Genomic DNA, 115343 nt, shown 5'->3' with positions numbered 1-115343 from the left:
GTTCGACCCCTTCAAATTCATCCCGAAGGACAACGCCCGCGCCGGCCACCTTCGATCGCAAGCCATAGACGTCGACGTCGTGACGCACGTGGGACGCAAGGCCGGCGCAGAAGACCGCGAGCTCTGGTCGCAGATGCAGCAGGCCTTTGCCCAAGCACGCGAGGGTGCACTCAAGGCCGAAGCACCGGGTATCGCCAAGCGCGCGAACGTCCTTGGCAACTGAGGTGGGCGCCGCGAGCGCGCGCGCTGACCCGCAGATGCCGTTTTCTGGTCTGAGGGTCATCGAGCAGGCGTCTGGCATAGCTGCGGCCTACTGCGGAAAAATGCTCGCCGATGCCGGTGCCGAGGTGGTCAAGGTCGAGCCGACCGATGGCGATCCGATGCGCCACTGGCGATTTCGTGGCGACCCAGAAGCCGCTCAAGGTGTGCTGTTTAGCTACCTCGCTGCGGGAAAGAGGTCGGTATCGGCCGCCTCCGCGACGGACCTCTTCGAAGCCGCGGACGTCGTCATCACCGACCTCTCTGACGGGTCGACCCTGAGCGAGGTGGCAGAGCGAACCGCGCGGCCTTCGGCGGTGATCGTGGCGGTGACACCGTTCGGGTGCCGCGGTCCCCTCAGCGATACCAAAGCTCCCGTCAATGAGTTTGTGTTGCAGGCGATGTGCGGATCCACGGGCAGCCGCGGCTGGCCCGGAGAGGAACCGCTACAGGCGGGCGGCCGCATCGGTGAGTGGGTGGCGGGGTCTTTTGCCGCCGTCGCGGCCGCGGCGTGTGCCCGTCATGCCCGCCGCACCGGCAGGGGTGAGGTCGTTGACGTCTCCATCTATGAGTCGATGGTGATTTCGATGGGGTCTTTGGGGGCGATGGCGCACAGCGTGCTCGGTGACGACGCACCGGTCGGCGGACGAAGTATCGAACTGCCGTCGATTGTGCCGACGGCCGACGGCCTGGTGGGCTTCTGCACGATCACAGCGCAGCAGTTTCAGGACTTCCTGATCCTCATCGACCGCCCCGAACTCCTCGATGACGCGGAGCTGGCGTCCTTCGCCGGCCGCGTCCGTCGACGCGAGGAGTTCTTGTCGGCCGTGCACGAGTGGGCGGCAGCTCAGAAGACCCAGGACATCATCGAACTTGCCTCGGCGTTGCGGATTCCCGTAGCCGCGATCACGACGCCGGATTCGGTGAGCACGGTCGATCACTTCGTCGAGCGGGGAGTTTTCGCGGTGGCACCCGATGGTGCGGTCCATCCCCGCGTTCCCTACCGGAGCCCGGCAATCGCCACCAGAGCTCCGATGCCCGCTCCTGAGCTGGGCGCCGATTCGGATCGGATATGCTGGGAGTCAAGACATTCCGCCAACGGGACGGCACCGTCGAGCGATCGGCCGCCGCTCCCGCTCTCCGATGTCAGGATCCTGGATTTAACGGCGTTCTGGGCAGGGCCCGTCGCCACTTCGGTGCTCGCGGCCCTGGGTGCCGACGTCATCAAAGTCGAAGGTGTACGCCGTCCGGACGGCATGCGGTTCGCCAACGGCCGGCCACCGTCTTGGGGGCAGTGGTGGGAATGGGGGCCGGTCTATCTGTGCAGCAACACCAACAAGCAGGCTCTGAGCCTGGAGCTCACCCACCCCAGGGGTCGAACGCTCGCGCTCGACCTCATCGGGCACAGCGACCTGATCATCGAGAACTTCTCACCCCGGGTGCTGGCGCACTTCGGGCTGGAATGGGACGTGGTCCATGCCGTGAATTCCGCGACTTCGATGGTCCGGATGCCCGCGTTCGGACTCGATGGTCCTTGGCGTGACCGAGTGGGGTTCGCGCAGACGATGGAACAAGCCAGCGGGATGGCGTGGATGACCGGACCGAGGGACGGTCCACCGATCGTGCCCCGCGGACCGTGCGACCCCATCGCGGGATTGCACGCGGCGTTCGCGGCCATCGCCGCGCTCGAGGTTCGCGATCGCACCGGCGCTGGAATTCACGTCGAATCGACGATGGTCGAAGCGGCGATCAACGTCGCAGCCGAAGCCCTCATCGAAGCGTCGCGCGGCGGCGCAACACCGAGCCGCGACGGCAACCGCGGGTCAGGCTCGTGCCCCCAGGGAGTCTTTCCCTGCGCGGAGGACGATTCGTGGGTCGCCATCGCGGTACTACGCGACGCCGACTGGCCTGCGTTCGCGATCGCGATCGGCCAACCCGGGCTTGCCGCCGACCCGTCACTGAGTGATGAGTTCTCCCGGCGCGCCCGCGCCGACGAACTTGACACGGCCATCACGGCGTGGACTGTGCAGCGTGCCGCTGCCCACATTGTCGACGAGCTCCGCGCGATCGGCGTCGGTGTGGCAAGGGTGATCGAACCGTGCGAGTTGCTCAGCGACAACCAGCTCGACGCTGTCGGATTTTGGGAAGTCGTCGATCATCCGGTTGCGGGTCGATTCAAGACCACCGGAATGCCGTTCACGTTCGCCGGGCGCGCCAGGAAGTGGATCAGGACACCGGCGCCGACATACGGTCAACACAATGAGGACGTGCTGGTAGGAGTGTTGGGCACGTCCACCACTGAACTTCAACACTTGACGGCCATCGGCGTGGTCAGTGACCGTCCGGCGGGCCTATGAGCACGCGCCGACACCCAGATGTGCGACCGTCATTGCGCACCTTGCGACTCGACTCCTTCGCCACCCGATGGGAGCGGCTGCTCAGCGCAGCACAGCGGCACGCAGTTCCTGACCACGAGGATCTCGTCCTGCCCGCTGAGGGAATGGTCCGTCGAGGGTCGGGGCCCGCACTGCATTACTTGGAGTGGCCCGGCTGGGCCGCAGATGCGCCGGTCGTGCTGATGCTGCACGGCGGCGGACTGCACGCCCACACCTTTGATCTGACAGCTAACTTGCTGCGTTGTCGTGCGCGCTGCCTCGCCGTCGACCTCCGCGGGCACGGCGAGAGCGACTGGGTTGAGCCAACCAGCTACGGCTCGGATGCAATCTGCGAGGATATCGATGCGGTCATCGCCGCGCTGGAGCTCGAAGACGTTGTCGTGGTTGGCCATTCGCTGGGCGGAATGGGCGCGATGGTATGGGCCGGACGCCGCCCCGCGGCGCTGAGCGGCCTAGTCATCGTCGACGTGGCACCCGAAATGGACGCTGCGGGAATCGGTTCGGTCGGCGCCTTCGTCACCACCCCGCAGAGCTTCGTCGATCTCGAGGAAGTGCAAGCCCACCTTGCCGCAGATTCTCCCACCATTGCTCCGCGCGTTGACGGCGTCGCGGCCAACCTGCGATGGGGCGACGACGGCCGCCTGACCTACAAGTACGACAGCAGCCAATTCATGGCAATGAAACTGGAACTACGCGACGATCTACGTCGCATCGTCCGCCAGATCGTCTGTCCGACACGTATTCTGCGCGGGGAACGGAGCAACGTGACAAGCGAGACCGCCGCTGCTGAACTCGCCGGGCTGATCCCAGGCGCGACGTGGACGACGATCCCCGACGCCGGCCACACTATCCAGTCCAGCAATCCGGTCGCTCTCGCTGCGCACATAGTGAAGTTCCTCGACGAAATCACACCGACCAGCGCGCCGCCGCCACAGGCACCTCAGTGAGCATCACGCTGTGCGTACCGCCGCACGCGGGCGAGTTGTGCGTGTTGATTCATTTCCTACTTCGGCGAGATTCCACCAGCATGGAACTGCCGTCCAGACACCGCATCAACGGTGTGGTCTGGGACGGCGACGAACAGACCATTGCCCTGCTGGTCGAAATCGCCGACCCCGCGACATCGCGACCGATCGACGTCCGCATCGACGTCCTGCCCGCTGGCGATCCAAAACCGGGTGGACGCACACGACTAATAGGTCAGGTAGAGCGCCGCGGCGAACACCTTCGCGTCTACGGCACCTACCTGGGTGTGGTCGCCGATGAGAACTGAGCGCGCAGTGTCATCAACCACGATCGGCGGCTGAAGCCGACATGGCATCACGACCTCGAGCCGTCATCGCCGGTGTGTACAACACCACCCAGGCCAGGCAATTAGATGGTGCAACATCACGCAGCCTGAGTGTCGAAGCAATTCTGGGCGCGCTTGCCGATGCCGAACTGGGTCTCGACGACGTTGACGGCATCAGCGCCGGCGAGCTCAGTACTGAACTGATCTACGACCTGCGGCTCGGACCTGCGTGGCATGGGAGCGGTTTCGGGCTGGGCATGATCGTGGAGGCCGTCGCTGCCATCGAATACGGTCTCGCCGACGTCGTGGTCGTGGTCGCCGCGCAAGCGGGTGCGTACCGTAATCACAGCTCGACCGCTCCGTGGACGAAACCGGAGAACGAATTCATCATCCCCTGGGGCATGTTCACCGCGGCCGAGTTCGCACTCGTCGCGCGGCGACATATGGCGGTATACGGGACCACCAGGCATCAGTTGTCGATCGTGGCCTCGACGATTCGCAACAACGGGTCACTCAATCCCGGGGCGGTCTACTTCGGGCGCGGCCCGTTCCAGCCCGCCGACGTCGAAGCCTCACCAATGATCGCCGACCCCTTCCACCTGTTGGACTGCGCGATGACCTCCGAAGGAGGTTGCGCCCTCGTCATCGCCAACGCCGACCGCATTGACGCGTCGATCGCGCCCGTTCACCTACTCGGTGCGGGAGCAGACTTTTTCGGCCCGTCCTACAAGGTGCCACCGGCCTGGGACTTGGTTGGGCGACGAGGCGACGACGTCAATGGGATGGTCGGTCGCCGCGCCGCCGACCGAGCGTTCCGACACGCTGGTCTCGAGCGTGACGACGTCGACGTGCTTGAACTCTATGATCCGTTTTCCTTCGAGGTCATCCGTCAGCTCGAAGCTTTTGGATTCTGTGGCGACGGGGAGGGTGGGCCGTTCGTCGAGGACGGTCGCATTGCGCTGACAGGCAGCCATCCGGTCACCACCGACGGCGGGCTGCTCTCCTATAGCCATGCCGGGGTCAACCCACAGATGTTGCAGCGGGCGATCCGCGCGGTCGAACAGATCCGCCGTAGGGCCGGGGACCTGCAGGTTCGCGATGCGCGTGTCGCACTGTGCAGCAACGGCGGCTCAGGAGCGCTCTTTACGACCGTGTTGCTGTTGGGAGATGAGCCGTCATGACATCTGGCGCACCAAACACCCTGCCGCCCCAAAGCGGAGCCGTGCCGCATGCTGATGCGACGACGCTGACAACGCCGTTCTGGCAGGGTTGTGCAGTCGGCGAACTCCGCTTTCAACGCTGCACCGACTGCAACCACCCAAACTTTCCGCCGACCGAGCACTGCCGCATGTGCGCGTCGTTCAACCAGGTGTGGGAACGCAGCACCGGCCGCGGACGGCTCTACAGCTGGACAGTCGTAAATCGGCCAGTGACACCGGCATTCGTACCTCCCTACGCTCCTGCCATCGTCACCCTCGACGAGGGATACCAAATGATCAGCAACGTCATCGGTGTCGGCGTCGATGCCCTGCGCATCGATCTCGAATTGCGGGTCGAATTTCACCGCGTCGGTGACGACGCTCTCTGGTTGCCCTATTTCACCGGTGCTCGGCCATGACCGCCCTGCCCCTACGACGACGGAGCAAGCGGTCCGGTCCCGTGGACTCGCCGGCGAAAAACTCCGACCTGCCCGTCACTGCCTATCTGGTTCTCGGAATCCTCGCGGCCTATGACGAGCAGCTCACCGCAGGAGAGATCAAGACCCGCGCAGAGTTCTCGGTCGGCCACTTCTACTGGTCACCGTCGGTCAGCCACATCCGTCGTGAGCTGACCAAGCTGCTGGATCGCGGGCACGTCACGTCGCACGCGGCTGAGCTAGGTGCGCGCTCTGTCACCCTCTTCGAAGCGACACCAGCGGGCGAACATGCGCTGCGCGAGTGGGTCAAGTCTTTCCCGGGAAGTGAGCAGGTGATGGTCAAGCATCCGGTCATCCTGAAGGCGTGGCTCGCCACCGAGTCCGACGTCACCGACGTAGTGGAGGCACTGCAGGCTCATCTGAGTACGACGCGGCGTCAGTTAGACGATCTGATCTGGGCGCAGCGGCGCAGCGAAGAGGTTGGGGTGAGCGACGATTCGGAACTCCGATTCGCCCGAGCCGTGCTGAATTACTCGATTCGCGGACTCTACGACGAAATGTCCAACATCGCTCAACTCCACGACGAGATCTCACGCGGAACCGAGGCCGATCCCGCTCGGCGGGTACACCGGACCAAAGGAACCGTGCGCCGCCGCCGCCACGGCCAGTGAGCTCCCGCTTGGGCAACCTGCGACACAAAATGGTGGATGCAATAACATTGCGGCAGGCAGGGAACCCGCGCAGCGGTTTTGCCAGGCACACGCACCTGGCTTGGGAGCTTGATTCGCGAATCTGACGAAGGGGTGTCGTGGTCGGTCCGGCGTCCTTGTCTCTCATGAAAACGTCCGTGAAGCGCCATGAACGGGTCGGCGTCTACTGGATCTCGCGCACTCTTCGCGCAGGCGCCGAGCAGATGTTTGGTGATCATGGGTTGACATCATGACTACCGCCTCACGAGATCGACCATCACCAGGTCGGCAGAGCAGGCAAAGCGAGCGTGCTCAGGTCCGCGCCGATCGCACGCGGATCCTGATGATCGAGGAGACCATCAAGTGCATCCGCGAAGAGGGGTTCGCTGCGGCCAGCACGCGCCACATCGTGGAGCGGGCGGGGGTTTCGTGGGGCGTCATTCAGTATCACTTTGGTGATCGCGACGGGCTGCTCACCGCGGTCATCGACTACGGGTTCGACACGTTGGTGGAGTCGTTGAACGAACTCGCCGACACCGCCGAAGGTGTGACGGACGCACGATCCCGAGCCGAAACACTTTCGGCCGCAGCGTGGCAGGTGTTCTCAACCCCCACCGCGATGGGGGCGCTGGAGATTCTTATTGCGACCCGCGCGATGCGAGGCACGATGGACGGCAAAAAATTCCACGGTCTGCAGACCGCGCTCGCTCGCATCGCCAGTCTGATCGACGACTCAACGCCGCACGCGGAATCGATAGCCACATTGCTGTGGGCCGGTCCGGTCGGCATGATGGTGGCCCGCATAGTGACCCCGGGGCTACGCGCCCAATCAGGTCAGGACGCGCTGGCCGACCTTATCGCCGATCACCTCTCCGCCCGCGCTGCCCCCGCATCGAAAAAAGTCCGGGGCACTTCGCGCAAACCGCGAAAGGGTGCCTGACAGCCCCTACGATCCCTCGCCTGCGGGTGCGCGACGCCGAAGTGACTCGCGGAACGAAACGTCGCGATCGACAACCGGTTCGCGGGGCAACCCGAGCAGCTTTTCACCGACGGTATTGCGCTGCATCTCGTTGCTGCCACCGGCGACTGACATCACCATGGCATTCAGCCAGGACGAACCGATCGGTCCGTTCTCAGAGCCGTCATCCCATGTGATCGCGGCGGAACCACACAGCTCGACCGCGATCTCAGCGCGCCGATGCTCCTTGAGGCCCGAACTCAGCTTGAGCAGTGACCCCCACGGGCCGCTCAGGGTGCCGGTCGTGTAACCCGATGACACCCGCTTACTGAGCTGATTGTGTACCACGGCGTTGCTGTACGCCTGCGCCAGCAGGTCTTCTTCACGTTCAGTGAGAGGGGTTCCGCGAAGGCATACCGCCGCTATGAGGTCGTCGACAGAAACGGACTCCTTCGTCTTCGCGCGCAGGCCAACGGAGTAGCCGACACCACCGGAGAAGTTGCGTTCGTGAAACAACAGCCGCTGCGCGACCGACCACCCGTCATTGAGCGCACCGATGAGAGCATCTGCGGGCAGCGCGACATCGCTGAAGTACTCCTGGTAGAACTCGGTGTCGCAGCCGTCGGACTTCGCGATCACCTGAATGCTCACCCCCGGTGCCTGTAGTGGCATCGCGAACACGGATAGTCCGCGATGCTTGGGCCGATCGAAGTCGGTGCGGGCCAGGCAGAATCCGTAGTCGGCGACCGCCGCGTCGGTGCTCCATACCTTCGACCCATTGATGATCCAGCGGTCGCCGTCCCGATCTGCCCTGGTGAGCGATCCGGCGAGATCCGAACCGGCGCCGGGTTCAGACAGCAACTGGATCCACTTCTCCTCACCTCGAAAAATTTTGGGAAGATGCTCGGCCAGGACCCCCGGTGATGCGCAGTCCAGAAGCGTCGGCGCGATCATGCCGAGGGAGACGCCCAGGCCCGTCGGCAGCCGATAAGGAGCCGCCTCCTCGTAAAAGACCTCCTGGTGGCCCGGGGTCAGTCCGCGACCGCCGTATTCCACCGGGTAGGGCAGCCCGGCGTAGCCGCCGTCAGCGATCTTCGCCTGCAGTACGCGGTCCTCTGCATCTGTCGGCTTGGGCAGTCCCGCCTTGAGCTCCAAGTTGGCCGACAACCATTCGCGCACCTGGCGCCGGAATTGATCGAGGTTCATGTCAGTGGAAATCCCAAGCCCCCACACCGTCGCTGACGTGCAAAAGCCGGGCGATATGCGCCCGGTGCTGTTCAGGTGTACCCAGCAGCGCCCGGTTGGTGGTGACCCGGCGCAGATAAAGGTGGGCGTCGTGCTCCCAGGTCAGACCGATGCCCCCGAACATCTGCGTGCATTCCTGAACGATGCGGATCGAGCGATCGCCGACATAGGATTTGGCCACGCTGACCAGCAATTCGGCTTCGTCGGAATCTTCTGACACCGCGTCGACGGCGGCGTCTGCGGTGCCCTTGCAGCTCTCAACCCAGAGCGTGACATCGGCGATCCGGTGCTTGAGCGCCTGGAAACCACCGATAGGGCGGCCGAATGCGTGCCGCGTGTGCGCATAATCGAGCAGCAGTCCGCAGAGGTGGTCGACCGCCCCGACGGTTTCGGCGAGCTGCAGGCAGGTCGCAAGGCGGCGCGCATCCTCGGCGACCTTTGACGACGGCGCACCGGCGGATAACAGCGCATCAGCGCCCACCCGCACATTGTCCAGGCGCACATCGCCGAACTCGCGTAGCAGGTCCAACCCCCGCTTTTGCGTGACGTCGACGCCCGCGGCATCGATAGGCACCAAAACCAGACCGACGCCGTCGTCGACCTGACATGCCACAACCAGCACGTCAGCGGTCGCGGCGTCGGGGACGTTGACTTTGCTGCCGGTCAGGACGAGGTCGTCGCCTTCTCGCCGAGCGCTGGTTGCTATCGCGTCGAGGTTCCATATTCCTGCGGGCTCCTCGAGCGCAAACGCGGCGATACGGCTGCCGTCCAGTACGCCGCGCAAGGTCGGGTCGGCGTCGGGTGCGGCATCGCCGAGAGCCCGTACCGCGACACTGCATCCCGGCAGCGCCGACGGCGCCAGCGCCCGGCCGGCGATCTCGCTAACGATCGCCGCGTCGACGACCGGCGCCCCGGACACCGAACCGTAGTCGTCGCAGGACTCCGGGGCGAAGATGCCCGACCACCCGAGGCCCGCACACGTGCGCCACCACTGACGGTAGTCCTGGCCGGCAGCATTGCGCATCCATGCGCGCAGGGCGGTAGGCGGTAGCTCCTTGGCCAGGAAGCTTTGAGTCGTGTCGACGAGGAACCGCTGCTCCTCGCTCAGTTCGAACCTCACCGAAGCGTCTCCGCGCCATCAGTAGTCCGCGGCAGCTGTCTAAAGGGCGCCAGAGGCCACACCGACCAGGCGGCCAGCGACCGGGCCTTCAGCAGTGCGAACAGTGCGTTCGGATAGCAGGTGGTGAGCACCGGGACCGTTCCTGGTGTCGTGCCGAACCTGGTGATCTTGACCAGATTTGGACGGACGTTGGCTTTATTCAGATCGCCATATTATAGTACATGCAATGACAATCTGGACGCCGTTGCCATGCTGGCGCACGGCGGCCACGCCGGAATTAATCAGGCTCTTTTGATTGCCGTTGGGACATCGGCACGCGCGCAGTCCAGTGGTGCGCACAAATGTTGAGGCAGGAGGCGCGCCGCGATCATGGCGATCAAGCCGTCGAGCGCAACCTCAACGCAGCTGCCTGGGGCGACCGACGAAATCCGCGTCGGCGCGGAACGCATTCTGGCCGATGGATTGGGATTTCTGGAGGGGCCCCGCTGGCACAGAGGGGAGCTGTGGTTCTCCGACTTCTACTCGCGCCGTGTGTCATCGGTCAACCTCGCCGGCGTACTGACCACTCGCTACTACGTGCCGGGTCAACCTTCTGGGCTCGCGCCGCTGCCGAACGGCGACGTCCTTATCGCGTCCGCGCACAACGGGCGATTGTTGCGGGGATCGGCGGAAGGGGCGCTGCAAACGGTGGCCGACATCGGCGCGTCCTTCCGCGGCGCACTCAACGACCTCGTGGCCGATACCCACGGGAGGGCCTATGTATCGACGCTGCCCGACTTGACCGGTGTCAGGCCCGGCGACGTCCTGCGCTGTCCGATCATCCTTGTGGACGAGCACGGCGAGACACGCGTGGTGGCCGATGACCTGCGTGTCCCCAATGGGATGGTCATCACCGCCGACGGGCGCACGTTGATCGCGGCCGAAACTCAGGGATGCCGGTTGGTCAAGTTCGACGTCGCCCCGGACGGATCCCTCGGTGCCCCAGAGGTATTCGCCGAACTTGGCGGGCGAAAGCCCGACGGCATCGCGCTGGATCCCGGGGGAGCGGTCTGGGTGTGCTGCCCGTTCACCTCGGAGTTTCTCCTCATAGCCGAGGACGGCGCGATTCTCGCCTCGACGTCCACTCCCGGCTCCTGGGCGGTGGCGTGTGCGGTGGGCGGCGAGCGCGGGGACACCCTGTTCGTGGTTACCGCAAAGGTCACCGTCGAGGACTTACACGCCGGCAGAGGTACGGGCGCGGTGCGGGCCTACCGAATCGAGCGGCAGTGACTGTCGAACCGGCGTACGACTTCTCCGGATTGGGTTTCGAGCCGGGTCAGGCCGCGGTGGTGTCGGGAGCAGCCAGTGGTATCGGGCGTTCGGTGGCCGGGATTTTGGCCCGGAGCGGGGTCTCCGTGCTGGCCTGGGACATCAACGCCGACAAGTTAGAGGCCCTGGCCCAGGACCTCGCATCGGCAAAGGGGACGGTGATGTGTCGTCGCGTCGACACCTCAGTCGATGCAGAAATTGACCGGGCGTGGCAGGACGTCGCCGGCATGGAGATTCAGTACCTCGTCAATAACGCGGGGCCACCAAGTACCACGCCGATGTCGGTGTCTGATGGCGTGCGTCAAGCAGTCGGGGGCTACGCGGCGATGACGGAGGCGTTCCTGGGCGCCCACGCCACCGAAGCTGCAAGCGTTGTATTCACCGCATCCATCGCCGGAAACCTCAGAGTCGATGCCACACCCGACTGGTATCCGGCTGCAAAGGCCGGCGTCGTCGGCTACAGCCGCCACCTTGCGGTCAAACTTCGCGGCAGACCGCGAGTCAACGCCGTCGCGCCCGGGGGCACCGTCACCGAGCGCACCGCAGGCGCCTTCGCCGCACCGGCAAACGTCGAGCGGTTCGCCAAGTATCCGATGGGCCGCCACGGTCAGCCGTGGGAGGTCGCCACGGCGATCTGCTACCTGCTCTCGCCGGCAGCGTCTTTCATCAACGGAGTCCTCCTACCAGTAGAAGGAGCAAGCACATGGAGCAGCAACAGTTGAACACCGAAATCACCGCTGGGGCAGGCGAATTGAAGTCGCAATACCTTGAGTACAAGACGTTCACCGAGTACCCGATCTTCGATGCGGATCAGCACCTGACCGAGGGGGAGGACTGCTATACGCGTCACATCGAGGACAAGTACAAGGACCGGACATTGCGGGTCGTCGTCGAAGGCGGCAAGACGCTGTTCAAATTCGACGGCAACGCCCGCGAGAGCGACGGGCACCACGGCAAGGTGCCTCATCCCGGATCGCTCAAGGAGCTGTTGAAAGGCATCAAAAAAGGATCCGGTGAGGCCGGCACCTACCAGTGGATGGAACCGGACCCGGCTTTCGCCGACGCCGACCTCCGGCTCGAACAACTCGACAAGCAGAACATCGAGGCCTGCATGCTCTACTCGACCGGAATCGGGCTGCTGGCCGAGCACGTGCTCACCGACGACGACCTCTTCTACGCCTCGTCGTGGTCATATCTGCGCTGGCTCGAGGAAGAGTGGGGATTCGCGCGCGCGGACCGCATGTTTGTGGCTCCCATCTTCTCCATGCGCGACGTCGACCGGACCTGCGAACAGCTCGACTACTTCTTCGAACGCGGCGGCAAAGTGGTCGCGATGGTGCCCGGCCCCGCCTACGGCCGCTCGCCCGGCGACCCCTACTTCGACCGGATCTGGGGACGCATCAACGACGCCCACGCGACGGTGAGCTACCACATCAACGAAGCACCCCCCGGCTACAAGGCCGGTCGGTCCCGCGAATGGGGGGAGGAGGAAAACCCCACGTTTTTCACTCAGTCCGCCTGGCAGTGGTATTGGGCCTACGGCGACGTGCCGGCTCAAGAGACGTTCAGCCAACTCATTTACGGCAACGTGTTCAGCCGATTCCCGAATCTGAAGATCGTTTCGGCCGAACATGGGTGCGAATGGATTCCGCTGTTCGTGCGAAAGCTCGACAAGATGCGCGGAATGGGCCGCAACGGCCGCTGGATCGGTGGGCAGCTGCCCGAGCGGCCGAGCAAGATCTTCAAGCGCCACTTCCGGGTGGTGCCGTTCTGGGAAGACGACATGGCCGACGTCATCGACAAGGTCGGCGCCGAAGTTCTCCTGGGCGGCTCAGATTTCCCGCATTCGGAGGGGCTGGCCTTCCCCAGTCAGCTCGTAGACCATCTCGACATGCTTGACGCGTCTGCGCAGAAGCTGGTCATGCGCGACAACGGTCTGGCCCTTGTTGGCCGCAGCTGAGCAGGACAACAATTACTAACCCTTCGAGAGGACATAGGCATATGAAGTTCGGAATTTTCATCCTCGGCGAGAAGCCACCGATGTTGCCTGGCGACGAGGTGTATCGGCGCAACCTCGACCAGTGCCGGGCCGCCGATGACATGGGCTACGACACGATCTGGCTTGGCGAACACCACTTTTCGCCGTATGGCACGATCGCCGACCCGTTCGTCTTCGGCGCGTCGGTGGCCGCTGTGACCAAGCACGCCCGCATCGGTACAGCCGTTGTGATCCCGGCGTTCATGAACCCGATCCGCATGGCAGAGCGGGTCGCGATGGTGGACGCGATCAGCGGCGGCCGGTTCGACCTCGGCCTGGGCCGCGGCTATCAGCAGAAGGAATTCAAGAAGTTCGGCATTCCCATGGAGGAAAGCACCGAGCGCTTCATCGAATCCGTCGAGGTCATCGAGAACCTGCTCACCCACGAAAGTTATTCGTGGGAAGGAAAGTTCACCCGCGGAGAGGACATCAACATCTTCCCGCGGCCAACGCAGCAGAAGGTGCCGTTCTACATCGCGGTTCTGCGCACGGCATCAACCATCGACTGGGGGGTATCGAAGGGCTACGGCATGATGGTCGGCAACCCCTACATTCCTGACCCCGAGCTGTCGAAGAGCCTTCAGTTGCTGTATCAGGCGCACGACAAGTACGACGTCGACCGTGACGTGTCAGACACCTGGGCACTCACCACCGCATTCACCAGCAATGACGAGCAGTTCGCGCTGAACTACCCACGTGACAGCGTGCGGCTGAACATGCAGTTCCTTCAGCAGTACGCGGCACCGTTCGAGCGGGGCGAAGAGGTTCCCAAGGACTACCAGGCGTACTCGAATTGGTATGACACCATCGCATCGCGCGACATCGACCCGTACGACAAGATCCTGCAAATGCCGACCGCCTTTATCGGCAGCCCAGATTCGATCATCGAGAAAATTCGTGCCATGAACAACGAGCACGGCTGGGAGAACTTCATTCTCACCCTCAACAAGGGCGGGGCCATGGAGCAGGAGCACGTCCTGGAGGCTATGAAGATCTTCGCCGAAGAAATCATTCCTGCCGCCAAGGAGAACGCAGAAAAGGACGCGGAATCCAAGCGCGTCGATGCCAGCGCCTGACCCGATCTGCGGGCACCCTAGATGAGCGACGAATCGAGCGAGGCGGCAACCGAAGTCGACGCACCGTTGCGCGGCAAGCGGATCATCGAGGTCGGCGGGCGCATGGTCAGCTATGCCGGCCGGCTGTTGGCCGACCTGGGTGCCGATGTGATCGTGCTCGAGCGGCCCGCTGGTGAAGATTCGCGTCGTGTCCCGCCGCTGGCCACGTCGTCGTCAGGCGGCCGAGTAAGCCTCGATCACGAGTACCTGCAGCAGACCAAGCGTTCAGTGTCGGTGGACTGGACGAGCGCCCAAGCGCTGCCATTTTTAAGGCGCGTCGGCGCGAGCGCCGACGCCGTGCTGGTCACCACGCGCCCTGGTCGCGCCGTCGTCGGGTTGACTCGGGGCCCGACGCTGGACTGGGCGGCCGACGATGCGGTGGTGTGCGCAGTCACCGCCTACGGGCTGACCGGTCCGCAGCGTTGTTGGAGGTCAACACCTTTCACGGCCTTCGCCGGTAGCGGACTGATGTCTGTGACAGGACCGGTGGAGGGCCCGCCGGTGGCGATGCCCGGAGCGCACATGTTCGACCTTGCCGGGGTACGTGCGGCCTATCTGGTGCAGGCAGCGTTGCTGACCGGGCGCGATCACACAGGTGGCGTCGCCATCGATCTGTCGGTGCACGAGGCGGCGTCGTGGCAGAAGCTGACTATCGACCAGTTCGATACGTCGGGCCGAATTCCCGACCGCCGCACCAACTTCGGGCCACCGCCCGGCGGAGTGTGGCAATGCCGCGACGGCCGGGTGGACATCGCCGCGCACGCACTGCACCACTGGTCGATCTTCGTCGACGTGCTGGGCAGACCAGACGAGCTCGCCGATCCACTCTACGAGGAGCGCGCGATGCGGGTGCAGCTGTTTGACCTGTTGACCGAACTCATCACGCCGTATATGGCGCAATGGGGCGCCGCGGAATTCGTCGATCGGGCGCAGGATGCGGGGCTGCCGTGTGCGCTCAGCTTTGCTCCAGGCGAGATGGCCGATGATCCGCACATGGTCGACAGGCAGTTCTTCGTCACGGTGCCCTCGATGGCACTGGGGTCGGTGCGCGTTCCCGGTCACCCGTTCCGGTCACAGCCGCCGTTGCAGGTGCCGCGTCGCCCCGCTCGGCCCGCTGACGCCGACACCCAAACGCTGTGCAAGGAACTGGGCGTCGGCGAAGAAGAGCTGTCGAGATGGAGAGCTGCCGGTGTCGTCTGAATCTGGACCGCTCGCCGGGCTGCGCGTCATCAGTTTCGGCACGTTCGTCGTCGGCAACGTGTGCGCGACCATGTTGTCCGACTTGGGCGCGGAGGTCGCGAAGGTCGAGTCGCCGCGCCGACCGGAGGCGTTGCGCAGTTACTTCAGTCTGGATCACCCGAACATCCACGAGCCCTCCGGCATTCGAACGACCAACATGTTTGCCAGCCTCACTTCGGGCCAGCGCAGCGTCTCACTGAACATGGACGTCGAATCCGGCCGCGCCTTATTTCGTCGATTGGTCGCCGCGGTCGATGTGGTGGTGGAGAACTTCAGTCCCGGCCAGATGGACCGCTGGGGTTGCGGTTTCGAAACCCTGAGCCGGCGGCGCCCCGGGCTGGTGATGGCGTCGCTCACCGGGTACGGGCAGTCCGGTCGACGCGCGAAGTACCGTGCCTACGCATCCAACATCGCCAATTACCTTGGGCTGGCCTCAAGTTGGGCCTTCGACGGTACGCATTTCGACTTTGTCGGCGCCCACCATGCCGTGTCGGCGATCCTGGGAGCCGTGGAGTCGGTTCGTCAGGGCGGGCCGGCGGTCCATATCGACCTCGCCCAGGCCGAAACCGGTGCGGCAGTCATGGCGCCGCTGTACCTGGCGAGTATGAACGGAGGTGCGGCGTGGAGCCAGGCGCCCAACGCCGTCCCCGGATCGGCACTGTCGGGAGTGTTCTGCTGCCTCGGTGAAGACGCGTGGGTCGCGGTGGAACTCGAAGACGCCGCCGACGTCGCCGCGGCCTGCGCTCTGCTCGAAATCGAGGAGCCCGAAACGGGTGATGCGGATGCCGGCAACGAAATACGCTCTGCGCTTACCGCCTGGTGCGCCACCTTCACGCCCTACCAGGCCGTGGTCCGGCTTCAGCGCGCCGGGCTGGCCGCAGCGGTCGTGGAGAACCTCGAGGATCTGTGGCGTGATCCCCAGTTGCGCAGTCGCGGGGCTTACCGTGACGTCTTCCATCCCGATGTCGGCAGTCGGGAGCTGCCTGCCTCACCAGACCAGGTCGCACTCGGCCTGCCCCGCACGACGCGGCCCGGCGCCCGCCTAGGTGCCGACACCACCGCGATCCTTCAGGCCTGGTTGGGCTTCAGCGAGCAGGACATCGACGAGCTCGAGCATTCCGATGCGTGCTGGCATCCGCCCAAACAGCAGCACCCGACATCGCCAAACAGCCACGACAAGATCGGGATCGCCAGATGACCTACCGCTTCATCATTTACGAGACCCTCGACCAAGGAACGATCGCGCGCATCACCCTCAACCGGCCGAAGACGCGAAACGCCCAGAACCGCGGCCTGCTGGTCGAACTCGATGACGCGTTCGCCGCGGCGGAGGCCGATGACACAGTGCGCGTGGTGATCTTGGCCGCAGCCGGGTCGATCTTCTCGGCGGGCCACGACATGGGCTCGTCGGAGGCCGTGACGGAGCGCACGCCAGGACCGACACAGCACCCCACCTACGGCATCCACGGCGGCACCCGGACCGGCGCCGAACGGCGGATGCTGCAGGAGTGGCACTACTTCTTCACCAACACCCGCAGATGGCGTGACCTGCGCAAGATCACGGTCGCTCAGGTCAACGGAACTGTCTTCGCCGCCGGCCTGATGTTGATGTGGTCATGCGACCTCATCGTCGCCGCCGACGACGTCACCTTCGCCGACGTCGTCGGAACACGGCTCGGCATGTGTGGTGTCGAATACTTCGCGCATCCATGGGAGTTCGGTCCACGCAAGACCAAAGAACTCATGCTCACCGGTGATTCGATGGACGTCGACGAGGCCCACCGGCTCGGCATGGTGTCCAAGGTGTTCCCGACCGAGCAACTGGCCGATAAGACCATGGAGTTCGCGCGCCGGATCGCCAAGACCCCAACGATGGCGGCCTTGTTGATCAAGGAGTCGGTGAACCAGACCGTCGACAACATGGGATTCCACAATTCGCTCAACGCTTGCTTCTCGATGCATCAACTCAACCACTCGCATTGGGCGGAGGTGCATGACGATGCGTTGGCAGTCGCCAAGCCCGAGGACGGCATTGAGGACTGGCGGACGGCCACCCCGACGATGATTGCCCAAAAGGACCTGCCATGACCCCGCCCCTGCGCCCACACGAAAGCATGGCCATCAAGGATTACGACGCCCTTGCGGGCCTGACGATCATGGTGACGGGCGCCGCGCGCTCGCTCGGCGCGGCGTTCTCCGATTACTTCGAGGATCGCGGTGCCGCCGTGTGGCGCACCGACATCGACGCCAGTGAGGGCGTACACCGCTTGGACGTCACCTCACGCCTGGAGTGGGAAACCTCAGTCAAAGAGGCGCTTGCCGAGCACGGGCGCATCGATGGATTGGTCAACAACGCCGGCGTGTTCTACGGACAACGCGATTTCTGGGACGAGGCCGACGAAGAGCTCGACCACATGATCAACGTCAACCTCAAGGGGACCTGGGTGGGTACCCAGATCGTCAGCAAGCGCATGGCAGAGGGCGGGCACCCCGGCAGCATCGTGAACCTGTCGTCGACGTCAGGGGTGATGGCGACCAAAGGGTACGCCGGGTACGGTACGACCCGGTGGGCCGTGCGTGGGTTCACTAAGCTCGCCGCGGGTGATCTTGCCGCACACCAGATTCGGGTCAATTCTCTTCACCCGCACGGGGTCAAAGGCACCGGGATGATTCTTGCCTCCGCGGCGGCGGCGGGCATGACCGAAGAACAGGTGGAGCGCTTAGGCACCGACAGCCCCATGGGTCGGATGGGCACCACCGATGACATGGGTGCGATCGCAACCTTCCTGCTGTCCTCGGCGGCCAGCTTCATCACAGGACGAGAGTTCGTGGTGGACGGGGGGGTCACGTTGTCCAGCAACAGTTCGTGATCGGCTCGACCAGAACAACATTCGACGACACGGAGGGTCCATGCACGTCTCGATCGACAACGACGCATGCCAGGGGCATGGTCGTTGCTATGCCATGGCTCCTGAGGTCTACACAGCCGACGACGAGGGTTGTGGCGAGGTCATCGACGCTGAGGTCGGCGAGGATCTCGTTCAACAGGCTAGGGTGGGCGCCCTGAACTGCCCCGAGTCGGCGATCACGCTCAGCTGATCACCTAAGCGCCAGTTCGTCTTTCGTCAAGCGCCCTGGTCAGATAACCCGTCGAGCGAACCGGAGAACGGTTTCACCCGCGGCACTCAATCCGACTCCCATGGTCTCAAGCTCGTCGCCGGCTGATTGCCGCCGGTCACATGGTGGGTGTGCCGGACCGGTGAAACTCCTCGAGTGCACCCTTGATCCAGGCGAGGTCGCCGGTGTCTTGATGACGGCGGGCGATCACCGGATCGATGCCGTACACCGCTGTCGCATTCATCCCGAGGATCTTCTGCTTGAGTTCAGGGGTCAGCTCGGGATATCCGTACGTTTCTTGCATCCACTCCGGAATCTGGAACGCGCGGAAAGTGTCTACCGCGCCCTGAGTGGGGCCGTACCAGATGCCGTCGGTGCCCCAGAGCACATTGTCGGGCCCGACGGCGTTGAGCAGCTTACCGAGCACATGGGCTGCCTCCAGCGGGCGTTTGATGAGGCAGTACCACGTGGTGCCGAGCTCGGCGTAGATGTTCGAGCCCGGCGCGACGTCGTTGACCCGAATCGATTCGATCAGTCGATTCACACCGATGTGTGCAGTCGCCTCTTCGTACGGACCTTCGCGGGTGTCCTCGGACGGCCGCCCGTCGCCCGGTTCGAAACCGGAGTGGTAAGCGACGAACTTGATGTCGGGATAGCGGTTGGCCGCGATGCCGAAGTCGCGGGGAGAACCAGCGGCCACCTGTCCGCTCAAGCCCTTGTGCGCGCAGACGACACGGACGTTGGTGCGCATCACCTGCTCAAGGAATGCTGTACCGATCTCGTCATCCAAGAACCAGCCATGAATTTTCCCGAAGTCGTTGAAGCTGGTGGCCCCCATCGTGTAGACCTTCCAGCCGACAGGGCCGATCCGCTCCTCGACTTCGGCCATCTGGCCGATCTCACCGTCGACACCGGCATGGATGACCGCATGGTTGAGGAGTCGGCCCTCGGCTCCAAATCGTTCCAGCAGCAGGCGGGTAGCCGCCATCTCCTCGTTGAACAACATGCGCTCTTCGGACAAACCTGGCGGAGAACTCAACACGGCCACAGCCGTCTCGCTCTCGGTGAAGACGCACCGTAAGTACTCAGCGAAGTCGAGCAATTGGTTTTCGCCAAGTCCGCCCCACCAATCGGGACCGTACATCGGATACATCTGCCGGATGAGTTCGCGACTGCTCTCGCATGCCTCACGCTCGGCGATGTAGTGGGTTTGGACGTCGATGATGAGTTCATCGCCGCCCAACGCGTCATCAGCTGCCGCGGAATCAAACGCGGCTTCATCGGGGACGAGGAAAAAATCTTCGTTGTTCGCCTTGTTGACCGCGAGTAAACCTGCCGCGATGCCGCGGCGCGATTCGACGTAGGCCTCGGCGCGGACATTCAGCCGATCAACGGCAGAGTCGCCCGCTTCGGCGGCAATCCGCGCTGCGCGGCGCTCGACGTCATTGAGCGGCGGCGGTATGAACTCGTCGTTGGCGCAGCGGGTGAGAAACCGTGGCAGAGCTGGCGGGGCGGCACTCATTGGCGGGCGAGGGAGCGCGCGCCTGCAGCACTGTCGAGCGCCTTGGTCAGCGTGCCGCCGTAAAAGGCCGGCCCGCGATCTCCCAAGTCGCCAGCCTTCTCGCGGTAATCCTCGAGCGGATTGAGTAGGCCTTCGGCGTGCGGGTAGTCGCTGCCGAACATGATGTTGTCGGCCGAGCGGTCCATCACCTTGTCGGGTCGTTCGTTGGCGAACGACACGAACCGGATGTGCTCATCGAGATATGTCGACGGCTTGTTCGCCAGCGTCACGTTGTGCGCGCCGACGACCTTGTAGTGGACGTCGTAGCCCATGTCGAGCTTGAATCGGAACTCGGGAATCCAACCGACCGAGTATTCGGCGATGACCCAGTTCAACTTCGGATGACGGTCGAACAGACCGTTGGTTACCAAGTCGCAGAGTGCGATCTGGGCCTCGAGACCGTTCATAACAAGGCTTTGCAGCGTCATGTACTGGATGATGTCGCCGTCGTGGTAACCATCGGCGATGGTCCGCTCGGCGAACGCTCCAATGTGGAAGGTGGGAACCAATGCGAGGTCGACCATCTGCGCCCAGACGTGCTCAAAATCGGGGTGCGACAAGCGCTTGCCGTCGATGAGTCCGATCGGCAGGAACACCTGCCTGATACCTGCGGCCGCCATGCCGTTCAGTTGTTCGCTGATCCAGTCGGGTTCAGCCCGCAGGGTCAGGTGACCCGCCGGAAGCAGGCGCCCTGCGCCGACGTTGGAGATTTCGGCCGCCCAGCGGTTCCAGGAACCGATGTTGGCTCGCTCTGACTCGGCGTCGCCCTGTAGGTAGAAACCAAAGTTCAGTCCCCAGTTCGGGAAGATGACCTGTTGGTCGAGGCCCCAACCAGCGAGGGCGTCGCGGCGTGCGACGGGATCCCGGTAGGTCGCCGGCATGTCCTGGTAACGGGTCTGCGCCGGTTCGCCTGCGCGCTGGCGCTGATGGGGACCGCCGTAGGACTCCCACCACTCACCGGGTTGGCTGATGTAGCACTGCAGCAGGCGCTTGTCACGGTGTGTCAACCAGGAAAAGCCCAGTTCATCCTCCTCGATCTCCAACGCCAGGTGTCGCTGCGAGGCAGGCATGTAATCGCGCCACATCCCAGGCTGTTCGAAGATGTGGGAGTCGGCGTCGACAATCTTCGCCATGGAAGTGCCTCCTGTGCTGAGAGTTGCGTTCCGCTCGTTCACGGGCACCGCGTGCGGGCTAGTAGCGGCACCCGCCCGCATTCGGCGAGCGACCCCGGCTCCGCGAGCGGCTCGCTTGACTTCATCATCGTAAGGAAGAATTATAGCAAAATCAATAAATCTCGAACCGCACGCGGATTCGGTGCCGATCGCCCCTACCTGACTTGCGCATTCGGGAGCACCTGTAGCCGGGAGGTCTGACAACGAGATGGCAGTGCATGTTGTCGATTCCATCGATCTGCAACTCGCCCGCGACATCGAGCGCGACCCATTTGAAGCCTTTGACGCCCACATCGACATGGACCCGTTCTGGGCCAAGGAGGGCGATTTCTACGACGGCGGCTTCTGGGTGATCGGAAAGTTCGATCAGTGCCGCGAACTTTTGCAAGACGCTGAGACGTTTCAATCGGAGGTCTTCACCGAGGAGCCGCTGCTGCCCTCATTCGCTCAACCTCCCGAACTTCAGAAGCTTCGCCAGGTGCTCCTGCCACATCTGTCACGTCGGAAGACCGTGGGGGCCGAGGACAGGGTAAGAGAGCTGGCCAACCACTACATCGACGCTTTCGCCGCGGCCGGCTCCTGTGATCTGGTCGCCGATTTCGCGCAGCACTTTCCGATCGCGGTCTTCGCCGAGTTGTACGGCATCGCCAACGACAAACGTGCCGAGTTCCGCCAGTTGGCCGAGAAATATCTGCACAGCGTTGGCGCAGAACGCGACAGCGCGTGGGAGTCGATTCGTGCGATCGTCCGCGGTGAGTTGCAGGAACGACGAGGCAACCCACGCGGCGACCTGTTGTCGGGCATCGCCAACGGCGAGATCGACGGTGCGCCAATCGAGATGGCGATCTGCGTGAACCTGGCCGCGACCGTGTTCTTGGGCGGGCTCGACACCTTGCCCTCGGCTCTGGGTTGGACGTTCCGCTATCTGGCCACACACGAGGATGCGCGTCGCCGTGTCCGCGAGCAACCTGAAACCGTCCCGGCGATGGTCGAGGAATTTCTTCGGCTCTACCCGGTCGTGGCCAAGGAGCGACGCAGGCTCAGCCGCGACGTGGACTTCCATGGCGTGCCCATGAAGGCCGGTGACCGGGTGGTGGCGCTACTGAGTCTGGCCAACCGTGACGAGGTCGAGTTCCCGAACGCGCGTACGGCCGACTTCGATCGAACCGTGAACCGCCACATCACGTTCGGAGTGGGGCCACACCGCTGTCTGGGCTCGCATCTTGCCCGCAGCGAGCTGACAATCGCGCTGCAGGAGTGGCACCGGCGCATCCCCGATTACCGGATCTCCGACCCATCGAAGATTCGCTTTCATGGCGGGATCATCGCGATGAGCACGCTGCCCCTCGAGTGGGCCACCGCCACCTGAAGAGTCAACTGAGGGCGCGGTTTACATCGACGTTGCCCGAGAAAGTCGAGCGAGGAGTCGGGACACGATGACCAGTAGTGACGGCCTATCCGACTTCCGTGCCGAAGTCCGGGCCTGGGCAGAAAACCACATCCCCGTGGGATGGGAATCCAGATTCGGGGTCGCCGTCGATGATGAGTTCCGCACGTTTCAGCGTGATTGGTTACGCACGCTGCGCACCGGCGGCTATGCCGCGCCCCATTGGGCAAAGGAGTGGGGCGGGGGCGGCTACTCCCTCGCCGAGCAGATCGTCATCTTTGAAGAGTTCTCGCGATTGAACGCGCCGCCGCTGCGCAACTACTTCGTTGCCCTCAACCACGCCTACGCAACGCTGATGCACGCAGGCAACGACGAGCAGCGGCAACGGCATCTGCCGGCGATCCTCGACGGCGAGGTGTGGTGTCAGGGGTTCTCCGAGCCTGGTGCCGGGTCTGACCTCGCGGGTCTGCGCACCCGAGCGGTCCGCACAGGTGACGTCTACGTCGTCAACGGTCAAAAGGTGTGGTCGAGTCGTGCGGCATTCGCCGACCGCTGCCTGCTGCTTGCCCGGACCGATCCGAAAGCACCGAAGCGGCGCGGGATCTCGTATTTCCTGCTCGACATGAAATCGCCGGGCGTAGAGGCCCGCCCCATTAGGCAGGCCACCGGAGCGGCTGAGTTCTGCGAAGTGTTCCTCACCGATGTCGAGGTGCCCGTGACCGACTTGGTCGGCGAGGAGAACGACGGTTGGAAGATCGCGCAGAGCACCCTGTCGGCCGAGCGCGGACTTGCACAATTGGAGCTGTCGGAGCGCATGGCCGCAGCTATGTCGATGGTCGAAGCATTAATCCGAGAGCGGCGCAGCGATGGCAGATCGGCGATCGACGACGATTCAGTACGCGAACAGTTCGTGACCCTTCAGACCGAGGTCGTCCTCTTCCGGCGGCTGTGCAAGAAGATGGTCGAGGATCTCGTTCGGCGGGGCGGCACGGGTCCGGAATCGTCGATCGTCAAAGTCTTCTACAGCGAACTGCTGCAACGGATGATGGCGTTCGGCGTGTCGCTGGCCGGCCTCGACACCCATCGGCTCACCTTCAAACCGGTGTCCGCCGGATATGAGTCAGGGCGCTGGATGCTCGACTACATCGACTCTTTCGGTTGGGTTATCGCGGGCGGTACCAACGAGATTCAGCGCTCTCTGATCGGTGAGAGGGTTTTGGGTCTACCGCGAGAGCCGGTGCCCACATGAGATCTCGATCCATGACGAGGAGGCGTTTGGATGACCGTCGTTGATACCTCGGAGCAGGATCTTCGAGAAGAATTACGCACGGCCGCACGCGAGATGCTCGGCGCCAACTCGGCGCCAGCACAGGTTCGAGCGCTGGCAGAGACCACGAGCGGTTTCGATGACACGCTGTGGCGGCAGTTCGCCAGGCTGGGATGGCTCGGGATTGAAGTCAGCGAGGACCTCGGTGGTGCAGGTGGACGCTTCGGTGACTTGGCAGTGGTCCTGATCGAGCTGGGCCGACGTCTGAGCAGCAACGGTTTGATGGCAACCGCGGCACTTGCTGCCGGCCCGCTGCTCGGTGCTGAACGGGAAAGCGCCGCCGCGCAGTGGTTGCGCCGGCTACCCGACGGCGACGTCCGTGCGGCGGCAGTTGTCAGTGTCACCAGATCGGATCAGCTGCGGGCCAAGCGCGACGGTGACCGTTGGCTGATATCGGGGGCGGCGTCCTGCGTCGCTGACGTCGCCGGAGCGGAGGTCGTCATCCTTCCGGCAATCGACAGTCGCGGAACGAGCCTGCTGTTCGCTGCTGCCCCAACAACTTCTGGCCTGGTGTGGACGAATGCACCGATGCTCGACATCACCAGGAGATTCGCAGACCTTGAGGTTAGTGGGCTGGCGTTAGGCGACGGCGAGCTCATTGCCGCAGGGCCTGCAGCAGAAGATCTGACTGCCGACCTGTTCAACCGGGCGGCCTTGGCCGTCGCGTGCGATGCGTTCGGGGTCGCGGAACAGGCATTGGAGATGACCGTCGGCTATGTGAAGGAGCGTGTCCAATTCGACCGCCCAATCGGATCATTTCAGGCGGTCAAGCATCGCTGCGCTGACATGTTCATCGCAGTGGAGACCGCGCGCGCTGCGTTGGACGAGGCGATCGACAGCTATGACGCAGCGCCCGCCGACGCAGCCGTGGCGGTCTCGCGCGCGAAGGCCTACTGCTGCGACGCCGCGGCTCAAGTCACTGAGGACGCGGTGGAGATGCACGGCGGAATCGGGTTTACCTGGGAACACGACATCCACCTTTACGTCAAGCGCGCGCGGCTCGATCAAGCGCTGTTCGGCGATTCGCGCTGGCATCGCCGCCGCGTCGCCGCGCTGACATTGGGCTGAACGCATCAGCACCGAACGTGTCGGGTTGGCCTGCAACTCGATTGGGCAATTTTAAGGAGAGCACCAGTGAAACTTGACCAGCTGAAGTTTCTGTCGACAGAGATCGACGGCGCGGTCGCGGTTGTCACCATGAATAGGCCTCCGGTAAACGCCGTGAACGGGGATATGTACCGCGAGATCCGCGATTTCTTCAGCGATTTCGTCCTCAACCTACCGGGCATCCGAATCGTGGTGCTGACTGGTCATGGCCGTCACTTCTGCGCGGGAAATGATCTGGGCGAGTTCGTCGAGATGACTCCGGAAAACGCCCCGGGCCGGATGAAGACTGTGCGGGAGGCGTTTTGGGCGATCTACGACTGCCCGGTACCGGTGATAGCCGCGGTCAACGGATCAGCGCTCGGCACCGGGCTGGCGATCGCCGCATCGTGCGACTTCACTGTCTGCGGTCTCAGCGCCCAGATGGGATGCCCTGAGGTGTCCATTGGTGTCATGGGTGCAGCCAAGCACCTTTCCCGGTTACTGCCCCAACCCTTGGTGCGTTATCTCTATTTCAATGCCGAGCCGATCGCCGCTGCAGATCTGGAACGCTTCGGCGCTGTCTTGAAAGTCGTGCCAGATGAGGATCTGCTGACCGAGGCCATGTCCATCGCCCACAAGATCGCTCGGCACAGCCCAGCGGCGCTTCGCACCGCCAAGGAGAGCATGAACACCATCGAATTTATGGACCTCAAATCCGGCTACGAGTTCGAGCAACGCCTGACCGGCCAGTTGTCGGGCCATCCCGATGCACGGGAGGCGTTACTGGCTCGTACCGAAAAGCGCGACCCCGTATTCGGACGATGACCCAGCCATCAGTGGAACTTCACGCGACCGACGCAGACGTCCTCTACCGGACCGATGGTCACCTCGCGTACATCACCCTGAACAGGCCCGACCGTGGCAACGCGTTCAGCCCTGAGATGAAGCGGCTACTCGAGGCCGCCTGGACAGAAGTCAAGCGTGACAAGCAGATCCGTTGTGTCATCGTGACCGGGGCCGGCGACCGACACTTCTGTACAGGCGCCGACGTCGATCGGGTGGCGTCGGCCGGACATGTTGCCGCAGGCAACGGCCCGATGAGTGAGGAGATCCGCGTCTCGCCGCACCAGAATCGGGTGTGGAAACCGGTCATCGCCGCGGTCAATGGGCTCGTCAACGGGGGCGGCTTGCACTTCGTCGTCGACGCAGACATCATCGTCGCCGCCGAGCACGCGGTGTTTATGGACACCCACACTTCGGTCGGCATGGTGGGCGCTGTCGAAAACATCGGATTGGCCAAGCGCCTCCCGCTCGGACAGGCATTGCGGATGACTCTGCAGGGGCGCAACTACCGGCTATCGGCCCGGCGCGCTTACGAACTCGGCATGGTCGACGAGGTCGTGGCGGCCGGCGCACTCATGTCCACCGCGGAATCGATCGCTCATGACATCGCTTCCAACTCACCGGAAGCGGTCTCGCTGTCCAAGCAGGCCATCTGGGGAGCGCTGGAAACGGGATACCGCGATGCGCAGGAGTACGGCTGGGCGTTGCTGCGAATGCACTGGGCCCACCCCGACAGCGCCGAAGGTCCGCGCGCATTGGCTGACAAGCGTCCACCCAACTGGCAGACGTGACCGTTCACCTCATCACGGCGGAAAGGCCTCCATCAATGCGGAGTCACGCGAAAGCGGTTGTTACGGTGTCCGATTCCGTGCCCGTCTGTCCGTCTGTGGGCAGCTGACCATGCTCACTGCGACAGCAGACGGCCTGTTGCCGAGCATGGCGACCCTGTGCTGGTCCCGGCGGGACAGTGACCACCCCGCCATCATCGAGGACGGAGGCCGCACGTGGACGTGGAGAATGCTGGCACATGCGGCCGCCCAGACGGCCCGCACGTTGGACGGCACCGCGTCGCGACCCGTAGCCTTCAGCGCGCCCAACGGCGGGGCATTCGCTGCCATCATGATGGGCATCTGGCTGGCGGGCGCGGTCCCGGCGCCGGTGTCGCCTCGCCTACCCCGTGCCGAGCGGCAGCGGGTGCTTGCCAGCATCGACCCTGTACGCGCGATCGTCACTGCCGGCCTGGACTTCGAAGCCGACGTGGTCGTCGATGTCGACGACCTTGCGGTCGCCCGCCTCGACAACGGCTCAATGCCGCCACTGCCGCGCGCGGATCCGCAGGCGCCCGGCATCGTCATCTGCACCTCCGGCACGACCGGTACCCCCAAGCCTGTGGTGCACACCCTGCGCGGTATCTGGGGACTGATCGACGGCGTTGCACGCAAACCCGTCGACCCCGACCAACCGAGGCCGGCCTCCGGCGCAGGTCCGCTGCGTGTCGACTCCCGCCCGATGAACCACACTGGAGCCATTTACGGCCTGATCTCGACATTGTGGCGAGGGCGGCCGCTCGTGGTCATGCAGCGGTTCGAGCCCGTCCGCTACGCCGAACTCGTACGGCTATACGACATCGAGACGCTCAACCTGGTGCCCACCATGATCCGCATGTTGCTCGACGCTGCAGAGGAGGTCGGCACACTTGGGCCGCCGGCCAAGGTCGCCACCAGTGGTACCGCCCCTCTGCCGGATTCCTGGCGTGAAGAATTCGAGGCCAGATTCGGCGTCCCTGTCCAGCGCAATTACGGCTCCACCGAGGTCAGCACGGTCGCCGTCGAACCGCTCGACGACGCGTTGTCCGGAAACCGCCGCCTCGCCGCGGCGGGCAAGATCAGCCCTGGGGTACAGGTCGAGATCCGCAACGACGACAACCGGCCGATGCCGGTGGGCGATACGGGCAGCATCTGGGTGCGCAGTGACACGTTGCGTCCCAAGGTAATCGGCCAGGGGGCGGTAACCGAACAGGACGGTTGGATCGACACCGGTGACGTCGGTCGCGTCGATGCCGATGACTACATCTACATCACGGGCCGCAAGCGCGAACTCATCATCCGAGGCGGACTGAAGATAGTGCCTAACGAGATCGAGACGGCATTGCTGCTTCACTCCGCGGTCACCGAGGCGGCCGTCGCCGGTGTGCCCGACGAACGCCTTGGAGAAGTTCCGGCAGCGTGGGTGCGGTTGAGGGCAGCCGCTACCGAAGACGATTTACGGGAGCACGTTCGTAGCCAACTCGCGTCATACAAAGTCCCCGTATCCGTTTACTTCGTCGACGACTTTCCCCGAACCGAAAGCGGAAAGGTACGCAAGCACGATCTCGTGGCGCGACTACACAATTCTGCAACGGCTGAATCATCATGAACCACAACCGAACGCGAGATGCACCGGATTTCCTGCGCGGCGTGGTGATTGCCGAGTACGGCGACGGCCTGGCAGGAGCTGCTGCCACGGCCACGCTCGCTGCGATGGGCGCCGACGTCACGACCGTGCCCGTTCAGGATTCGTTGCTGCGAAGGCGAGTTCCGGCGCTCAACGCAGACCGACAGCCAGTCTCGGTGCTCAGCGCTGTCCTCGATGCCGACAAGACTGTGTCGCACGAATCAGCGCCGGCCCCGATGGTCACCGTCGTCGACCGCTGTGAGGGCACGGGTCCGTTGTCCGACATGCCCGTCGACGACTATCTCGATCACGTCGATAGGGAAAACGGCGCTGTCTGGGTGACAGTGAGCCCGTACGGGTTGACCGGGCCACGGCGGCGGTGGCGGGGGACCGAACTGACGATCGCCGCTGCCGGAGGACTGCTGTCAGCCGTCACCGATGGTCGCAGTGGCTGGCCGATCAAACTGGCAGGCAACCAAGCGTTGCTGTCCGCCGGGCAGGTGGCCGCTCTGGCTACATGTCACGGAATCGACGAGCACACGCGTACCGGCAACCCCGTCCACATCGACGTTTCCGCGCAGGAGGCGGTGGTCGTCACCGGCCCGTTGCTGCGGGTAAGCAACCTCCTGCTGAACAGTGCCGGTGAAACCGGAGCACGGCGGTATGGGGCGCCCGCGGGATACTACCGATGCCGCGACGGGGTGGTGCGCATTTCGGTGATGGAGGACCACCAGTGGGCTGCACTGGTGCGTGCCATTGATGCTCCGGGTTGGACCGATCTTTTCGCCGATGGACAGGCGCGCATCGCTCGCGCCGACGAACTCGACACCAATCTGGCCGCTGAACTTGCCCAGTGGTCGATGACCGACTGCGAGCGCAGGCTCCAACAAGAGGGCGTTCCCATCGCTGCGATGTACAGCGCCGACGACCTGGCGGACTCGCCGCACTTCGCGGCCCGAGGGGCATTACGCGACATCGCCGCCGGCGCAACGTCACTGCGCACCGTCGGGCTTCCGTTCAACGTGGAGAAGAGCGCTTCGCCCACTCGGCAAAAACCTGCCGGCCTGCAGGGTCTGCGCATCACCGAAGCCGCCCATGTGCTGGCCGCCCCGCTGGCGGCCGCGCTATTGGGTGCAATCGGCGCGTCGGTCACCAAGGTCGAGGATCCCGATCGACTCGACATTTACCGAAGGCGTGGTCCGTACATCGACGGAGTCGCCGGACCTGACTACAGCGCGTATTTCGCCGCCATGAACCACTCGAAGAAGAGCATGGCCATACCTATGTCGCGAGACACCGAACGCTTAGCCCGACTGGTGGCTGAGTCGGATGTCGTGTTGGAGAACTTCGGGCAGCGCCGCGCACGCAGGCTGGGCGTTGACGCCGCCACGCTGCTCAGCAACCGACCTGACATGCTGGCAGTCAGCTCATCAGGATTCGGGTATGAGGGTCCGTGGTCGGCTTACCGCGCATACGCCTACAACTTGCACACCGCAGGCGGTTTGGCCTACCTCACCCGTGGCTCCGACAGTCGTGCCGCCGACCTGGACCTGCCGTGGGCCGACCTGATCAGCGGCATTGCCCTCGCGACGGTCATCGCGGCCTGGGCAGTTGGCCCGAACTCCTGCTCCGGCGCCGCCGTTGACTTCTCTATGCTGGATCTCGTCGCGTCACGCTTCAACGAATTTCTAGCCGCCGCACACGCCGACATCGAGGGTGCCGGGCCGGAGGACGCCTCGAATCACATGTGTCCCTTCGCGCCGCACGGCGTCTTCGCGACAGCCACTGAGCGGCAATGGGTCGCGCTCGCCGTGTGGAACGACGAGCAGTGGCGGGCGCTGTGTACGACGCTCGACGATCCGGCTGGGCTGACCGATGAGCGGTTCGCGAGCGCTCGGTCGCGCACGGACAACGAGCCGCAACTGGACCGTGCTCTGCGGGACACTTTGGCTGGTGCCAACGCCGTGAAGCTGATTGCCGCGCTGCAGGATGCGGGGGTTGCTGCAGCGCAGGTGATGGCTCCTGAGGACATCGTGGCCGATCGTCATCTTCGAACGCGAGGCTTCTTCCGACCGGTGACTCATCCGGAGTGGGGGATGCGGCGCCTCGTCGGAGTTCCGTGGCGAATTGTCGGTACGCCGGCGTTCGCTCTCGGCGCGCCCCCCTTGTTGGACCTGCGGTGATGAAGGGAGAGCCGCGTGGCCGCACGTAAAGAACTAACTAGCAGCGTAATTCGGGACGAGACATCGCACGCTCCCGATCTAGCGGAGCGCCGAGACGCCCAGCAGGTGTTTTCCGAGGTGCAGGATCTGCATCTGGGTGGTGCCCTCGGGGATGGTTGCCTCGCGCGCGTCGCGGAAGTACCGCTCAACCGGCGACTCCTCCATTAGGCCCGCGCCACCATGGAGTTGAAGCGCCAATGTCGCAGCGCGGCCCACGGACTCGCCACAGTAGTACTTGGCCATCGAGCACTCGTACCGCCCTTGCTCGCCGGCGTCGAGCGTTCGGGCGGCGTGATAGCCGAGCAACCGGCACGTGGATGTGATGGTGGCGATTTCGGCGACCATCTGCTGGACCAGTTGAAAACCGGCGATCGGCTTGCCGAACTGCTCGCGTTTCCGGCAGAAGTCGACCGACGCCTCCAGGCACGCCTGGGACAGCCCGACGGCTCCCATCGACATACTCAACCGACCGATGTTCACCGCACCCATCGCCAGTCTCAATCCGCCGCCGACCTCGCCGAGCACATTGGCCGCGGGAACACAGACGTCGTCGAAGGTGAGTTCGCAACTGGTGGTCGAGCGCACCGGCATATGAGGTATGTCGTAACAACCGTATGGCGATTCGGCGGAGTCGACGAGGAAGGCAGTGACTCCATGGTCGCTGCCGTCCTCGTCGATCACTCGCGCGAACACCACTCCGAAGTCAGAGCCCAGTGCGTTCGTGATGTAGATCTTGCTGCCATTAAGGACGTAGCTGTCCCCGCGTTTGCGAGCCCGCATCTTCAAAGCTCCAGCGTCCGATCCGGCGTCGGGTTCAGTGAGTCCGAACCACCCGAACCGGGTGCCGTCCAGCATCGGCGTCAGGAATCGCTCCCGTTGCTCGGCGGTGCCTCCGGCGAGTGTGCGAGCGACCATGCCCTGCACATTGACGGTGGTACGCAGCGAGCCCCAGGTGCGGCCCGCTTCCTCCATGAGGATCGCCTGCATCATCGCGCTCAGACCGTCGCCGCCCGCCTCCACCGGGACCCAGCCGCGGACGTATCCGAACGGCGTGAGCTCGCGCAGCAGCTCCCAAGGGAAAGTGCGTGCGCGCTCATGCTCGGCGACCAGCGGGGCCACCCGCTTGTCCATGAACGTGCGCACGGACTGCTGCAGCTGCCGCTCGTCGTCATCGAGGAGGGTTGACATGCGCGCTCCCGTCTCGGTTAAGTTCTGTGGATAGAAACAGGGTTAGCATATAGAACTCATTGGAGGAAGACGAATGCAGCAACCGGTCATCGTCGACGCCGTGCGCACCCCCATCGGACGCCGAAAGGGTTCCCTCGCCGCGGTGCATCCGGTCGACCTGTCGGCGCACGTCCTGAACTCGCTGGTCGCCCGCAACGGGTTGGAGCCTGAGGCGATCGAGGATGTCATCTGGGGCTGCGTCAACCAGATCTCCGACCAGGCCGCGAACGTCGGCAGATGGGCCGTCCTCGCGGCGGGGTGGCCCGAGACCATTCCGGGCACGACGGTCGACCGAGCCTGCGGCTCCAGTCAGCAGGCGGTCCAGTTCGCCTTTGCCGGCGTGGCTGCCGGACACTACGACGTCGTCATCGCCGGCGGCGTCGAATCGATGAGCCGAGTGCCGCTCGGCGCCGCTCGTGCGATGGGCGAGCCGTACGGACCTGCGGTCCGCGCGCGCTACCAACGTGATTCCTTCAGCCAAGGTCTGGGCGCCGAGGAAATCGCTCGCCGTTGGGGACTGAGCCGGCGCCAGCTCGACGAATTCTCACTGCGCTCCCACCAACTCTCTATCGCGGCCACGGCGGCGGGCGCGTTCGACGACCAGTTAATTCCCTATTCCGACGGGGAATCGACCTTGCGCCACGACGAGGGGGTCCGCCCGGATACCTCGCTGGAGGTACTTGGTGGATTGCGTTCTGCCTTCACCGACGACGGTGTGGTCACTGCCGGGAATGCTTCGCAGATCTCGGACGGATCGGCGGCCCTGTTGATCATGTCGGAAGAGGCTGCTAGGCGGCACGGCCGAACGCCGTTGGCGCGGTATCACAGCGGGGCCGTTGTCGGTGACGATCCGGTGGTGATGCTTACAGCGCCGATTCCCGCGACGCACCGTGTACTCAAGCGTGCCGGGCTGGGCATCGATGACATCGATGCCTTCGAGGTGAACGAGGCGTTCGCCGCGGTTCCGCTGGCATGGCAGGTCGAGACCAAGGCCGAGTTCGACCGGCTCAATCCACTCGGCGGTGCCATCGGCGTCGGGCATCCGCTCGGAGCGTCCGGGGCCATCCTGATGACCAGGCTCGTTCATCACCTTCGCGCCAACGGACTGCGCTACGGACTGCAGACGATGTGTGAGGCCGGCGGTATGGCCAACGCCACGATCATTGAATCCGTTTCCGTATGAGCGATATTCGTCGACGCAAGGAGGCCAGATGAGGTTGCGGGGAGCTACCGTTGTCGTCACGGGCGGCGGATCCGGGCTGGGCGAGGCCACGGCGCGCCGTTTGGCCGACAGTGGGGCGACCGTCTGTGTGATCGACCTTGCTTCCGCCGACGGTGCCAGCCCAGGCCGCGTCGCTTCCTATGCCTGCGCCGACGTGACCGACGAGGTCGCCCTGTCTGAGGCGTTCACATCTTTCGGTGAGAAGTTCGGTCCTATCCGCGGCGTCGTGCACTGCGCAGGCCGCGGCGGCGACCGAGTCCGCATCCTCGACAAGGACGGCAACGCGGCCCCGTTGGAGACGTTCGCCGACGTGATCAAAGTCAACCTGTTCGGCACCTACAACGTTCTGCGGCTAGGGGCGCGTGAGATTGCCCGAGCCGAGCCGATCGACGGCGAGCGTGGAGCGATCGTGCTCACCGCGTCAGTCGCGGCGTTCGACGGCCAGATCGGCCAAACGTCCTACACCGCAAGCAAAGCCGCCGTCCACGGCATCACGTTGGTGGCCGCTCGCGATCTCGGGAGCCGGTTCATCAGGGTCAACACGATCGCACCGGGTGTGTTCGACACTCCCATGCTGAGCCGATTGCGCGCCGACATTCGCGAAGCGCTCGAGTCGTCGGTACCGAATCCGAGCAGGCTCGGGAGTCCCGACGACTACGCCCACATGGCTGCGGCGCTGTTGGAGAACTCCTACGTCAACGGGGAGACTGTGCGGCTCGACGGGGCGATCCGGATGCCACCGCGATGATTCCGGGCCGATTACTCGTGTGGGACACCGAGTTCGTCGCACAGACTGCGCAGGACGCTGCCGCACTCCATAGCCGTCTCGCCGTTGAGCAGACTGGTGAACCCGACCGCGGCCACCACGGTGGAGACGGTGCCGTCGGCGGAAAAGATCGGGGCCGCAACCGTGCTCACGCCGAGTGCGAAGCCTTCCTCGTCCAGGGCCCAGCCCCGGTCGCGGACCAGAGAGAGTTCCCTGCGAAACGCGCTGACGTTGGTGAGACTCTTGGCGGTGTAGGCGTGCAGTCCGTTGCGCAGCGCCTCGTCGACGCGCTTGGAATCGTCGAAAGCCAGAAATGCACGCCCGAACGAGGCGCCTTGGATCGGCAGGGGAGATCCGATGTCGACGGTGATCGTCACACCCGACCTTCGCTCGACTTTGTCGACGATGACGACCCGATCAACGTCGAACCTGCGGTAGAGCACGATCGTGACGTTGAAGGCCTCGGGCAGGTTAGCGACCGCTCGCTTGATCGCGGCGATCTCGTCGTGGGAACTCGATGCCGCAGAGCCCAATCGGACCAGGGTTCGGCCCAGCGAGTACCGGCGGGTCTGTTCGTCGTATCGGAGAACTTCCAGGCTGCTCAAAGTGCGTACAAGGTAGTAGGTCGTGCTCTTGTTGAGCCCGCTGGCCTCGACGAGTTCGGCCAGCGTTCGGGGACCCTCTTCGGCGACCAGATTCACCAAGGTGAACGCGCGCTCGACCGCAGGGACCTGGTACTCCTCGCCGATCGTGGCCGAACGCGCATGCGAACTCGGTGCCATGCGGCTCTCCCCTCTCTACCAGGGACATGCCGGACCCCGGGCCAGTTCGCTCTGTTGAACCGCATTCTATGTCTTGAACCCGATATCTCCTCGCAGCATGTCCACGGAGGGCTCACGTGACCGACCTGTCGGCCGATAAACCGGTGCTCGTCTCCGCCGCCGGCAGCACCATGGTGATCACCATCAACCGCCCGTCTCAGCGCAACGCCGTCGATGCCGACGTGTCGCGTCGGATGGCCGACGCATTCGCCCTACTCGATGAGTCACCCGACTACCGGGTGGCGGTGCTGCACGGGGCAGGCACCAACTTCTCCGCGGGCATGGATATAAAAGCCTTCGCCAGAGGTGAGCGCGCCTACGTATCCGGACGTGGATTTGCGGGCTTAGTGGAGGCGCCCCCGGCTAAACCGTTGATCGCGGCAGTCGAGGGCTGGGCATTGGGAGGTGGCTTCGAGATCGTCCTCGCGTGCGACCTCGTGGTGGCTGGACACAGTGCACGGTTTGGCCTGCCGGAGGCCAAGCGCGGGCTGGTAGCGCGCGGAGGCGGCGCGTTGCGGTTGGCCACCAGGATTCCGAAGGCCCTGGCGCTGGAAATGCTGATGACCGGCGAGCCCATTGATGCCGCCCGGGCGGCTGATCTCGGATTGATCAACCGTGTGGTGGCCGACGGCGAAGCGCTCGCCGGGGCACACGAACTTGCGAGCGCAATCGGCAAGTGCGCACCGCTGGCAGTTACAGCTGCTAAGCGCGTTGTCGTCGAATCGCCGCAGTGGCCGGTCGCGGATGCTTTCACCAGGCAGAGTGAGATCCTCGACCCCGTGTTTGCATCCGAGGATGCTCAAGAGGGTGCGCGCGCCTTCCGGGACAAACGGGAGCCGGTGTGGCAGGGGAGATGACGGACGCGAGATCCGTTGCGGCACAACAGCAGGCCCTCGAAGGCATCCGGATCGTCTGGTTGTCCGCGCCCGGCCCCATACCGCTCGCGGCGATGCTGCTGAGCGACTTCGGCGCCGACGTCATTCGCATCGATCGGCCGGATGGGGCTCCGGAAGTCAGCGGGCTGGGCTCTGCCGACGACCCCAGGACGCGAGGCCAGCGCACGATCGGGATCGACCTGAAGAACCCCCGCGGATGTGACGTCGCGCGCCGACTGCTCGCGTCCGCCGACGTATTCATCGAGGGTATGCGCCCAGGCGCGGCCGAGCGCCTCGCGCTCGGGCCAGACGACCTTCGGGGTCTGAACCCGAAGCTCATCTATGCACGGATGACAGGCTGGGGTCAGAGCGGGGCGAACGCGTCATTAGCGGGCCACGACATCAATTACATCGCGGCGGCGGGCGCGCTCCATCCGATCGGCCCGGCATCCGAACCGCCGGCGGTACCGCTGAACCTGGTGGGTGACTTCGGCGGGGGGTCAATGTATTTGGTGGCGGCGATCCTGGCCGCACTCATCCAACGCAGCACCACCGAAAGAGGTCAGGTCATCGACTGCGCGATGGTCGATGGCGCGGCGTCGTTGACCACGCTGTTCCACGGGATGATGGCGGCTGGGATCTGGTCGCAGAACCGCGAAGACAACTTGTTCGACGGCGCCGCTCCGTTTTATCGCACCTATCGCACCGCCGACGATCGCTTCGTCGCCGTCGGGGCACTGGAGCCGAAGTTTTACGCCGCCTTATTGGCCGGGCTGGGTTTGGAGTCCACCGACTGGCCTCAGCACGACAGATCACGTTGGCCGGCCCAACGAGCGCAGTTCGCCGCCGTGTTCGGCAGCCGCGACCGCGACCACTGGGAGTCCGTCTTCGGCAGCACCGACGCCTGCGTGACGCCGGTGCTCAGTCTGCGAGAGGCGGCCACATCGGACTACCTGCGCGATCGTGGCACGTTCGTCTGCTGGGACGGTGTCACCCAACCGGCCCCGGCACCCCGGTTGAGCGATTCCCCCGCGACCCAGCGGCCCCGCGCGCAGCGCTGCGAGCACACCGACACGGTCCTCACCCAACTCGGATACGCCGCGCGAGAGATTCAGGACCTCCATGCACAGCGCGCGGTGGGGTAGCAGCACCGGAATTGAGTGCGCACGTAACTCATGAGGAAGGATTCGTGTCAGATGACGAAACCCGATGAGGACACAGCGGTCCCAGGCGATGCCGACGACGTCGCATCTCGCGTGGAGACGTTCCTGCGCACCGAGCTTCCCCCGAAGTGGGTCAGCGCCATCGATGCCGGTGACGCCGAATCACTGCGCGCCGCGCGCACCGAACTTGATGAGGCCCGATGGTGGCGCCGACTGGGCGAGACCGGCTACGCGGCCCCCACCTGGCCCCAAGAGTACGGCGGGCTCGGCGCGAACCGCGCGACGGCGATCGCGTTGTCGCGCATGCTGACTCGATACCGCGTTCCCAACTTCTCGCTGGGGCTGATCGGGCTGGACCTCGTCGGTCCTGCCATCTTGCGATGGGGCACAGATGAACAGAAGCGCGACCTGCTTCCCGCGATCGTGAGCCGCGAACACATCTGGTGTCAGCTGTTCTCCGAACCCGGTGCGGGCTCAGACCTTGCCGGATTGAGTACGCGTGCATTCCGAGACGGCGACGGATGGCGTATCACCGGGCAGAAGGTGTGGTCCAGCTTCGCCCACGAGGCAACCCACGGCATCCTGTTGGCGCGGACCAACCCCGACGTGCCCAAGCATGACGGCATCACGGTGTTCCTCATCGCTATGGACCAACCGGGGATCACGGTTCGTCCGCTGCGCCATATCGCCGGCGACGTCGAATTCAACGAGGTATTTCTCGACGATGCCACGGTGTCGGATGCCATGCGCTTGGGCAGCCTGGACGACGGCTGGAAAATCACCGTGTCGGTTCTGCTCAATGAGCGTCAATCCGCCTCTGGCAGTGGGGGTGCGCTGCCAGGCACGACGACAGGACGCTCAGCGGATGCGTTGGTACGCAGGCACGCCCCCGTCGCCGACGCGGTGATGCGGCAACGGTTGGCCAAGGCCTACATCGACGATCTGCTGATACAGGTGACCAGTCGGCGAGCGGCAGCACGACGCAAACGCGGTGATGGCGCAGGATCGGAAGGCTCAGTGCTCAAGGTGCTTTCCACTGAACACGCCAAGGAATTACAGGATCTGGCGGCAGACCTCGAGGGGCTCGGCGGCCAGGCGTGGCAACGGGAGGATCGCTTCCGCGACAAGACGGCGTGGTCATTGATGAGAGTGCAATCGAAGACGATCTCCGGAGGGACGTCGGAGATCCAACGCAACATTCTGGGCGAGCGGATCCTGGGGTTACCCAAGGAACCCGGCGACGATCGAAACACTCCCTGGGGCAAGGTACGTCGTTCATGAGCGCGGCACCCGAGAGCCCACGACCGCTCAACGAGCAGACCATCGCCGCCGTTCAACGGCGCATCGGCATCCCGGTCCGGCGGACGGCGCGGATGCACAACGAGATCTGTTCCGTCGACTCGTTTCGGCAGTTCGCACAGGGGTACGGCGACGACAATCCGCTCTATAGCGATCCGGCGTACGCGCAATCATCGTCATGGGGGGCCTCGCTGGCCCCGCCGCTGTATGCCTACTCCGCAGGCAAGTGGCGCCCCGTTGATTGGACCGAGGAGCAACGCGCCGAAATGACATCTGGTGATCCGCTCGCGAACATCGGTCAGTACATGTGCGGTGAGCGGTGGATTTTCACGAAACCCGTTCGGGCGGGTGATGTTCTGATACGTGAGCAGTCCATGTTCTCGGCCGAACTGAAATCCAGTTCGTTTGGTGGCGGCCAGGGTGCGCTCGTTTCGCATCGGCTGGCCTGGGAGGACGAGTCGGGATCGCCGTATGCGGTCCGATTCCTCGATTATTGGCATGCCGATCGCAACAAATCTCGTGCAGCGGGCAAGCATCGGCACGTCGAGTCCCCGGCCTACTCCGACAAAGATCTTGAGCGCATCGACCATCTCTACGCGAATGAGACGCGACGCGGCGCCACACCGTTCCTGGTCGGCGACGTTGCCGTGGGCGATACTCTCGGGCCGATCGTCAAGGGGCCGATGACGGTCAGCGACATCGTGTACTGGCACGCCGGGATCGGAATGGGAGATCTCGGTCTCGGCGCCTTCAAGTTGTCCTACAAGAACCGGCAGCGCATGCCTGGCTTCTATCAAAAGGATCGGTTCGGAGCGTGGGACGCCGCGATCCGCGTGCACTGGGATCAGTCCGCGGCCGCGCGTCTGGGGCAGCCGGAAAGCTATGACTACGGTTTCATGCGCACCAACTGGATGGTCCATCTGATCACCAACTGGATGGGTGACGGCGCATGGATCTGGCAGTTGAGCTTCGCCGTCAAGAAGTTCAACTACGTCGGTGACGTGCACTACGTGTCGGGCACTGTCGGGGAGGTCGACCCGTCGACCAACCGAGTCACTATCGACGTCGCGCTCGTCAACCAACGCGACGAAACCACGGCCTGCGGACGCGCGATTGTCATCCTGCCGGAGGCGACAGGTGGATCCGCGCAGATTCCGCAATACGACGATACCGACGTATGTGAGGCGGCCACACCATGATGTACGCATTCACCGACGAGCAGGAGGAGCTGCGAGTCCTCGTGCGCGAGTTCGTGGCGCGCGTATCGCCGGAGTCCGAGGTGCGCCGTCTGATGGACACCCAGCACGGGTACGACACCAGCGTCTGGCACCAGCTCGGTCTGGAATTAGGCATCGTCGGCCTGGCCATCCCCGAGGAATACGGCGGCCTGGGTCAAGGCTTCGCCGCGGTCGGTGTGGTGCTGGAGGAGGCTGGGGCTGGTTTGCTCTGCGCACCATACTTTTCCAGCGTCGTGCTCGCCGGCGAACTTCTCGTCGCCTGCGACGACACGGCTGCCAAGCAGGACTATCTACCACGCATCGCCGCCGGCGAACTGCGCGGCACATTGGCGATCGCCGAAGATAACGGTTGCGCGGATCTGTCGGATATCGAAACGAGCGCCAGGCGAGTGGACGGCCAATGGCGCCTCGAGGGACATAAGTCCTACGTGATCGACGGAGCCACTGCCCAGTTGATCTTGGTCGCCGCACGCACCGAATCGGGCACCAGCCTGTTCGCGGTCGAGTCTGCCGCGGCCGGCCTTCATGTAGAGGCCCTGTCCACCCTTGACTTGACGCGCAAGCAGGCCCGCCTACAGTTCGAATCCGTACCGGCTCGGCTCATCGGAGACGAGGGTGCAGCCGCACCGGCGCTGAGGCGCATTCTCGATCTCGCCGCGCTCGGTCTTGCGGCCGAGCAGGCCGGCGGAGCGGCACGGACCTTGGAGATGGCTGTGGAATACGCCAAGGTGCGCTTCCAGTACGGCCGGGCGATCGGCTCGTTCCAGGCGATCAAACACAAGTGCGCTGACATGCTGCTCGAGGTCGAATGCGCGAGATCGGCTGCTTATCAAGGGCTTTGGGCCACCGATGATGATTCCGCGGACCTCGCCCTAGCTGCCAGCATCGCCAAGTCGAGGTGTTCGGAGGCTTTCACGCACTGCGCCTACGAGAACATCCAGATTCATGGTGGGATCGGCTTCACCTGGGAGCACCCTGCGCATCTGTATCTGCGGCGTGCCAAGAGCACTGCGCTCTTGTTCGGCGACGCGGCATATCATCGTGAGCGCGTCGCGAGCCTCATCGGGGCCTGACAGTCCGAATCATCCTGCACGTTGGTGTCTTTGAGGGTGGCGGTTAGCCGCACACTGCGTCATAGATCTCGCAAGACGTTACGTGGAGCCCAACGACAACGGTGGACTAGCCATCCTTCTCGCGACTGGCCTTGTACGCCGCCACGATTGGTGCCAATTCCATAGGAGTGGACCCGTGCAGGATGACGCGGTCACAGCCCAGCGCGAATTGCCGATCGATCGCCGCGACACAGTCCTTCGGGGTGCCGGTGGCGCTTGCCGCTAGCCAGTCTTGTGGGATCAACGTTGCCGCATGCTCCAACTGCTCCGTCGTGCCGACCACATCCAGGCCAGCTACGCCGCTGACTATCGGATCGGACAGAAACCTCTGCAGCGCAGCAGGATCCCACTCATTGGTGTCAACCAACAGCTGACCATATCCTTGAAGGTAGGTGCCGAGTCGGCCGACAGTTTTGCGGAGACGATCAGCGTAAGGCACGTGATCGCCGATGGTAGCCAAGCAGGACCACACGACGACGTCGTCGGGATTGCGTCCGGCCGACTCTGCTGAAGCCTTCACCGCCTTCACGCACCGGCGGGTAGTCTCGTCTGTGAAATAGGTATGCAGGACGACGTGGTCGAAGCAGCGGCCCGCAAGTTTCAACGTCTCTGGCCCGAAGGCCACCACGCACATCGGCAGGTGCTCGTCGAGTGCGCTGTCGAGGTGCAGCACGGGGAACTTTCCGGCCGGTCCGTCGTGCCCGATGATGGCCTCGCCGCGAAAGAGCCTGCGCATCAATCCCGCGAAGTCCTCCATCTGAGCGGTGCTGACGTTCGTCATTCCGTACATCCCTTGGAGCACGGCGATGCCGCGGCCTATACCCAGCGTGAACCGGCCGCCGGTGAGATCCTGCATGGTGCGTGCCATACCGGCGGTAACCATCGGGTGGCGGGTATTGTGATTAGTGGCCGCGGTACAGATCTGAATGTCGGTGCTGACTGCGGCCGCGGCACCGCACAACGAAGCAGCTTCCTTTTTGTTGTACCGCTCCGAAATGAATGCCGTTCCCAGGCCTAGTGTTTCGGCATCAATGACCTCGCCGATCAGATCCCTGGCAGAGCGTGGCTGACCGGCCAGCAGGTAACATCCAAGTTCTGGCAGCAGCGTTGTCACGACAGCTCCCGAATCAGATCTAGCGTGCCCAGTTCCCGGATTGCGCGACAGCCGCGGGACAACATTGCCAGCACCATTTCATCGCCACGTTCAGTGGCCGCCGAGAACGCGAATCCAAGGGTAGTGATCAGCGGCACCTGAAGCATTCCGAGCCGATAGTCACGCCAGCATGAGTCGATGTCGTAACCCGTTACACCGTGCAACTGCAATGCCTCTCGATACACCCCCACCAGCTCGTGCTCGGTCTGCGCCCGCTGTTCGGGAAGCAAACTGGTCGCCGCGAAGTACGCGAGGTCGCGTGCAGGCAGGCCTATGGACATGGTCTGCCAGTCGACGACCGTGACCTTGCTGCGCTCGGGGTCGAACAACAGGTTATCGATCCGGTAGTCGCCATGCAGGATGCTGAAACGTTGAGGTTCAAGGAGAATCCAGGCGCTGACGAGTGCCGCGGCCTCGCACAGCGTCCGGCGGTCTGCGGCCGTAATCCGCTCATCCAGCATGCCGAGCGTCGTGTCTGTTGCCATGATCGCCAGCTCGCCGATTCCCTTCGCTGCATCGGCGTCGAGCTTTGGCATCATCGCGCCGGTGAAGGCCAGCCATCGGGGATCGCACCACCTCGGTCCGTGCAATCCAGCCAGGGCTTCGACGGCCAAGCGCGCCTCGACGGCGTTGCACCCCGCGATTTGGTCGCCCTGAACAGCAGGAGCAAGATCCGACAGAAGCAGCACGAAATCTGCTCCATCGCGGTCGATTTCGCAATGGAAGCAGTGTGGCAGCGGCACGGCCACCGTGTCAGCGACGTCGGTATAGAACGCAAACTCGCAGCGGTACCCGCCTGCCACGCGCTGGCGGACGGCCTCGTCCTGAGAGGGCAACTTCACGATGAAGGTGTCAGGCAACCCACAGCGGTCCGCCGAGTAGGTCGGCGTAACGCGATAGGTGGCACCGGTTTGGCCAGTGCCCACCGGCGTCACTGACACGTCGAGGACGTCGGTGTCGAGCACTTCGGCCAGCCACGATCTGGTGACTTCCCCTGGGCTGGAGGGTATTACTGGTGACATCGCTGGCAACTCCTAATGCATGAGAACACGTTGAACTACACCTGGCCTGCCGTGTGGAAATGCGACGTGCCGGTGACCTGGCGTCTGGTCAACCGCGGACCCGACTATTCGATTCGGCGGTATTCGGTTCCCCGCGGTTCGCGGGTCCACAGCATGCCGTCGCCGGCGACGGGTCCCTCGGCGATGAGCTGCCGCTTCAACGTCTTGTGCGTTGCGGTCGTCGGCAAGGCCAATGCGATGCGCACGTATCGCGGCCAGTATTTGGGGGACAGGTCCGATTGCGCCGCAAGGAAAGCCGAGAAATCGGCAGGGCGAAGACCACCGTGATCGTAGAGAACCATGGCAGCCATGATCTGGTCGCCGACCCGCTCATCGGGCACCGCGTACACCGCGGCCCGGTTCACCCCTGGGTGGCGCAGCAGGATCCGTTCAATCGGAGCGGCCGTCACGTTCTCCCCGTCGACGCGCATCCAATCGGCAGTTCGGCCCGCCAGATAGATCCAGCCCTGCTCGTCCCGGTAGGCCAGATCGCCCGACCAGTAGAAGCCGTGGCGCATCCGTTCGGCGTTCGCCTCAGGGTCGTTGTAATACCCGGTGAAATAGCCTCCGCCGGTGGTGTTTACGAGCTCGCCGATCGCCTCGTGGGCGTTCAGCAACCCGCCGGACTCGTCGAAGCGTGCCGGCGGGCACTCACTGATCGTCTCGCTGTTGTAGATGGCTACCGTCGGTGCGCCTTTGCCAATAGACCCGCTGGGCATTCCCGGTTCACGAATGACGTGAACCGCGTTCTCAGTGGAGCCGAAGCCATCCTCGACGATGACGCCGAACCGCCGGCTGAACTCGCCGATGTCTTTTTCGTTGGCTTCGTTGCCAAAAGCAGCCCGCAACGGATTCTCGGCGTCGTCGCAACGTTCCCGAGTCGACAGGATATAGGCGAGGGGTTTGCCGACGTAGTTCATGTACGTGGCTCCGTACCGGCGGACGTCGTCGAGAAAACGTGATGCCGAAAACTTGGCGGGAGCTAGCGCCGCGCCCGTCACTACCGCCGGTGCCCATCCGGCGACGACCGCGTTGGAATGAAACAGCGGCATCGACACATAACAGGTGTCCATGTGCGACAGCGAGAAGCGTTGCGCGAGGGCCATTCCGGCAGCCAGCACCATGAAGTGTGATACCTGTACAGCTTTTGGATCGCCACTGGTTCCGGAGGTGAAGATCATCATGAAGGTGTCCAGTGGCTCCACGTGACGGTAGGGGGTGAATTCACCAAGGGACTCGGTGATCATCGTCCGCCATTCCGGCGTCGAGGTGTCGAACACTCGAATCCCACGGAGATCGAGTCCGCTCAACAACGGCCTATGCGCTGCATCGGTTACGACGAATTGACAGTCAGCCCGGCGGATGTCGGCGGCCAGGGCTTCGCCGCGTCGGGTGGTGTTCAAGCCACAGAGCACATAACCACCCAGGCCTGCTGACGCCATCAGCTCGAGCATGTCGGGGGTGTTGCCGAGCAGCACCCCCACATGGAACGGTCGGTCGGTATCGGCCATCCTGATGAGGGCGGCCGCCCGGCTCTCGGCGCCGGACAGATACTCGTTCCACGTCCAGCAGCGGTCGCCGTACTTCACCGCGACGCCCTCCTCGGACTTCCGAGCAGCCAGAACTTGCTGAAGCGTGTCGCTCAACGCGAATGTTCCTTCCCTACTAGCGGGCTGCGGCTAGGACTGCCCGCCTGCACGCCCGGCGATCCAGTGTTGGACGAGGTCTGCATACCGCCGAGACAGAGTGTGCTGGAACCGTTCTCCATCACCATCGTCGGCTTGCCCCCGTTCGACGGCCATGGCGATCAGTTCGTCGACGGCCTCGATATCGAGCCCGAGCTGCGAAAGCCCATCAAGATCTCGCTCGGTGTCCAATTCCTCGGGTAGCGGTGAGCGGATCAGTAGCACCGCCGCAGTTTCCTCGCCGCCTTCGAGCAGGACTGCCGCCAAGCCTGACTTGCCGATTTTCACCTCGTACTCACATCGTCTAGGAGCGCCGATGCGGCCGTCACGCAGGACGGCGGATCGACAGCTCGATACCGTTGTCGCGCATGACGATGCGGCACTGCTCCGGGGTGTAGTCGAAGTTCTGCAGATCTTTGATGTAGGAGGCCGGGACTGCCAGGCCTTCGACATGGGGAAAGTCCGAGCCCATCACGATGTGATCTTGACCGACAAGCTGAAGCAAGCTGGCGAGTTCGTCTTCGTAGAAGGGGGAAACCCAGACGTGCCGCCGGAACGTCTCGCGCGGATCTTCCTTGTAGATGTGCGGAATCATGCCGTAGGCCTTGGTGAGCTTTTCGTACAGGTGGAACACCCATTCCGACCCGCTCTCGATTGAGGCCATGCGCAGGTTCGGGAACTTATGGAAGTGTCCACGCAGCAGGAAGTTTGCGAAGGTGTCCTGCAGTGCGTTGCCTGAGAACAGCGTCCGGAACCCGATCGCTGACTGGAAGGACATGATGTAGTCGGCTTCGCCCCACGCGGTCAGGTACTTGGAGTAGTACGTCTCGCCCGAGTGGTAGGTCACGGTGATCCCGGAATCGTTTGCCAGCTGCCAGAATTCATCGAACATCGGATCACCCGGGGCCTTCATCCCCACAGCGGTCGCGATCGGCCCGGGAATCATGACGATGAAACGTGCATCACGCTCCAGGGCCCATTCGAGTTCCCGGACGGCGTTCTGCGGATCGCACAGCGTGATGTAGGGAGCGGCAAAAATGCGCTCCCGGTAGGCAAATCCCCAGTCCTCGTCCATCCACCGATTGAAGGCGCGAAACGTCGCCGCCAAGGCGTCGAGATCGTGCAGCAGCGCCTGCTCGATGCCGACACCCAGAGTCGGCAGCAGGATGCAACCGTGCATTCCCTGCTCATCCATCAGGGCGAGCCGAGCGTCGCGATCGCGGTATGCCGCTGGGATCGGCTCCAGCTCACCGAAAAGTTGGTTCATATCGGCGCTCTTGGGATTGCGGCCGCGGAAGTACTCGTCCATCGCGCCGGGTTTGGCCACCGGGTCAAAGGTTGGATTCGGAATGAACCGGTTCACCTTGCCGCCGACGAGGAGACGTTGCTTGCCGTCGAGCTGAGCCCACTGAATCGCGCGCTTGCGGTATTCAGGCTCGATGTGCCTGGTGAACGCGTCGAGCGCCTCGTAGTAGTGGTTGTCGCAGTCGAAGAACTGGAAGTCGAGTTCGGTCATGGCGGGGGTGTCCTTTCACTGGCCCGGGCGCGACGATGGCGACCGTCTCGCCCACGGCGGTACGTTCAAACTAGAACAATGTTTCAGCTGTGGCAACCCCCGTGCACTGTCTTGACTTGGAGAAATACCTGGGTTTGCAGTGGCTGCCCGTACGTTAGTGCCGAGTGCGGAGAACACAGTTACGGACGAGGGGTCGCCGTGGCGCCGCGGACTTCGTCACTTGCGAGGCAGTCCGAGGATCATCTGGGCTATTACGGTGAGCTGGATCTCGACGGTGCCACCGCCGATCAGTTCGGAGGGCAGGCCGAAGTAGGGCGTGAACACATCTGGATCCGAATCCTGGACCATCGCGGCACGCTCGGTGTTGGCCAGGGTCGCGGTTGCGGCGCGCCGGATCAGAACAGACAGGGCGACCTTGGCGACGCTCGAGGCGGGGCCGGGCTTGTTGCCCTGCACTAGTCGAAGCGTCTCGCGGGTGACCAGGGCCTTCAGCGCACCCGCGTAGGCCTCGATCTCCCCGAGCGCACGCACGGCGGCGTCGTGATCGAGTCCCTCGGACTGGGCCGCACGGCGCACGATATCCGTGCGGTTCATCGCGACATAGCCGCCGATCGCGGTTCGTTCCACTGCCATCGCTCCGACGGCTAAGCCCCATCCTCCTCCTGGCGCGCCCACCATCATGTCGTCGGGAACGAAGGCGTCGGTGAACACGACCTCGCTGAATTTGTCGCTCCCGTTGGCCTGCATAATCGGCGACACTTCGACGCCTTCCGATTGCATATCGACCAGGAAGTAGCTCAGCCCACGGTGTTTGGGCGCATCCGGATCGGTGCGCGCGAGCAGTGCGCCGAAGTCGGCGTATTGCGCCAGCGACGTCCAGATCTTCCGTCCGTTGATGAGCCAGCCACCTTCTGTACGACTGGCCCTAGTCGTTAGCGACGCAAGGTCGGAGCCGGCGCCGGGTTCGCTATAGAGCTGACACCACTGCAGAACCCCCCGCAGGGTGGCCCCCACGAACCGGTCTTGCTGCGCCTGGGTACCTGCGTCGAGGATGGTGGGTGCCATCCACTCCGCGATGCCCAGACTGGGCCGGATGAGTTCGGGCCGTTTTTCGAATTCCTCGGCGATGATCACCTGCTGCAGCGCGGTGGCAGCAAGCCCCCATGGTCGCGGGAGATGAGGCGCCACCAGGCCGGACTCCGCGAGAAAGTCGCGCCGCGGTCCGATGTCGAATTCGGGACGCTGATCCTGGCGAGAAGGGCCGTGATTGGTCAATGTGAGCGCGTGGTCTAAGAGCTCGGCGATCTCGGTGCGAAAGCCGGGCGCTTCCTCGCCTAGGTGCAAAGATGTTGACCGCTGCGCAGTTTGACTCAATGCTCCGAGTTCGCGGCTCCACCGCACACTTGGTCCGACCGAGGCCGCCAGGCTGGTGGCGCGCCGCCAGTACAAGTGGAGGTCGTGCTCCCAGGTGAAGCCGATCGCACCGAACATCAGCAGGGCGTCCAGCAGAAGATCTGGGGCGGGCGCCAGCGCGGTGAGCGCGGCCGACGACGCCGCGAGCCGGTGCTGTTCGAGGGATTCATCTGCTGCACGGACCGCGTCCCATGCCGCGGCCTCGGCGAGCTCGGTGTTCACCAGTAGCGTCGCCGCTTTGTGCTGCATCGCCTGGAATGTCCCGATCGGCGTGCCGAATTGCTCGCGAGTGCTGAGGTACTCGGTGGCAGCATTGAGGCTCCACCGGACGGTTCCGGCGGCGGCACACGCGGCAAAGGTCACCACGATGCAGCGCGCGCGCTCACTGTCGATGTCCCCGAGAACGAACTCGGTCGACACCTGATGGTCGTTGATGTCCAGTACACCAACATCGCCACAGAGGTCGGTCCCGTTCCGCGGCTGTGCTGTCAACGAACCCGCCGTCGTGTCCAAAACGAGCCACACCACGCCACACTCATCAGTTTGGGCTGGTAGCAGTATCTTTCGAGCCGAACAGATGCCAAGAGTCAAGCCCGAAGATCCCGTCAACAACCAGCCCGCTTCGTTGGGCCGGGCGCGAAAATCTGAATGCTCGGGCAGTACCACGGCTGCGGTGGCGCCGGCGGCCACATCCCGCAACAGGGTTTCGGCGCCGTTGCCGTCACTGATGTTGCCGGACAACGCAACAGCGGCTGCGGTGGCAGTGCTGAGCCACGGGCCTGGTAACAGCGCGGTGGCTGCCGCCTCGAGCACGCAGGCCATATCGGCTAGGGAACCACCTTGGCCGCCCAGCGTTTCCGGCACATGGACCGCAGGAAAGCCGATATCAACGAATTCTGTCCACCAGGAGGGCAACTGACCGGTGGCCAGGGTCGCGAACTGCGTGCGGACTTTGTCACGGGGGGCGTGGCGCGCGGCGAACTCGCGGACGGCCGCGGCAAGCTGGTGCTGTTCTTCGGTTATTGCCAGCGGCATCGTGGGTCAGCCCCTAAGACCTAGGATACGAGCAGCGTTGCCGTAGAGGAACTTCGGCCAGACTTCGTCTTTGAATGGCACCCCGGGCATGTCACGGAAAATGCGTTCAAGTGATAGCCCCATCGGAAAGTATCCGGCGTAGAGCACTTTGTCGCTACCGCGGGTGTTGGCGTAGTCGACGATGGCCTTCGGGTAGTACTTGGGGGCGAATGCTGATGTCGAGTAGTACAGGTTGGGCCACTTCAACATCAGCTTGACGGCCAGCTCCTCCCATGGCTCGCAACCGTGTCGGGTTACGAACACCAAATCAGGAAAGTCGAACATCACCGTGTCGATGCGCGATACTTCCTGACACGCGAAAGGTACTCGTGGGCCGGGTATTCCGGCACAGACGAATATCGGGATGCCCAGTTCGACGCACGTCGCATAGATGGGGTACATCTTCGGATCGTCGATGGGCACTTGCGGGAACACCCCGGCAGGAAACACTGACGTCGCCCGGATGCCGAACTCTTCGTGCTCGCTTCGGATGGTCCGCACGGATCCGACCACGTCGTTGGGATCGAAGATGGCGCCCGAGGCGATAAATCGATCCGGATGTCGTTTGAGGGCCAGTTGAGCGGTCTCGTCTGAGACGCCGACCATGCCCTTCTCGACGCCAAACTGATCCATCTGGTGCAGTGTCACGGAGATCGGATCATGCGCAGCCAACTCCTTGGGCACCTGTTTGAACATGTACTCAACAGGAAACTCGAGGTTCTCTTTGGACTCACGGTCCTTGGTCTGCTGTCGAATGAAGTCGTACTGTTCGAAGCCTTCCTTGGGGAAACCGATCATGGTGTCGATCACGGGCAGCCCGTGTGGTCCGGCCATTTGCTACTCCGATCATCGGCACCGAGCCCTGCCAGGTTCGCGGCGATTGAGAGGCGGGGCAGCGCTGGTTCTAGGCGGTGATAGGAACGCCAGTCTATCTTCGATAGTGAAACAGTGTTCTCGTTTTTGTCAACACTGTAGATGCTCTAGCTGGACTGATAACCGCGTATTTAGGCGCAGCATCGTATGCTGTCACTTGGATGATAAATGTGTTCTAGCTTGCGGAGTCTGAATCGGAGGTAGTGCCGTCGACGAGAACGCACCTGCACAACGGGCGCGCGGCGGGCTGACCAGGCCGCCTGCGGCAAGAGCAGATGAGCCGCAGGCACTTAGAAGCCACGGGCGGAGAAATGACGTCACCGCCGACGTCGTGCCGCTGGCCAGCATGACGAGCCGTCAGCTCATACGACGCGCGAAGATTCTCGAGGCGGTTGTTGATGCGATCGCAGACGTGGGACACGAAGCGGTGCAAATGCGTGACGTCGCTCAACGGTCGGGCGTAGGTCTGGCGACGGCGTATCGGTACTTCCGGTCGAAGGAGCACCTGCTTGCGGCCGCGCTCGAAGCGTGGCAGGAACGCCTCACGCGGCGCATAGTGTCCTCGAGTCAGCGGGACGACCAGGATCCGCTGTCAGGTGTGCTGGTCTATCTTCACGGAGCCCAGCGTGCGTTCAGTCGCAATCGTGAGATGACCGCGCTGATGCTGCAGATGATGACGTCAACCGATCCGGATGTCGTTGCGACGATCGACCGGATGAACCTGACGAACGCCGAGATGTTTGAGCGGCTGCTTGATGGCTTGCCGCCTCAGGACATACCGAGTCTGAGTTTCGCGCTCAACGCCGCCTTGACGAGCGCCATCACCCGCATGCTGAATGGGCGTATGTCTCTTCAGGAGTCGCGAACACACGTAGAGTGGACTGCGCGTGCCTTACTTGATCCAGCCACGCGCAATGCACGCCAGCCGGGGCGTGATGGGCGTAGGAATCGGCCCTAAGAGCACGTCACCTCAGCGGCCGGCCCGTGAGGCCTTCGCTTTGGATAGCTCTGCGGCCTCGTTCGTTGCGGCAGCCTTTGCCGCCCAGCGATAGTCGGCCTTACCTGCCGGGGAACGCAGAATTGCGGGGGTGCGCACAATCAGCTTGGGCAGCTTGTAGGACGCGATGTGCTTACCGGCCTCCTCAAGGAGATCGTCATCAGTGACGACGACGCCGTCGGCGACCTGAACCACCGCGACGACCTCGCTACCCCAGCGTTCAGACGGTCGACCGACCACGACGACGTCGTAGACCGCCGGGTGCCCTGCCATCGCGCGCTCGACCTCTTCGGCGAAGATCTTCTCCCCGCCGGAGTTGATAGTGACCGAGTCTCGGCCCAGCAATTCGATGTGACCGTCGGCGCGCAACCGGGCGCGATCGCCCGGCACCGACCACCGCGTGAAGCCGACCGTCGGAAAGGTGCGCGCGGTCTTCGCTTCGTCGCCCAGGTAACCCAGCGGGATGACGCTTCGGCGCGCCAGCCATCCCTCGCCCTCGCCGGGCTCCAATACGCGGCTCAGGTCGTCGGAGACGACCGAAGTGTCGAGCAGTGGCGCGAATGTCGGTGCAGCGGAAGCGTCTTCGTTGCTGCCCGCGGCGGTCATCTGGGCACCTGTCTCAGAGGAGCCCACAGAGTCGGTCACCGTGATGTGAGGTAATGCTGCCAGGAGGCGAGCGCGCACAGACGGTGTCAGCGGCGCTGCGCCGTTGCTGATGACGAACAGTCCGGATAAGTCGTAGTCACCCCTCTCGATTTCGTCGAGAAGTGGCCGGGCGATGGCGTCGCCGACGATCGGCATGCTCAGCACCCTCTCGCGTTCTGCCAAGCGCAGGACCCGGTCGGGGTGCATCCGGTCCACGTCGTCAGGAAAGACCAACCGACCTCCCATGGTGATGATGTTATAGGCGGCCCATTGCGCGGCGCCGTGCATGAGTGGCGGAATCATCAGCAGCGACATCGAACCCGGCGAGTTGCGTGCCTGCTCGGCCACTTCGGCGTATGACGAGAGTGTGCGTTCGCTGCCGAATGGGCGACCACCCATCGACGAGATGAAGATGTCGTGTTGTCGCCACAGGACGCCCTTGGGCATCCCGGTTGTGCCGCCGGTGTAGAGGATGTAGAGGTCGTCAGGGCTTGGGATCGGCATGCCTGCTGGCGGCACCGGCGTCGAGAGGATCGATGCGTAATCGACCGCGGACGGCAGCAGTGCGTTGCCTGACCCATCATCGACCTGGATCAGGATCTCGAGGGTGGGGACCTGCGCTCGGATCGCCTCCACACGTGGTGCGAACTCGGCGGCGTACACCAGAGCCTTCGCCTTTGCATCGTTGAGGAGGTAGATCAGCTCTTCGTCGACGTACCTGAAGCTCACGTTGAACGGAGCCACCCGCGCCCGATAGCTGGCGATCATCGTTTCGAGGTACTCGTTGCCGTTGCGCAGATAGATCCCCAGGTGATCCTGGCCGGATTCGTGGCCTGCCAGGGCGATGCGCTCGGTGTGACAGCCCAGGCCCGCGCCGGCGATATGGCGTGCCACTGCGTCGATGCGCGCGTCCATTTGGGAGTAGGTGAAGCGGCGGTCTCGCCAGACCAGCAGGGTGGCATCGGGGATCACGGCCGCGACCTCGGCGAATACCGTCGAAAGATTGAATCCGACGTTGTCGTTCACAGCCCTCCTATGTGTGAAGTAGCACCTGGGTGATTTTGTTTCCGATGCGAAAGTGCTTGGTGTGCAAAGCGGTAACCGCACATTCCATGAGCCCACGCTTGGGGCGGTATCGACGCCGCGACGATCACTGCATCGAAATCTTTTCTCACAGCGTTGGTTTCAGGCAGTGTTGAGCTGGCCACCACTGCGAACGTGAAGTGGCACGTCGGCTTCCCATGGCTGGCGCTTGATGAGTTCACGCACCTCGAAATGGCCGCTTTCGAGCTCGCCGAGTGCCGCGTCAACGAGCCGGTATTGCAGCCTTTGGCGGTGGATCGGCTGGCCGTCGATCATGACCGCCCGCACTTCGCCGGGCTCGAAACCACACCTCTCGTGCATAGCAGCCATCAGTTGCTCATTGTGGAAGTGCCCGTCGCCGAAGTTCCAGCCGAGTGCGAAGGTGGCGATGCGTTCTCCGTCCTCGATGACATAGTCGTCCTGTTGGTCGACGGGAACGAGGCGATCGAGCAACGTGAAATACCCTCGGCCCATTGCGAACATCGCCCGGAACGCGAAGCCCAGGTACTTCGACACCTCGACGCGCTCGGCGTTGTTGTAGAACTTCTCGAGCTGCGCCTTCGGCATATTCGGGATGGCCACCAGATGTGCGTCAAGCTTTTCTTGCGCCGAGGGCTTGATGCACCACAGCGAGGTGTCCCAGTTGCCGGCGTAGTAACGCATGCCCGGCAGGAACGACACCTTGCGGGGTGCCACGTTTCCTGTGGCGATGCAGATCACCATTACGGCGAACAGCGACAATGCGGGAACCGGGTTGTTCAGGTCAGATAGTCCGATCCCGGCGTGCGCTACGAACAGCGTCAACATGCCGAAGATCATGAATACGTTCCACTCCAGGGGCACCCCCATGGGAATGGCGAAGACGATATTGAGATGGAAGACGATCATGACGAATGCCGCTAGCGTGGTTACCCAGCCTCCGTGCGAGAAGAACAGCACGACAGGCACTCCCATCTCGATCACGGTGCTCATGTGGGCGATGGCATCGGCCAACAGGCCGGGCCGCAGATCGTCGGGATACTGTTTGTAAAGCCTCCGTTTAACCCACTTGGATGCGATGAAAGGATTGTTCGACAACATCGAAGCGACAACAAAAGGGAAGTGCCTGTTGAGCTTCGAGGTCGCTGCGCCGATCCAGATGAGCAGCACGACGAGCTTGGCGCCGACGATGATGTCGGTGCCCGCGAAGAGGAAGACGAACGTCAGACTTCCGTAGACTTCGCCGCGCGCGGCCAGGAAGATGACCTTGTCGCGGAGACCGAGCACGCACAGCACGGCCAGGATGGCCACGATTTGTAAGCGCGGAAGCACACCAATGTCGGTACCCAGCGCGGGGATCGGACCTGTGCCGTCGGAAAACAGCGCAACGAGGATCAACACCAGCAATGCCGCGTAGAGCGCGACATCGGCGGGGCTTCGGGTACTACCGCGGGTCAGCGGGATGCGGTCGGGCCACGGAGGTAGCCGTATCGTGCCGGGGCGCAACCAGTACAAGATGGACCCCATGGGGGGCCAGAGGCGGCTGTTCAGCGGGCCGAATCCGCAACCAAGGCCGATCACTTCGAACAGCATCGTGTAGAGGACGACTTTCTCGAAGACGATAGGCTCAGACCACCACTGGCCGACATTGGTGAAGCCGTCGATACCCTTGGTCGCCAGCGCGAACGACCAGCCGGCCAGGATATACAGAGCGATCTTGAAGAGATAGAAGGCGTGCAACACGGCGGGTGTTCCGGCGCCGGACTCAGCCCAGTGCGCTGCCATCCTTCGAATCCGTTCACCGCGTGAATATCTGGCCCATTCATCCATGTTCAGCGTCGGCAGGTTGGGTGCGAAGAATCCCATCTAGTGCACCTTTCGCGTCACCAGTTGGTCAGTGCCCGCGAGGTGTCGCTGCCGCCTACCGCCCCCACCGAGTGGTCGACCTGACATGATGCAAGCACCAGGCACCGCATCAGCGGTATGTAGTGGGAGACGACAGTGGGTGAGACCGAGGGACTTCCGCGCCGAGTGGCGTGGCGTCAGCACGGCACGCCGGCCGATCCCCGCGCCCACATCATTGATGCCGCGTCCCGATGCCTGGCCACCGTCGGGTTGGAGCGAACGTCGCTGACGACGATCGCCAACGAGTCGGGAGTATCGCGTCAGACGATCTACAAATACTTCGCGACCAAAGACGAGATCATCGTCGAAGCGTTGGAGAAGGAGGCCTCCGACGCGTCCGAGCGGATCATGGCCGTTGCTCGCAAAAATACGACGGCCGCCGGGTTCGTCGTCGAACTCCTGGTCTCGGCATACTCCGAATTCAAACGGAACCCGGCGATCTCGCCGGTGGTCGCCGTCCTTGAAGGGCCGGCCGCGCGTGCGAGAGTCTTGACCCCCGACGTGGTTGCCACCGTCCGCCATTTTCTGGAGCCGATCCTTTCCTATCTCCCCGATAGGGAGTCCGAGCTCGATGAGATGACCGAGACGTACATGCGATTTCTTTTGTCGCTATTGACCTTTGAGAGCACTGCCACGCGGTCGCAGGACTCTCTTCGGAGCTACCTGCACCGGGTACTCGTCCCTGCCCTCGGACTCCCCTCCGAGTCCATCTAGATTGACAGTGGCGACATTGATTGTCAATGCTGTCATCACGGTTCTTGTGTTTCGGCGCTCCGAACAGGAGGGCATCGCCATCGTGCTGTTGTGACGCGGGCCCGTTCAGACCACTGACTGCGACGCGTCGAACGGCCGGTGTCGATTAATGACGAGTGACCCGATGCATGCGACGTGGAGACAGTGGGTCAGATGCGCTGTCGTCCAAGTGATTTCGGGCTCGTCAGCGCTGTGACCGCAAGGACATCCGCTGACGAAGCATTCGCGACAGGCGAGTGCGTCGGCTGCCCACGAACTAATTGGGGCAGCTCGGACTGCGTGGCCGCCCTCTACCACCGTCGTTCAGGTCGCGACCTTGCGCTTCGTTGCCGCCGCTGTTCGTGAGCTTGGTCTCTTGGCGCCGGCTCGTCGGGCTGGCCGCGTGATCGTAGCTCCCGACTTGATCGCCGGTGCCACCCAGCGGCGCAGGAATTGCCGCAGCTCTTGGCCGTGGTGCGGAGGTCGGCCTGGATCAATGACCAGTGACTGAAAGATTCGCAGCATGAACTCGACGAGGCCATCCATGTTGTCGTCGGTGATGCCCACGCTGGTCCAGTCCACGTCCAAACGCTCGAGCAACGACCGGCCGAACGACATTGCCATGTCAGAGGTGACTCCGGCGGAGAAGGCGCTCGCTCTCCCTGGGGTCAGCAGAAGACCCAAATAGGTTTCGTGGGGCAGGCGTTCCAACGTATGAGCAATTCCCTCGACGACAGCCTCGGCCGGGTCATGGATCTTGCGGACATGCTTGGCCAGGCTATCCAGGAATGGGGCCGCCTCCGCAACCGACGTCGCGAACAAGAGTGCTTCGGTACTGGGAAAATAGCGGTAGACCGTTTGGCGGGTGACGCCGACGTCTTTGGCCACGTCGGAAATGCCGAAGTCCCTGCCGGACTGGTCGATCCTGCGACGCGCCGCTTCCAAGATGCGGGCAACCGCCTCATCGTCATCGGCTGGCGTGGCACCGGACCACCCATGAGTACGCATCAGCGACCATCGTCCCGCATCGTCACTCCCAGAACGTTACCGCGAGTAAGCCAATTCTTAACGACCACCACATGGGCGATCGTCGTCCTCAAAGCCGGTTTCGTGCTCTCACGGTCATTGTCATCCGGGGCGGGTCAGTCACCAGACCCGTGGGCGGTCGACAACGATGCCGGGACTGCGGCGTTAGGGGGAACGGCAGGCGACTCTCGGCCCGCGCGCAGGAAGCTGCCGGTGCGCACGGTCCCGAGAAGACGCGTGGGCTTGCCGTCGGCGACCACCTGTTGACCGCTGATGAAAACCGCGGTGACGGCGTTGTCGTTGCGGTTGACCATGCGCGATAGCCCGCCGTACTGGTCGATGCGCTCCTCGGCGTACTCGTCCAGCGCGGCGTCGAGGCATTCGGGCTTGATGATGGAGAGATCCGCCCGGTCACCGGTGCGCAGGTGCCCTGCGTCGATCCCGTACCAGTCGGCGATTTCACCGCTCAGCCGGTACACGGCGCGCTCCACCGTCATGAACGGCCGCCCGGCCTCGTCGGCATCGTGTACATGCTTGAGCAGACGCAAACCCATGTTGTAGAACGCCATGTTTCGCAGATGGGCTCCGGCGTCGGAGAATCCCAACTGGATGTAGGACTCGGTGGCGAGCTTTTTGAGCACCTCGGGGCGGTGGTTGGAGATCGTGGTGTACCAGCGCAGCTCGGCGCCGTGCTCGAGGACGAGGTCGAGGAACGCGTCGACCGGATGGATGCCGCCGCGGTCGACGCCGACCTGACCGAACGATTTGCCGATCACCGACGGGTCGGGGCAATCGGTGATCACGGCGTCGAAGAAGTCGCGGTGCCATACCCGGATGCCGAATTTCTGGTCGTAGTCCTTGCGGAATCGGCGCCGGTAGGCCTGGTCGGCCATCAACTCGTCGCGTTCGACGCAGTCCTTCAGATGCATCGCTTCCTGGCCGGAGCCGAATTCCTCGAAGATGACGAAATCGATTCCATCGGCGTACACGGTGAAAGGCACTGGGAGGTGCTGGAAACGGAAGTTAGCGCCCAAAGCGTTGACGACCCCGGCCAGCCCCTTGAGGATGTACGGCGCCAGGGGATTGGACTTGGCGTCGGCGGCAGCCAGCAGGCTTGTCTTCAACGATTTGCGGAACAACCCCACGGATTGCAGCGCCTGTAAGGCCATGTTCAGCGGCGTGTTGATGTCCGGTGCGGATTGCAGGACGCGGCCCCGGGCCCGCAGCAACTTGTTCAGCCGGCGGTATTCGCGTCGTTTCGCGTACGTCGATGGCAGCGTGCGAGATCGGCAGAGGACGCCGTCGAGCTTGTCGAACTTCAGCTGGTTGGACGACATCCCGACAAATCCGGCATCCAATGCCTCGACGAGCATTCGTTCCATGCGCGCCAACTCGGCTGCGGTGGGGGCGATGTGGTTGTCGGTCGAGCGCGCCAGGCCCATGGTGGCGGTGCGGATATCCGAATGCCCGATGAATGAGCACACATTCGGGCCCAGCGGCCGGTCCTCGATCGCGGCGATGTAGTCCGCAGCGGAGTTCCACGTCTTGTGCGCGCCTAGCGACCTGATCACATGCTCGCGGGGTATCGCCTCGACACGGCCGAATAAGTCTCCGGCCTCCTCGGCGCTCACGTGAATGGTTGAGATCGAGCAGGAGCCCAACGCCACCGTCGTCACGCCGTGGCGGACCGACTCGGTCAGGCCCGGGCCCTCCAGTACTTCGATGTCGTAGTGGGTATGAATGTCGAGGAACCCGGGCAGCACCCACTGGCCCGTGGCGTCGATGACGTGAGGGCAACCGTCCTCGTCGAGGTCAGTGCCCGACACTGCGGCGATGTGTCCGCCGCGAATACCGATGTTGCGGATCGCCGAGGGGGCACCGGTCCCGTCGAACCAGCGTCCGTTGCGGATGATCGTGTCGTAGGGCACAGCCCGAAATCCCTTCGCCGTCGGAGGAGCAGTCGCGTCAGGGCGCGGCTCGCCCGTCAAGGTCGACCATACGCGCGGCGGCAAGTGGATGGTGCAAAACCCCACCAATCTTGCGCGGGCAGCTTGCGACCTTTAGAGTCGGACCACACCATACAAAACATGCGATATGTATGCTCGATGACGTGACGGCGACGAAGCCTGTCCGAGAGGATGTGTGGCCCTATGAGTGACTTGGTGATCCGCAAGCTTCCGTGGACTTTCGACGCATCGGTGCCGTTTCAGTGGCAGCCTGCGAACCCGGTGGCGGGGATCTTCGGCAACGTGTTCACGTTTTTTGCCGTGCCGTTCGAGCAGTACATCATCAGCGCGTTGCGAGACGCCAAAGACCTGATCACCGATCCTGCCGTGGCTGAGGAGGCCGACGCCTTCGCGCGGCAGGAAGGTCAGCACTCGTGGGCGCACCGCAAGCACATGAACACCTTGATCAAGCAGTACCCGGGGCTCAAGGAGACCCAGCGCGAGGTCTCGGACCTGTTTGACGATCTGTTGGCGACCCACTCCACGCAGTTCCATGTCTCCTACGTCGCCAATATCGAAGCGACGTTCACCCCACTGTTCAAGATGTTTCTCGATCACCGTCACTCGATCTTCGGTGGCGGCGATCCACGCATCGCAGCGCTCATCTTGTGGCACTTCGTCGAGGAGATCGAGCACCGCAGTTCCGGGCTGATCATTTGTCAGCACTTGACGCCGAGCCGGTGGACGAGAACCAAGTACGCCCGGGCGACGGCCAAGCACGTGCTCGCGGTCGTCGACGTGATCGCCCGCGGTTTCGATCGACACGTACCCGAGGCCGAACGTGGAATGTCCGCATATACGGCGATGACGTCGTATATGGCGCTGGGAGAGGTGAAGGCTCGGCTACGGCCCCGATTCCTGGGACCGTCACGAAACACATGGCCGCCAACGGTATTTCACGATGTGCCCTCGCGGGAACTGGTCGCGATGGTGGGCCGGTTGATCGCCTCGCAGGCCCCGTATCACAATCCGGCCGACCAGCCGCTGCCGGAGTGGGCCGCGGTGTGGATGGCCGAATACGAGCGCGGCGTTGACATGACCACGTTCTTCGATCAGCCGGCTGGATCCCGACTCGCCTGAGACCGAGCGACCACGAGGGAGTTCCATTGTGTCGCAACGCGTCCAAGTTCGCGCCGGCATCGGTCCCTGGACGGGTTCGGTCACGCTGACCCGGCGGGCGTTGCCAACTATGCGCCGATGGTCAGCGCGATAGTCACGACGGTCAGGATGACGGCGAATGGCAGCGAGCCGGTCCGCTCGCCTGCTGCGGTGAATCCGTTTGTGGCGTCCAGATAGTCGGGCAGTGCCGCGATCCAGCACACCGTTGCGAACACTCAGGTACCCCCCGACGTCCAACGCCCCGAAGTAGTCGCGGTCTGCCCTGCCGGGATCTGGGTGGGGTCGTCGCGGCGGGCGATGAGCCAGCCTTGCTTCCAGACGCGTCGGCCGGCGTTAGAGACAGGAACGGGTTATCTGGGTGGCCTACCCGAGGGCTTTCGGCAGCACACCTGATCGACATGTTCAGCGTGGTGAGCACGCCCCGGCGCTGCCACGGCGATTCAAGACCGCGTTACCTAGTTCGAATTGATCGCGGCCATACACGGAATTAAGTATGTATGGTGGCGCAATGACTCATGTCACGGCGCGCGATGACGCCCTCGCGACAGACGAGATGACCCGCCTGATTGGCCTGCCATTCAACGACTCCGACGACGTCATCAGGGCGGCGGTGGCTGAGGCGAGTGTCCCGTCGCTGTTGATGTCGATGGTCCACATGACCGGCGACGTGGGCTTGCTGGACGAATTACCGAAGCCGTTCATGCTCATCGCCATGGACCTGCAGGGCGGCATGAGTGAGCCGGACAAGCAGGCGGTGCGCGATCGGGCGTTCGACGTGATTTGCGATTACCGCGATCGAGGCTGCCCGCCGCCGTTCGTCCCGGACGCAGCCCAGTTACAGACGATGCTCAACGTCATGTCCGCCGGGCAGGTCACCGCCGAATACCTGGACTACGTCGCCGCCGACTTGCGGTTCAGTGACGCCGACCAACGCGGCCCAGTGCTCGCCTCCACAGCCGAACAGCGCAGCGAGTTCCCCGTGGTCGTCATCGGCTGCGGCGAAGCTGGGTTGCTCGCGGGCATCAAGCTCAAGCATGCCGGCGTGCCGTTCACGATCATCGAGAAGCAGGCGAGTGTCGGTGGGACCTGGCAGGCCAATCGGTACCCGGGTTGCCGCGTCGACATCGCCAACCAGTACTACGCGTATTCATTCGAACCAACCGATCACTGGTCGCACTACTACTCCGAACAGCCGGAGATCCTGAAGTACCTCAACGATGTCATGGAGCGCTACGACATTGCTCCTCACGTGCGCTTTCAGACCGAGGTGACTCGTGCGCAATGGAATGAGCGGACCGGCAGCTGGCAGGTGACCATTCGTACGGACGACGGCCGCGACGAATCGTTGACCGCGCGCGCGGTCATCTGTGCTGTCGGCCAGTTCAGCAACCCGGTGGTCCCGAACATCAAGGGTGCCAGTGATTTCGAGGGCCCGGCCTTCCACACCGCGGACTGGCGCGACGACGTCGATCTAACGGATAAGCGGGTGGCGGTCATCGGCGCGGGGGCCAGCGGCTTTCAGCTCGTGCCCGCTATCGCGGACCAGACCGCGCAGGTCGACGTCTACCAGCGCACTGCGCAGTGGATGGCGCCGAACATCAATTACCACGCTGCCATTCCCGATCCAGCCAGGTGGGCGATCCGCCACTTGCCGTACTACGGACGGTGGCTCCGGTTCGTCTCGTGGTGGCCGATCGCCGACGCGCTGGACGAGCAGGTGACGATCGACCCTGATTGGGACAGCGGCGGCTTGTCTTCCAGTGCGGCCAATCATGGCATCCGCGAGATGTTCATCGCATGGATGCGGGTCTTTTGTAGCGACGAGGAACTGTTGAAAAAGGTGACGCCGAACTACCCGCCGATGGGAAAACGGACGTTGCAGGACAACGGAACCTGGCTCACCACGCTGCAGCGTGACGACGTCGAACTCATCAATGACGGCATCGCCGAAATCACTGCCGACGGGGTCAGGACCATCGACGGCGTGCACCGCCCAGCCGACGTGCTCATCTGGGCCACCGGCTTTGACGTCAACCACCAACTCGGGCCGATCAACGTCCGAGGCCTGGACGGACTCGCCCTCAACGACGCTTGGAGTGATGCGCCCTACGCATACCTGGGCGTCACGGTCCCGAAATTCCCGAACTTCTTCTGCATGTTCGGACCGGGTACCAACGCCGTCAACGGGGCCAGCATCATCTACAACTCCGAGTGCCAGATGCGCTACATCCTGGGCTGCATCGACATGGTGCTGGCCAACAACGCGCGGTATGCGGTGCCCCGGGCCGAGGTCTGCGCCGACTACAACCGCCGCAACCAAGAGCGGCTCAAGACCATGGTCTACACCCACCCAGCAGTGGCCAGCTACTACAAGAACTCCTCAGGCACAGTGCCCACGCTCTACGGCTTCCGCATCTTCGATTACTGGAACTGGACCAACCGTCCCAACCCCGACGACTACGAATTGCAATCCTGACGGCGTCAGCAGGAGCGGAGGAAACGATGGCGGGACGGTCGAGAGCTGCAGCCGTGAGTTCGAGTCGAGCGGTCATGTCCTGCGCGCAAGATGGGCCAGAGCGTGGCGGGCCGCCTGGTAGCCGCACATTCCATGTGCGCCCGCGCGGGGGAGTAGCCGCCGAGCACAGGGACAACCAGGAACGCCGGTGGCGCAAGGGTTCCCGAGTGCTGGTCCGGTGACCAGCTTTTGCAATGAAGTCAGTCCCGCGGTGATCAGCCCACCTGCCCTTGGTCGCCCGGCGGCCTGGGATGCGCGGTGTCACCAGCCAAGAATTCGAGGATGTGGCCGGCTACCACCGCGGGTTGTTCGATCTGGATGAAGTGCCCAGCTCCCTCAATCATGACCGGTGCGCCGTCCTCAGGCAGGGCTCTGGCGAGTATCTGCACGAAGCCTGGATGCAACGCGCCATCACGAGTGCCGTGCAGGTACAGGAATCGACCCCGCGGCATGGCTCTGCTATAGGCGTGCATGTCCGCATAGACCGCCAGCGGGCGCGTATTGCGCACCATGCACCGGTAGTAGGCCAGGGCGGCCGCCCGGTGTCGAAGCGTCGGCAGCGCCGCCAGTGCAGCATGGACGTCGGCGGGATCGACAAGCTCCGGTGACCAGTCGCGCCAAAGCCGGCCAATGATTCGATGCATCAACCGTTCCGGGAGAAACGGCAGCTGAAAAAACATGATGTACCAACTCATTCGCAGTTGCCGGGCCATCAGCGGCACGTACAGTCGCGCAGTGTTGCGCCGGGGCGTTATTCCCTTGATCGGCGGCACGGACATGCTGATGTGGGCGGCGAATGGCGAGCGCGGATGGGCTGCCAGTCCGTTGCAGGTGTAGGAGCCCCAGTCGTGTCCGATGAGCACCGCGCTGCCCTGACCGCCGAGCGATCGGCACAATGCCGCGGCGTCATACATCAGCGCACCGATGTGATAGTCCCCGTCGCCAGGCAGGCTCGTCGGAGCGTAGCCGCGGGTAAATGGTGCAACGACACGAAGTCCTTGGGCGCCGAGAATGGGGCCCAGGTGGCGCCAGCTCCATGCGCTGTCGGGGAAGCCATGCAGACAGACGACGAGTCGCCCGCGCTCGGGACCCCATGCCAATGCGCTCATTCGGAGATGTCCTAGGTCGACCTCCAACACCTCGGGCTGATTTGTCACGTTGGCCGACCTACGCGCGACGGTAGACGCATGGGGGTAAATGTATGGTCGAGCACGCTCATGGCGCAAGCGCGAAGCGGAGATCACGCCACAAAACCCGCGATTAGACAGTGCGAGTGTGTGTATGGTCCAGGCTGGGTGTTCGAGTTCGACGTCACTACGGTCGACGACGGCATTCGGACGTTTTTATTAACCGGCGGGAGCGCGGATGCTGGAGATCATCGACAAGGGGCTCACCACGCGTGCGCACGAAACACCGCTGCTGTTCGTCCATGGGGGACATCACGCCGCGTGGTGCTGGAACGAGCACTTCCTCGACTATTTCGCCAACCGCGGTTTCCGCGCGGCCGCGCTGAGCCTGCGCGCGCACGGCGGCAGCGCGTCCGACAAGCCGCTGCGCAAGCTCTCCGTCGCCGACTATGTCGACGATATAGATACGGCCGCAAAGCAACTCGGCGGCCGACCCATACTCGTCGGCCATTCACTGGGTGGCTTCATCATCCAGAAGTATCTTGAACACCGCGACGACATGCCTGCGGCAGTCCTCATGGCGTCTGTACCGCCTCGGGGCGTCCTGCGCTGCGCGCTTCGGGTGTGGCGCACCCACCCGCTTATTTCGATGCGCGCAATCGCCCGCGGCCAGAACCATGAGGTCTTCACCCGGCGCCCCCGCGCAGCGCTGTTTAGTAGGGACACCCCCAACCCCATCGTCGAAGCAACCGCCGCACGCTGCCAGCGGGAGAGCTTGCGCGCCGCTTTCCTCGATGCCGTTTTCCGGCTGCCCAAGCCTGACTTGGTCTCCACGCCAATGCTCGTACTCGGCGGCGAGGACGACGGCACGCTTACCAACGATGAGGTCCACGCCACCGCCCGCGCCTACGGGACGCAGGCGACGCTGTTCCCCCGAATGGGGCACAACATGATGCTCGAGCCGAGGTGGCAGGACGTCGCCGAGGTCATTTGCGAGTGGTTAGTGAGGAAGAACCTCTGATCCGCGCGATTCGGCGGCTAATTCGTCATGCCCTCGACCGCGCCACACAGTCAACTGCCGGCGGTGTAGGAGTGGGCGCCGGTGCCTGCGAGTGCGCCGCCGTCGACGATCAGGTATTTGTCGCGGGTGGGTTCCCCAGAGAGTAGCCGTCGAGGATAGGCCAGCATCCGGGTGGGAATGCCCATCGGGATCATCATCGATTCGGGCACACCCATCCTCGCCGCCTGCGAGAAGCCGTTGGAGTATTCGGGTCGAATCTTTTGGGCCGAACGTGAGCTCGAAGAACTCGGTATCGAACTTGATGCGCGTTGAGGCTCGGTCCGGATTCGTTGGCGGCCAGGCATCTTCGCCGTCACGTGTGCCAGGCATCGTTCGGTTCGTGATATAGTTAGTGCAACTAACTGATAGTCGACGGGATGCTAGGCAGTCGCTGCGCGATGACACCTGTCGAGCAAGGGAGGGCAACGATGCGACGCGAGGACAACGACAGCTGGGATCTGCTGACCGGAGTGGGCACGACGGCGACGGGGATCGCTGCGGCTCGCGCCTTGGCGTCCAAGGGCGCTGATTCGCTCATCTCAGATCCATTCGCGCGTCCACTGGTGGAAGCGCTCGGTGTCGACTACTACCTGAAAATGGCCGACGGAGAACTCGAGGGCGAAGAAACGGACTCATTCGACCTCTCGGTGATGGCCGACGGAATAGCCGTTCGCACACAGTTTTTCGACGAGTTCTTTCTCAACGCGACCGGTACGGGACTACGACAAGCCGTCATCTTGGCCTCCGGCCTGGACACGCGAGCGTACCGAATGCAGTGGCCCGCGGGGACCACAGTCTTCGAGTTGGATCAGCCCGAGGTCATCGACTTCAAGTCGCGGACGCTCGCTGACATGAAAGTGACACCGACCGCGCGCCTGCACAGTATCGGCATCGACCTGCGCCTGGACTGGCCCTCTGCGCTACTAACGCATGGATTCGACACCAGTCGGCCGACCGCGTGGATCGCCGAAGGCCTACACGGCTACCTGCCCGCTGAAGCCCAAGACCGGTTCTTGGACACGATCACCGACCTGAGCGCCACGGCTAGTCGAATCGCCATCGACTGGCATCCCGACCTGAACATCACCAGCAACGACCGCAGCCGCGAAGTTTCGCGATCTGAACGGCAACGCTCCAACGGGGTAGACATCAAAGACCCCTCAGACATGATCTACCTCGGCCCACGCAACAACATCGGCGACTACCTCAGCGCCCGCGGCTGGCAGATCCAAACCCACACCGCCGAGCAGAGATTCGCCGCAAACAAGATGACCTTCCACCACGATGACGCCGCTGCCGGACTGCTTCGCGCCCACTACACCGTCGCAACACTGGGCTAACGTCACACGGCAGCGCGAGACAAGTGGGATCGCCCTCAAGGAGTTCCGCACTCAAGTCAGGGTCAAATACCGCCGAACTTGCTTTATGCAGCGAAGATTAACAAGCCTTCGCGACACGCTGACATCTTGTCAAAGTAGCTAGGCGTGTCATGTCAATCGTCCGTGCAGCTCGAGATCAGGATCCGGAGCTGTTGTTGGCGAGTGGACCGACCTGACAGAGGTCGCGATTATCGGCGTTGACGGGGGGATCGGCGCACGGTCGGCGAGGCAGCGGCGCGGGCGAGGAGATCGCGAGGTTCAGGATAAGTATCGACCTCCCACGGAGCCGTGCTCACCCTGAAAGTGAGGCGCGTAGCCTCGCCGGATGCCGTCGGCGCAATTTGGAGTATGGGACGTCTCGGAGTGGGAGATCTTCAGCGACGAGACCGAGGGCGTCGAGGAAAAGTATTGGCTGATCGACCCAACGACCCGGCAGCGTTGGCTTTTCAAGCCACCAGTGGTCAAGTTCGATTTTCAACAGGGCGAGGACTGGGCTGAGCGGGTCAGCACCGAACTGGCCCGGCTAATTAGCGTGCCGTGCGCCGACGTCGAGCTCGCCCATCGTGACGGACGGCGAGGCAGCATGTCTCGCTATCTCGCGCCACCTGGTTGGGACCTTCAACCAGGCAAGCTCATGTTGGCCGAATTTGACCCTGACTATGTGTCGCAAGCTAAAGGGCGGCCAGGACACTCCCTTGACCGGATCGCCAGCGCTCTACGCGATGGCCGGGTAGACGCGCCGTTCGGCGCACCGGACGGCTTCAGCGCGTTCGACGTGTTCGCCGGCTACATGGTGCTCGACGCCTGGATCGCCAACCGCGATCGGCACGACGACAATTGGTCGATCCTGACCCCGCCGCCCGGCGAGGCCAACTATCGGCTATGCGGCTCTTACGACCAGTCCAGCAGCCTGGGTTACAACGTCAACCCCAACCAACGTGCGCAGTTACTCAGCGAGCCCGGTGGGGTGCGCCGATGGGCAGCCAAAGGCACCGCGCACCGCTTCGAGCATGGCCCGCAGGGGCCGGTGACCCTGATCGAGCACGCCAGGGCCGCACTGTCGATGTGCTCGCCGGCGGCCAAGACGTTCTGGATCGACAACATCGGCCGGGTGAGACAGGACACGGTTAACGACCTGCTGAATTCGGTTCCGGATTTGTCGGAGCAGTGGCGTACCTTCGCTATAGAACTACTGCACATCAACCACGGAAGGCTTCTCGATGCGTGCCAGCACCTCTAACACCCTGCAAGACAGGGTGTCGGATGCTGCCACGGCGCGCCGCCTCGTGGTGACCTGGCAACACCCGATCGAACGAACGATCTCGCCAGTAGGCATGCTGAGCTTCGACGGCCACGGCTACCGATTCCACTACCTGCGTAAAGCACTGCAAGTCAACGGATTTCGGCCATTCCTCGGTTTCCCGGACCTTCACGGCCAGTACACATCGGACACGTTGTTCCCGCTGTTCGCCCAGCGGGCCATGACGCCGCGCCGCCCAGACTTCACCCGATGGGTCAAACGGCTGGGTCTTCCAGACGACGCGTCACCCTGGGAGCAGATCACCCGATCCGGGGGCCACCGGCAAGGCGACACCATCCAACTGTTCCCGGTCCCCACCGTCGCCGACGGCCGCCTGGAATGCGACTTCCTGGTCCACGGCATGCGCCACATAGCCGACCGGCCAACAACAGTGGTCGGCGACGTCGTCACCCCGACCCGCGATCAGGTCGAACGCCAACTCGCAACACTCGCCCCAGGCGACGAATTACGGCTGCACGATGAACCGTCCAACACCATCAACCCGCTAGCGATCCTGACCACCACCCGCGACAACATGCCGCTCGGCTGGGTCCCGGACCTGCTCGTCGAAGAGATCCACCGCATACCCGACCACCACCGAGCGCGCGTGACAGCGCTCGCCGTCAACGGCCCCGAAGCCGGCTGGCACCTCCGGCTACTGGCCCACCTCTCCCTACTGGTGCCGGACGGCTTCGACGTGTTCGCCGACGAACGCTGGCAGCCCAACACGAGCTGAATCGGCGTGCGCAGCCGTTGCCAGCCCGACAGGTCGGTAACGCTGCAAGAGCCGAAGCGTGGTGACTTTTAATCGCGTTGCACTGCAACAGAATAGGCAATAGGCAGAACCTCCACGTTGCATAAGCGATAATTATCGGCTCACGAAAAAATTTTTGGTAGAGATGCAGCGAGGATTGTCGCCACGGCGTGGGCTGATGTTGAATGCCGGTCAGCATGCAGGTGGTGCCAAAAGCACCCGTCGTCGTGTCCTTCGCTGCCGCGGCGCTATGTGGACAGATCTGCTGAAGCCACTGTCCATTCCCGGATCGCGTTGTTTACCAGTGATTTCGGCAGATGTTCCTGTTCGAGCTGCAGTTCGCGACCATGTTCACGGTGATAGGCGTTGAGCCGCTGATATAGCGCAGCTTCGGTATCGGTGAGCTCGGCGGGGATCGTGTCTGTGGCCTGCTGGGTACCGGTAGTGTGCCAGGCACCGCGATGGGCGTCGAGGACCTTCTCGTCCATCAGGATGCCGGACACCGGCAGCCCGGCCCGGCGCACCGACGCGAGTATCGCGATCCCGGCGCGGTCTATGTCGCCCCAATACACAAGTCGGTTGGCAGTGTGAATCCAGTTTAGCTGGGCCAAGATTGGTGCGGCCTTACCGAGGCCGCCGATCACCGCAACCCCGCCGAGATCGAGGTCGAGTGTTTGACCGGGAGCTTCGTTTTCTACAATGAGGATGATCGCCGGCGCCAGCACGGTGTCGTTGAGGATGGGGATGGTCGCGTGAAAGCGCCGCAACCCCGCGGCGTGAGCGCGTAGCCTCGGGCAGGCCAACGTCACTTGAAGGCGTGTCTGCTTGGCGTCAAGCCCCAGGCGGGCGATGAGCCGCGTCAGTGGATCAGCCCCCTCGGTGTCGGTGTCGGTGTCGGTGTCGAGCATCGCGCACAGCAAGGTCGCGTTCTGTTCGATCCATTTGCTGTGCACGCCGGGTATGCGGATCTGGCGAAGCACGGTCGCATCGCCGGGCCCGACCGCAACGAGGTGGGTGGCCACGGTGAGCGCGGTCGCCCACTCGGCGGCGTCGAGGCCAGCGATGGTCTTGCCGGACTTAAAAGGAATGTCGCTCAGCACATTCCACGCGATTTGAGGTGTGGCCAGGGCCTGCGCGAATCGGCCGGCCGCCAGCTCATACGAGGCAACGATGTCAGGGTCGGCGACCGAGAGCGCGGAGTCAAGGTCATCGATCACCCATGTGATGGGAAGCACATGGGTGCCCAGCCGGCGGGCGCGGCGCGCGGCAGTGATGAGCCGGCCGGGTATTCGATGCTTGTCGATGGCTGAACGCCAGGTGCCGGCCCAGGCAGTAGCGGCGATGACGTGGTCGTCGAACAGCGTGCCCTGGGGAGCCTTCAGGGTCAGCTTGAGCGGCCACGGACCGTCTTGCCCGAGTGCCCAGTGCAGCCATAAGTCGGCGCAACGCCGGCGCAGCTCACCGATCGCGGCCTCCACCGACAGCATCACCTCGGCATCACCGCACTGTGGCGGCCGCCGGTGTGCCGGCAAGCTCGTGGCTGATCTCGGCGAATTCCCGCACGGTCACGGTGCGGGTGGAGGCGATCGGTTCGGTGCCGGGGGTATCACGCTTGGACACCATGACCACGCCGTCGATGTAGGGCTGGATGGTAGTGGTGTTTTGCACGGTCGCCACGATCAACAGTTGGAACCCGAACTTACGGAATGCCGAGAGCGCCTGATCGGCGAACACCGGGTCTGATTTCGAGAACGCCTCATCGAGCATCAGCTGTGAAAACACCGGCCGGTTATCGCTCGTGGAAGGATCGGCCAGGTTGAAACTCAACGCCCCGGCCAGGCAAAACGCCATCAGCTTTTCCTGCTCACCACCCGAGTTGGCGCCGGCATTGCTGTAGGTGCGGATCAGTGCACCTGTCGTGGAGTCGGTTTCGGCGCAGTACAGGGTGAAGCGGTTCCGTACATCGAGGGCGTCGCGCGTCCACTGACGGGCCTCAGCGCTGTCGGAGGCCAGCAGGTTCCGCAGCTCCAGAATGTCGCGGTACTGATCGTGGGTGGCCTTCTCATCGCGCATCGACACCGCAAGCGAGCGCCCCGAGATCCGCCGGGCCCGTTCGTGCAGATCTGTGACTGCAGTCAGCTTCTTGGGGTCGGCGTGCAGCGACAGCCGTGTACCGCGGTTGAATTCCACCGACCCTAAACCGCGGTTCACCCGAGCGATCTGCTCCTCGATGTGTTGGGCCTCTTCTTCGGCTTTCTGGTAGAGGTGCAGCGCGGCCATGGGCGCTTGTTCGGTGATCAGCCGCAGCATACGGTCGTGGGCCTGGGGCAGTTCGCGGTCATCGATGCGCCGGCACAACGCAACGTAGTCGTGGATCTTTTCGTCGAGATCGTCACTGTTGTTCGGGATCGCATCTTCGAACTGTGCATCGAAGTTGCTGATGATCCGTTTCAACTCGTTGGTCAAACGGTTGACTGAATCTTGCAGCGTACCTTGGTCTTTCTCGATCGCCCGGACGAGTTCGGCCTTGTAAGGGGCGGGCGCCAGGATCTCGAGGGGGATCGACAGTTGCGGCCGATAGGTCTCCAGCGCGGCGCGCGCGCTCGGCCCGACCACGCCGGGTTTGAGTGTCTCCTGCAGGTCCAGCAGCTTGGTGCGGCGATCGTCGCTGGCTGTTTCGCGTTCGGTCAAGATGCTGATCCGTCCGGTCAGCGCGCTGCTCTGGTCGAGTAGATCTTCGGCCTGATTCTCGAGTTTGGCCAGGTCGGGGTTGGCGGCCTCGAGGGCTTCGAGTTGTTCTTGGAGCCGGCGAACCTCGGCGTCGGCGCCGTCGGTGTCGATGTCGCTGAACATGGTGAAGCTCACGTGCAGGGTGTTCCACCGGTCTCTGTCGATCGACAGCGACTCAATTGTGTTGTGCAGCTTGGTTATCGCGGCGTCGCTGGCCTGGAAGTCGGCGGTGGCTTCGTCGAGTTCAATTCGCAGCGCGGCGATCTTGGCGGCGATGTCGCCTTGGTAAATGTATTGGGAGGCTGACAATGTGGCGCGGTCGTCTTTGACCGAGCGAGTCTCACTTTCCTTGTAGAGGCCCTCGACGGTGATCGCACGCCGGTGGTGGGGGAATTCGTCGGTCCCGCTGACGCGCACATAGTCGCCGACCTTGGCAATCAGTCGCGTTGCTGTACCGGCGCTTTCATGCTTCGCATCGGTCAGCCCGAGGCATTCAGCCAACGTGCCCGACTGCGGCGCGACCGGGGCGATCCCGCCGGCGGGGACGTGCTCGAGGCGGACCAGGCCCCGCATGTGGTGGTCGTTGACATAGCGCAGCACCTCGCGGTGGTAGCGGTCGGGCACCAGCAACACCAGACCTGTTGTCCGCAAGACTTTTTCAACAGCCGTGCGCCATGGCTTGAAGTCAGTCTTGAGGTCGAGCAGCTCGCACACATACCGCAACTGCTTGGCCGGGGCGCCGAGCGCGGCCGCGATCTCTCCGCGGATGCGGTCTTCGTTGGCCGGTACTGATGTGCCGAGCCGCTCAACGCGGGCGAGTTCCTCGCGGGCGGCCGTCATCTGGTCGCGCGCTGCTACACGTCGCGGGCCCTCGTCGTTGGCCAGCCGTTCCCGCAGCGCCTTGAGCTCCTCGGCGATCCGCACGATTTCGGTCTGCGCCATGGCGCGCATGGTGTCGAAATCGTCGGCGGACTGCACCTGGGGCGCGGTCCAACCCAGGTCGAAGATCTGGGTGTCGTAGTCGTGGCGGCGCCGCGAAGTCGTGTCGGCGCGGTCTTCGGCCACCGCGAATTCGTGGCGCAGCGTTGACAATCCTGACCCGGCCGCAGCGATGCGCGCGGTGAGTTCGTCACGGGTGCGGATCAGCACCCGGTTTTTCGAATTCAACCCATCGCGCTGAGCGCCGATCTGCTCGATGTCGGCGTCCAGCACGCTGACCTCGGGTCCGATGGCGGCCAGACGCAACTCGTCGACCCAGTCATGCACCATCTGTTTGTCGACGACGCCAATGCTGGCCAACTGCGCGGACTCGGTCACGTAGCGGTCGTGGATGATCTCGATGTCGCCGAGGACCCGACGTTTGGACTGCGCCACCCCCAACGCTTTACGGGCATCAACCAGCGGGGTGATCGCTTCGACCGCATCACGGATCCCGGTGATGCTCTCCGGAGTGTCGAGCATGTAGTCGCGGACGAACTGCTCCAGCCCGCCCACGCTTTTCAACGATTTAGCCTTGCCCAGCAGCTGCAGGGCGGCCGTCGAGCCGTGGATGCCGATCTTGGAGTACAGCTGGTCGAGGTACCAGCGTTCGTTATCGCGCTTGCCGCGCCAGCCAGCCGATTCGAACACGCTGCGGGCGTAGTTCTTGTCGCGCCAGGTGTTACACAGTTCGAGGATGTCAGCGTCGGCGTTGATCAGGTGATAGGAGCTCGAGGCGTCGGTGTCGGCACCGGCGGCCAGCCATTTCAGGACCAGCCCGGTGATGACGGTGTCGTCGCTGCCGGTGTAGGTGATCGCCACCGCTGACCAGGCCGGCCCGCTGCCACGCAGATACATCGGCTTGGCGCGTTCGCCGGCCTCCTGGCGCTCACCCCACAATCCGCGAATGTATTTGTCGACGGTGCGCTTACCGAGGTTGGATCCGGCCGCAGTGCTGTCGCTTGAGGCGTTGAAGTTCCGCCGCGACGCCGACAGAAATGCAAGCGAGACCGCGTCCAGCAGTGAGGATTTCCCGCTTCCCGAGGCGCCGGTGATCAACGTGCCGTTGCGGCTGAGGTGCAGGTCGTGATAGCCGTCAAACACACCCCAGTTGATGACCTGCAGCCGAGACAGCCACACCTGCCGCGCCGGCGAGCTAGCCGTCATCGTCGCGGCCCTCCCCGTCGTCGATCAGCGTGTCCTCACCGTCGGCTGCGGTCTCGGCGGCGTCGGGATCAGCGCCGCGGGTAAGTAGCTGCTCGAATTCCTTGCTGAGTTCGTCGACCATCTGTCCGGTCATGATTGCCAGGATCACCGGGCTGATGGCGTAGGTATCGTCGTCGTCGCGGGTGCGCAGCAGGATCTGCGTTTTGACCAGCCTGGTGATGGCCTCGTCGATGCGGTTGCGCAGCATGGCTTCGTCGCGATCGACCCTATGCCTGACGTTGCCGAAAAGGTCGTGGATGTCGGCCTTGCTTATCAGCACATGCTCGTCGTGTGACGTGCGCATGATCTTGGCCAGATGCAACGCAACGATCGAGGCATAGGTGCCCATCGGTTCGCGGCGTAACACCCTGCGGCTGTGCTGATTTGGGCTGTCCAGCAAGGCCGGTTCGGCGTAGGCGACCTCGAGGTCGTCGTGGATCCGTAGCCGCAGATCAAGCTCACACAACCGCGAGGCCAGCACTTTGCGGTGCTCCAGCAGCCACGCCCACCGCTCAGGGGAGTCCTGCTTGGTCAAGTAGCGGCGGGTCAGCAGGTTTTGCAACGCCCAGCACGCCTGGTTGGACAATTCGCTGACGTCGCCGTCGAAGCGCGGCACCCGCACCGTATCGGCAACCGAGGCATCGACGTCGACGTCGGGCAGGTCGTCGAAGTTGAAATTGTCCAGATGCGTGCTCATAGCCCGCCTGCGCTGGCCACTCGGTCACGAAACATCAACGTCGGCACCTCAATTTCCCGGTCGACGCCGTCGCGGGATCGGAACCGCACCCGACGCGCTGCCGCCGAGGCCGCGGCATCGGGGTCTTGGCGCACCGCCAACGCCCACAACACCACCACATCACCGAGGTACGGGGCATCGACCATGCCGATCATCTCCGGCAACGACACCGGCCCCGCCTGCACGGCGGTGTTCACCAGTTCAGTCAGTTGCGGAATGTCGACCTGGCTGGCCAGACCGGTGAACCCGCTCAGGTCAGCGGTGGCTTCGGCCTGCCGCGCCGGCCGCGGCGGCGAGGGATCCTGAATGTCGAAAGCGATCGCACCCACACTGGTCAACGCTGAACGCCCGATCGGCAACTCCGCTCGGGTAGGGGAGTCGACCACCGACTGCCTCAACAACGCATGCCCAACACCGATGGCGTCGTTGATCTGGCGGGCCAACCCGCGTGCCTGCTCGGCGGTGCCGGCCGCGAAAAACCGCTTGATCCGCAGCGCGCAGCGTTGCTCGATCCGGATCACCTCACCGATCTGCTCGGCGACCCGAGGGAAGAACTGCACCATGACCTCGCGCAGACTGGCGTCAAGGTCGGGCAGCGATTCAACGACGGTGGTGATATCCGAGCGCAGCCGGGCCCGCTGATCCGGGTCTTGCACCATCCGGGTGAAAGCGGTGTAGGAAGCCCTCTCCCGGGAATCGAACAGCGCCTCGTAGTCAGTGAACAGCCGCCGCGACCGGTCCCGAAACGCGGTGTCGGAATCCTCGGGACCTTCGATCAACGCCGTGGTGATCTCGTTCTGCATCCCGCCATAACGCACGATATCGGTAATGACCTGCTCCATCTGATAGGCAATCGCCCGTCCTTCATCGGCTAGGTCGACCAGATTGGGCTGGGGTCGCCGCCCCTCGGCGAGGTCCTCGAGCTGGCGGTAGAGCGCCTCGATCTGCTCCTCGAGGTCGATGCGGATCCGTTCGGGATCGCCGTCGAGCTGCGAGGCGATCCGCTTGAGACCACTGGCAATACTGACCATCGACCCACCGGTCGCCACGCTGTCCGCGCGCCGCTGCCGCCGCAGAAACGCCAGCACGCTTCGGGCATCCTCAGTCAGCGAGCACACGTTCTGCGAAGCCTGACCAGTGCCACCGGAGACCCGGTTCAACCACCCCGAACTGGCCCACCCCTTGATCAGCCCCAAGCCAGTCTGATCCGGCAGCCCCACCTCGGCTAAATCCTGCTCGATACGCGAGACAAGTTCTGCCTCAGTGATTTTCGCGCTGCCATCCAGGTGGCGTTCCATCAACGCCACGTAGGCAGCCAAATTCTTGGCGGCGAACAGCCGCACCGCCGGCGCATCCTGCAGCGACTCATTCGACGCGAACAGCTCACCGACCCCGGAGCCACTCATTGGGCGCCTCCCCGTCTCGGTCCCGTGTGCGTCCACCATTATCCCGGTCCCGCCGACAGCCAGTGTCACGAAATGCGGATCGCGCGGCAGGATGAACCCGTGGCAGCACACGAGTTCCGCAACGACGACCGCGGCTACGCGACATGGCTGTCTGCCCACCGCGTCGGCTATGTGCTTAACATTGCAGCCAGCCACAGTCCCGCCGAGGCGAAGGTGCACCACGCCCGCTGCTCACACATCGCCCCTCGTGACGGTAAGTCCGCGACCGGCTCATACGTGAAGGTCTGCGCCGTCGAGTTGGCCGAGCTCCAGCAGTGGGCGGCCGAACACACGCTTCCGTTGCCGCCGCTATGCGGCTCCTGCCACCGCGCTCAGCCGACCCGGCCGGCCACGGTAGTTCGCCGCCACGCCCGGGCGCCGCTTCCCGAGAGCCGCGCCCGCACCGAGGGCCCGAACACAAGGTGCGGTGCAATACAGGCTTGGGCCGATGACTACCTCCGCTACGGCGCGGCGCGGCCACCGTGGCAACACGATCTCCGCAACGACCTGCGCACGCGGCTCCAGAAGCTGCAGCCCTCCGCCGGGCAGATCCTGCACGCCACGTTCGTCGGCGACAAACCCGACGACTCGGACGTCGAAAACCTCGTACTGTACAACGTCGACGCCTTCAAAACAGCGGGAGCGAACGGAATCCGCTTCGAACAAGGCACCAAAGTTCCACCAGCCACCGACGGCGCCGACTATGCGTTCTACTACCGCTACGAGCTACAACCATCTTCGGCGGGCTTCCACCAATGGCACGCAGTGCGAGAGCTGGCGTCGTTCGACTGGGCCGACCTCGGCGCCTTCCCCGAGGACCGAAGGGTCGCTCAAGTGTGGCTGGCGCTGAAGCGCAGCCACACCGCCACCGTGGCTCCGATACCGCTGCGCGCCGGCACACCATTTGCCGTCACAGTGACGATCCGATCGCCGCACACCGTCAGCGAGCCGCGCCCGGACCTGAAGATGAAAAGCGTCCTCGACGGCGTGATCGCCGCCTTCCAGGCCCACACCGACACCGCCGTCCTCGCCGATGTCGCGGCCCGACTTGCGACCGCGCTGCCGGCGCCAAGCACCGAAATCGCCCACTATCTGAGCGACGAACAGCGCGCGGTGCTCGGCACAGTGCCCCAACTGGTCCGACCGCACCGACCGGCCGGCACCTGGAATCCCGGCGATCACTGGTGCGTGGCCGGTGAACTACTGGCTGCCGAACCGGGGGACAAGTGCTGGGCGATCCGCGGGCAGATCGTTGAGATCTCCCGCGAGGTCGGCTCGCGCTGAGCAGAGCCACCTCGTCGGGATTGCCGGTACGCCACTGCGCCCAGTGACGCATCGCGGGATTATCGGCTTTTTGTTTTTGGTTTGCTCCGGAACATGTCGGTGCTCGAACTGCTCGGCGTTGGGGGTCGGACGGCGGAAGTGGTTGCTCGGAAGCGTGTCGGTTGAAATCTCGGCGTCAGCACGGCTGATGCTAGCTACGATGCGTCTATGACGAATCCGTCGGACAGCACTGAGAGCCAGCCGCCCTCTGAGGTGCAGACTCAAGCTGACTCACCACCGAGGCACGTTCCAGATCGCACGTGGGTTGAGTTCGACGTCGGGCTGCGAAACCAGGATCCGAACACTATTCAGCACAAGGTCGTCGGACCCAGCGACTAGCCAGTAATCCGCCTCATGACAACGTCGGGTAGCGAGATCTACGGGGCTTTCATTGAGGCCGAGTTGAAGGCGGAGAATGATCGCCGTGACTCGGCGAACAGTCGCGCGGCATCTGCGGTGACAAGCGCAACAGGTTTGGTGACCCTGGCTCTCGCCGCGATCGGCGTAATAGTCGGTAAACACGATTTCCCCTACTGCGCAACGCCTTTCTTAGGCTTCGCGCTGCTAGCCCTTTTGGCCGCCGGTGCTTGTGCCGTCGCCGCGGGATTTCCCTGGCGTCAGCGATTCGTTAGCGCACGCACGATCGATAGGATGCTCAACGCACACCAGGGTGACCCACCCGAGGTCGCGCGCGACATTGTCGCCTACTCCAATGCCGTTGCGTTGATCTCACTGCGGTCGGCGTTGACGGTCAAGATGCGGTTTCTTTTAGCGGCCGGCGTCCTCCAAATTTTGGCCATTGCCGCCCTCGCCGCATCTATCTGGGTCGTCGTAACCGATGACCCTCAGTCTGACGAGACACCGATTCCTGGCTGGCATCAGGATTGGTACCACCAGTGGCAATGACTAGTGCCCGTGGCAGGTCAGCTGGGATGCGAGGCTAGGTGCACATCGGCTCTTGCAGGCGCTCCTGCGTGGGCGTGTCCGCTGATGTGCTGAATCGGATGGCCGGGCGCCCGAGATATGTTGTGTCGGCAGTTATTCCACTCGTTGGTGGGCTGGCGAGAAACGACACAACCATCTGGCTGTAGACCATCAAGTTTGGCGGGCAGTGGGAATTGTAGGCGGTTGGCTGCGGATCGAATGCCGAAACATCTACGGCGTATTGCTCGTTGTGGCCATCAGCGCAATCCGGTTCGCACACCCTCCAGCTGATGAAGCCGGTTCCTTGTGCGCCAGCCGCGCCCCACGAACTCCACGTCATGGAATCGAGTTTCTGTCCTCCGTCTGCGCACGCTTGAAAGGTCAAAGATGTTGGGCGTACGCCGGGTTGGTCGCTGCTCCACCAGCAGCCCGGCAGGGAGTACTGGTTGGTGTCGACCGGGGCGGCGGTCGTCGTTGGCGGGGCGGCCGCGGCGTTTACCGGCGGCGCCGGAGGCGGGGGAGTGGCGAGCGTCGGCTGCATTGCGGGTTCGCCGGCGGCGCGGTCCTGGTGGCGGCTCAAGAACGCTGGAGGCCAGATCGCCACGGCGATGCCGACAAGCAGCGCGGCGCACAGAGCTACCGCTACGCCCAGCCACCGCCGTCGCGGCAATCGAGGCCGCGTGATCGTGTCGTGCGCGGCGCCGTCCCTGGCGCCGGTGCGTGGGCCGTGCTGGGCCGCCGAGGCCGCTTGGGTGTGCGCATCGGGTGAGCCGGGTTGTGGGACCGGCCCCGCGCTAGCGAGGGCGCGGGCGAAATCGGCGCAGCGTGCGTACCGCCCGCGTGGGTCCTTTGCCAGGGCCTTTGCGAAGACTGGATCCAGCGCGGCGAGGTCCGCGTGGGTGTCGGCGAGGCGTGGAGGTGCGACGTTGAGGTGGTGGCTGATGACGACAGCGTGGTTGGAGTGCGGGAAGACCGGCGATCCGGTCAGCAGATGATAGGCAGTCGCGGCCAGCGCGTACTGGTCGGCGCGGCCATCGAGTGTTGCGCCCATCAGTTGTTCAGGTGCGGCGTAGGCGACCGTGCCGACGGTGAAGTTTGTGGCAGTGAGCCCGCTGATGTCGTCGACATTGCGCGCAATCCCGAAGTCGGTCAAAAGAGTTCGGCGCTGTTCGACGTCCTCGGTGTGCGTCAGCATGATGTTCGCCGGCTTGACGTCGCGGTGCAGAAGACCCTGCTGGTGTGCGTAATCGGGCGCGCTCGCGACGGCGGTGACGATGACCTGGACCTGATCGATTGGCATACCTGAGGGGTAGCTCTGAGCCAGGTGACGGCCGGCGTCGACACCGTCGACGTAATCCATCGAGATCCACAGTTGGCCCTCGTCATCGCCTCGATCGAGCACGCTGACGATGTTGGGATGCCACAACCGCGCGGCCGAGTCTGCCTCCCGAGCGAAGCGCGCACGGTAGTCCTGATCGACCGACACCTCGACCGGAAGCACTTTCACCGCGTTGTGACGAGGCAGGCGAGGATGCTCGGCCAAATACACCTCACCCATCCCCCCCGAACCGAGCGGCCGAACGATCCGATAGCCCGCAAATAGTTGCCCCCCACGTAACGGCATAGCGCGGATCATACGAAAAATTGTTCGTACGAACCTTGTGATCGGCACTGGTAGCGAGTGCCTTTTATGCTCGATCGGCGCTCTGATCTGCGCTTCGGAGATGGCTGGCAACCTCGTCGGCAGGGCTTACTAATCAACCGTCGGTGCGGTGTAAGCGTCGGACTTCGTCGCGGGTCCGATTGATTGGCACCACAATTCGGCAACCTGCCCAGAGTGCGTACGCGTCTCCGGCAATGTCTGTGCGCGCGCATCAGCGGCATCGCTAGTATGCCTGAATGCCGTTGGCAGGGGGCGACGGATTCGCCGGGTACACGATCGTGCGTCAACTGGGTAGTGGCGGGATGGGCGAGGTATACCTCGCGCAGCATCCCCGGCTACCGCGGCGCGATGCACTAAAACTGTTGGCTCGGGACGTCTCGGCCGACGAAAGCTTCCGAGAGCGATTTTTGCGCGAGGCGGACCTGGCCTCGACGTTGTGGCACCCCCACATCGTCGGCGTTCACGATCGCGGCGAGTACGACGACCAGCTATGGATATCGATGGACTTCGTCGACGGCCATGACGCCGGGCACCTGCTCGTCGAGCGATACGCCGACGGCATGCCGATCGAATTGGTGGTCGAGATCGTCGCTGCCACCGCTTCCGGCCTCGACTATGCGCATAACCAGGGGTTACTGCACCGCGACGTCAAGCCGGCAAACATCATGCTTACCCAACTCGACGAGAAAACTGAGCGGCGAATCCTGCTGACAGACTTCGGAATTGCGCGGATGGTCGACGACATCAGCGGACTGACTGCAACCAACTTCACGGTAGGAACAGTGGCCTACACTGCCCCCGAGCAACTGACCGGCGAGCAACTTGATGGTCGCGCCGACCAATACTCATTGGCGGCGACCGCCTTCCATCTCTTGTCCGGAGCCCCGCTGTTTGAGCACTCCAATGCCGCGGTCGTGATCGGCCGACACCTGCAAACACCACCGCCGCCGCTGGCAAGCGTCCACCCCGAACTCGCGCCTCTAGACCCGGTGCTGGCGACCGCTCTCGCGAAAAACCCCGCCGAACGATTCGAGCGGTGCAGCAACTTCGCCGCCGCACTGGCGGAGGCAGCAGCGGAAAAGCCAAGCACCACAAAGCATGCGTCGGCAGCGCAAGCGCCAACCCAGGCTGCGTCCACATCGCCACCCACCCTCACCGCACAGCCGAAGCTGCCGACACGCGATGACGACAGACCAGGGCCAGGGGATCACGGCTCGAAGCGCAGGCGAACAGCGCTAGCCGCATCGGCCGCAGCCGCAGTAGTAGCAGCGGCGACCATCGGGTGGCTGCTAGTGGACCATCGGCGATCCGCACCGCCGCCGACAGCGCCCAGCAGCAACTCGGCTGCAGCTCCGCCGTTGAGTACGCCACTCAGCGTCGCCCCACCTCCACCTCCACCGCCGGCGACGTTCGCCGCCTCAGCCATCGACACTCTCATGCTCTCGCCGACCCAAATCCGAACGCTGACCGGCAACGTCTTCAGCGGCATCTCACCGACCGAAGACATGGTGGTAGCGAAATCCTCCTACGGGATGGCAGACAACACCGGCCAAGTCCGGCCACCAACATGCGTCGGAGTGATTTTCGGAGCCGAACACTCCGTCTATAGCGGCAGCGGATTTCAGGAAATCCGCGACCAGACTTTGGATCCAAGTACCTACACCAGTGGCAACCAGCTAGAACAGACCGCGATTGTCTTTCCGACTACTGAGGCCGCGCAGGCCTCCTGGGAATCACAGACCAAACAGTGGCAAAGCTGCACTGACTTACCGAGTGAGGTCCCCGGCACGACCGGGCTTCAGATGGGCCAGCGAAATGGCGAGGGTGGCTACACCTGGACCTTGTCAACCGTCAAGATCGCAGCGGACCTGATCACGATGAGCATGGCCGGCTATGACAACGAAGCCGGAAGCGACCGGGCATGCCAGCAGGCGCTCGGCGTCAGGAACAACGTGCTCGTCAAAGTGGCTGCCTGCCAGGGCATTCAAACGAACCAGTCGGTCTTCCAAGACACATCAGCCGCGGGCAGCTACGGGCAGCGCCTCGCCAGAGCAATTCTTGAGAAGATCAAAACCTGATAGCCGTGGGCCCATGCAACGGGGTCGCGACCGAAGTTCACACGGCCGGACGTAGCTGCAACGGCAACGTAGTTCGACATGCGAGCAGCTCAGACGAAGCCTAGATTAGTCGCTTTCTCGCGAGTCAGACCTGCGGACAATCTCGAACTTATCGAAAAGATCCTGATTGAGACCGAATCGGTAGTCATCGCGGTCGCGTTGAATCCGACCGGCGATGATTGCAGGCGAGATCTCCAGGCGTTCGGCTAGCTCGCGTACATCGCGAGCACTTCGTACTCTTCCGAGTGCTGGCAAGAACTCCAGAGGAATAAGGAGGTTACCGGCAAAGTCGTTGGCTTCGGCTTCCTGGCGGATCCTTCCTCCGTCGTACCCGATTTTGTTCTCGACGAAGACCTCACGTTTTCCGTGCAACAGCACGTGGCCGATCTCATGAAAGAAGGCAAACCAGAATTTGTCATTCCGCCTTCCACGATTACTTAGCTGAACGATCGCTTTGTTGGGCGAGATCCATCGCGTGGCACCGCTAGCTCGCGCGCCTGGAACTTCCGCAACCACTACCACCGCAACACCCACGCTCGCACACAGCCTTCGAAGTTCCGGCCAAAATCGCTGTGGTTCAAGGACTGTGAGTGATCGGAGAGTAGGTAGCAACTCCCGAAGGCCGGTCCGATCGAAGGGCTGGCAATCGATCCTTGCGGCTTCTAATTCTCCGAGCCTTAGCCACGCGGCGACCGCTCCAGCATCCGCGTCGAACGCTGCGGATTGTAAGAAAGCTGCGGCAGGCTCAGCCCAAACCTGTTGCCAGGAATCAATACTGGAGACTCCGAAGAACTGAAAGACCTGCTGTAACTGGGCGCCCGGATCCCGGGCGGTGGCAGTTATCAGGCGAAGCTTCCGGAGCGCAGCTAGCGGCATCCGCTTTAGCCATTCATGCTGACTCGCCAATGATTGACGCTCATGTTCGCGCGCTAAGTGATCTCTATATTGAGCTTCGAGGTTATTCCAGAATTTCGCTGCGACGCCGGTAGTCCGTTCAAGCAAGATTGCCGTATCGTGCGTCAACGCCGCGTGACCTCGCAGAATCTGGTTGACGTGTTTGGTAGACATCCCTGTGCGTTGCGCCAACTGCGCTTGGCTCATGTCTAGCGCGTCAAGGGTCTCGCGAAGTGTCTCACCCGGGGCAAGAACCTCGGTCGGTATGTACCGCACCGGCGCACTATCGCTGGCGCCATCGTCGGTCGACTGTATCCGTGTAGGTGCCATCGGCGTGACTTTCTTATAGATGTTGCTTTGGCTAGTGAGTGTCGACAATGTCGGTCACTACAACGTGCCTTACTTCGCTGAGCAGTACGCCCCCGTCCTGATTTCTGGGGACGGGGATCTCTGCAATTTCCACAATCATTCGGTACGGGCCGTCGAGGTCGAGCGAGAACGCCTCATCTCGATCGGCAGACAGCTGATGACAACGGGCTTGGGGCAGTGTCATCATCTCGCCGAGGTGCTCCGCCGCGCTCAGCTGGTTGAGTCGAAGCACGATCTTCTTGGCGCGCTCCGTGCCGAATCGCCGCTGCCGTAGGCGATGGTCAGTGCAACTCTTCGCCAGCTTTACTCCCCCGAAGCTGACCTCCACCGCCACCCTTGCCTACTAGAACTCTTTACCTCGTAGGTATATTTCTCGTATCATGTACCTCATAGGTAAATGATACTAAGCGACGAGCCGGCGGGGCCCAGGACCCAGCAAAACGCGCCGATGACGATTATCGCCCCCGGATGAGGTGGCGTGGTCATGACGCGCTTAGCGATCCTGGATGCCCAGGGCGGGCTCCATCGCCGGATAGACGATTGGGAGCGTTCATGGAGCATCTCTATTGGGACCTTGGAACCGTTGAACGGGGCGACGGTCGTTGTCAACCTACGAAATCAGGCGAATGTCCAAGTAATGACAAGCTCGGAGTACCGCAACTACAAGTCCGGAGGCCGCTACCGATATTTAGGGGGCACGTGAAGCGGTCGCCTTACCGCGTTGGCCTGCCCACCAGCGATCATTGGTTTGTCGCAATCGATCTCGGTGGCCTTTCTGGACGAGTGGATGCTGGCGTTGCTGTGCAGCCTCCCCCGAGAGGATTTCTGCCGGAAGCACGTACTGAGAGTCCGATTTCCGGTGTGGCAACTCGCGAACCACTGGCGCCGGTCAACGGATCGTTCGGGGCCGCACGTGGGATGTCTTTATTTCCCATGCCAGTGAGGAGAAGGCGAGTTGCGCGCTGCCGCTACGCGATGCGCTCGTAGAGTTCGGGATATCCGTCTGGCTGGACGAGACCGAGATGCGGTTAGGCCACAGTCTGCGGCAACGGATCGATGAAGGAATTCGGTCCAGCCGGTTCGGGGTGGTGATCCTCTCGCCTTCCTTTTTTGGGAAGGGGTGGACCAACATGAGCTGGATGGTCTTATCACCAGGACCGTCGCCGGCGAGCAGTCGCTGCTTCCGGTATGGCACGAGGTAAGTGCAGAGCAAGTTCGCGACTACAGCCCGTCAATCGCGGACAAAGTCGCAGTTAGCACGAACAGCATGGCCATCGCAGAGATCGCTGCTGCCATTGCAAAGATAGTTCAACAGACGTAGGCCCGTCGTGGCGTCGAGGTCCACAGCATCCTGCAAACCGGCGGCGACTACGGACCAAGGGGAGAGCAAACGAATGAGAGCTGGCCAATCCGGGTTAACAGGCGCTCAAGGCCAGACAGCCGTCGAGCGACAATTCATTAGCTTGAACTGGGGTGTGTCACGAAACCCCACAGAACATGACCTCGGCACCGATCTTTGGCTGATGGCGCGCGACGTCCGTCGCTTCGACCTTGGGGCACTCGTCGGCGCCCAAGTGAAGACAGGGGCGTCCTTTTTCGCCCGACCCGCACACGATGACGTCGGTGAGACCGTTGGGTGGTGGTACTCCGACAACGATGGCGATCATTTCAAGTATTGGATCGAGCACAACGTGCCGCACATTTTAGTGCTCCACGATCTTGAGAACGATGCATCCCATTGGGTGCATTTAACACGTGACCGAATCGTCTCAACCGGCAGAGGATCGAAAATTCTTGTTCCAGTGGCTAACCGGATCGACGCTGACCATCTAGACGCGCTGCTGGAGATTGCGCTAGGGGAGCGCCAGCCAGCCCAATGGGAAGGCAGCGTATGGCAAGGTGGGCAAAACATCCTTGGACCGGACCGCCTGCGATACGCGCTCCTGACGCCTCGGCTCATCGCACCGCACGAAAACGCCCCCATGGAACAGCTTTCCGCAGAGCAAGCAATCGCGCTTCTAATTAAGATGCGCCCGGAGGTGCTTCAGCGGTCACGATCTCCCTACCACGCTAGTAACGCGCCAGACCTCAACGCATGTCGGGAATCTCCGGACTGGAACTGGCGGTTCTACGCAGCGCTCTATCAGCGCGTAGCAGAAGGCGGGGACCTTGACGCCATTCGCGAACTGGCCCTCGACGGTACCGCGACCGCCGCGGAACGAGCTGCGGCAGCTGCGATTTCGGTCGCGCTCCTGGTCGAATCCAACCTGCCGTCGGAAGCCCTGACCATGCTTGAATCGGTGCTCGAATCGGACGACTACGCCCCGATCGACCACGCGTGGTTAATCATCCATAGCGCGAGATGCCTGGCGGAGATCGGCGAAATCGAGCGCTCAATTGAGCAGGCCGTCCGCGTCCAAGCGCTTCGCCGGACTCACCCAGCCGATCCCACGGCGATGGCAATCGTCGGAGCAGCCGCGGATCTAATTTTTTCCCTCAGCGATTGGGGCGCCAGTCCGATTTCAGACGTGGTCGCAGGTCGAGACACGTTGGCCGCGTGGTGGCGAACGCAGGAAATCGCTGCCGGCCTTGAGTCCAAGGCCTCCGAAGACTTCAAGAAATGGGCACAGGATCGATCGATCACGTGGGGCAAGACCGATCAGACATGGCTACGTCTACGCGCGGCGGCGCTCATCGCGGGAGCAACCGGCGACCACCGATCCTGGCGCGCCGCAACATCTCAGCTGGGCCAGCACACCCTGACGACCTCGGAGAATGACGCTAACGGTACGTACTCCGGACTCTCTCTCCTGCGGGCCGCTGGCGACACGGAATCGATTGCCCTGGCAGTTCCCAGCATTCTGCGGTCGGGTTCGATTTCTGCAACTCGCAAATGCTGCAACCTGGTCGACCTGGAGGCGTCAACTCGCACGACCCTCAGATCGAACATTGAGTTCATCGAGCAAGCTGCCGATGTCATTCCTGTTGCCGAGGCGGATGAGCATGCACGGTGGGCACTGAACGTCCTCGATGATCCAAATACCTTGCGGCAACGCCTCAAGCCGTCGTTCTTCGTCGCCGAGGTCCTTCTCGACATGCTGGCAAGCCTCGTTCCCGCTCTGTCCGACGACGGTCTGCGATCAGTCATAGCTCACGTAGTCTGCGCACCAACGCAAAAGGATCAGGCAGTGGCCCATGGTTACGCGAAAGTCGTCTATCAAATCCCACTAGAAGCGTGGAGACCCTCCGATATCACTTCCATCCGTAGCAGATCCGACGACAACTTCGAGTTGAAAGAAGAATTCGAATCGGTCATCGCCGGAGCCGATGAATCGCACAGACTCGGTCTAGAAGAGCGCATCGTACAAGGTGATTGGGCCGCGCTCGAAGCGTATGGCGACGTCCGAGACCTGAGCGCCGACACTGTAACTTCTCTCGTTGCAGGACTGGCAACCGCTGTCTTGGCGGAGGTCTCGCGGATCAAATCCGGGCAGAGCGGACGTGGCGGGCGGCAGCCGGCCGGTAGCCTGATCATCGTCAACGCGTGGCACCCAAATCGCGCGGATTGGCAGCCTATCATCGAAATCTTAAGCACTACAGGTGGTTTCACCTATCACCTGAAGCGGCCGCTGCAGATACTGTACCGGCTCGCGTCACATGTGCCCTCGGATGTAACTGACACGCTCGAGCCTGTGCTGCGAGCGCTTATGACGTCCGCGCCCCGAACTTCGTCATTGACAGGCGATCCCGACATTCGCGGCGACGCCGCAGCAGCTCTTGAGATGTTGCGGCCAGGCAGCGTGAACGAAAGCGAACTCTGGGACCTGACACTCGGGTCATCTGAGCAACGGGTCGGCGCCGCACAAGTGTTATCAGTTGGCCGGCGAGTCGAAAAGCTCGACGCTCTTGCCGCGATCGGACACGACAGCGATCCTCGTGTTGGCGGAGCCGTTGCAAACCTGCTCGTCGGCTGGCTGAGCGAGGAGCCTAGTAACGGTCTAGTGAAAGTGTTGCTGCGACGACTAATTGAATCTAGTGGGATGTCTGCCGCCCACGCGGTAGCTGCGCGACTCGGCGGAACAGACCGCAATCACGAGCTCGACGAGATCGCGATGCTTCTTCGCGACCACGCATCGTCGTTCATACGACGACGGGCCAGTGCGTATCTCGGCGACAATTCTTAGCGCCTAGCTTTTAGACCTCACAGTCTTCAGTCCTGGTGGTCGTTCGCTTCGCGCGATGGCAGCTCGAAACAACGTTTCCACCAGCGTCCGCGCTTCCTTCTCGAGGTCCGGAAGCTCGGCTGGCGGTACATATCCGTCGTGCACGAGCTTGCTCCGCTTGTTGTATACGGCCTTGGCCCTCTTCTTCATATCAGCCAACCCGGCTTCGGTGAGTCCGGGAACCTCCGCGAATAGGTCACCTATCTGGGCGCCTATCGACTTACTTCTGAGCGAATTAAGCTGGCCGCCAAGAGAGTCAAGGCTCCGGTAACCGCCGGAAGATTTGCCGTGCTTAGCTTTCTCTTCGTTGAGTTCGGCGATCCAACGTTCGACCAACCCAAGAGCTGGTTGATCTTTCGGCGACTCATCCGCCAACGCTTCCATTGCGATGACCAACAAGAGGAATCGGACGCGCATCTGGCGTTCGTTGAAGTGCGCCGCGTAGAGCTCCAGTGCTGTTCGGAACTTAGCACTATTGATGGAACCGTATAGAAAGCTTGCGATGTCGCCCATTGAAAGGGCTAACAGGTCCACACCCAGCTCCACGCGGTCCTGAACAGCGATCGTACGAATGAACTTCACGTCGGCATGACCATCGTCCGTTAGTTTCCTGATTTGGAAAGGCATCGCTGGGACCAAGAAGTCTCGGAGGTGGATGTTCAACAGCGCCAAGATTTCGTAGGCGGTGTCACGTAGTCGTTCAGCCAATACTGCCGGAAGAGGGTCCTCATCAAAATCAAAATCCAGGATGATGTCTAGCTCGCCCCGCATCGCGTGTCGCCGAGGGGGCACCAGCGGGACGACATCCTCTGGAGTCTTGAGGAATGTGTCTCCCACTCGGTGCAAACCCAATAGCAAGTCGTTCGGTAGCTCCGGACCACAGTCGGTCGCTTCTGGGACGAAAGTTGCCGCGTCCGATCGCGGTAAGTACGTGTCTAGGAACACTTCTGCAAGAAGGGGCGAGTGGGCTCCGTAGTCGACCGGCACACGCCAGACTCGCCCCGAGAATGTTTCAGGCCACATGTGCCATGTCTGACAGCGAAGGATCGCGTCCCACTTGGTGGTAGTCATTAGACCAAGGTATTGCGCCGGAGAGTCGACTGGCCCCGGGCGGCGTCGCGACGCATGCCGTGAGCTAAGTCCCGTACCGAGATAAGAACAAAGTGCGTGACCTGGCGTTTTGCAGCGAAGATTAGCAAGCCCTCGCGACACGCCGAAGTTTTGTCAAAGTAGCCAGGCGTGTCTTGTCAATCTTCACTGCATCTCGACAGTAGGTTCTCAAATCCCGTGTCCAATTCTCAAATGAAATGTCCACACGATGTCCAATTGGACATTTTGGTGAGACATGCGCGGCTCGGCTCGACGCAGGCAAGTACTTCTCCGTGAGGGCAAGCGCTGAGGGTCTCAGCGGCGCACGTGGTGAGGTAGTCGTCGAGGACCAAGTTTCTAGGTGTAGGTTCCGGTTATAGGTGGCGGAGTTCCGATTTTCGTGACGCTGAGATGGCGGATCCGCCGGCAAGATCGGAAACTTCTAAGCGATCGACGTATTCGGGCTCTGGCGTTTGGTGATTTCTTTACGACGGGGCCATTGACGTGACACGCTGATCTAGCAGTGCTTCGCTGCGTGGAGCAAAGTGTTCGTATAGGCCCGCGGCGGGTGTAGAGCGGTCGGAATCTGCTGGGGCTGTGTCAGCGGTGGCGCTATTGCAAGCCGCTCCCTGGCGGACGTTTCTGCTGTTGGCACACCGTTGTTGTTGCGCAGCGCAGCGCCGCACACACAAACAAAAACAAGTGGTCGTCGTGACAACAACAACAGTCGTGACCGTGACAGGGTGCGCGCAGCGAAGCGTTTAAGCGCGCCTGTTCGACCTCACTCTTCGTGCACCGCCGCAGATATTCGGGTTTGATCTTTAGCTACGAATGGTTCGTCGACGCAATGGCCTCGCCGAAATCAAGACCAACCGCGGGCGTTACCGGCCAGCGAATTCCTGTGCTTTGCGCCGTTAAATTTGCGCCCATACCGATTTGGTCTTGAGGTAGGACGCGATGCCTTCGTGACCGTGTTCGTAGCCCCAGCCGGATTGTTTGTATCCACCGAAGGGGACGGCGTGGTCAAAGACTAATTGGCAGTTGATGCTTACGGTTCCTGCGTGCAGGCGTTTACCGAGTCGGTGCGCTCGGCTGAGGTCGTTGGTCCAGGCGGCGGCGGCTAGTCCGTAGGTGGTGTCGTTGGCCATTGCGATGGCTTCGTCGTCGTCGAATGGTGTGATGGTGACGACGGGCCCGAAGATTTCTTCTTGGTATAGCCGCATGCCGGGGTCGACGTTGGTTAGTACGGTGGGGTGAACGAAGTAGCCTTTGCGGTCCAGGCGATACCCGCCGGTAATGATTTCGACGCCGCCGGACTTGCCTTCGTCGATATATCCCAGCACGCGGGTGAGCTGTTTGGCGCTGATGAGTGGTCCACTTGCGCAGCCGTCTTCGTCGGGGCTGCCCAGTTTCATTTTGTTGGCGACGGCGGCTATGCCCTCGACCACCTGTTCGTAGACGCCACGCTGGGCGAAGATTCGTGAGCCGCACACGCAGCCCTGCCCTGAGTGCACGAAGATGCCCATGGCTGCCGTGACGATGGCCTTGCGGAGGTCGGCGTCGTCGTAGATCAGCACTGGCGACTTGCCGCCAAGTTCGAGTGCCACCTTTTTGAGGTTGCCTGCTGCAGCGTGGACGATCTCCTTTCCGATCTCCGTGGACCCGGTGAACGCGACTTTCTCGACGTCGGGATGTGCGGTGATCGCTGCTCCGGCGGTGTGGCCGTAGCCGGTCAACAGGTTCACGACGCCCTCGGGTACGCCCGCTTGGGTGATGAGCCTCATCAGGAGTAGAGCCGACAGTGGTGTTTCTTCGGCGGGTTTGACGACCATGCTGCAGCCGGCTGCCAGAGCGGGTGCCAGCTTGGCGCAGGCGTTGAAGATAGGCCCATTCCACGGGAAGATCAGTCCCACAACGGAATAGGGCTCCTTGCGTGTATAGGTGTGCATGTCGACCCATGCATCCGATGCGATACCTGCGGTCTTGATGTCAAAGGCGTTGCCGTTGATTTTTGTGCACCAGCCCGCGTGGTACCGGAAGAACTCGGCGCAATTTGATAGGCCTAGTGTTGCCTGCACGAGCGGCATGCCGGTGTTCAACGAATCGATCCGAGCGAGTTCGTCGGCATGCTCGTCGATGAGGTCGGCGATGCGCCACATGATTTTGGCTCGTTCGCGCGCAGGTAGTCCAGCCCAGACGCCGGCTTCGAACGCCTGCTTGGCTCGAGCGACGGCCTCATTGACGGCTTCGGGGCCGCAGTCTTTGAACTCGGCGATTTGTTCCTCGGTTGCCGGGTTGATGATCGGGATCACCTCGCCGGTGCCGGGCCGGTCGCGGAGCTCATTCAGGACGTTCTGCATCGTCATGGTCGGCCCTTCGTCGGGTTTGCGCGTACGGCCATCTGTTAGACGGCTGCGGTGAATTCGATGTGCAGCTCGGTAAGCCCGCGTAGTAAAAACGTCGGCTCGTAGCCGTAGCGACGTTGCTTGCGGGGTCCGTGCTGTGTCTCGCTGATATGAAATTCCGTCGCCCGGTCGAGCAGGCGGTTGATAGTCACGCGTCCTTCGACACGCGCCAGAGGTGCGCCTGCGCAAGTGTGGATACCGCGGCCGAACGCGATATGTTCGCGCACGTTCTTGCGGTCGAGGTGAAACTCGTTGGGCCGGTCGAATTTGCGGGGATCACGGTTCGCGGCACCGAGGCACAGCATCAGGACGGCGCCGGCCTTGATAGGTACGCCGCCGAGTGTCGTGGTTTTCCTGGCGAGCCGGAAGTCGACCTTGGTCGGGCTTTCGAAGCGCAGTGATTCCTCGATGAATGCGGCGATCAGGGACCGGTCTGCGCGCAGCCGGTCCTGGAGTTCGGGTTGATCACCGAGCACCCGGACCGCGGAGCTGAGCAGCTTGACGACCGTCTCCTGCCCAGCGCCGAACAAAAACGTTGCAGGACGGACGACTTCGAGTAACGGTGGAGTCGATCCGTCGGGGTAGGTCGCGGTGGCCAGCCCGGTGAGGACGTCGTCGCGCGGGCTTTGGCGGCGGTCGGCGATGTAGCCGCTGAATAGATCATCGAGGTACCGCAGCGGGTTGCTGCCGACAGGCGTCGAGTCCAGGGAACCGACGTGGTAATCGGGGCCGCTGCCCGCCCCGAGGTTACGGCGCAGCTTCGGTCGATCCTCATCAGGCACGCCAAGCAGGTCCGCGATAGCAAGCGTCGCATAGGGTTTGGCGAACTCGCCGAGGAATTCGCAGCGCCCAATGTCGATGAACTCGTCGAACTGCTGGTCGGCCAACCTCCAGATGTACTCCTCGTTCTCCTTGAGTCGGCGTGGCGTCAAGAGTTGACCGAGAAGAGACCGCGCCTTGGTGTGCTGCGGCGGGTCCATCACAACCATGTGCTCGAAGATGGGGAACTCGTGGCGATGCGCCTCGATCAGGTCGCTGATGTCGTCGCCCTCTGGGGTGAACGGCAACGGAGGGAACGGGCCGCCGATCGCGTTCACCGCGGAGAACGAATCGACATCCTTAAACGCGGCCTGGACCTCCTGGTACCCGGTAACGGCCACGACGCCGTAATGCGGCTCTCGCGCGACAGGGCCCTGGCTGCTGCGCAACTGTTCCCAGTACGCGTAAGGGTTTTGGGCGATGTCGCTGTTCGTGAAGTAGTCGATATCAGCCAATTCGGTCACGGGATCGACCTCTCCAAACGGTAGACGGCGAAATGTCGACCCGGGTCGACAAGATTCGAAGCGTTGGCGGCGCACCCGGCTGCGCCTCGTCGCGCGGCACCGCGGGGGATGAGCCCGCCCAACACGGCGGTGCCGTCGCTGCGGCGATCAACGCTGGGCACAGAATCGAGGCAATAAGCATGCCCACACCGGCTCGGGCCCAGGTCTGCACACACCGTCCGCGAGCCGACCACAATTCTCCTTCGAATATTGATCGATCGATCAAATGATAAGGTACTGCATGCTTACCACGCACCGCAGAAACCGGTCAAGCACGCTCTGCTGGGCCGCTCAATGACCGCACCGCGAAAGACCAAGGCCGATGACGGTGGGACACGACGGCGACTGGTCGAGGCGACCGCGCAGATCATGTACGAAGAGGGCTACGCAGCTGCCACGTCGCGCCATGTCGCGGCCAGGGTCGGAGTCAAACAAGCACTCGTCTACTACTACTTCCCGACGACCGACGATTTGTTTCTCGAGGTGCTGAAAGCGGGCGCCGACGCCGCGCTCGAGCAGATGCGGAAGGCGCTGATCGCCGACGATCCCATCCGTGCACTCTGGCAGATCAACAGTGACGTCCGCGGGACTGTCCTCAACACCGAGTTCATGGCATTAGCCAATCACCGCAAGGTGATTGGAGCAGAATTGAAGGCGTATGCCGAACGGGTGCGCGATATCGAGACAGCCGCGACGACGATGGTAATGCGGGCCAGCGATGTCGATCTGGATGCCTATCCGCCCGTCGCCATCGCCATGCTCATCGCGCAGATCGCCCGCAGTCTGGGCAACGAATCTGCCATCGGGGTCACCCAAGGACACCGAGAGCTTCAAGACCTCGTCGAGCGTCATCTCGACATGCTCGCCGTGCCCGGCTCGACGGTCAGCAGATAAACAAGCGCCCAGCCAGTCCCGCTTCGGGGCCGGCCGTCGGTGACCGTACGGGAGCATGGGTGTAGTCGCCGCATCCCGGATCGTCTATTGACAAGCGCGGCGACCCGTGCCAATGTCCTGATCGATCGATCAATACTATTTGCAGAGAGTGCGGTGCGAGTGTGGCGGGTCGGGTGCAGGGCAAGGTCGCGTTCATCACGGGAGCGGCTCGCGGGCAGGGCCGCAGCCACGCGGTGCGCCTCGCCGAAGAAGGCGCCGACATCATCGCGGTCGACGTCTGTGGCCCGGTCAGCAGTAATCGGCAGATCGAACCCGCCACACCCAAGGATCTCGCCGAGACCGCCGACCTCGTCAAGCGGTTGAATCGGCGCATCGTCACCGCAGAGGTCGATGTGCGCGACTACGGCGCGCTGAAAAACGCTGTCGACAGCGGCGTCGAGCAATTGGGCGGACTGGACGTCATTGTCGCCAACGCCGGCATCGGCAACGGCGGTCAGACGTTGGCTCGCACCAGCGAGGCCGACTGGACTGACATGATCGATGTCAACCTGTCCGGAGTCTGGAAGACGGTCAAAGCCGCAGTACCGCATTTGATCTCGCAGGGGCGGGGCGGCTCGATCATCCTGACTAGTTCAGTCGGCGGTTTGAAGGCCTATCCCCACACCGGGCACTACATCGCCGCCAAGCACGGGGTGGTCGGCCTGATGCGCACCTTCGCCGTCGAGCTTGGCGCCCACTCAATTCGGGTCAACTCCGTGCATCCGACCAACGTCAACACCCCGCTCTTCATGAATGAGGGCACCATGAAGCTGTTTCGGCCCGATCTAGAGAGTCCCGGTCCAGACGATCTCGCTGTTGCCGCGCAATTCATGCACGTGCTGCCCGTCGGCTGGGTGGAAGCCATCGACATCAGCAACGCGGTGCTGTTCCTGGCTTCCGACGAAGCACGCTACGTCACCGGCCTCACGATGACGGTCGACGCCGGAAGCATGCTCAAGTAGCTCCCTGACGAAAACTCAGCAGCGCGAATTTCTTGGGCACCGGAATCGGCGGATATCACTGGCTGGACCTGATCGCTTGCCGCCACGACGATCGCCCTCGCCAGCCTGGGCAGCAAGGACATTCCGATCGGGCGAACAACGCCGCAGCCGTGAGGCCTTACACCGAATACTGCTGTGCACCAACATTTCGATAGCACGGAGCACCGCAGCAGCGGAACATACTGCAGATGCGTTGCCGCCACGCCCGCAGGTTCGAGCCACAGTTTGCGTTCGTATCAAGGCCGGATTGCCGGGTAGGGTACTGGCGAGCGTCAGTCGGTGGGTGGGTTGGTGAGCCAGTAGACGGCTCGTTCGATACCGGGCAGGATGTCGGTGACCTCGATGTCACCCTGGGCGAATTGGCTGAGAAATCCGAAGATCACTCCGGTCAGGATCAGCTCGAGGTCTTTGGCGAAGGCTGGATCAGCCGACGAGAGAATGCTTTTGATGACCGGGACCACGGCGTCGATGCCGTGCTGGATGAGGCCCTGGCCGCCGGGTCCCGATCGGGCTTGGAAGTAGGACCGCAGCATATTGGGGTGTTGTTCCCAGGGTTCAAAGATGGCGCGTTGCACGTGCATCAGGTCGGCGTAGAGCGAATCACCCGGTAGTTCATCGGCGAGCGCGGCTAGCCCCGCGTAACGATTGGCGTCCATCCACCACTGCAGGGCGGCGACGATCAGCTCATCACGCGTCGCGTAGCGCTTGTAGATCGTCGCCATGGACACCCGCGCCCGCCGGGCGACCTCGCGCAGTTGCACGGCCGCATGGCCCTCGGTGTCGAGGATTTCAACGACGATTCCCAGGATTGGATCGCGCGGTGGGGCGGGTTGCCCATTGCCGGCCGCTGGATTCAGGTCAGCCCCTGTTGCGCGCACAGTAACAATGTTACTGTGCCGTGAGAGTAACCGTGTTACTCGGCGCGTATACGTCGAGATCCGAGGCGGGAATAGGAGTCGCAGCGTGGGTTCAGTGGACGGCAAAGTCGCCTTCATCACCGGGGTTGCGCGTGGTCAGGGCCGCAGCCACGCGATCCGCCTGGCGCGCGAGGGCGCCAACATCATCGGCATCGACATCTGCGCAGATATCGCCGCAAACGGCTACCCGATGGCATCGCGAGCCGAGCTCGACGAGACGGTCGAACTGGTGGAGCGGGCCGGCGGCAAGATCGTCGCCAGCGTCGCCGATGTGCGGGTGTTCGACGAAGTCCAGTCCGCCGTCGACGCTGGGGTGCAGCAGTTCGGGCGACTCGACATCGTGTTGTCCAACGCCGGGATTGCACCGCTGGCGTTTCGGCAATTGACCATCGAGGAAGAGCTGGCGCAGTGGAGGGCGGTGACCGCGGTCAACCTCGACGGCGCGTATCACACGGCGTGGGCGACGATTCCGCATCTGCTGGCCGGCAACCGTGGCGGGTCGATCGTGTTCACCAGCTCGACGGCGGGCATCAAGGGCTTCGGCGGCCTGCAGGGCGGTGGGCTGGGCTATGCGGCATCCAAAACCGGGATCGTCGGTTTGATGCGGGCGTTGGCCAATGTGCTTGCGCCGATGAGTATTCGGGTCAACACGGTACACCCGACAGCGGTCAACACGATGATGGCCAACAACCCCGACATGATCGACTTCCTGGAGAAGAACCCCGGCGCGGGTCCGCACATGCAGAATCCGATGCCGGTGGCTCAGCTCGAGCCCGAAGACATCAGCGCAGCCATCGCCTACCTGGTTTCCGATGAAGCCAAGTACGTCACCGGGGTGACGTTCCCGGTCGACGCCGGGTTCTGCAACAAGGTCTGACGCCTCGATGACACACAGCACACCGGCGGGCCGGGTCGCGGGCAAACGGGTCCTGGTCACCGGCGCCGCCCGCGGCATGGGACGCAGTCACGCAGTCCGCCTAGCCGAAGAGGGCGCCGACCTGATCCTGGTCGATATCTGTGCCACGCCAGAGGGTCTGGACTATCCGCTGGCCACCGAAGACGACCTGCACGAGACGGCTGAACTCGTCGGCAAACACGGCCGGCGCGCCATTACTCAGATCGTTGATGTCCGCGACGAGGAGTCAATGGCATGGGCAGTCAACGATGCCGTAGCCGAACTCGGCGGCCTAGACGGGGCGGTCGCCAACGCCGGGGTCCTCACAGTCGGGACATGGGACACCACCACCGCCGCGCAGTGGCGCCTGGTCCTCGACGTCAATTTGATCGGGGCGTGGAACACCTGCTCGGCGGCACTGCCGCACCTGATCCGCAACGGCGGAGGCAGCCTGGTCAACATCAGCTCCTCAGCCGGGATCAAGGGCACCCCGCTGCACCTGCCTTATACCGCCTCCAAGCACGGCATCGTCGGGATGACATTGGCGCTGGCCAATGAGGTGGCCGGGCAGAACATTCGGGTCAACTCGGTCCATCCCACCGGGGTCGCCACCGGCATGGCCCCGCCGGCGATGCACCAGCTGATCGCCGAAGAACGCGCCGACCTGATCCCGATCTTCCTCAACGCGCTGCCCGCGCCGCTGATCGAGGCAGGCGACGTCAGCAATGCCGTGCTCTACCTGATTTCTGATGAAGCCCGTTATGTCACGGGTCTGGAAATGAAAGTCGACGCCGGTGTCACGATCAGATAGGGGCCAGCGATGAGCGCTAATGACCGACGCGCACGAGGAATCCGTGAGTTCGGTGAGGTGATGACCACCGCGGCGCCGCCCAACGACGACGGCCCGTTCTCCACGGGATTGCTCGACTTCGTCTTCGCCGAGGTGTGGTCGCGGCCGGCGCTGAGCCGCCGGGATCGCCGCTTCGTCACCCTGGCCTGTGTCGCGGCCGCCGACGCCGTCGCGCCCCTCGAGCAGCACGTTTACGCCGCACTCAATAGCGGGGATGTCACGATCACCGAAATGCGGGAAACAGTGCTGCATTTCGCGGTGTATGCGGGCTGGCCGAAAGCCTCCCGGTTCAACATGGTGGTCGACGCTCAGTGGGCGACCGTCACCGCCGAGCGCGGCCTGCCAGCTGATGAGCCTGAGCCGTTGCTGCCGCTCGTATCGGCCAGCGACCCTGAGCAGCGTCTGCTCGGCGGTGAGGAGTCGTTCCGCGACATCAATTGCGTGCCCTACACACCGCCGCGCGACAACCCCTACACCGGAGGGGGGATCTTGAACTTCGTGTTCGGGGAAATGTGGCTGCGCCCGGGGCTGGGCACCAAGGAACGCCGCCTGATTACCGTGGCCTGTGTTGCGTTTCAGGACACCGAGATCCCGATCCTGTCCCACGTGTATGCGGCGCTTAAGAGCGGTGATCTGTCCTTCGACGAGATGGACGAAGTGGCACTACAGTTCGCGGCCTACTACGGATGCGCCAAAGCCGACTACCTCAACACCGTGATCGTTGAGCAAAAGCAGCGTGTGGCCGCCGAGACCCGCGCCGACTCCACCATCGCCGGTTAAGTACGCGGCAAAGGAACACTCCGGATGACGACGAGCGCATCAGCGCCCCTGCGATCAGGCGCGTTGCTTATTGGCGGAGAACACGTCAGCGTGTCTTCCGGCGGAACCCACCAGCACATCTACCCCGGCAATGGGCGGTGCAACGCAACCATCCCGTTGGCCGGCGGCAGCGAAGTCGACGCCGCGGTCGATAGCTCCTGGGACGCCCACCGGCAGTGGACGTCCTATCCCGTCGACCGCCGGCGCGATCTACTGATGAATCTCGCTGACGCCGTGCGAGACCACTTCACCGAGCTCACCGAACTCAACGTGCATGACTTCGGTGCGCCGATCTCGACGGCCGGACACTCAGTGCTGACCGAGCAGTTCTTGCGCTACTACGCCGGTTACGCAGACAAAGCACACGGCAGCAGCACACCGGTCAGCGGCGCTTTCGACGTCAACATCATCGAGCGCGAACCCTACGGCGTCGTCGGAGTCATCGCCCCCTGGAATGGGCCCCTGGTCGTCATCGGCGCCGCCGTCGCTCCTGCCCTGGCCGCTGGTAACGCCGTCATCCTCAAACCCTCCGAGCTGGCCTCGCTGGGGCCCTTGCGTTTTGGCGAGCTCTGCCTGGAAGCAGGGCTGCCACCCGGGCTGGTCAACGTGCTCCCGGCAGGCCCCGACGGCGGGCAAGCCTTAGTGCGACATCCGCGGATAGGCAAGATTCACTTCACCGGCGGGCAGGCGACTGCGCAGAAAGTCCTCCAGGCCGCGGCCACCAATCTCACACCGGTGGTAGCAGAGCTCGGCGGCAAGTCGGCCTTCCTCGTCTTCGCCGACGCCGACCTCGATGCGTCCGCCACTATTGCCGCATACCAGGGACCGATTGTGCAGGCTGGCCAAAGCTGCGCCTGTGCATCCAGGATCCTTGTCCAAGCTTCGGTCTATGACGCGTTCATGGACAAATTCGTGGCCGCGGTGCACGCCGCCAAAATCGGTGACCCGATGCAGCCCGACGTCATGTTCGGACCCGTCGTCAGCCAGGACGCCACCGACCGGATCCTGCGAATCATCGACGCTACGCTCAGCGAACGCGCCGGCGAATTGATCACCGGCGGAAACCGTCTCGGCGGTGACCTCGCTGACGGCTACTACATCGAACCCACCATTTTCGGCAATGTCGACAACCACTCGGCGCTGGCCCAGAACGAAACCTTTGGACCCGTCGCCGCCGTCATGCCCTTCGCCGACGAGGCCGACGCCATCAGACTCGCCAACGACACCCGCTACGGACTCAACGCCTTCATCCAGACCAGTAACCTGAAGCGCGCACATAGCGTCGCGCGGCATCTGCAGGCCGGATCGATATGGGTCAACCGCCACAGCGACATCGAGCCTCAAGGACCTTACGGCGGGTACAAGCAGAGCGGATTTGGCCGCACCGGCGGCATCGAAGGACTGCACGAATTCCTGCAAACCAAAAACATCCGCATCGGCATGAACTGAATTCCTTGCTCTCAACACGACTCCGCGGCTACGCGGGCCTCAGACGACCCTGAACGACAGGAGGTATCCATCGTGCGTGTTGGCTTCATCGGCCTGGGCAGCCAAGGCGCGCCCATGGCTCGCCGCATCGTCGACGCAGGCTTCCCGCTGACAGTATGGGCGCGCAGGGCGGAAACGACAGCAGCATTTGCTGACACCGCCGCCGAAATCGCGCAATCCCCAAGGACTCTCGCCTCGGTCAGCGACCTCGTGTGTATCTGCGTTGTCGACGACGCCGGCGTCGGGCAAGTCGTCGACGGGAACCACGGAGTTCTCGCCGGCCTGCAGCACGGTGCGACACTGGCAATCCACAGCACCGTCAATCCGGTCACCTGCCGCGAACTAGCCCAACGTGCTGAACAAGTGGGCATCTCAGTCATCGACGCACCCGTCAGCGGTGGCGGTCCCGCTGCGGCCGAGGGCAAACTCCTCATAATGACTGGCGGCGACGAACTGGTTATAGCCCAATGCAGACCCGTATTCGAAACGTTCGCCGACACGATCGTTCGACTCGGTGACGTCGGCGCAGGCCAGCTAGCGAAGCTCGTCAACAACCTCGTATTCACGTCGCATCTCGGAATCGCTGCGAACGCAATGGAACTCGGCGCACGACTCTGCCTCGACGAGGCCAGCCTCATCCAAGTGCTCACCCAGGGCAGCGGCACCAGCTTCGCGCTCAACGCCATCAGCGGCATGGGCACACTCGAACGCTTCGGCACCGTCGCGGGACCGCTTCTCCGCAAGGACGTTCGCCTAATTCAGGAAATCACCGCCTCTGCAGATCTCGCACTTGGACCGATCATTCAAGCAGCAGATACCGCATTGACGGCGATGGGACACAACTGGTAGGCCCAGCACAGCACCGCGCGCTCAAACAGATCACTGCGGGAATCTCCCCAATCCCGAACGCCGGCCGATTTAGCCTGCTAAGCGAACGAAAGTAGTTGAAATCAGGGACTTAGCAACGTTTGCGGATATCCGGCGACACGCTGTTGCGCCCCCATACGTTGAACGCTGTTGTTACACAACGAAATAAGCAACACATAGTAGTTCGCATCCCACAATATTCGATATAGGTCAGCGAGACTCGGCCACCCGCACACCTGTCGGCACCCTCAATTGACCCACAACAGCCGCCGGCCATTGCGGGTTCTCACCTTCTCCTCGACGAACCCGGCTTCCCCGTCAGGTCATCCGATGGGCGCGGGCGTTATGAGGATCGGGAATTGAGGACCAATATGCTGTGGCACCTGGACCGGTCCCCTTGGCCTGATACATGGCCAGGTCGGCGTTGCGCACGATGTCCTTGGGGCTGCGGCGCTCAGGTTCGTCGGCTACCACGATTCCGATGCTGGCGCTCGGACACACAGTGGAGCCTGCTATTGCGGCGGGCCCACTCAAGGATTGATGTAGTCGGGCGGCGAGTGCATCGATATCGGTAACCTCGCCGACAATCACCGCGACAAATTCGTCGCCAGCGAACCGCGCCACGAGGTCATCGGCGCCAACCGCCCTGCGCAGCCGGTCCGCGGCAACTCGGATCAGCTCGTCACCGGCGTCATGTCCCAGGGAATCATTGACGGCCTTGAGGTTGTCGAGGTCGATGAAGAGCACCGCGGACAGGCGGCGGCTTTTGTCGCCGACGAGAGCGTCGGAGATCCGCCGCATCGCTTGTGCGCGGTTGGCCAATCCGGTCAGGGCGTCATGGTTGGCCTCATGCGCCAGCTGCTGTCGGGCGTTGTATTGCTCGGTAACGTCGATAAACGACACCAGCAACGCAGAACTTTCAGGATCGTCGGGACTGAGCAGAGACCCGTTCACCGACACCCATAACCGTCGGCCGTCACCGAATCTGTTGAAGCCGCACACTCCCCCATGGGCAGGGCGATTGGTGAGGGCTTCCCAGGCGGGGCTCTGATTGAAGGTCAGCCGCTCGCCGTTGCTATCAAACACGGGTATCTCAGCCAGCGTACTGAGCTGAATCTCGGTGTCGGAGAACGTGTCTGGCAAGCCGATGATGCGCTTTGCTGCCGGATTCATCAGTTCGATGTGGCCGTCGTGGCCAACGACAACCACACCTTGCTCCAACGAGGCCACCACGGTCTGGAAGTACTTCTCGGCACGACGTAACGCAGTTTGGTCGCTGCACATCAGCACATAGCCGGTGCTCATCCTCGTTACCGATACCCGTACCGTCAGCGCGGCGCCGTGGGCGTTGTGATGCGTGGCGTGCAAGAGACCACCGTCAGCCACGATGGCCGGCAGGTCAATCGGCGCGCCGATTGCTTCGCTGACCGGGAGGGCCAGGGCGTCGCTGGCAGGCCGCCCGTAGATTGCCGCCGCGGCGGGATTCCAGCTCGTGATGATCCCAGTCGAGGTGGTAGCGATGATGGCGTCGGTGACGTAATTGACCAGCGCCGCCTGGTATCGCAGGGCTTCCTCCGCCGCTTTCTGCGACGTCAAGTCACGGAAGATCACCTGGTAGGCGGGCTGGTTTTCCCACACCGTGAGCACGGACACCGCTTCCACGGCCAAGGTCGTGCCATCGAAACGTTGCATCAGCGCTTCGGATGGTTCGGAGGCGTCGCCTTCGTGGCGCAGCTCTCCGATGCGCGCCAGCATCGGCGGAATCGAGTCAGGGTGCACAAATTCGGTGATGGGGTGTCCCACCATTTGATGGCTTGACTCGGCGGCCATCCAGCGAACGCCTGCGGGATTGATATAAACCATCAGCCCGGCTGCGTGGACACAAATCGCATCCGGGCTGTGATCCACCAAGCGGCGATAGCGCTGTTCGAAAATTTCGGGTGCCGTTGGGTCGGCCCCTACGTCTATGGCAGGCACTGGCGGAGGACACAGGTGGGCATCGTCATTTGCGCTCATCGAGTCTGATTGCCGGCCCTCTCCCGTCAATGCGCGCAGCCCTGAGACTGGCCCCGCCTCGCCGGCCCGATCGGCGAAATAGCAATAGGTACGGCATCCGGGCGGGTGCCAGCTCGTTGCCGCTTGCCGCTGTTGGAACGGGTGAATTCAACATTAATCGATAGAGACTATCTCTGGGCGCTATCGAAATGGAGGAAGTAATGGACAGCGGAAAGATGATGATCACCGGAATCGGTGTCGTGAGTGGATATGGGTGGAGCGCGCACGAGATGTGGTGCGGCCTGCTTAGCGGTAAGCCGGCGGCCGCCCTGTTCGACGGGTACGGCCGTCATGGTGACGAACAGGCTTGGCTGGCGCGGGTGCCCACCGGTGGCGACGTCTCCGACGGGGCAAGCAGAGCTGCCCGTGCGATGCGCGCCGCTGCCCGCGAGGCCATTACGGACGCGGGCCAACGCGGTTGGACACCCGGGGGCCGCGTCGGGGTGCTGCATGCCAATGTGTTGCCCGAAATTGAAGAATGGCGGGCGTTCTACCTCAACGACGGTGGCCAGCGCCGCAGCCGTGACTACCTCAACCTGATGCCATCGACCCCGGTGTCCTTGCTGATGCAGGAGTACGGCTTTCATGGGCCCGCGATGAATGTCTCGGCCATGTGCGCCTCTGGCAATGCCGGACTGGTCACAGCCAAGATGTGGCTGGACACTGGCTTCGTCGACGACCTGGTCTTTTTGGCCACCGACTTATCTCTGACTCCCGAAAACGTCGACCACTTCGTGCGCCTCGGGGTGGCGGTTGTCGACACTGACCCGCTGGACGGCTGCCGACCCTTTCAGCAGGGCAGCCGCGGCTTCGCCGTCGGTGAGGCTGCGGTCGCCTTTGTCCTGTCGCGGCGCGCGCGAACACCGTATGCCGCCGTCCTCGGCGGAGCGCTGTCACATGACGCCTACCACGTGACGTCGGTGGATCCAGCGCGGATACACGTCGATCAGTGCGTGCTCGATGCTCTGGCCGCCGCGCACGTCGGCGTCCATGACATCGGTTACCTCAATGCCCACGGCCCGGGGACGGCCCAGTGCGACGCTGCGGAAAGTGCCATCGTCGATCAGATCTTTGCGGGCCGCCCGCAGATTTATTCGGTCAAGCCTCTGTCGGGACATTGTCAGGGCGCCGCGGCTGCCGTCGAGATCGCAGCCGCTGCACTCGGCTATGACCAAAATGTGGTTCCCGCCGCGCCTACGGTCGCCCCGGGCCACCCCCGACTCCTCGACGGGATCACGCCCATGCATAAGGAACTGACCCTTAAGACATCGTTGGGGATGGGTGGTCACAACTCCGCGGTCGTGCTCGCCCCGGCGGCGTGACGGCCCGCGTCTCGGGTTTCGTTCGTAGTTGATCCAGCTAAGAAATGACACGTACACGAGACGGCTACGATCGCTGTTGATGACTGAAGAAGCACTTGGACCGGCGTCGGCGGAACCGCAGGCGGGCGATGTTCCCCCACTCGACATCGAGGGCTCCGGAGTCGTTCCCCGGTCGCTGACCGGGTGCGACGCCTGTTTTGGTGGCTGGAGCGACTGGCGCCCTCTGTCGGATCTCGGTGGGCAGTCGAATTATGGTGGTGCACCCCACCGATTCTCGAGTCGAGTCTGCGCATGCCGCCGGGTGTGCCCGCGGGCCGGCCGGTAGAAGCGTATTGGGATGGGCATCGGGTCGCTGGTGAGGAATGGGGCGAGGGTCCGGCGATCTACCTGGTGCACGGCTGGGGCGGCCAGCGCGCGCACTTGGCGGTGTTCGTCAAACCGCTGGTGGAGGCGGGATACCGGGTCATCGCGTTCGACCTGCCCAGCCACAACGAGTCGGATCCGGGTGCGCTCGCACCGGGGCGCACCACTGCCACCGAGTGCGCCGACGCGATTACGGCCATGATCGAAGCCCATGGTCCCGCCCACGCGGTGATAGCTCACTCGCTCGGAGCGAACGCGACTGCCTTGGCGGCGGCGGACGGCGCACCCGTCGGGCGCTTGGTCTTCTTGGCGCCCATGGGTGATTTCCCGCTCCATCTCGACTGGTTTGCCGCCCGACACAACTTCGGCCGCCGGATCCGCGCGGGCCTGCACCGCCGTCTGGAAAAACGAATCGCCATGCCGCTGTACGAGACGAACATGACGCGGGTCGGTCGACGAGCCAGCTACCCGCCGCTGCTCCTCATCCACGACCCGGACGACCCGGACAGCCCGTCATGGCAAGGCGCACAATTTATGACAACGCAAGGTCTCGGCCGACTAGCTCATTACCGAATCCTGCGTCACCGTCCCGCTATTAACGCGGGGCTGGAGTTCATCGGCCACCATGCGACGCAAAGTTGATCTTCGGCGCCGCATTGCTCGATGAGTCTGCCGCCTTCCTAGCGTGTTGACGGGGACTTACGACGAGGGTTCCCGTCCGGTGCTCAGGCCGGGCAGGCACGCGCGAGAGCGTCCATCTCGGCGACGAACTTGCGTTGGTCTTCGCCGGCGGCTTTCGCCTCGGGGGGCACGCGCGGTTTCAGGAAGTCTTGTCGGCCCAATGCGTCGTTCGCTTTCGCCATGTCCGCCATGAAGTCCCGCGCGGCCTGCGCCGCCCGGTGCGCGTGCGCGGACAGATCCGGCGCGGTGATCCGGTCCGCGTGGCCTTGCAGCCCGTCGAGCCACGCCTGGTAATCCGCGGCCGTGGGCACCCGGGGTTCGTCGTAGGAACCGCCCGGCGGGAAGTAGGTCTTGTCTTTCAGCGAGGCCTGCGCCGCGGTGTTGAACTCGACGAACTGGTGGACGGCACGGCAGGGCGGCGGCCGGAAATGGGCATGCCATGCCGCGAAGCCTCCTGCGGCGGCGATCGCGACGCACAGGGCCGCGATCAGCCGCCGCGCCAGGACACGTCTGCGCGGGCGAACCATACCGTCCAACCTATTCGAACTGGGACCGCGGCCAGCAAGCCCCACGAGCCCACCGTTCGGCTCAACGCAAGGCGAGATCCGTGCCAAAGTGGGGCCGTGACAATCGTGATTGTCGTCGTTTGCGAGTCCTCCTGCATTCACGTGCTCGCAAACTGTTTCCCGTTACCTAAGTCAGGTTTCGCGGAATCGACGAGATCATGACGCGCGCGAACAGATAGAGGAACGCAATGACGACGAGCGAGGATCGACGGGTCGAACGGCGCGGCTTCATCCAGCGCCTCACCGCACTGTGCGTCCGGTACGTCGAGCGCCTCATGCCCGACCCCTACCTGTTCGCCGTCATCCTCACCCTCGTCGTGGTGGCGCTCGTGGCGCTGCTCGTCCGGGGCGCAACGCCCACCGGTGTCCTCAAGGCCTGGTACGGCGGAGTGTGGGGCGCGCAGAACATCTACACGTTCGCGTTCCAGATGGTCCTCATCCTGGTGACCGGCTACACCCTGGCCGAGGCGCCGGTCCTGAAGCGCGCCATTATTCGCGTCGCGAGCAAGCCGACGAACCAGGTGCAGGGAGCCCTGCTGTGTTTCGGCGTCAGCACCGCCTTCTCGCTGTTGAACTGGGGACTGGGTTTGGTCGCGGGTGCGCTGGTCGCGCGTCAGGTCGCAAAGCGGCTCAACGGTGCGCACTTCGGCTTCCTCATCGCGTGCGGGTTCATGGGCTACGTCGTGTGGACGCAGGGGCTGTCGTCGTCGATCGCGCTCGCCAACACCGATACGACCAGCCCCATCAACGTGATTCACAAAATGACCGGCATGACCGTGCCGTTGACGGACACGATCTTTCAGCCCTACAGCTGGGTCGCCGTGATCGTGGTGACCGCCCTGCTTGCCGTCGCGATCTGGCGCATGGAGCCCAAGGAAAGCCTTGAGCCCGACCCGGCGGTTTTCGCCGACGAGCCGGAGCCCGTCAAACCCGACGGCAAGCGCACGGTTGCCGAGTGGCTGGAAGACCTGTGGATTCTGAACGTCCTCGTCTTTGCCGCCGGCATAACGTATTTCGTGCTGAGCGGTTTCACGCTGAACATCTCGTCGATGATCATGTTGTTCACGATCACCAGTGCCTTGCTGCACCGCACACCGATCCGCTTCATCCGCGCCTTCTCCAACGCGGCGAAGGTGTCGGGTCCCCTGCTGCTGCAGTATCCGCTGTACGGCGGGATCGTTGGCCTATTGGGTTATCTGCCAACCGGTTCCGGCAAGGCGCTGCAGACCGTGCTCGCCGAGGCGCTGGTGCGGGGTGCCGACCAGTACACGCTGCCGTTCTTCACCTTCCTCGGATCGGTCTTGATCTCGTTGTTCGTGCCGTCCGGCGGCGGGCACTGGGCGGTGCAGGGACCGATCGCCGTCGGTTCGGCGATGGCGGTCGGCCAGCACTCGGCGACATACCTGGGGCTGATGTCGATGTCGGTCGCGGTCGGTGAGGGCGTCGCGAACATGATTCAGCCGTTCTGGCTGCTGCCGGTGCTGGCGATCGCCAAGCTGAATGTCCGCCAGGTGATGGGCTTTACGGTCATCGCGTTCCTGATCGGATTCGGGGTCGCCGGCGCCGCCGTGCTCATCGCGCCCCACGTGCTTTGAGATCAGACAGATGACCCCCACCGCGCGCGTAGCCGCCGCGTTCCGCCGCATCGCCGAAGTCGACCGGCCCGAAATCTGGATCACCTTGCGCGACGAGGCCGACGTGCTCGTCGACGCCGGCGCCGTCGAGGCCCGGCTCGCCGCGGGCGACACCCTTCCGCTGGCGGGCCTGGTGGTCGCGGTCAAGGACAACGTCGACGTCGCCGGCCTGCCGACCACCGCGGGCTGCCCGGAGTTCGCCTACGCGCCGACGGCGTCGGCCGCCGTCGTCGACCGGCTCTGCGCGGCCGGCGCGGTCGTGCTCGGCAAGACGAACCTCGACCAGTTCGGCACCGGCCTGGTCGGTACCCGCAGTCCCTATGGCGCCGTGCGGAATTCGCATCACCCGCACCTCGTCTCCGGCGGTTCCAGTTCGGGTTCCGCCGTGGCCGTCGCGTTAGGCATCGCCGACATCGGCATCGGTACCGACACCGCGGGATCCGTCCGGGTCCCGGCCGCACTCAACGGCATCTTCGGAATCAAGCCCACCCTTGGGATCCTCCCGACCCACGGTGTGGTCCCGGCGTGCGCCGACTTCGACGCGGTATCGGTGCTCGCGGCGGACCTCGACACGGCCGTCGCCGCGGCCGCTGCGATGGCCGGCCCCGACGCGCGCGACCCCCGCAGCCGCAGCTGGCCCGCCGATGTTCGGCTCGGCGCGCCCGCCGCGCCCCGGGTCGCGATTCCCGAAGCGCCCAACCTCGCGGCACTCAGCGACGCGTACCGGCGTGCGTTCGAGCAGACCGTGGTGCTGGCCACCGATGCCGGGTTGCGGGTCGAGCCGGTCGATATCGCCCTTCTGTTGGACGCGGCCCTGCTGCTGTATGACGGCGCTTTCGTCGCCGAGCGCTACGCCGCGGTCGGCGAATTCCTGGACACCGCACCGCCGGGCGCCGACCCCTTCGTGGTGTCGATCATCGGTGCGGGCCGCGCGATCACCGGTCCCGCGTTCGCCGCCGACGTGGACGCGCTGGCGCGCGCCCGGGCCGCTGCCGCGGCAATGCTGGCGGGGTTCGACGCGTTGCTGCTGCCGACCACGACCGAGCATCCGTCGCTGGCGGAGGTGCGGGCTGACCCGTACTCGATCAACCGCCGGATGGGCACGTACACCAATTTCGGCAACCTGCTCGACATGGCCGCGGTCGCGGTGCCCGGCGTCCCGACGGAGGCGGGCACCCCGTTCGGGGTGACGATCGTCTCGCGCACGTTCGCTGACCAGATCGCGGTGGACATCGCCGCGCGACTGAGCGGCACGGCGTCCCCGCTCTTCGTCGAATCCGGCAGCGAGGTAGCGGTATTCGGCGACCATCGGCGCGGCCACCCGCTGCACGGGCAACTCGAAGAAGTCGGCGCCCGCTACGTCCGCGACCTCGACGGCGGCGAACTGTTCCGCATCTCCGAAGCCGGCCTGGGCCACCTCGTGGCGTCCCAGTTGGCCCGGGCCGTCATCGGGTGACTCCCGCGACAGCCCGAGCGCGCTTATCGTGGCATCGGGGATGTGGCGCATCAGCGTCCGGGGGCACGACGGGGGACGGATGAGTCCGGCAGCGATACAGGGGCAGGCCATCTTCTGGGCGGCATGCCTGGAGCTCCTCCTTGTCCTCATGAGCGTTTTGATGGTCGCCAACTACCGGCGCGCGGCGCGGGGCACGCTGGACCGCAACGCTTATGTGGGCATCCGGCTTCCGATGCCGCAGCGCAGTCGGCAGGCGTGGGAGGCCGCGGACCGTGTCGCGATCCGCTCGGCGCCGGTGTACGTCCTCTTCAACGCGATCATGGGCGCGGGTCTGTTCGCCGCGGCCTGGCACGGCTGGCGACTCGTCGTCGCCTTCATCGGCGGCGCCGGCTTCTTTGTCATCGCCATCCTGATGACCTGGACCTCCTTCAAGGCCGGCAAGGCCGCCGACGCCGTCGACCACGACGCCGGACACCGCGCGCGGCCACCGAGCGCCGTGGCGCAGCCGGCCGTCATAGCGGTCCCCACCAAGCCGCTATCGGATCGGCAGAAGACGGTCGTCGCGTGGGTCTGCGCCGCAGTCGCCTGCGGCCTGACGCTGTTCATCCTGGGAACGATCGTTTATGGCTACGTCTTGGCTCAGCATCAGCAGTTGGTACCGGCAGACCACGTCGGGATGCGCGACGCGACCACCCTCGCGTGCTGGCCGCGGTGGTACGCCTCGCAGAAGGCGGGGTTCGACTGGATGCTGTTCGGCTACGGACCGGTCCTGATCTTGAGCATGGTGGTCTTTGTCCGGGCGGCGATGCAGCGTCGCCCGCCACAGGACTTTTTAGTGCTGGCCCCAGGAACCGTGCTTGTCGCGCTTCCCTTCGTGATCGCCGCCGGCATCCACGCCGACAGCGTGGCCCGCGCGATCACCTGTTGAGAGGCGTCTTGACGCCGATAATGACGCGCCAACTGTAAGGCTTACGGCAAGGGCAATTACGGTCTAACATCGGCGCATGACGGTTTCTTCCCCTGCGTCTGATGATGCGGTCACGCATGGGCGCGAGCCCACGCCGCTCAGCGAACGGCGCTACGACTGGTTCTTCATCGCGGCGTTCATTCTGTTCGCGTCGACATCGTTCTCCGGTGACCTGGTCAATCTGCTCTTCAGGCCGGATCCGAATTCGCATTACTTCTTGGCCCGGCTCGTCTATCACGTCTACGCCGAGGGTGCCGACCCGCTGCTGGTAACCAATCCTCGTTTCATGCAGGCCAGTGCGGGGGTCTCGGCGCTGGTATTCGGCTCGTTTTACGTCGTGCTGGTCTACGCCTTCGTCAGGGGGCGTGACTGGATTCGGCTACCTGCGGTCTTCTATGCGGGAATGGTCGTGGAGACAACGTTTCTCGTGCTCGTTGTCGGATTCGCCGGGGATGCTCCGTTGTTCAAGACGGTCTGCGGCGCCGCGTACACCGGCTTTGATTACACGTTCACCGATGTGCCGAGAGTGCTGATGTTCAACGTGCCCTACATGGTCGTCCCGCTGCTACTGGTCGCGCGCATGTGGCGGCCGCACCCCTTCAGTAGACGCTGAACTGACCACCCGCGATTCGCCCCCGATTCCGCGAGGCGCTAATTTGCCTGAGTGATGTCCTCAGCTGCTCGCGCGCTCGCGCGGTGGATCGCGCCCGTCCTGACCGCTGCCGTCGTTGCATGCCTGGGCACGCTGCAGGTGGGGCCCGCCCCGGCGGTGCGCCTGGCCAGCGACGGTAACCCGTTGGCCGGAGCGCCGTTCTACGTCAACCCCGGGTCGGCGGCCATGCGCGCCGCGCAGAGCGCCGACCCGCCGAGCCCCGAGCTGACGGCCATCGCCAACACGCCCCAGGCGTACTGGATCGTCCCGGGCGGCTCGGCGGGCACGGGCGGGAAGTATGTCGGCGACGCGAACGCCGCCGGTGCGATCCCGGTCCTGACGCTCTACGGAATCCCGCACCGCGACTGCGGCAGCTTCGCCGCGGGCGGCATGGGGTCGGGCGACGCCTACCGCTCGTGGATCGACGGCATCGCGGCCGGCGTGGGCGCCTCGCGGGTGGCGATCGTCGTCGAACCCGATGCGCTGGCGATGGCCGACTGTCTGTCGGGCGACGCGCGCCAGGAGCGCTTCGACCTGATTCGCTACGCCGTCGACACGCTGACCCGCGACCCCAACGCGGCCGTGTACGTCGACGCCGGCCACCTGCGCTGGCACAGCGCCGAGGACATGGCCGCCCGGCTCAACCAGGCTGGGGTGGGCCACGCGCGGGGCTTCAGCGTCAATACCGCGAACTTCTTCACCACCGACGACGAAATCGGTTACGGCGAAGCGATTTCGGGCCTGACAAACGGCGCGCACTACGTGGTGGACACGTCGCGCAACGGCGCCGGCCCCGCGCCCGACGCCGAACTCAACTGGTGCAACCCCAGCGGCCGGGCGCTGGGGCCGCCGCCGACCGCGAACACCGCGGGCGCACACGCCGACGCCTACCTATGGATCAAGCGTCCTGGTGAATCCGACGGGTCGTGCGGCAAGGGCGATCCGCCGGCGGGCACCTTCGTGAATCAGTACGCCATCGACCTGGCCCACCGGGCGGGTTAGTAGCGCGCTCGGCGCGCCGCCCGCGCAAATCCGCCCTACCAGCGGAGTACCATTTTTGTACACGCGCAAAATAGGGTCGGGGCGGGTCATGAAGGGTGCCGATTCGGTGGAAGTACGTCCGGCGCATCCGTGTGCGCCCGGCACTGCCGAATCGGTCCACCGCGCCGCGGGGGTCCGCTGACCGATGTCGTGGCTGAAGACGTGGTGGGTCCAACCCGATCAGTACGAGTGGATCACCGCGTTCCTGCAGCAACGCGGAATGCTGCGTTCGGCGCGGATGGGTCTAGCCGCCCTCGCTGGTTCGTCGGCGTTGGTACCGCTGACGGTGTTGCCGAGCCAGGGCGATCCAAGCGCCGTCGAGCTGACCATCGGCGTCGTTGCCGCCACCATCACCCTCGCAGTGACGGCTTTGTTGGTGACGCGCTGGCCCACTCGCCTGCAGTCCCACGTCGGCGTGACGCTGGGCGCGTTGGGTGTCGGCGGGTGGAGCCTGGTGCAACCGACCGCCGCCCTCGCCGCCCTCGCCGCCACCGCGATGGCAATCCCCGGCGGCTACATCGCGTTCTTCCACGGCCCCAAGCTGCTGCTGTTCAATGGCGCGGTGGCTTTGGCGGTCGCCGCCACCGCGGTGTTCCGGTTGGCGCATGAGGTCAACCTGGCCACGGCGGCCTCCGCGTTCTGGATCAATGTATTCCTGAATATCACCGTGCCCCTGGGCATTTGGGGAATGGCGAAGACGATGGGCATGTATGTCGAGCGGTCGGAAAAGGACGCGCTCACCGGGCTGCTGAACCGGCGGGCCTTCACCGACGCGGTCAGTAATCGGCTGGCGAATCCGCTGCCGGCCCACGCTCATCTCGCGGTCGTGATGGTCGACCTCGACAACTTCAAGCGCATCAACGACACGCACGGTCACGTCACCGGCGACCGCGTCCTGCGGGCGGTGGCCGAACTGCTGCACGAGCACGCCCCCGCCGATGCGGTAGTCTGCCGTGCCGGTGGCGAGGAGTTCCTGGTTGCGATGACGACCGTGACGCCGGACGTGCGACCGCTGACCGCGCAATTCTGCAGCGCCGTGGCCGAACTCATCCCGAAGATCACGGCCAGCATCGGCACCGCGAGCACCGAGATTCACCGCCTGGCTGGGCCCGACGCGGTATGGCTGGTGGAAGAGTTGATCGAAATCGCCGACGGCGCAATGTATTCCGCTAAGCGGCGCGGCGGGAACCAGGTTCACCACACCGTCGGCGCCTAGCCATGGAAAGCTACGAGCCCGGGCCGTGTCCGTCCAGCGGTGGATCCGCGGATTCGACGATCGCGATCTTGCTCAGGCCGCTGATCGTGAGGACCCGAAACAGCAACGGGTGAACGATGACGTGCAGCCGGTCGATTTCCTCGGCGTGATCGAACAGGACGTTGATGCCGGCGCTGTCGATGTACTTGACCGCGCTGAGGTCGACGGTCATCGGCGCGCGGGAGCCCGCCCTGGCGTCGATGAGCGCGCGGGTCAGCTCCGCGGTATTGCTGAGATCGATCTCGCCCGCCACGACCACCCGTGGCGTGCCGTCGGCGCCACGGTCGGTGTTCAGAGTCAGTGCAGGGGCCATCATGTGATCCTTGTGTACATATGCACTGTAGTTCCGGTGTCGCTCGGCTGAATGGCGAAATGCTCCATTAAGCCCCTCATCAGGGCGATACCCCGGCCACGGCTGACCTCGTCGTCCGTGCTCGGGTCCTTCCAGGTGCCGGTGTCCGAGATGGTCACGTGCAGCCGGTCGACGTGCATGGTGGCCTGGATCGAAATGGTGCCGCCCACGGAACCGTCACGGTGCCCGTGTTCGATGGCGTTGGCGACGGCCTCGCCGCTGGCGATGAGCACGTCGAGGATCTGATCGCGGTCGACGCCCGCCCGTTTCAGCCAGCTCTGCAGGGCCGCACGGCTGGGCCCGAGCTGGTTGACGTCGGCGGCGAACGTCATCTGGAACGGCCCGGGGTGCCGGTACAGCAGGATGGCCACGTCGTCGAGATAGCCGCCCTCGGGCTCGAGCCGCGCCATCAGGTGGTCGGCCACCTCGTCGAGCGACTGCGAGCGGCCGCCCTGGACCAGCTCGGCGGCGCGCTCCATCCCGTCGTCGATCGAGATACCTCGGCGTTCGACCAGGCCGTCGGTGTAGAGCAGCAGCGTCGAGCGCGCCGGCATGGTGACCCGGGCCTCCGGGCGCACCCAGTCGAGCCGAAGCGCCAGGGGCAGCCCGTGTCCGCCGTCCAGCGGGACACTGGTCCCGTCGGCGTAGACCATGATCGGCGGCGGATGTCCGGCGTTGGAGTAGACGAGTTCACCGGAGTTGGGCGTGAGCACCGCGCAGAACGCGGTGGTGCAGCGTGCGCCGGAGAGCCGCGCGGCGAACCGGTCCAGGCCCGCGAGCGTTGCCCGGGGGCTGGACTGCTCGAGGAGCAGCGCACGGCAGGCGCTGCGCAGCTGGCCCATCACCGTAGCGGCCGCCAGGCCGTGACCGACACAGTCGCCGACGATCAGCGCGACGCGTCCGTCGTCGAGATCGACGACGTCGTACCAGTCGCCGCCGACCTGCAGCGGGCGTCCTGCGGGGTGGTAACGCACCGTGAAGCCGCCGGGCAGGCCCGCCGGGTCGAGCATGGCGTGCTGCAGGGCCAGAGCGGTTTCCCGCTGCGAGTCCAGCTGGTAGACGCGGTGCAGGCCCTGACCGAGTCGGCCGGCCAGCACGGTCAGCAGCGTGTGGTCCTCCTGGGTGAATGGCCGTTGCTCGGCCAGCTCGACCCAGACGACGAGTACGCCCTGGGGGTGCTGCAGCGCGATGCCCGCCTCGCCCGCCTCCCCGGTGACGGTGGTCAGTAGGTCGGCGTCGCGCACCGACTCGATCAGCTGCCGTTGGTGCGGCGACAGGTCGGCCCACTCGACGGCGGCGCCTGCGCCAACCAGCCCCGGCGGAAGCGATTCCGCGGCGGTCGGAAAAGTCACCGCCAAGACGCGGCGGCCCTGCCAGACCCGCAACAGCACCTCGGCCGCCCCGTGCAGCGCGTCGTCGAGCGTATCGGCTTGGGCCAGTTGCTGATTGAGAGCGGCCAGCGCCGTCTGGCGTTGCACCATGTAATGCTCGGCCGTGACGTCGCGGAAGGTGCCGACCGTCACCTGCTGCCCGGAGTCGGGGTCGGCGGCGTTGTTGACGCTGACCGTGACCCACAGCCGATGGCCGTCGCGGTGGGCGACCGGAACGGTGTAGACGCCGCGGCCCTGACCCCCCAGCCCGCCGAACGCCTCGGCGGCCTGGCGGTGACCCTCGGGGGCGGTGCCGGCATCGGGCCACCACGGATGGTCGGGCTCGTAGGGCAACTCGTCCGAGCCGTAGCCGAGGATGTCGGCGAAGGCGGCGTTGATCTCGATGACCGCCCCGCGGCCGTCGCAGACGAAGAACGCTTCCTGTAGCGAGTCCACGAGTGCGGTGCGCCATCGGGCGTGCCGGTTGCGCAGCCGCGCCAGTTCGACGGTGGCGCGGGCCCGGGCGAGAAGTTCGGCGGCGGCGAACGGCTTGACGAGGTAGTCGTCGGCGCCGGCCAGCAGGCCCTCGATCGAGGCGGCGGGCCCGGCGCGCGCCGACAGCAGCAGCACCGGCAGGGCAGCGGTGCGCGGGTCGCGCCGCAGCGCGGTGAGCAGTTGCAGCCCGTCCAGGCCGGGCATCATCACGTCGCTGATCAGCAGATCGGGGGCGTGCGCGTGAATGGCATCCAGCGCCTGCCGGCCATCCGCTACCTCGTCGACCTCGTAGCCCGCGGTCCGCAACAGATGGCACAGGTAGTCGCGCATGTCGGCGTTGTCGTCGGCAACCAGCACGCGGACGCGTTCGCTGCCGCCGTTGGCGGGGGTGATCGCCGTCATGGTGGCCGCGGTGCTGGTGTCCGGCGCGGTGGTGGCGTCCGCCGGAAGCCAGCGCAGGGCCTCTTGCACGTACGGTTGGGCGATCGCGCCGGCGATCGATTGTGCGCCTTGGGGTTCGACGAGCTGATCGGGCGGCAGGTGAGCCGTCCCGAAGGGCAGCCGCACGCTGAACGTGGTGCCGGTGCCCTCCTCGCTCTCAGCGGTGATGGTTCCCCCGTGCAGCCCGACGAGCTCCTTGACCAGAGCGAGCCCGATGCCGCTGCCTTCGGTAGATCGCGAGCGCGCGGAGTCGATGCGTTGAAAACGTTCGAAGAGCCGGGGGATCTCGGCGGTAGGCACCCCGATGCCGGTATCGGCCACGGTGACAACGGCTTCGGTGTTCTCGCGTCTTACCCGGACCGTGATGGTGCCCTCGAAGGTGAACTTCAACGCGTTGGAGAGCAAGTTGAGCACGACCTTTTCCCACATCTCGCGGTCCAGGTGTACCGGCGGGTCAAGCGGCGGGCAGTCCACGACGAGCGTCAGGCCGGCCTGGTCGATCGCGGAGCGGAAGATGCTGGCCAGTTCGCCGGTCATCGTCGACAGGTCGACGGGCTCGAATCGTGCACGCACCCGGCCCGCCTGGATGCGCGAGAAGTCCAGCAGCGTGTTCACCAGCTTGGCCAGCCGCAGCCCGTTGCGGTGGATGAGCTCCAGCTCCTCGCGGGCATGATCGTCGATACCCGTTGTGCGGCTTCGTAATTCCTCGACCGGCCCGAGGATCAGGGTGAGCGGGGTGCGGAATTCGTGGCTGACGTTGGAGAAGAACGCGGTCTTGGCCCGGTCGAGTTCGGCCAGGTCCTCGGCGCGCTGCTGTTGAGCGTGGTAGCTGCGGGCACTACCCACGCCTGCGGCGATGTGCGTGGCCACCAGTTCGACGAATCCGCGGTAGCCGTCGTCGAGTCCGCGGTGCCGGTTCAGCGCGGCGACCATAAGCCCGAGCGGCGAGGCGCCCTGCTGCAACAGCGGGACGACGATCGCTTGACGGGGCGGCTCGGGCCAGGCACCGGTGGGCAGCTGCCGTCCAGCACCGTCGAGATCGATCAGCTCGGCCTCACCACGCGCGGCCTTGTCCAACGGCCACACCGAAGGGCCGTCGCCCGGCAGGACCTCGGGTGCCGCCGGATGCCCCCGCTCAATGCCGCTGACCCCGGCAAGGCGGGCGTCGCCGTCGTCGCCGAACAGGTAAGTGAGGGTGAATGGCAGGTCGTAGAGATTCTTGGCGAGCTGGCCGGCGGCGAAGTCGAGCATCTGCCGCTCGGTGCGCACCACGCTGGGATCCGAGCCCAGCTCGCGCAGCGTCGCCATCCGGCGCTCGGCGATCACGCGGTCGGTTTCCTCGCTGACCACGCACAGCATGCCGACGATGCGGGCCTCCTCGTCGCGCAGCGGGCTGTAGGAGAAGGTGTGGTAGCTCTCCTCGGGGTAGCCCGACCGTTCCAGGATGAGCAGCAGCGCCTCGTCCCACGTCGCCTCGCCGGTGGACATGACGCGCTCGATGCGCGGGCCGATGTCGCCCCAGATCTCCGCCCACACTTCACGTGCCGGGCGGCCCAGCGCCCAGGGGTACTTGTGGCCCAGAGTGTCGCGGCGGTACGCGCCGTTGCAGAAGAACGTCAGCTCGGGACCCCATCCCATCCACATCGAAAACCGCGACGCGAGCAGGATGTTCACCGCCGTGCGAAGACTCTGCGGCCAGCCGTCCACCGGCCCCAGGGGAGTCGACGTCCAGTCGACCGCAGTCAGATCGCGGCCGATCTCCTGGTCTGCACGGAAGACCACTGACCCTCCCCTCGCGTTCGTCTGGCCCGGGACATGCAACGATGCCGACCTGGCGGGTCAGCATCGCTACGTCAAGAGAACCACCCAGCTGGTTCGCGACGCCGGGTTTTCGTCGAACACTTTTTGCCAGGCATCGCCAAGGGATGCCCGAGGGACCCGCAGCAGATTGCGAGTGTGAGCCTTTTCACCCAGGGGTACTGCCCGAATGTGGAGAAATTAGCCGTGGCGGGTGATGCCCGATGCCTATGACGTTTCGAGACCTCGCGTCGTGGAGTATCAAGCCGGCGAAGAACGTCGAGACGAAGCTCAGTCCGAAGGTGAACATCCTGCGCGGGTTGGCCGCCCGCGCGACGACTCCGTTGCTTCCCGACGACTACCTCAAAATGCTCAACCCGCTGTGGACCGCGCGCGAGCTTCGCGGCGAAGTCGTCGACGTGCGGACGGAGACCGAAGACTCGGCGACGGTGACGATCAAGCCGGGGTGGGGCTTCACCGGCCAGTACCGGCCGGGCCAGTACGTCGGCATCGGGCTACGCGTGGACGGCCGGTGGCACTGGCGCTCCTACTCGCTGACTTCGGTGCCGCAGCGCGACGCGAGGCACATCACGATCACGGTGAAGGCGACGCCGGAGGGCTTCCTGTCGTCGCATCTGGTGAACGGCGTGCAGCCCGGAACGATCGTGCGGCTGGCGACGCCGAAGGGTGAGTTCGCGCTGCCTGACCCGCCGCCGGAGAAGATCCTGTTCGTCAGCGCCGGCAGCGGGATCACCCCGCTGATCGCGATGCTGCGGGCGCTGGCGGGCCGCCGGCAGACCCCCGACATCGTGCACGTCCACTCCGCGCCGTCGGAGGACGACGTGATCTTCCGCGACGAGCTGCGGGCGCTGGAGCGAGACCACCCCAGCTATCGGCTGCATCTGCACCTCACCGGTACGGACGGTCGTTTCGATTTCGAGCAGCTGCACGAGGTCGCCCCGGACTGGAAGAGCAGGCCAACCTGGGCGTGCGGTCCCAGCGAGATGCTCGACACCGTCGAGAAGGTTTGGCAAGAAGCGGGATTGGACGACGAACTGCACATCGAGCGTTTCACGATCGACCGGACCGACAAGGGCGGCGAGGGCGGCACGGTGACTTTCGCTATCTCGGACAAA

Annotated in this window: 95 protein-coding genes and 1 pseudogene (2 of these 96 cut by a window edge); 61 read left to right on the top strand and 35 right to left on the bottom strand. The window is 63.8% G+C overall.

Going from position 1 to position 115343, the window contains the following annotated elements; all coding sequences use genetic code 11:
• The 8 genes from MRAB57_RS07880 to MRAB57_RS07845 all read left to right on the top strand — a co-directional run.
• Window positions 1–223 carry the final stretch of an amidohydrolase family protein gene (locus MRAB57_RS07880; protein WP_077087074.1) on the top strand. The gene continues 1124 nt to the left of window position 1, outside the view, so 223 of the gene's 1347 nt are visible here — the last part of the coding sequence; its start codon lies beyond the left edge, outside the window; the stop codon is at window positions 221–223.
• 34 nt (window positions 224–257) lie between these two features.
• Complete coding sequence (locus MRAB57_RS07875; protein ID WP_077090459.1) at window positions 258–2615, top strand: CaiB/BaiF CoA-transferase family protein; 2358 nt, start codon at window positions 258–260, stop codon at window positions 2613–2615.
• A gap of 221 nt (window positions 2616–2836) precedes the next feature.
• Window positions 2837–3601 (top strand): alpha/beta fold hydrolase, encoded by a 765-nt coding sequence (locus MRAB57_RS07870; protein WP_245836077.1) that lies wholly within the window; start codon window positions 2837–2839, stop codon window positions 3599–3601.
• Window positions 3598–3927, top strand: a complete 330-nt coding sequence (locus MRAB57_RS07865) for a hypothetical protein (protein WP_077087072.1) — start codon at window positions 3598–3600, stop codon at window positions 3925–3927. The genes MRAB57_RS07870 and MRAB57_RS07865 overlap by 4 nt, the downstream gene beginning before the upstream one ends.
• A 41-nt stretch (window positions 3928–3968) precedes the next feature.
• Window positions 3969–5126: a thiolase family protein gene (locus MRAB57_RS07860; RefSeq protein ID WP_077087071.1), complete on the top strand. Its 1158-nt coding sequence runs from the start codon at window positions 3969–3971 to the stop codon at window positions 5124–5126.
• A complete protein-coding gene (locus tag MRAB57_RS07855; protein ID WP_077087070.1) occupies window positions 5123–5563 on the top strand; it encodes a Zn-ribbon domain-containing OB-fold protein in 441 nt (146 codons plus the stop codon). The genes MRAB57_RS07860 and MRAB57_RS07855 overlap by 4 nt, the downstream gene beginning before the upstream one ends.
• A 41-nt stretch (window positions 5564–5604) precedes the next feature.
• Window positions 5605–6252 carry a PadR family transcriptional regulator gene (locus MRAB57_RS07850; RefSeq protein ID WP_108637901.1) on the top strand — a complete coding sequence of 216 codons (648 nt, stop codon included), beginning with the start codon at window positions 5605–5607 and terminating at the stop codon, window positions 6250–6252.
• 361 nt (window positions 6253–6613) lie between these two features.
• The gene (locus MRAB57_RS07845; RefSeq protein WP_245835869.1) at window positions 6614–7210 is read left to right on the top strand and encodes a TetR/AcrR family transcriptional regulator; all 597 of its coding nucleotides are present in this window, start codon (window positions 6614–6616) and stop codon (window positions 7208–7210) included.
• Window positions 7211–7216: 6 nt separating this feature from the next.
• On the opposite strand, the gene MRAB57_RS07840 is transcribed toward MRAB57_RS07845, so the two are convergent.
• The gene (locus tag MRAB57_RS07840; protein ID WP_077087067.1) at window positions 7217–8434 is read right to left on the bottom strand and encodes an acyl-CoA dehydrogenase family protein; all 1218 of its coding nucleotides are present in this window, start codon (window positions 8432–8434) and stop codon (window positions 7217–7219) included.
• Window position 8435: 1 nt separating this feature from the next.
• On the bottom strand, window positions 8436–9593 hold the full coding sequence (locus MRAB57_RS07835) for an acyl-CoA dehydrogenase family protein (RefSeq protein WP_077087066.1): 1158 nt from the start codon (window positions 9591–9593) through the stop codon (window positions 8436–8438).
• 369 nt (window positions 9594–9962) lie between these two features.
• Between MRAB57_RS07835 and MRAB57_RS07830 the strand changes: the two genes are divergently transcribed.
• From MRAB57_RS07830 to MRAB57_RS07790, 9 genes are read left to right on the top strand one after another with little or no spacing between them, the layout of a single operon-like run.
• Window positions 9963–10862 (top strand): SMP-30/gluconolactonase/LRE family protein, encoded by a 900-nt coding sequence (locus MRAB57_RS07830; protein WP_077087065.1) that lies wholly within the window; start codon window positions 9963–9965, stop codon window positions 10860–10862.
• On the top strand, window positions 10859–11623 hold the full coding sequence (locus MRAB57_RS07825) for an SDR family NAD(P)-dependent oxidoreductase (RefSeq protein ID WP_077087064.1): 765 nt from the start codon (window positions 10859–10861) through the stop codon (window positions 11621–11623). Before MRAB57_RS07830 ends, MRAB57_RS07825 begins: the two co-directional genes overlap by 4 nt.
• Window positions 11605–12861, top strand: coding sequence for an amidohydrolase family protein (locus MRAB57_RS07820; RefSeq protein WP_083743333.1), 1257 nt, complete (start codon window positions 11605–11607; stop codon window positions 12859–12861). Before MRAB57_RS07825 ends, MRAB57_RS07820 begins: the two co-directional genes overlap by 19 nt.
• Window positions 12862–12902: 41 nt before the next feature.
• Window positions 12903–14015 carry an LLM class flavin-dependent oxidoreductase gene (locus MRAB57_RS07815; protein ID WP_077087063.1) on the top strand — a complete coding sequence of 371 codons (1113 nt, stop codon included), beginning with the start codon at window positions 12903–12905 and terminating at the stop codon, window positions 14013–14015.
• 21 nt (window positions 14016–14036) lie between these two features.
• A complete protein-coding gene (locus MRAB57_RS07810; protein WP_077087062.1) occupies window positions 14037–15254 on the top strand; it encodes a CaiB/BaiF CoA transferase family protein in 1218 nt (405 codons plus the stop codon).
• Complete coding sequence (locus MRAB57_RS07805) at window positions 15244–16491, top strand: CaiB/BaiF CoA transferase family protein (protein ID WP_077087061.1); 1248 nt, start codon at window positions 15244–15246, stop codon at window positions 16489–16491. Before MRAB57_RS07810 ends, MRAB57_RS07805 begins: the two co-directional genes overlap by 11 nt.
• Window positions 16488–17381, top strand: a complete 894-nt coding sequence (locus MRAB57_RS07800; RefSeq protein WP_077087060.1) for an enoyl-CoA hydratase — start codon at window positions 16488–16490, stop codon at window positions 17379–17381. The genes MRAB57_RS07805 and MRAB57_RS07800 overlap by 4 nt, the downstream gene beginning before the upstream one ends.
• The gene (locus MRAB57_RS07795; RefSeq protein WP_083743331.1) at window positions 17378–18163 is read left to right on the top strand and encodes an SDR family NAD(P)-dependent oxidoreductase; all 786 of its coding nucleotides are present in this window, start codon (window positions 17378–17380) and stop codon (window positions 18161–18163) included. The genes MRAB57_RS07800 and MRAB57_RS07795 overlap by 4 nt, the downstream gene beginning before the upstream one ends.
• Before the next feature lie 40 nt (window positions 18164–18203).
• Window positions 18204–18392, top strand: coding sequence for a ferredoxin (locus MRAB57_RS07790; RefSeq protein WP_077087059.1), 189 nt, complete (start codon window positions 18204–18206; stop codon window positions 18390–18392).
• A gap of 136 nt (window positions 18393–18528) precedes the next feature.
• Here MRAB57_RS07790 and MRAB57_RS07785 read toward each other — a convergent pair whose 3' ends face one another.
• Both MRAB57_RS07785 and MRAB57_RS07780 read right to left on the bottom strand, forming a co-directional pair.
• Complete coding sequence (locus MRAB57_RS07785) at window positions 18529–19932, bottom strand: amidohydrolase family protein (RefSeq protein WP_077087058.1); 1404 nt, start codon at window positions 19930–19932, stop codon at window positions 18529–18531.
• Window positions 19929–21104 (bottom strand): amidohydrolase family protein, encoded by a 1176-nt coding sequence (locus MRAB57_RS07780; RefSeq protein ID WP_077087057.1) that lies wholly within the window; start codon window positions 21102–21104, stop codon window positions 19929–19931. Before MRAB57_RS07780 ends, MRAB57_RS07785 begins: the two co-directional genes overlap by 4 nt.
• 253 nt (window positions 21105–21357) lie before the next feature.
• On the opposite strand from MRAB57_RS07780, the gene MRAB57_RS07775 reads away from it, so the two are divergent.
• From MRAB57_RS07775 to MRAB57_RS07745, 7 genes are all read left to right on the top strand, one after another.
• Entirely contained in the window at window positions 21358–22512 is a 1155-nt protein-coding gene (locus tag MRAB57_RS07775; RefSeq protein WP_157900576.1) for a cytochrome P450, read from the top strand.
• A gap of 67 nt (window positions 22513–22579) precedes the next feature.
• Window positions 22580–23779, top strand: a complete 1200-nt coding sequence (locus MRAB57_RS07770) for an acyl-CoA dehydrogenase family protein (protein WP_077087055.1) — start codon at window positions 22580–22582, stop codon at window positions 23777–23779.
• Window positions 23780–23809: 30 nt separating this feature from the next.
• Window positions 23810–24925 carry an acyl-CoA dehydrogenase family protein gene (locus tag MRAB57_RS07765; RefSeq protein ID WP_077087054.1) on the top strand — a complete coding sequence of 372 codons (1116 nt, stop codon included), beginning with the start codon at window positions 23810–23812 and terminating at the stop codon, window positions 24923–24925.
• 66 nt (window positions 24926–24991) lie between these two features.
• Window positions 24992–25768 carry an enoyl-CoA hydratase-related protein gene (locus tag MRAB57_RS07760; RefSeq protein WP_077087053.1) on the top strand — a complete coding sequence of 259 codons (777 nt, stop codon included), beginning with the start codon at window positions 24992–24994 and terminating at the stop codon, window positions 25766–25768.
• Window positions 25765–26577 carry an enoyl-CoA hydratase/isomerase family protein gene (locus tag MRAB57_RS07755; RefSeq protein WP_077087052.1) on the top strand — a complete coding sequence of 271 codons (813 nt, stop codon included), beginning with the start codon at window positions 25765–25767 and terminating at the stop codon, window positions 26575–26577. The genes MRAB57_RS07760 and MRAB57_RS07755 overlap by 4 nt, the downstream gene beginning before the upstream one ends.
• Window positions 26468–28201: a class I adenylate-forming enzyme family protein gene (locus MRAB57_RS07750; protein ID WP_342743361.1), complete on the top strand. Its 1734-nt coding sequence runs from the start codon at window positions 26468–26470 to the stop codon at window positions 28199–28201. The genes MRAB57_RS07755 and MRAB57_RS07750 overlap by 110 nt, the downstream gene beginning before the upstream one ends.
• A 254-nt stretch (window positions 28202–28455) precedes the next feature.
• Window positions 28456–30402 (top strand): CoA transferase, encoded by a 1947-nt coding sequence (locus tag MRAB57_RS07745; RefSeq protein ID WP_173813916.1) that lies wholly within the window; start codon window positions 28456–28458, stop codon window positions 30400–30402.
• Window positions 30403–30480: 78 nt separating this feature from the next.
• On the opposite strand, the gene MRAB57_RS07740 is transcribed toward MRAB57_RS07745, so the two are convergent.
• Window positions 30481–31629 (bottom strand): acyl-CoA dehydrogenase family protein, encoded by a 1149-nt coding sequence (locus MRAB57_RS07740; RefSeq protein ID WP_077087049.1) that lies wholly within the window; start codon window positions 31627–31629, stop codon window positions 30481–30483.
• Window positions 31630–31702: 73 nt separating this feature from the next.
• Between MRAB57_RS07740 and MRAB57_RS07735 the strand changes: the two genes are divergently transcribed.
• Entirely contained in the window at window positions 31703–32851 is a 1149-nt protein-coding gene (locus MRAB57_RS07735) for a thiolase family protein (protein WP_077087048.1), read from the top strand.
• Between the two features lie 28 nt (window positions 32852–32879).
• The gene (locus MRAB57_RS07730; RefSeq protein ID WP_077087047.1) at window positions 32880–33638 is read left to right on the top strand and encodes an SDR family oxidoreductase; all 759 of its coding nucleotides are present in this window, start codon (window positions 32880–32882) and stop codon (window positions 33636–33638) included.
• Between the two features lie 11 nt (window positions 33639–33649).
• Here the strand turns inward: MRAB57_RS07730 and MRAB57_RS07725 are convergent, their stop codons facing one another.
• Window positions 33650–34438 carry an IclR family transcriptional regulator gene (locus MRAB57_RS07725; protein ID WP_077087046.1) on the bottom strand — a complete coding sequence of 263 codons (789 nt, stop codon included), beginning with the start codon at window positions 34436–34438 and terminating at the stop codon, window positions 33650–33652.
• A gap of 170 nt (window positions 34439–34608) precedes the next feature.
• Between MRAB57_RS07725 and MRAB57_RS07720 the strand changes: the two genes are divergently transcribed.
• From MRAB57_RS07720 to MRAB57_RS07700, 5 genes are all read left to right on the top strand, one after another.
• A complete protein-coding gene (locus MRAB57_RS07720; protein WP_108638065.1) occupies window positions 34609–35334 on the top strand; it encodes a crotonase/enoyl-CoA hydratase family protein in 726 nt (241 codons plus the stop codon).
• Window positions 35331–36497 carry a CaiB/BaiF CoA transferase family protein gene (locus tag MRAB57_RS07715; RefSeq protein ID WP_077087045.1) on the top strand — a complete coding sequence of 389 codons (1167 nt, stop codon included), beginning with the start codon at window positions 35331–35333 and terminating at the stop codon, window positions 36495–36497. The genes MRAB57_RS07720 and MRAB57_RS07715 overlap by 4 nt, the downstream gene beginning before the upstream one ends.
• 51 nt (window positions 36498–36548) lie before the next feature.
• Entirely contained in the window at window positions 36549–37796 is a 1248-nt protein-coding gene (locus MRAB57_RS07710) for an acyl-CoA dehydrogenase family protein (protein ID WP_077087044.1), read from the top strand.
• Between the two features lie 92 nt (window positions 37797–37888).
• Entirely contained in the window at window positions 37889–39013 is a 1125-nt protein-coding gene (locus tag MRAB57_RS07705; RefSeq protein ID WP_157900575.1) for an FAS1-like dehydratase domain-containing protein, read from the top strand.
• Window positions 39010–40125, top strand: a complete 1116-nt coding sequence (locus MRAB57_RS07700; RefSeq protein WP_077087042.1) for an acyl-CoA dehydrogenase family protein — start codon at window positions 39010–39012, stop codon at window positions 40123–40125. Before MRAB57_RS07705 ends, MRAB57_RS07700 begins: the two co-directional genes overlap by 4 nt.
• A gap of 106 nt (window positions 40126–40231) precedes the next feature.
• On the opposite strand, the gene MRAB57_RS07695 is transcribed toward MRAB57_RS07700, so the two are convergent.
• The 7 genes from MRAB57_RS07695 to MRAB57_RS07670 all read right to left on the bottom strand — a co-directional run bounded on the left by MRAB57_RS07695 (window position 40232) and on the right by MRAB57_RS07670 (window position 48900).
• Entirely contained in the window at window positions 40232–41269 is a 1038-nt protein-coding gene (locus MRAB57_RS07695) for a TIGR03857 family LLM class F420-dependent oxidoreductase (protein ID WP_077090455.1), read from the bottom strand.
• A gap of 5 nt (window positions 41270–41274) precedes the next feature.
• Window positions 41275–42339, bottom strand: a complete 1065-nt coding sequence (locus MRAB57_RS07690) for a phosphotransferase family protein (protein ID WP_077087041.1) — start codon at window positions 42337–42339, stop codon at window positions 41275–41277.
• Window positions 42340–42443: 104 nt separating this feature from the next.
• A complete protein-coding gene (gene fadD1, locus MRAB57_RS07685) occupies window positions 42444–44024 on the bottom strand; it encodes a fatty-acid--CoA ligase FadD1 (protein ID WP_077087040.1) in 1581 nt (526 codons plus the stop codon).
• 33 nt (window positions 44025–44057) lie between these two features.
• A complete protein-coding gene (locus tag MRAB57_RS28495; RefSeq protein WP_157900574.1) occupies window positions 44058–44351 on the bottom strand; it encodes a hypothetical protein in 294 nt (97 codons plus the stop codon).
• Between the two features lie 37 nt (window positions 44352–44388).
• On the bottom strand, window positions 44389–45579 hold the full coding sequence (locus MRAB57_RS07680) for an amidohydrolase family protein (protein WP_077087039.1): 1191 nt from the start codon (window positions 45577–45579) through the stop codon (window positions 44389–44391).
• 216 nt (window positions 45580–45795) lie between these two features.
• On the bottom strand, window positions 45796–48027 hold the full coding sequence (locus MRAB57_RS07675; protein WP_077087038.1) for an acyl-CoA dehydrogenase family protein: 2232 nt from the start codon (window positions 48025–48027) through the stop codon (window positions 45796–45798).
• A gap of 6 nt (window positions 48028–48033) precedes the next feature.
• On the bottom strand, window positions 48034–48900 hold the full coding sequence (locus tag MRAB57_RS07670) for an amidohydrolase family protein (RefSeq protein ID WP_077087037.1): 867 nt from the start codon (window positions 48898–48900) through the stop codon (window positions 48034–48036).
• 370 nt (window positions 48901–49270) lie between these two features.
• Between MRAB57_RS07670 and MRAB57_RS07665 the strand changes: the two genes are divergently transcribed.
• Window positions 49271–49897 carry a TetR family transcriptional regulator gene (locus MRAB57_RS07665; protein ID WP_245835868.1) on the top strand — a complete coding sequence of 209 codons (627 nt, stop codon included), beginning with the start codon at window positions 49271–49273 and terminating at the stop codon, window positions 49895–49897.
• A gap of 12 nt (window positions 49898–49909) precedes the next feature.
• Here MRAB57_RS07665 and MRAB57_RS07660 read toward each other — a convergent pair whose 3' ends face one another.
• Together MRAB57_RS07660 and MRAB57_RS07655 are read right to left on the bottom strand one after the other, a co-directional pair.
• Window positions 49910–51607 (bottom strand): acyl-CoA synthetase, encoded by a 1698-nt coding sequence (locus MRAB57_RS07660; protein WP_077087036.1) that lies wholly within the window; start codon window positions 51605–51607, stop codon window positions 49910–49912.
• 159 nt (window positions 51608–51766) lie between these two features.
• Window positions 51767–53509, bottom strand: a complete 1743-nt coding sequence (locus MRAB57_RS07655; RefSeq protein WP_077087035.1) for a DUF3556 domain-containing protein — start codon at window positions 53507–53509, stop codon at window positions 51767–51769.
• A gap of 165 nt (window positions 53510–53674) precedes the next feature.
• Between MRAB57_RS07655 and MRAB57_RS07650 the strand changes: the two genes are divergently transcribed.
• A complete protein-coding gene (locus MRAB57_RS07650) occupies window positions 53675–54262 on the top strand; it encodes a TetR/AcrR family transcriptional regulator (RefSeq protein ID WP_077087034.1) in 588 nt (195 codons plus the stop codon).
• A gap of 342 nt (window positions 54263–54604) precedes the next feature.
• Here MRAB57_RS07650 and MRAB57_RS07645 read toward each other — a convergent pair whose 3' ends face one another.
• Window positions 54605–55288 (bottom strand): TetR/AcrR family transcriptional regulator, encoded by a 684-nt coding sequence (locus MRAB57_RS07645; RefSeq protein ID WP_083743326.1) that lies wholly within the window; start codon window positions 55286–55288, stop codon window positions 54605–54607.
• A gap of 134 nt (window positions 55289–55422) precedes the next feature.
• Window positions 55423–57234, bottom strand: a complete 1812-nt coding sequence (locus tag MRAB57_RS07640; protein ID WP_077087033.1) for an N-acyl-D-amino-acid deacylase family protein — start codon at window positions 57232–57234, stop codon at window positions 55423–55425.
• Window positions 57235–57456: 222 nt separating this feature from the next.
• On the opposite strand from MRAB57_RS07640, the gene MRAB57_RS07635 reads away from it, so the two are divergent.
• The gene (locus MRAB57_RS07635) at window positions 57457–58392 is read left to right on the top strand and encodes a metal-dependent hydrolase (protein WP_077087032.1); all 936 of its coding nucleotides are present in this window, start codon (window positions 57457–57459) and stop codon (window positions 58390–58392) included.
• Window positions 58393–58499: 107 nt separating this feature from the next.
• On the opposite strand, the gene MRAB57_RS28490 is transcribed toward MRAB57_RS07635, so the two are convergent.
• Window positions 58500–58646, bottom strand: a complete 147-nt coding sequence (locus tag MRAB57_RS28490; protein WP_157900573.1) for a hypothetical protein — start codon at window positions 58644–58646, stop codon at window positions 58500–58502.
• 293 nt (window positions 58647–58939) lie between these two features.
• Between MRAB57_RS28490 and MRAB57_RS07630 the strand changes: the two genes are divergently transcribed.
• Window positions 58940–60907 (top strand): flavin-containing monooxygenase, encoded by a 1968-nt coding sequence (locus MRAB57_RS07630; RefSeq protein ID WP_077090453.1) that lies wholly within the window; start codon window positions 58940–58942, stop codon window positions 60905–60907.
• Window positions 60908–61161: 254 nt separating this feature from the next.
• Here the strand turns inward: MRAB57_RS07630 and MRAB57_RS07625 are convergent, their stop codons facing one another.
• On the bottom strand, window positions 61162–62055 hold the full coding sequence (locus MRAB57_RS07625; protein WP_077087031.1) for an alpha/beta fold hydrolase: 894 nt from the start codon (window positions 62053–62055) through the stop codon (window positions 61162–61164).
• 256 nt (window positions 62056–62311) lie between these two features.
• Between MRAB57_RS07625 and MRAB57_RS07620 the strand changes: the two genes are divergently transcribed.
• Complete coding sequence (locus MRAB57_RS07620) at window positions 62312–63094, top strand: alpha/beta hydrolase (RefSeq protein WP_077087030.1); 783 nt, start codon at window positions 62312–62314, stop codon at window positions 63092–63094.
• Window positions 63095–63144: 50 nt separating this feature from the next.
• Here the strand turns inward: MRAB57_RS07620 and MRAB57_RS28485 are convergent, their stop codons facing one another.
• On the bottom strand, window positions 63145–63309 hold the full coding sequence (locus MRAB57_RS28485) for a hypothetical protein (protein WP_157900572.1): 165 nt from the start codon (window positions 63307–63309) through the stop codon (window positions 63145–63147).
• A gap of 252 nt (window positions 63310–63561) precedes the next feature.
• On the opposite strand from MRAB57_RS28485, the gene MRAB57_RS07610 reads away from it, so the two are divergent.
• The 3 genes from MRAB57_RS07610 (at window position 63562) to MRAB57_RS07600 (ending at window position 66548) form a co-directional block, all read left to right on the top strand.
• The gene (locus MRAB57_RS07610; RefSeq protein WP_077087029.1) at window positions 63562–64473 is read left to right on the top strand and encodes an SAM-dependent methyltransferase; all 912 of its coding nucleotides are present in this window, start codon (window positions 63562–63564) and stop codon (window positions 64471–64473) included.
• A gap of 364 nt (window positions 64474–64837) precedes the next feature.
• Window positions 64838–65752 carry a HipA domain-containing protein gene (locus tag MRAB57_RS07605; protein ID WP_077087028.1) on the top strand — a complete coding sequence of 305 codons (915 nt, stop codon included), beginning with the start codon at window positions 64838–64840 and terminating at the stop codon, window positions 65750–65752.
• Window positions 65733–66548: a hypothetical protein gene (locus MRAB57_RS07600; RefSeq protein ID WP_077087027.1), complete on the top strand. Its 816-nt coding sequence runs from the start codon at window positions 65733–65735 to the stop codon at window positions 66546–66548. Before MRAB57_RS07605 ends, MRAB57_RS07600 begins: the two co-directional genes overlap by 20 nt.
• Before the next feature lie 266 nt (window positions 66549–66814).
• Here the strand turns inward: MRAB57_RS07600 and MRAB57_RS07595 are convergent, their stop codons facing one another.
• The 4 genes from MRAB57_RS07595 to MRAB57_RS07580 are packed head-to-tail and all read right to left on the bottom strand — an operon-like array spanning window position 66815 to window position 73622.
• The gene (locus MRAB57_RS07595) at window positions 66815–68044 is read right to left on the bottom strand and encodes a Wadjet anti-phage system protein JetD domain-containing protein (RefSeq protein ID WP_173813915.1); all 1230 of its coding nucleotides are present in this window, start codon (window positions 68042–68044) and stop codon (window positions 66815–66817) included.
• A gap of 19 nt (window positions 68045–68063) precedes the next feature.
• Entirely contained in the window at window positions 68064–71441 is a 3378-nt protein-coding gene (locus tag MRAB57_RS07590; protein WP_077087025.1) for an ATP-binding protein, read from the bottom strand.
• On the bottom strand, window positions 71431–72177 hold the full coding sequence (locus tag MRAB57_RS07585) for a DUF4194 domain-containing protein (RefSeq protein ID WP_077087024.1): 747 nt from the start codon (window positions 72175–72177) through the stop codon (window positions 71431–71433). Before MRAB57_RS07585 ends, MRAB57_RS07590 begins: the two co-directional genes overlap by 11 nt.
• Entirely contained in the window at window positions 72174–73622 is a 1449-nt protein-coding gene (locus MRAB57_RS07580) for a DUF3375 family protein (RefSeq protein WP_077087023.1), read from the bottom strand. Before MRAB57_RS07580 ends, MRAB57_RS07585 begins: the two co-directional genes overlap by 4 nt.
• 99 nt (window positions 73623–73721) lie before the next feature.
• Between MRAB57_RS07580 and MRAB57_RS07575 the strand changes: the two genes are divergently transcribed.
• Together MRAB57_RS07575 and MRAB57_RS07570 are read left to right on the top strand one after the other, a co-directional pair.
• The gene (locus tag MRAB57_RS07575; protein ID WP_157900570.1) at window positions 73722–74945 is read left to right on the top strand and encodes a hypothetical protein; all 1224 of its coding nucleotides are present in this window, start codon (window positions 73722–73724) and stop codon (window positions 74943–74945) included.
• Window positions 74946–75338: 393 nt separating this feature from the next.
• Window positions 75339–75890, top strand: coding sequence for a hypothetical protein (locus MRAB57_RS07570; RefSeq protein ID WP_077087021.1), 552 nt, complete (start codon window positions 75339–75341; stop codon window positions 75888–75890).
• Window positions 75891–75924: 34 nt separating this feature from the next.
• Here the strand turns inward: MRAB57_RS07570 and MRAB57_RS29385 are convergent, their stop codons facing one another.
• Window positions 75925–77532, bottom strand: a complete 1608-nt coding sequence (locus MRAB57_RS29385; RefSeq protein WP_077087020.1) for a serine/threonine-protein kinase — start codon at window positions 77530–77532, stop codon at window positions 75925–75927.
• A gap of 275 nt (window positions 77533–77807) precedes the next feature.
• Between MRAB57_RS29385 and MRAB57_RS07560 the strand changes: the two genes are divergently transcribed.
• The gene (locus MRAB57_RS07560) at window positions 77808–79649 is read left to right on the top strand and encodes a serine/threonine-protein kinase PknH/PknJ (RefSeq protein ID WP_077087019.1); all 1842 of its coding nucleotides are present in this window, start codon (window positions 77808–77810) and stop codon (window positions 79647–79649) included.
• Window positions 79650–79754: 105 nt separating this feature from the next.
• Here the strand turns inward: MRAB57_RS07560 and MRAB57_RS07555 are convergent, their stop codons facing one another.
• A complete protein-coding gene (locus MRAB57_RS07555) occupies window positions 79755–80912 on the bottom strand; it encodes a HigA family addiction module antitoxin (RefSeq protein WP_077087018.1) in 1158 nt (385 codons plus the stop codon).
• Between the two features lie 31 nt (window positions 80913–80943).
• Complete coding sequence (locus MRAB57_RS07550; RefSeq protein WP_083743325.1) at window positions 80944–81285, bottom strand: type II toxin-antitoxin system RelE/ParE family toxin; 342 nt, start codon at window positions 81283–81285, stop codon at window positions 80944–80946.
• A 150-nt stretch (window positions 81286–81435) separates the two neighbouring features.
• Between MRAB57_RS07550 and MRAB57_RS29695 the strand changes: the two genes are divergently transcribed.
• The 3 genes from MRAB57_RS29695 (at window position 81436) to MRAB57_RS07540 (ending at window position 85135) form a co-directional block, all read left to right on the top strand.
• On the top strand, window positions 81436–81654 hold the full coding sequence (locus tag MRAB57_RS29695; protein ID WP_483869918.1) for a DUF1883 domain-containing protein: 219 nt from the start codon (window positions 81436–81438) through the stop codon (window positions 81652–81654).
• A gap of 193 nt (window positions 81655–81847) precedes the next feature.
• A complete protein-coding gene (locus MRAB57_RS29095; RefSeq protein WP_342743360.1) occupies window positions 81848–82153 on the top strand; it encodes a toll/interleukin-1 receptor domain-containing protein in 306 nt (101 codons plus the stop codon).
• A 192-nt stretch (window positions 82154–82345) separates the two neighbouring features.
• On the top strand, window positions 82346–85135 hold the full coding sequence (locus MRAB57_RS07540) for a DUF4365 domain-containing protein (protein ID WP_077087017.1): 2790 nt from the start codon (window positions 82346–82348) through the stop codon (window positions 85133–85135).
• A gap of 3 nt (window positions 85136–85138) precedes the next feature.
• Here MRAB57_RS07540 and MRAB57_RS07535 read toward each other — a convergent pair whose 3' ends face one another.
• The 3 genes from MRAB57_RS07535 to MRAB57_RS07525 all read right to left on the bottom strand — a co-directional run bounded on the left by MRAB57_RS07535 (window position 85139) and on the right by MRAB57_RS07525 (window position 89951).
• Window positions 85139–86245, bottom strand: coding sequence for a HEPN domain-containing protein (locus tag MRAB57_RS07535; RefSeq protein WP_157900567.1), 1107 nt, complete (start codon window positions 86243–86245; stop codon window positions 85139–85141).
• Window positions 86246–87177: 932 nt separating this feature from the next.
• Window positions 87178–88629: an aldehyde dehydrogenase family protein gene (locus MRAB57_RS07530; protein ID WP_077087015.1), complete on the bottom strand. Its 1452-nt coding sequence runs from the start codon at window positions 88627–88629 to the stop codon at window positions 87178–87180.
• Between the two features lie 38 nt (window positions 88630–88667).
• Window positions 88668–89951, bottom strand: a complete 1284-nt coding sequence (locus tag MRAB57_RS07525) for a cytochrome P450 (protein WP_077087014.1) — start codon at window positions 89949–89951, stop codon at window positions 88668–88670.
• 333 nt (window positions 89952–90284) lie between these two features.
• Here MRAB57_RS07525 and MRAB57_RS07520 point away from each other — a divergent pair, with 333 nt between their 5' ends.
• Together MRAB57_RS07520 and MRAB57_RS07515 are read left to right on the top strand one after the other, a co-directional pair.
• Window positions 90285–90884 (top strand): TetR/AcrR family transcriptional regulator, encoded by a 600-nt coding sequence (locus MRAB57_RS07520; protein ID WP_077087013.1) that lies wholly within the window; start codon window positions 90285–90287, stop codon window positions 90882–90884.
• Between the two features lie 161 nt (window positions 90885–91045).
• Complete coding sequence (locus MRAB57_RS07515) at window positions 91046–91885, top strand: mycofactocin-coupled SDR family oxidoreductase (protein ID WP_077087012.1); 840 nt, start codon at window positions 91046–91048, stop codon at window positions 91883–91885.
• A 311-nt stretch (window positions 91886–92196) separates the two neighbouring features.
• Here MRAB57_RS07515 and MRAB57_RS07510 read toward each other — a convergent pair whose 3' ends face one another.
• Complete coding sequence (locus MRAB57_RS07510; protein ID WP_425436725.1) at window positions 92197–92802, bottom strand: TetR/AcrR family transcriptional regulator; 606 nt, start codon at window positions 92800–92802, stop codon at window positions 92197–92199.
• 85 nt (window positions 92803–92887) lie between these two features.
• Between MRAB57_RS07510 and MRAB57_RS07505 the strand changes: the two genes are divergently transcribed.
• The 5 genes from MRAB57_RS07505 (at window position 92888) to MRAB57_RS07485 (ending at window position 97742) form a co-directional block, all read left to right on the top strand.
• Window positions 92888–93718 (top strand): mycofactocin-coupled SDR family oxidoreductase, encoded by an 831-nt coding sequence (locus MRAB57_RS07505; protein WP_077087011.1) that lies wholly within the window; start codon window positions 92888–92890, stop codon window positions 93716–93718.
• 7 nt (window positions 93719–93725) lie between these two features.
• On the top strand, window positions 93726–94547 hold the full coding sequence (locus MRAB57_RS07500) for a mycofactocin-coupled SDR family oxidoreductase (RefSeq protein WP_077087010.1): 822 nt from the start codon (window positions 93726–93728) through the stop codon (window positions 94545–94547).
• 9 nt (window positions 94548–94556) lie between these two features.
• Complete coding sequence (locus MRAB57_RS07495) at window positions 94557–95366, top strand: carboxymuconolactone decarboxylase family protein (RefSeq protein WP_077087009.1); 810 nt, start codon at window positions 94557–94559, stop codon at window positions 95364–95366.
• Window positions 95367–95390: 24 nt separating this feature from the next.
• Complete coding sequence (locus MRAB57_RS07490) at window positions 95391–96854, top strand: aldehyde dehydrogenase family protein (RefSeq protein ID WP_077087008.1); 1464 nt, start codon at window positions 95391–95393, stop codon at window positions 96852–96854.
• Between the two features lie 72 nt (window positions 96855–96926).
• Window positions 96927–97742, top strand: coding sequence for an NAD(P)-dependent oxidoreductase (locus MRAB57_RS07485; protein ID WP_077087007.1), 816 nt, complete (start codon window positions 96927–96929; stop codon window positions 97740–97742).
• Between the two features lie 336 nt (window positions 97743–98078).
• Here the strand turns inward: MRAB57_RS07485 and MRAB57_RS07480 are convergent, their stop codons facing one another.
• Entirely contained in the window at window positions 98079–99737 is a 1659-nt protein-coding gene (locus tag MRAB57_RS07480; RefSeq protein ID WP_077087006.1) for a sensor domain-containing protein, read from the bottom strand.
• Window positions 99738–99976: 239 nt separating this feature from the next.
• Here MRAB57_RS07480 and MRAB57_RS07475 point away from each other — a divergent pair, with 239 nt between their 5' ends.
• A complete protein-coding gene (locus MRAB57_RS07475; protein ID WP_077087005.1) occupies window positions 99977–101137 on the top strand; it encodes a beta-ketoacyl synthase N-terminal-like domain-containing protein in 1161 nt (386 codons plus the stop codon).
• 79 nt (window positions 101138–101216) lie between these two features.
• Window positions 101217–102142, top strand: a pseudogene (locus MRAB57_RS07470) (alpha/beta hydrolase).
• Between the two features lie 83 nt (window positions 102143–102225).
• Here MRAB57_RS07470 and MRAB57_RS07465 read toward each other — a convergent pair.
• A complete protein-coding gene (locus MRAB57_RS07465) occupies window positions 102226–102708 on the bottom strand; it encodes a hypothetical protein (protein ID WP_245835865.1) in 483 nt (160 codons plus the stop codon).
• A 227-nt stretch (window positions 102709–102935) separates the two neighbouring features.
• Between MRAB57_RS07465 and MRAB57_RS07460 the strand changes: the two genes are divergently transcribed.
• The 6 genes from MRAB57_RS07460 to MRAB57_RS07435 all read left to right on the top strand — a co-directional run bounded on the left by MRAB57_RS07460 (window position 102936) and on the right by MRAB57_RS07435 (window position 109713).
• A complete protein-coding gene (locus MRAB57_RS07460; protein ID WP_077087004.1) occupies window positions 102936–104342 on the top strand; it encodes a TIGR00366 family protein in 1407 nt (468 codons plus the stop codon).
• 10 nt (window positions 104343–104352) lie between these two features.
• Entirely contained in the window at window positions 104353–105837 is a 1485-nt protein-coding gene (locus tag MRAB57_RS07455) for an allophanate hydrolase (protein ID WP_077087003.1), read from the top strand.
• A gap of 79 nt (window positions 105838–105916) precedes the next feature.
• Window positions 105917–106765 (top strand): SdpI family protein, encoded by an 849-nt coding sequence (locus tag MRAB57_RS07450; protein WP_157900566.1) that lies wholly within the window; start codon window positions 105917–105919, stop codon window positions 106763–106765.
• A 76-nt stretch (window positions 106766–106841) separates the two neighbouring features.
• Window positions 106842–107417 (top strand): EXPERA domain-containing protein, encoded by a 576-nt coding sequence (locus tag MRAB57_RS07445; protein ID WP_077087001.1) that lies wholly within the window; start codon window positions 106842–106844, stop codon window positions 107415–107417.
• Between the two features lie 51 nt (window positions 107418–107468).
• Entirely contained in the window at window positions 107469–108458 is a 990-nt protein-coding gene (locus MRAB57_RS07440; protein WP_108637899.1) for a glycoside hydrolase family 6 protein, read from the top strand.
• Between the two features lie 184 nt (window positions 108459–108642).
• Window positions 108643–109713, top strand: coding sequence for a GGDEF domain-containing protein (locus tag MRAB57_RS07435; protein ID WP_077086999.1), 1071 nt, complete (start codon window positions 108643–108645; stop codon window positions 109711–109713).
• A 10-nt stretch (window positions 109714–109723) separates the two neighbouring features.
• On the opposite strand, the gene MRAB57_RS07430 is transcribed toward MRAB57_RS07435, so the two are convergent.
• Together MRAB57_RS07430 and MRAB57_RS07425 are read right to left on the bottom strand one after the other, a co-directional pair.
• Entirely contained in the window at window positions 109724–110065 is a 342-nt protein-coding gene (locus MRAB57_RS07430) for an STAS domain-containing protein (RefSeq protein WP_077086998.1), read from the bottom strand.
• On the bottom strand, window positions 110065–114192 hold the full coding sequence (locus MRAB57_RS07425; protein WP_245835864.1) for a SpoIIE family protein phosphatase: 4128 nt from the start codon (window positions 114190–114192) through the stop codon (window positions 110065–110067). The genes MRAB57_RS07430 and MRAB57_RS07425 overlap by 1 nt, the downstream gene beginning before the upstream one ends.
• 239 nt (window positions 114193–114431) lie before the next feature.
• Between MRAB57_RS07425 and MRAB57_RS07420 the strand changes: the two genes are divergently transcribed.
• Window positions 114432–115343 carry the 5' portion of a ferredoxin reductase gene (locus MRAB57_RS07420; protein WP_077086996.1) on the top strand. It continues 219 nt past the right edge of the window, so only the first 912 of its 1131 coding nucleotides appear in the window; its start codon is at window positions 114432–114434; its stop codon lies off the right edge, out of view.

The organism is Mycobacterium rhizamassiliense, assembly GCF_900157375.1.
GTDB lineage: Bacteria > Actinomycetota > Actinomycetes > Mycobacteriales > Mycobacteriaceae > Mycobacterium > Mycobacterium rhizamassiliense.
Note: the sequence above shows the minus strand (reverse complement) of the source record. Positions and strands in the feature narration are given on the sequence as shown.

Coding starts and splice junctions, on each gene's coding strand:
- MRAB57_RS07730 (WP_077087047.1), top strand. CDS start 32,880: ATGAGGTTGCGGGGAGCTACCGTTGTCGTCACGGGCGGCGGATCCGGG.
- MRAB57_RS07705 (WP_157900575.1), top strand. CDS start 37,889: ATGCACAACGAGATCTGTTCCGTCGACTCGTTTCGGCAGTTCGCACAG.
- MRAB57_RS07535 (WP_157900567.1), bottom strand. CDS start 86,245: ATGACTACCACCAAGTGGGACGCGATCCTTCGCTGTCAGACATGGCAC.
- MRAB57_RS07845 (WP_245835869.1), top strand. CDS start 6,614: ATGATCGAGGAGACCATCAAGTGCATCCGCGAAGAGGGGTTCGCTGCG.
- MRAB57_RS07725 (WP_077087046.1), bottom strand. CDS start 34,438: ATGGCACCGAGTTCGCATGCGCGTTCGGCCACGATCGGCGAGGAGTAC.
- MRAB57_RS07600 (WP_077087027.1), top strand. CDS start 65,733: ATGCGTGCCAGCACCTCTAACACCCTGCAAGACAGGGTGTCGGATGCT.
- MRAB57_RS07465 (WP_245835865.1), bottom strand. CDS start 102,708: ATGGTTCGCCCGCGCAGACGTGTCCTGGCGCGGCGGCTGATCGCGGCC.
- MRAB57_RS07810 (WP_077087062.1), top strand. CDS start 14,037: ATGAGCGACGAATCGAGCGAGGCGGCAACCGAAGTCGACGCACCGTTG.
- MRAB57_RS07610 (WP_077087029.1), top strand. CDS start 63,562: ATGCGACGCGAGGACAACGACAGCTGGGATCTGCTGACCGGAGTGGGC.
- MRAB57_RS07860 (WP_077087071.1), top strand. CDS start 3,969: ATGGCATCACGACCTCGAGCCGTCATCGCCGGTGTGTACAACACCACC.
- MRAB57_RS07500 (WP_077087010.1), top strand. CDS start 93,726: ATGACACACAGCACACCGGCGGGCCGGGTCGCGGGCAAACGGGTCCTG.
- MRAB57_RS07780 (WP_077087057.1), bottom strand. CDS start 21,104: ATGGCGAAGATTGTCGACGCCGACTCCCACATCTTCGAACAGCCTGGG.
- MRAB57_RS07830 (WP_077087065.1), top strand. CDS start 9,963: ATGGCGATCAAGCCGTCGAGCGCAACCTCAACGCAGCTGCCTGGGGCG.
- MRAB57_RS07700 (WP_077087042.1), top strand. CDS start 39,010: ATGATGTACGCATTCACCGACGAGCAGGAGGAGCTGCGAGTCCTCGTG.
- MRAB57_RS07820 (WP_083743333.1), top strand. CDS start 11,605: ATGGAGCAGCAACAGTTGAACACCGAAATCACCGCTGGGGCAGGCGAA.
- MRAB57_RS07455 (WP_077087003.1), top strand. CDS start 104,353: ATGACCCCCACCGCGCGCGTAGCCGCCGCGTTCCGCCGCATCGCCGAA.
- MRAB57_RS07765 (WP_077087054.1), top strand. CDS start 23,810: ATGACCGTCGTTGATACCTCGGAGCAGGATCTTCGAGAAGAATTACGC.
- MRAB57_RS07495 (WP_077087009.1), top strand. CDS start 94,557: ATGAGCGCTAATGACCGACGCGCACGAGGAATCCGTGAGTTCGGTGAG.
- MRAB57_RS07580 (WP_077087023.1), bottom strand. CDS start 73,622: ATGAGTGGCTCCGGGGTCGGTGAGCTGTTCGCGTCGAATGAGTCGCTG.
- MRAB57_RS07625 (WP_077087031.1), bottom strand. CDS start 62,055: ATGAGCGCATTGGCATGGGGTCCCGAGCGCGGGCGACTCGTCGTCTGT.
- MRAB57_RS07445 (WP_077087001.1), top strand. CDS start 106,842: ATGACGGTTTCTTCCCCTGCGTCTGATGATGCGGTCACGCATGGGCGC.
- MRAB57_RS07540 (WP_077087017.1), top strand. CDS start 82,346: ATGAGAGCTGGCCAATCCGGGTTAACAGGCGCTCAAGGCCAGACAGCC.
- MRAB57_RS07585 (WP_077087024.1), bottom strand. CDS start 72,177: ATGAGCACGCATCTGGACAATTTCAACTTCGACGACCTGCCCGACGTC.
- MRAB57_RS07790 (WP_077087059.1), top strand. CDS start 18,204: ATGCACGTCTCGATCGACAACGACGCATGCCAGGGGCATGGTCGTTGC.
- MRAB57_RS07675 (WP_077087038.1), bottom strand. CDS start 48,027: ATGCCGCTGGCAATAACCGAAGAACAGCACCAGCTTGCCGCGGCCGTC.
- MRAB57_RS07450 (WP_157900566.1), top strand. CDS start 105,917: ATGAGTCCGGCAGCGATACAGGGGCAGGCCATCTTCTGGGCGGCATGC.
- MRAB57_RS07605 (WP_077087028.1), top strand. CDS start 64,838: ATGCCGTCGGCGCAATTTGGAGTATGGGACGTCTCGGAGTGGGAGATC.
- MRAB57_RS07570 (WP_077087021.1), top strand. CDS start 75,339: ATGACAACGTCGGGTAGCGAGATCTACGGGGCTTTCATTGAGGCCGAG.
- MRAB57_RS07520 (WP_077087013.1), top strand. CDS start 90,285: ATGACCGCACCGCGAAAGACCAAGGCCGATGACGGTGGGACACGACGG.
- MRAB57_RS07745 (WP_173813916.1), top strand. CDS start 28,456: ATGGTCACCGTCGTCGACCGCTGTGAGGGCACGGGTCCGTTGTCCGAC.
- MRAB57_RS07795 (WP_083743331.1), top strand. CDS start 17,378: ATGACCCCGCCCCTGCGCCCACACGAAAGCATGGCCATCAAGGATTAC.
- MRAB57_RS07620 (WP_077087030.1), top strand. CDS start 62,312: ATGCTGGAGATCATCGACAAGGGGCTCACCACGCGTGCGCACGAAACA.
- MRAB57_RS07870 (WP_245836077.1), top strand. CDS start 2,837: ATGCTGCACGGCGGCGGACTGCACGCCCACACCTTTGATCTGACAGCT.
- MRAB57_RS07855 (WP_077087070.1), top strand. CDS start 5,123: ATGACATCTGGCGCACCAAACACCCTGCCGCCCCAAAGCGGAGCCGTG.
- MRAB57_RS07430 (WP_077086998.1), bottom strand. CDS start 110,065: ATGGCCCCTGCACTGACTCTGAACACCGACCGTGGCGCCGACGGCACG.
- MRAB57_RS29385 (WP_077087020.1), bottom strand. CDS start 77,532: ATGCCGTTACGTGGGGGGCAACTATTTGCGGGCTATCGGATCGTTCGG.
- MRAB57_RS07755 (WP_077087052.1), top strand. CDS start 25,765: ATGACCCAGCCATCAGTGGAACTTCACGCGACCGACGCAGACGTCCTC.
- MRAB57_RS29695 (WP_483869918.1), top strand. CDS start 81,436: ATGACGCGCTTAGCGATCCTGGATGCCCAGGGCGGGCTCCATCGCCGG.
- MRAB57_RS07720 (WP_108638065.1), top strand. CDS start 34,609: ATGGTGATCACCATCAACCGCCCGTCTCAGCGCAACGCCGTCGATGCC.
- MRAB57_RS07815 (WP_077087063.1), top strand. CDS start 12,903: ATGAAGTTCGGAATTTTCATCCTCGGCGAGAAGCCACCGATGTTGCCT.
- MRAB57_RS28485 (WP_157900572.1), bottom strand. CDS start 63,309: ATGGGTGTGCCCGAATCGATGATGATCCCGATGGGCATTCCCACCCGG.
- MRAB57_RS07560 (WP_077087019.1), top strand. CDS start 77,808: ATGCCGTTGGCAGGGGGCGACGGATTCGCCGGGTACACGATCGTGCGT.
- MRAB57_RS07645 (WP_083743326.1), bottom strand. CDS start 55,288: ATGCGTACTCATGGGTGGTCCGGTGCCACGCCAGCCGATGACGATGAG.
- MRAB57_RS07655 (WP_077087035.1), bottom strand. CDS start 53,509: ATGGGATTCTTCGCACCCAACCTGCCGACGCTGAACATGGATGAATGG.
- MRAB57_RS07710 (WP_077087044.1), top strand. CDS start 36,549: ATGACGAAACCCGATGAGGACACAGCGGTCCCAGGCGATGCCGACGAC.
- MRAB57_RS07785 (WP_077087058.1), bottom strand. CDS start 19,932: ATGAGTGCCGCCCCGCCAGCTCTGCCACGGTTTCTCACCCGCTGCGCC.
- MRAB57_RS07490 (WP_077087008.1), top strand. CDS start 95,391: ATGACGACGAGCGCATCAGCGCCCCTGCGATCAGGCGCGTTGCTTATT.
- MRAB57_RS07475 (WP_077087005.1), top strand. CDS start 99,977: ATGGACAGCGGAAAGATGATGATCACCGGAATCGGTGTCGTGAGTGGA.
- MRAB57_RS07555 (WP_077087018.1), bottom strand. CDS start 80,912: ATGGCACCTACACGGATACAGTCGACCGACGATGGCGCCAGCGATAGT.
- MRAB57_RS07460 (WP_077087004.1), top strand. CDS start 102,936: ATGACGACGAGCGAGGATCGACGGGTCGAACGGCGCGGCTTCATCCAG.
- MRAB57_RS07875 (WP_077090459.1), top strand. CDS start 258: ATGCCGTTTTCTGGTCTGAGGGTCATCGAGCAGGCGTCTGGCATAGCT.
- MRAB57_RS07715 (WP_077087045.1), top strand. CDS start 35,331: ATGACGGACGCGAGATCCGTTGCGGCACAACAGCAGGCCCTCGAAGGC.
- MRAB57_RS07680 (WP_077087039.1), bottom strand. CDS start 45,579: ATGACCGAACTCGACTTCCAGTTCTTCGACTGCGACAACCACTACTAC.
- MRAB57_RS07800 (WP_077087060.1), top strand. CDS start 16,488: ATGACCTACCGCTTCATCATTTACGAGACCCTCGACCAAGGAACGATC.
- MRAB57_RS07630 (WP_077090453.1), top strand. CDS start 58,940: ATGACTCATGTCACGGCGCGCGATGACGCCCTCGCGACAGACGAGATG.
- MRAB57_RS07530 (WP_077087015.1), bottom strand. CDS start 88,629: ATGACGATGCAGAACGTCCTGAATGAGCTCCGCGACCGGCCCGGCACC.
- MRAB57_RS07750 (WP_342743361.1), top strand. CDS start 26,468: ATGCGCAGGAGTACGGCTGGGCGTTGCTGCGAATGCACTGGGCCCACC.
- MRAB57_RS07435 (WP_077086999.1), top strand. CDS start 108,643: ATGTCGTGGCTGAAGACGTGGTGGGTCCAACCCGATCAGTACGAGTGG.
- MRAB57_RS07670 (WP_077087037.1), bottom strand. CDS start 48,900: ATGGCCGGACCACACGGGCTGCCCGTGATCGACACCATGATCGGTTTC.
- MRAB57_RS07590 (WP_077087025.1), bottom strand. CDS start 71,441: ATGACGGCTAGCTCGCCGGCGCGGCAGGTGTGGCTGTCTCGGCTGCAG.
- MRAB57_RS07735 (WP_077087048.1), top strand. CDS start 31,703: ATGCAGCAACCGGTCATCGTCGACGCCGTGCGCACCCCCATCGGACGC.
- MRAB57_RS07635 (WP_077087032.1), top strand. CDS start 57,457: ATGAGTGACTTGGTGATCCGCAAGCTTCCGTGGACTTTCGACGCATCG.
- MRAB57_RS07840 (WP_077087067.1), bottom strand. CDS start 8,434: ATGAACCTCGATCAATTCCGGCGCCAGGTGCGCGAATGGTTGTCGGCC.
- MRAB57_RS07770 (WP_077087055.1), top strand. CDS start 22,580: ATGACCAGTAGTGACGGCCTATCCGACTTCCGTGCCGAAGTCCGGGCC.
- MRAB57_RS07690 (WP_077087041.1), bottom strand. CDS start 42,339: ATGTCACCAGTAATACCCTCCAGCCCAGGGGAAGTCACCAGATCGTGG.
- MRAB57_RS07740 (WP_077087049.1), bottom strand. CDS start 31,629: ATGTCAACCCTCCTCGATGACGACGAGCGGCAGCTGCAGCAGTCCGTG.